This is a genomic window from Myxococcales bacterium (assembly GCA_016717005.1).
Taxonomy (GTDB): Bacteria; Myxococcota_A; Polyangia; order Haliangiales; family Haliangiaceae; genus UBA2376.
On record JADJUF010000001.1, the window covers coordinates 1,095,759 to 1,211,101 of the forward strand.

94 protein-coding genes, 1 tRNA gene and 5 pseudogenes (2 of these 100 cut by a window edge) are annotated in these 115,343 nt (G+C 73.7%); 66 read left to right on the forward strand and 34 right to left on the reverse strand.

Features of this window, described 5'->3' with window-relative positions; genetic code table 11:
• The 6 genes and pseudogenes from IPL61_04615 to IPL61_04640 form a co-directional block, all read left to right on the forward strand.
• Positions 1-1,591, forward strand: the end of a protein-coding gene (locus IPL61_04615; GenBank protein ID MBK9030615.1) for a HEAT repeat domain-containing protein. Its footprint begins 2,813 nt before the window's first position; the window shows 1,591 of its 4,404 coding nt (coding positions 2,814-4,404); its start codon lies off the left edge, out of view; it ends in the stop codon at positions 1,589-1,591.
• Positions 1,584-3,362, forward strand: coding sequence for an SWIM zinc finger family protein (locus IPL61_04620; protein ID MBK9030616.1), 1,779 nt, complete (start codon positions 1,584-1,586; stop codon positions 3,360-3,362). The genes IPL61_04615 and IPL61_04620 overlap by 8 nt, the downstream gene beginning before the upstream one ends.
• Positions 3,363-4,244: 882 nt before the next feature.
• The gene (locus tag IPL61_04625; protein MBK9030617.1) at positions 4,245-5,588 is read left to right on the forward strand and encodes an RNA-directed DNA polymerase; all 1,344 of its coding nucleotides are present in this window, start codon (positions 4,245-4,247) and stop codon (positions 5,586-5,588) included.
• A gap of 2 nt (positions 5,589-5,590) precedes the next feature.
• Positions 5,591-5,803: pseudogene (locus tag IPL61_04630) on the forward strand (WGR domain-containing protein).
• A gap of 319 nt (positions 5,804-6,122) precedes the next feature.
• Positions 6,123-7,148, forward strand: a pseudogene (locus IPL61_04635) (DNA ligase).
• A gap of 379 nt (positions 7,149-7,527) precedes the next feature.
• On the forward strand, positions 7,528-7,746 hold the full coding sequence (locus tag IPL61_04640) for a WGR domain-containing protein (GenBank protein MBK9030618.1): 219 nt from the start codon (positions 7,528-7,530) through the stop codon (positions 7,744-7,746).
• An 18-nt stretch (positions 7,747-7,764) separates the two neighbouring features.
• Here the strand turns inward: IPL61_04640 and IPL61_04645 are convergent, their stop codons facing one another.
• The gene (locus IPL61_04645; protein ID MBK9030619.1) at positions 7,765-8,595 is read right to left on the reverse strand and encodes a class I SAM-dependent methyltransferase; all 831 of its coding nucleotides are present in this window, start codon (positions 8,593-8,595) and stop codon (positions 7,765-7,767) included.
• A gap of 250 nt (positions 8,596-8,845) precedes the next feature.
• Between IPL61_04645 and IPL61_04650 the strand changes: the two genes are divergently transcribed.
• Both IPL61_04650 and IPL61_04655 read left to right on the forward strand, forming a co-directional pair.
• Positions 8,846-9,877 (forward strand): hypothetical protein, encoded by a 1,032-nt coding sequence (locus IPL61_04650; GenBank protein MBK9030620.1) that lies wholly within the window; start codon positions 8,846-8,848, stop codon positions 9,875-9,877.
• A 444-nt stretch (positions 9,878-10,321) separates the two neighbouring features.
• Positions 10,322-10,783, forward strand: a complete 462-nt coding sequence (locus IPL61_04655) for a GatB/YqeY domain-containing protein (protein ID MBK9030621.1) — start codon at positions 10,322-10,324, stop codon at positions 10,781-10,783.
• A 94-nt stretch (positions 10,784-10,877) separates the two neighbouring features.
• Here IPL61_04655 and IPL61_04660 read toward each other — a convergent pair whose 3' ends face one another.
• A complete protein-coding gene (locus tag IPL61_04660) occupies positions 10,878-12,272 on the reverse strand; it encodes a response regulator (protein ID MBK9030622.1) in 1,395 nt (464 codons plus the stop codon).
• Positions 12,273-12,425: 153 nt separating this feature from the next.
• On the opposite strand from IPL61_04660, the gene IPL61_04665 reads away from it, so the two are divergent.
• Positions 12,426-15,497, forward strand: a complete 3,072-nt coding sequence (locus tag IPL61_04665) for a protein kinase (GenBank protein ID MBK9030623.1) — start codon at positions 12,426-12,428, stop codon at positions 15,495-15,497.
• A 118-nt stretch (positions 15,498-15,615) separates the two neighbouring features.
• Here the strand turns inward: IPL61_04665 and IPL61_04670 are convergent, their stop codons facing one another.
• Positions 15,616-16,389 carry a hypothetical protein gene (locus IPL61_04670; protein ID MBK9030624.1) on the reverse strand — a complete coding sequence of 258 codons (774 nt, stop codon included), beginning with the start codon at positions 16,387-16,389 and terminating at the stop codon, positions 15,616-15,618.
• 407 nt (positions 16,390-16,796) lie between these two features.
• On the opposite strand from IPL61_04670, the gene IPL61_04675 reads away from it, so the two are divergent.
• The 3 genes from IPL61_04675 to IPL61_04685 are packed head-to-tail and all read left to right on the forward strand — an operon-like array spanning position 16,797 to position 19,182.
• A complete protein-coding gene (locus IPL61_04675) occupies positions 16,797-17,225 on the forward strand; it encodes a hypothetical protein (protein MBK9030625.1) in 429 nt (142 codons plus the stop codon).
• Positions 17,222-17,857, forward strand: a complete 636-nt coding sequence (locus IPL61_04680) for a hypothetical protein (GenBank protein MBK9030626.1) — start codon at positions 17,222-17,224, stop codon at positions 17,855-17,857. Before IPL61_04675 ends, IPL61_04680 begins: the two co-directional genes overlap by 4 nt.
• Complete coding sequence (locus IPL61_04685; protein ID MBK9030627.1) at positions 17,854-19,182, forward strand: permease; 1,329 nt, start codon at positions 17,854-17,856, stop codon at positions 19,180-19,182. The genes IPL61_04680 and IPL61_04685 overlap by 4 nt, the downstream gene beginning before the upstream one ends.
• A gap of 15 nt (positions 19,183-19,197) precedes the next feature.
• Here IPL61_04685 and IPL61_04690 read toward each other — a convergent pair whose 3' ends face one another.
• Entirely contained in the window at positions 19,198-20,544 is a 1,347-nt protein-coding gene (locus IPL61_04690) for a DUF2156 domain-containing protein (protein ID MBK9030628.1), read from the reverse strand.
• 79 nt (positions 20,545-20,623) lie between these two features.
• Between IPL61_04690 and IPL61_04695 the strand changes: the two genes are divergently transcribed.
• Positions 20,624-20,962 (forward strand): hypothetical protein, encoded by a 339-nt coding sequence (locus IPL61_04695; protein ID MBK9030629.1) that lies wholly within the window; start codon positions 20,624-20,626, stop codon positions 20,960-20,962.
• A gap of 13 nt (positions 20,963-20,975) precedes the next feature.
• Here IPL61_04695 and IPL61_04700 read toward each other — a convergent pair whose 3' ends face one another.
• From IPL61_04700 to IPL61_04715, 4 genes are all read right to left on the reverse strand, one after another.
• Positions 20,976-21,206 carry a hypothetical protein gene (locus IPL61_04700; protein ID MBK9030630.1) on the reverse strand — a complete coding sequence of 77 codons (231 nt, stop codon included), beginning with the start codon at positions 21,204-21,206 and terminating at the stop codon, positions 20,976-20,978.
• On the reverse strand, positions 21,143-25,471 hold the full coding sequence (locus tag IPL61_04705) for a translocation/assembly module TamB domain-containing protein (GenBank protein MBK9030631.1): 4,329 nt from the start codon (positions 25,469-25,471) through the stop codon (positions 21,143-21,145). Before IPL61_04705 ends, IPL61_04700 begins: the two co-directional genes overlap by 64 nt.
• 11 nt (positions 25,472-25,482) lie before the next feature.
• Positions 25,483-27,369: a BamA/TamA family outer membrane protein gene (locus IPL61_04710; GenBank protein ID MBK9030632.1), complete on the reverse strand. Its 1,887-nt coding sequence runs from the start codon at positions 27,367-27,369 to the stop codon at positions 25,483-25,485.
• A gap of 62 nt (positions 27,370-27,431) precedes the next feature.
• Positions 27,432-28,028, reverse strand: coding sequence for a hypothetical protein (locus tag IPL61_04715; GenBank protein MBK9030633.1), 597 nt, complete (start codon positions 28,026-28,028; stop codon positions 27,432-27,434).
• A 61-nt stretch (positions 28,029-28,089) separates the two neighbouring features.
• Here IPL61_04715 and IPL61_04720 point away from each other — a divergent pair, with 61 nt between their 5' ends.
• From IPL61_04720 to IPL61_04735, 4 genes are all read left to right on the forward strand, one after another.
• Positions 28,090-29,307, forward strand: coding sequence for an AarF/ABC1/UbiB kinase family protein (locus tag IPL61_04720; GenBank protein MBK9030634.1), 1,218 nt, complete (start codon positions 28,090-28,092; stop codon positions 29,305-29,307).
• 285 nt (positions 29,308-29,592) lie between these two features.
• A complete protein-coding gene (locus IPL61_04725; protein ID MBK9030635.1) occupies positions 29,593-29,853 on the forward strand; it encodes a hypothetical protein in 261 nt (86 codons plus the stop codon).
• 84 nt (positions 29,854-29,937) lie between these two features.
• The gene (locus IPL61_04730) at positions 29,938-30,195 is read left to right on the forward strand and encodes a hypothetical protein (protein ID MBK9030636.1); all 258 of its coding nucleotides are present in this window, start codon (positions 29,938-29,940) and stop codon (positions 30,193-30,195) included.
• A gap of 286 nt (positions 30,196-30,481) precedes the next feature.
• Positions 30,482-31,072, forward strand: a complete 591-nt coding sequence (locus tag IPL61_04735) for a hypothetical protein (protein ID MBK9030637.1) — start codon at positions 30,482-30,484, stop codon at positions 31,070-31,072.
• Here IPL61_04735 and IPL61_04740 read toward each other — a convergent pair whose 3' ends face one another.
• The 3 genes from IPL61_04740 to IPL61_04750 form a co-directional block, all read right to left on the reverse strand.
• A complete protein-coding gene (locus tag IPL61_04740; GenBank protein ID MBK9030638.1) occupies positions 31,073-31,363 on the reverse strand; it encodes a hypothetical protein in 291 nt (96 codons plus the stop codon).
• Positions 31,364-31,847: 484 nt separating this feature from the next.
• Positions 31,848-32,327, reverse strand: coding sequence for a hypothetical protein (locus IPL61_04745; GenBank protein MBK9030639.1), 480 nt, complete (start codon positions 32,325-32,327; stop codon positions 31,848-31,850).
• A 58-nt stretch (positions 32,328-32,385) separates the two neighbouring features.
• Positions 32,386-32,787: a hypothetical protein gene (locus IPL61_04750; protein MBK9030640.1), complete on the reverse strand. Its 402-nt coding sequence runs from the start codon at positions 32,785-32,787 to the stop codon at positions 32,386-32,388.
• 472 nt (positions 32,788-33,259) lie between these two features.
• On the opposite strand from IPL61_04750, the pseudogene IPL61_04755 reads away from it, so the two are divergent.
• From IPL61_04755 to IPL61_04765, 3 genes and pseudogenes are all read left to right on the forward strand, one after another.
• A pseudogene (locus IPL61_04755) lies at positions 33,260-33,477 on the forward strand (type II toxin-antitoxin system prevent-host-death family antitoxin).
• Entirely contained in the window at positions 33,474-33,845 is a 372-nt protein-coding gene (locus IPL61_04760) for a type II toxin-antitoxin system VapC family toxin (protein ID MBK9030641.1), read from the forward strand. Before IPL61_04755 ends, IPL61_04760 begins: the two are co-directional and overlap by 4 nt.
• A 154-nt stretch (positions 33,846-33,999) precedes the next feature.
• A complete protein-coding gene (locus tag IPL61_04765) occupies positions 34,000-35,199 on the forward strand; it encodes a tetratricopeptide repeat protein (protein ID MBK9030642.1) in 1,200 nt (399 codons plus the stop codon).
• Between the two features lie 106 nt (positions 35,200-35,305).
• Here the strand turns inward: IPL61_04765 and IPL61_04770 are convergent, their stop codons facing one another.
• From IPL61_04770 to IPL61_04780, 3 genes are all read right to left on the reverse strand, one after another.
• Positions 35,306-37,096, reverse strand: coding sequence for a hypothetical protein (locus IPL61_04770; protein ID MBK9030643.1), 1,791 nt, complete (start codon positions 37,094-37,096; stop codon positions 35,306-35,308).
• Between the two features lie 91 nt (positions 37,097-37,187).
• On the reverse strand, positions 37,188-38,135 hold the full coding sequence (locus IPL61_04775; GenBank protein ID MBK9030644.1) for a hypothetical protein: 948 nt from the start codon (positions 38,133-38,135) through the stop codon (positions 37,188-37,190).
• A 203-nt stretch (positions 38,136-38,338) separates the two neighbouring features.
• Positions 38,339-39,541 carry a choice-of-anchor L domain-containing protein gene (locus tag IPL61_04780; GenBank protein MBK9030645.1) on the reverse strand — a complete coding sequence of 401 codons (1,203 nt, stop codon included), beginning with the start codon at positions 39,539-39,541 and terminating at the stop codon, positions 38,339-38,341.
• Between the two features lie 475 nt (positions 39,542-40,016).
• On the opposite strand from IPL61_04780, the pseudogene IPL61_04785 reads away from it, so the two are divergent.
• The 3 genes and pseudogenes from IPL61_04785 (at position 40,017) to IPL61_04795 (ending at position 41,571) form a co-directional block, all read left to right on the forward strand.
• Positions 40,017-40,403, forward strand: a pseudogene (locus IPL61_04785) (FKBP-type peptidyl-prolyl cis-trans isomerase).
• A gap of 435 nt (positions 40,404-40,838) precedes the next feature.
• A complete protein-coding gene (locus IPL61_04790) occupies positions 40,839-41,009 on the forward strand; it encodes a hypothetical protein (GenBank protein ID MBK9030646.1) in 171 nt (56 codons plus the stop codon).
• 49 nt (positions 41,010-41,058) lie between these two features.
• Entirely contained in the window at positions 41,059-41,571 is a 513-nt protein-coding gene (locus tag IPL61_04795) for a hypothetical protein (GenBank protein ID MBK9030647.1), read from the forward strand.
• Positions 41,572-41,652: 81 nt separating this feature from the next.
• On the opposite strand, the gene IPL61_04800 is transcribed toward IPL61_04795, so the two are convergent.
• From IPL61_04800 to IPL61_04815, 4 genes are all read right to left on the reverse strand, one after another.
• Positions 41,653-42,396 (reverse strand): hypothetical protein, encoded by a 744-nt coding sequence (locus IPL61_04800; protein MBK9030648.1) that lies wholly within the window; start codon positions 42,394-42,396, stop codon positions 41,653-41,655.
• A gap of 278 nt (positions 42,397-42,674) precedes the next feature.
• The gene (locus IPL61_04805; GenBank protein MBK9030649.1) at positions 42,675-43,370 is read right to left on the reverse strand and encodes a DedA family protein; all 696 of its coding nucleotides are present in this window, start codon (positions 43,368-43,370) and stop codon (positions 42,675-42,677) included.
• Positions 43,371-44,178: 808 nt separating this feature from the next.
• Positions 44,179-44,337: a hypothetical protein gene (locus tag IPL61_04810; protein ID MBK9030650.1), complete on the reverse strand. Its 159-nt coding sequence runs from the start codon at positions 44,335-44,337 to the stop codon at positions 44,179-44,181.
• A 105-nt stretch (positions 44,338-44,442) separates the two neighbouring features.
• On the reverse strand, positions 44,443-44,718 hold the full coding sequence (locus IPL61_04815; protein MBK9030651.1) for a hypothetical protein: 276 nt from the start codon (positions 44,716-44,718) through the stop codon (positions 44,443-44,445).
• A 116-nt stretch (positions 44,719-44,834) separates the two neighbouring features.
• On the opposite strand from IPL61_04815, the gene IPL61_04820 reads away from it, so the two are divergent.
• Complete coding sequence (locus tag IPL61_04820; GenBank protein MBK9030652.1) at positions 44,835-45,902, forward strand: hypothetical protein; 1,068 nt, start codon at positions 44,835-44,837, stop codon at positions 45,900-45,902.
• Positions 45,903-45,939: 37 nt separating this feature from the next.
• Positions 45,940-47,229: an MFS transporter gene (locus IPL61_04825; GenBank protein MBK9030653.1), complete on the forward strand. Its 1,290-nt coding sequence runs from the start codon at positions 45,940-45,942 to the stop codon at positions 47,227-47,229.
• Between the two features lie 359 nt (positions 47,230-47,588).
• Here IPL61_04825 and IPL61_04830 read toward each other — a convergent pair whose 3' ends face one another.
• The gene (locus IPL61_04830; GenBank protein MBK9030654.1) at positions 47,589-48,761 is read right to left on the reverse strand and encodes a hypothetical protein; all 1,173 of its coding nucleotides are present in this window, start codon (positions 48,759-48,761) and stop codon (positions 47,589-47,591) included.
• 91 nt (positions 48,762-48,852) lie between these two features.
• On the opposite strand from IPL61_04830, the gene IPL61_04835 reads away from it, so the two are divergent.
• A tRNA-Ala gene (locus IPL61_04835) sits at positions 48,853-48,928 on the forward strand.
• 126 nt (positions 48,929-49,054) lie between these two features.
• Here the strand turns inward: IPL61_04835 and IPL61_04840 are convergent.
• Positions 49,055-49,771: a hypothetical protein gene (locus IPL61_04840; protein MBK9030655.1), complete on the reverse strand. Its 717-nt coding sequence runs from the start codon at positions 49,769-49,771 to the stop codon at positions 49,055-49,057.
• 106 nt (positions 49,772-49,877) lie between these two features.
• On the opposite strand from IPL61_04840, the gene IPL61_04845 reads away from it, so the two are divergent.
• Positions 49,878-51,872 carry a hypothetical protein gene (locus IPL61_04845; protein MBK9030656.1) on the forward strand — a complete coding sequence of 665 codons (1,995 nt, stop codon included), beginning with the start codon at positions 49,878-49,880 and terminating at the stop codon, positions 51,870-51,872.
• Positions 51,873-52,065: 193 nt separating this feature from the next.
• On the opposite strand, the gene IPL61_04850 is transcribed toward IPL61_04845, so the two are convergent.
• Together IPL61_04850 and IPL61_04855 are read right to left on the reverse strand one after the other, a co-directional pair.
• Positions 52,066-53,232 carry a hypothetical protein gene (locus tag IPL61_04850; protein MBK9030657.1) on the reverse strand — a complete coding sequence of 389 codons (1,167 nt, stop codon included), beginning with the start codon at positions 53,230-53,232 and terminating at the stop codon, positions 52,066-52,068.
• An 87-nt stretch (positions 53,233-53,319) separates the two neighbouring features.
• Positions 53,320-55,689 (reverse strand): hypothetical protein, encoded by a 2,370-nt coding sequence (locus IPL61_04855; GenBank protein ID MBK9030658.1) that lies wholly within the window; start codon positions 55,687-55,689, stop codon positions 53,320-53,322.
• A 125-nt stretch (positions 55,690-55,814) separates the two neighbouring features.
• Here IPL61_04855 and IPL61_04860 point away from each other — a divergent pair, with 125 nt between their 5' ends.
• The 4 genes from IPL61_04860 (at position 55,815) to IPL61_04875 (ending at position 60,007) form a co-directional block, all read left to right on the forward strand.
• The gene (locus IPL61_04860) at positions 55,815-56,141 is read left to right on the forward strand and encodes a septum formation initiator family protein (protein MBK9030659.1); all 327 of its coding nucleotides are present in this window, start codon (positions 55,815-55,817) and stop codon (positions 56,139-56,141) included.
• Entirely contained in the window at positions 56,138-58,333 is a 2,196-nt protein-coding gene (locus tag IPL61_04865) for a sensor domain-containing diguanylate cyclase (protein ID MBK9030660.1), read from the forward strand. The genes IPL61_04860 and IPL61_04865 overlap by 4 nt, the downstream gene beginning before the upstream one ends.
• Before the next feature lie 308 nt (positions 58,334-58,641).
• Positions 58,642-59,343, forward strand: a complete 702-nt coding sequence (locus IPL61_04870; GenBank protein MBK9030661.1) for a hypothetical protein — start codon at positions 58,642-58,644, stop codon at positions 59,341-59,343.
• A gap of 37 nt (positions 59,344-59,380) precedes the next feature.
• Complete coding sequence (locus IPL61_04875; protein ID MBK9030662.1) at positions 59,381-60,007, forward strand: hypothetical protein; 627 nt, start codon at positions 59,381-59,383, stop codon at positions 60,005-60,007.
• A 94-nt stretch (positions 60,008-60,101) separates the two neighbouring features.
• On the opposite strand, the gene IPL61_04880 is transcribed toward IPL61_04875, so the two are convergent.
• Positions 60,102-61,445 carry a sigma-54-dependent Fis family transcriptional regulator gene (locus tag IPL61_04880; GenBank protein ID MBK9030663.1) on the reverse strand — a complete coding sequence of 448 codons (1,344 nt, stop codon included), beginning with the start codon at positions 61,443-61,445 and terminating at the stop codon, positions 60,102-60,104.
• The gene (locus IPL61_04885) at positions 61,442-62,653 is read right to left on the reverse strand and encodes a two-component sensor histidine kinase (GenBank protein MBK9030664.1); all 1,212 of its coding nucleotides are present in this window, start codon (positions 62,651-62,653) and stop codon (positions 61,442-61,444) included. Before IPL61_04885 ends, IPL61_04880 begins: the two co-directional genes overlap by 4 nt.
• A 221-nt stretch (positions 62,654-62,874) precedes the next feature.
• Between IPL61_04885 and IPL61_04890 the strand changes: the two genes are divergently transcribed.
• From IPL61_04890 to IPL61_04920, 7 genes are all read left to right on the forward strand, one after another.
• Complete coding sequence (locus tag IPL61_04890; GenBank protein MBK9030665.1) at positions 62,875-65,226, forward strand: hypothetical protein; 2,352 nt, start codon at positions 62,875-62,877, stop codon at positions 65,224-65,226.
• Positions 65,227-65,228: 2 nt separating this feature from the next.
• The gene (locus tag IPL61_04895; protein ID MBK9030666.1) at positions 65,229-66,116 is read left to right on the forward strand and encodes a hypothetical protein; all 888 of its coding nucleotides are present in this window, start codon (positions 65,229-65,231) and stop codon (positions 66,114-66,116) included.
• 327 nt (positions 66,117-66,443) lie between these two features.
• Complete coding sequence (locus tag IPL61_04900; protein MBK9030667.1) at positions 66,444-68,132, forward strand: hypothetical protein; 1,689 nt, start codon at positions 66,444-66,446, stop codon at positions 68,130-68,132.
• 197 nt (positions 68,133-68,329) lie between these two features.
• The gene (locus IPL61_04905; GenBank protein ID MBK9030668.1) at positions 68,330-68,689 is read left to right on the forward strand and encodes a hypothetical protein; all 360 of its coding nucleotides are present in this window, start codon (positions 68,330-68,332) and stop codon (positions 68,687-68,689) included.
• Between the two features lie 186 nt (positions 68,690-68,875).
• Positions 68,876-70,318, forward strand: coding sequence for an RHS repeat protein (locus IPL61_04910; protein MBK9030669.1), 1,443 nt, complete (start codon positions 68,876-68,878; stop codon positions 70,316-70,318).
• Positions 70,315-72,213, forward strand: coding sequence for a hypothetical protein (locus IPL61_04915; GenBank protein ID MBK9030670.1), 1,899 nt, complete (start codon positions 70,315-70,317; stop codon positions 72,211-72,213). The genes IPL61_04910 and IPL61_04915 overlap by 4 nt, the downstream gene beginning before the upstream one ends.
• An 11-nt stretch (positions 72,214-72,224) precedes the next feature.
• Positions 72,225-72,764, forward strand: coding sequence for a hypothetical protein (locus IPL61_04920; GenBank protein MBK9030671.1), 540 nt, complete (start codon positions 72,225-72,227; stop codon positions 72,762-72,764).
• 185 nt (positions 72,765-72,949) lie between these two features.
• On the opposite strand, the gene IPL61_04925 is transcribed toward IPL61_04920, so the two are convergent.
• The gene (locus IPL61_04925) at positions 72,950-73,636 is read right to left on the reverse strand and encodes a hypothetical protein (GenBank protein MBK9030672.1); all 687 of its coding nucleotides are present in this window, start codon (positions 73,634-73,636) and stop codon (positions 72,950-72,952) included.
• Between the two features lie 111 nt (positions 73,637-73,747).
• Between IPL61_04925 and IPL61_04930 the strand changes: the two genes are divergently transcribed.
• The 5 genes from IPL61_04930 to IPL61_04950 all read left to right on the forward strand — a co-directional run bounded on the left by IPL61_04930 (position 73,748) and on the right by IPL61_04950 (position 77,907).
• Positions 73,748-74,440 carry a hypothetical protein gene (locus tag IPL61_04930; protein ID MBK9030673.1) on the forward strand — a complete coding sequence of 231 codons (693 nt, stop codon included), beginning with the start codon at positions 73,748-73,750 and terminating at the stop codon, positions 74,438-74,440.
• Positions 74,441-74,577: 137 nt separating this feature from the next.
• Positions 74,578-75,834 carry a PhoH family protein gene (locus IPL61_04935; protein MBK9030674.1) on the forward strand — a complete coding sequence of 419 codons (1,257 nt, stop codon included), beginning with the start codon at positions 74,578-74,580 and terminating at the stop codon, positions 75,832-75,834.
• Positions 75,831-76,325, forward strand: a complete 495-nt coding sequence (locus IPL61_04940) for a hypothetical protein (protein MBK9030675.1) — start codon at positions 75,831-75,833, stop codon at positions 76,323-76,325. The genes IPL61_04935 and IPL61_04940 overlap by 4 nt, the downstream gene beginning before the upstream one ends.
• Positions 76,322-77,377, forward strand: coding sequence for an AI-2E family transporter (locus IPL61_04945; GenBank protein ID MBK9030676.1), 1,056 nt, complete (start codon positions 76,322-76,324; stop codon positions 77,375-77,377). Before IPL61_04940 ends, IPL61_04945 begins: the two co-directional genes overlap by 4 nt.
• Before the next feature lie 47 nt (positions 77,378-77,424).
• Positions 77,425-77,907 (forward strand): hypothetical protein, encoded by a 483-nt coding sequence (locus IPL61_04950; protein MBK9030677.1) that lies wholly within the window; start codon positions 77,425-77,427, stop codon positions 77,905-77,907.
• Between the two features lie 122 nt (positions 77,908-78,029).
• On the opposite strand, the gene IPL61_04955 is transcribed toward IPL61_04950, so the two are convergent.
• Positions 78,030-79,298, reverse strand: a complete 1,269-nt coding sequence (locus IPL61_04955; GenBank protein MBK9030678.1) for an insulinase family protein — start codon at positions 79,296-79,298, stop codon at positions 78,030-78,032.
• Between the two features lie 120 nt (positions 79,299-79,418).
• Between IPL61_04955 and IPL61_04960 the strand changes: the two genes are divergently transcribed.
• The 3 genes from IPL61_04960 (at position 79,419) to IPL61_04970 (ending at position 83,516) form a co-directional block, all read left to right on the forward strand.
• Positions 79,419-80,303, forward strand: a complete 885-nt coding sequence (locus tag IPL61_04960) for a response regulator (protein ID MBK9030679.1) — start codon at positions 79,419-79,421, stop codon at positions 80,301-80,303.
• Between the two features lie 13 nt (positions 80,304-80,316).
• Complete coding sequence (locus IPL61_04965; protein MBK9030680.1) at positions 80,317-82,308, forward strand: serine/threonine protein kinase; 1,992 nt, start codon at positions 80,317-80,319, stop codon at positions 82,306-82,308.
• Positions 82,309-82,415: 107 nt separating this feature from the next.
• Positions 82,416-83,516 carry a hypothetical protein gene (locus tag IPL61_04970; GenBank protein MBK9030681.1) on the forward strand — a complete coding sequence of 367 codons (1,101 nt, stop codon included), beginning with the start codon at positions 82,416-82,418 and terminating at the stop codon, positions 83,514-83,516.
• A gap of 56 nt (positions 83,517-83,572) precedes the next feature.
• Here the strand turns inward: IPL61_04970 and IPL61_04975 are convergent, their stop codons facing one another.
• Positions 83,573-83,737, reverse strand: a complete 165-nt coding sequence (locus IPL61_04975; protein MBK9030682.1) for a hypothetical protein — start codon at positions 83,735-83,737, stop codon at positions 83,573-83,575.
• Here IPL61_04975 and IPL61_04980 point away from each other — a divergent pair.
• The 13 genes and pseudogenes from IPL61_04980 to ccoS all read left to right on the forward strand — a co-directional run bounded on the left by IPL61_04980 (position 83,706) and on the right by ccoS (position 98,878).
• Complete coding sequence (locus tag IPL61_04980; GenBank protein ID MBK9030683.1) at positions 83,706-85,253, forward strand: carboxypeptidase regulatory-like domain-containing protein; 1,548 nt, start codon at positions 83,706-83,708, stop codon at positions 85,251-85,253. The genes IPL61_04975 and IPL61_04980 overlap by 32 nt on opposite strands.
• A gap of 23 nt (positions 85,254-85,276) precedes the next feature.
• Entirely contained in the window at positions 85,277-86,200 is a 924-nt protein-coding gene (locus IPL61_04985; GenBank protein MBK9030684.1) for a hypothetical protein, read from the forward strand.
• A complete protein-coding gene (locus IPL61_04990; protein MBK9030685.1) occupies positions 86,197-86,934 on the forward strand; it encodes a hypothetical protein in 738 nt (245 codons plus the stop codon). Before IPL61_04985 ends, IPL61_04990 begins: the two co-directional genes overlap by 4 nt.
• 131 nt (positions 86,935-87,065) lie before the next feature.
• Positions 87,066-88,022 (forward strand): annotated as a pseudogene (locus tag IPL61_04995) (serine/threonine protein kinase).
• Between the two features lie 2,012 nt (positions 88,023-90,034).
• The gene (locus IPL61_05000; GenBank protein ID MBK9030686.1) at positions 90,035-90,370 is read left to right on the forward strand and encodes a hemerythrin domain-containing protein; all 336 of its coding nucleotides are present in this window, start codon (positions 90,035-90,037) and stop codon (positions 90,368-90,370) included.
• A gap of 190 nt (positions 90,371-90,560) precedes the next feature.
• Positions 90,561-92,753: a cytochrome-c oxidase, cbb3-type subunit I gene (gene ccoN / locus IPL61_05005; protein MBK9030687.1), complete on the forward strand. Its 2,193-nt coding sequence runs from the start codon at positions 90,561-90,563 to the stop codon at positions 92,751-92,753.
• Between the two features lie 194 nt (positions 92,754-92,947).
• Positions 92,948-93,142, forward strand: coding sequence for a hypothetical protein (locus IPL61_05010; protein ID MBK9030688.1), 195 nt, complete (start codon positions 92,948-92,950; stop codon positions 93,140-93,142).
• A complete protein-coding gene (locus IPL61_05015) occupies positions 93,135-93,728 on the forward strand; it encodes a c-type cytochrome (protein ID MBK9030689.1) in 594 nt (197 codons plus the stop codon). The genes IPL61_05010 and IPL61_05015 overlap by 8 nt, the downstream gene beginning before the upstream one ends.
• Positions 93,729-93,759: 31 nt before the next feature.
• Positions 93,760-95,163 carry a cytochrome c oxidase accessory protein CcoG gene (ccoG, locus tag IPL61_05020; protein ID MBK9030690.1) on the forward strand — a complete coding sequence of 468 codons (1,404 nt, stop codon included), beginning with the start codon at positions 93,760-93,762 and terminating at the stop codon, positions 95,161-95,163.
• The gene (locus tag IPL61_05025; protein MBK9030691.1) at positions 95,160-95,609 is read left to right on the forward strand and encodes a FixH family protein; all 450 of its coding nucleotides are present in this window, start codon (positions 95,160-95,162) and stop codon (positions 95,607-95,609) included. Before ccoG ends, IPL61_05025 begins: the two co-directional genes overlap by 4 nt.
• A complete protein-coding gene (locus IPL61_05030) occupies positions 95,606-96,313 on the forward strand; it encodes a sulfite exporter TauE/SafE family protein (protein ID MBK9030692.1) in 708 nt (235 codons plus the stop codon). Before IPL61_05025 ends, IPL61_05030 begins: the two co-directional genes overlap by 4 nt.
• Positions 96,294-98,705: a heavy metal translocating P-type ATPase metal-binding domain-containing protein gene (locus IPL61_05035; GenBank protein ID MBK9030693.1), complete on the forward strand. Its 2,412-nt coding sequence runs from the start codon at positions 96,294-96,296 to the stop codon at positions 98,703-98,705. Before IPL61_05030 ends, IPL61_05035 begins: the two co-directional genes overlap by 20 nt.
• On the forward strand, positions 98,702-98,878 hold the full coding sequence (gene ccoS, locus IPL61_05040; GenBank protein MBK9030694.1) for a cbb3-type cytochrome oxidase assembly protein CcoS: 177 nt from the start codon (positions 98,702-98,704) through the stop codon (positions 98,876-98,878). The genes IPL61_05035 and ccoS overlap by 4 nt, the downstream gene beginning before the upstream one ends.
• Before the next feature lie 344 nt (positions 98,879-99,222).
• Here ccoS and IPL61_05045 read toward each other — a convergent pair whose 3' ends face one another.
• Both IPL61_05045 and IPL61_05050 read right to left on the reverse strand, forming a co-directional pair.
• Positions 99,223-100,401, reverse strand: a complete 1,179-nt coding sequence (locus IPL61_05045) for a hypothetical protein (GenBank protein MBK9030695.1) — start codon at positions 100,399-100,401, stop codon at positions 99,223-99,225.
• A complete protein-coding gene (locus IPL61_05050; protein MBK9030696.1) occupies positions 100,398-101,840 on the reverse strand; it encodes a sigma-54-dependent Fis family transcriptional regulator in 1,443 nt (480 codons plus the stop codon). The genes IPL61_05045 and IPL61_05050 overlap by 4 nt, the downstream gene beginning before the upstream one ends.
• A 215-nt stretch (positions 101,841-102,055) precedes the next feature.
• Here IPL61_05050 and hemN point away from each other — a divergent pair, with 215 nt between their 5' ends.
• Complete coding sequence (gene hemN, locus IPL61_05055) at positions 102,056-103,381, forward strand: oxygen-independent coproporphyrinogen III oxidase (protein MBK9030697.1); 1,326 nt, start codon at positions 102,056-102,058, stop codon at positions 103,379-103,381.
• A 32-nt stretch (positions 103,382-103,413) separates the two neighbouring features.
• A complete protein-coding gene (locus IPL61_05060) occupies positions 103,414-103,554 on the forward strand; it encodes a hypothetical protein (protein ID MBK9030698.1) in 141 nt (46 codons plus the stop codon).
• 21 nt (positions 103,555-103,575) lie between these two features.
• Here the strand turns inward: IPL61_05060 and IPL61_05065 are convergent, their stop codons facing one another.
• Positions 103,576-104,754, reverse strand: coding sequence for a CotH kinase family protein (locus tag IPL61_05065; protein ID MBK9030699.1), 1,179 nt, complete (start codon positions 104,752-104,754; stop codon positions 103,576-103,578).
• Between the two features lie 59 nt (positions 104,755-104,813).
• Here IPL61_05065 and IPL61_05070 point away from each other — a divergent pair, with 59 nt between their 5' ends.
• From IPL61_05070 to IPL61_05090, 5 genes are all read left to right on the forward strand, one after another.
• Complete coding sequence (locus tag IPL61_05070) at positions 104,814-106,133, forward strand: hypothetical protein (GenBank protein ID MBK9030700.1); 1,320 nt, start codon at positions 104,814-104,816, stop codon at positions 106,131-106,133.
• Between the two features lie 241 nt (positions 106,134-106,374).
• Positions 106,375-107,067 carry a hypothetical protein gene (locus tag IPL61_05075; GenBank protein ID MBK9030701.1) on the forward strand — a complete coding sequence of 231 codons (693 nt, stop codon included), beginning with the start codon at positions 106,375-106,377 and terminating at the stop codon, positions 107,065-107,067.
• A gap of 32 nt (positions 107,068-107,099) precedes the next feature.
• The gene (locus IPL61_05080) at positions 107,100-108,359 is read left to right on the forward strand and encodes a hypothetical protein (protein MBK9030702.1); all 1,260 of its coding nucleotides are present in this window, start codon (positions 107,100-107,102) and stop codon (positions 108,357-108,359) included.
• A 350-nt stretch (positions 108,360-108,709) separates the two neighbouring features.
• Complete coding sequence (locus tag IPL61_05085; protein MBK9030703.1) at positions 108,710-109,912, forward strand: hypothetical protein; 1,203 nt, start codon at positions 108,710-108,712, stop codon at positions 109,910-109,912.
• On the forward strand, positions 109,909-110,133 hold the full coding sequence (locus IPL61_05090) for a tetratricopeptide repeat protein (protein ID MBK9030704.1): 225 nt from the start codon (positions 109,909-109,911) through the stop codon (positions 110,131-110,133). Before IPL61_05085 ends, IPL61_05090 begins: the two co-directional genes overlap by 4 nt.
• A 126-nt stretch (positions 110,134-110,259) precedes the next feature.
• Here IPL61_05090 and IPL61_05095 read toward each other — a convergent pair whose 3' ends face one another.
• The 4 genes from IPL61_05095 to IPL61_05110 form a co-directional block, all read right to left on the reverse strand.
• A complete protein-coding gene (locus tag IPL61_05095) occupies positions 110,260-111,420 on the reverse strand; it encodes a hypothetical protein (GenBank protein MBK9030705.1) in 1,161 nt (386 codons plus the stop codon).
• On the reverse strand, positions 111,417-112,712 hold the full coding sequence (locus IPL61_05100; protein MBK9030706.1) for a metallophosphoesterase family protein: 1,296 nt from the start codon (positions 112,710-112,712) through the stop codon (positions 111,417-111,419). The genes IPL61_05095 and IPL61_05100 overlap by 4 nt, the downstream gene beginning before the upstream one ends.
• Positions 112,712-113,830 (reverse strand): hypothetical protein, encoded by a 1,119-nt coding sequence (locus IPL61_05105; GenBank protein MBK9030707.1) that lies wholly within the window; start codon positions 113,828-113,830, stop codon positions 112,712-112,714. Before IPL61_05105 ends, IPL61_05100 begins: the two co-directional genes overlap by 1 nt.
• 80 nt (positions 113,831-113,910) lie before the next feature.
• A protein-coding gene (locus IPL61_05110) for a hypothetical protein (GenBank protein MBK9030708.1) crosses the window boundary here: on the reverse strand, positions 113,911-115,343 show its 3' portion. 550 nt of this gene lie beyond the right edge of the window; 1,433 of the gene's 1,983 nt are visible here — the last part of the coding sequence; its start codon lies beyond the right edge, outside the window — the gene reads right to left on this strand; the stop codon is at positions 113,911-113,913.

The following is a 115,343-nucleotide window of genomic DNA, read 5'->3' on the forward strand; positions in this document are numbered from 1 at the left end:
CGACGCGCCCCAGGATCAGGCGCTGGCGCCGACGGTGATCGCGACGCTCGGCGCGATGGTGCATGCGCTGGCCGCGCGCCCCGACGCCGACGCCGACGAGCTGGCCGGGCTGCGTGAGCGGATCGAGCGCACTGCCACCGCCGGGCTCGGGCCGGCCCGACGCCACGCGCCGACCGCGCTGCGCCACATCGGCGACGCGCGCAGCCGGGCGCTGCTCGAGCAGATCATGCTCGACCGCGAGCTGGGCGCCGACGAGCGCGCCGCCGCCGCGACCGAGCTGGGCACGCTCGGCGACGAGGCCAGCGAGGCCGCGCTCGGCGTCGCGTTGACGACCAGCGAGCGCGCGGTCCGCGCGGCGGCCTTGACCGCGGCGCTGACGATCTTCCGCGCCGATCGCACGCGCGCGTACATGCTGGCGCTGCCCAGCCGCTGGCCCGAAGTCAGCCGCCCCGCGGCGGCCTACCTCGGCGGCCACGGCGATCCCGCGACGATCGTCGCGCGCCTCGGCGGCCTGGCCGACGACGTGCGCCAGGGCCTGCGCGAGGGCCTGGTCCGGCGTCAGGCGTTCCCGCTCGAGGCGATCGCCGGGGCCCTCGCCGACGCCGACGCCGCGACCCGCACCGAGGCCGCGTGGCTGGCCGGCGCCGCCGGCGCGAGCGCGCTGGCGCCGCCGGTGATCGCCGCCGTCGATCGCGCCGCCGCCGGCTGGCGCGCGGCGCGGACGCTCGAGCTGGCCCGCGGCGCCGCCGGCGCCGCCGCCGTGGCGCGCGAGGTCGAGGCCTGGCGCGCGGCGCTGTGGGCCGCACACCGGACCGGCGCGGCGATCGAGGATCGAGCGCTGGCGGCCGCCAGCGACCGCGCGGCACCAGCGCCGGTCCGGGCCGAGGCCGCGGCCTGGCTGGCCGCCCACGCCGGGGCCGCGCTGCGCGCGCTGGTCGATGACGACGCCCGCGCCGTCCGGACGCCGGCCGCGCGCGCGACCGCCGCCAGCGGCGGCGACGTGACCGATCTGGCGCGCACCGCGGCCGCCGCCGTCGATCTGTCGGCGCGCGCGCCGCTGATCGCCGCGAGCCTCACGTCGTTCGGCGGCGGCGAGGCCCTGCTGGTGGCCGACGACACCCGCGGCGCGGCGGTGGCGGTCGCGCTGACCGGCGGCCCCGCCGAGCTGATCGCGATCGCGCGGCGGACCGGCGACGACGCCGCGCGCCTGGTCGCGATCGCGGCGCTGGGCCGGATCGGCGGCGACGACGCGCGCGCGGCGCTCGAGGCGATCGTCGCCGACGTCGGCGAGCCGGCGACGGTGCGCGCGGCGGCGTGGCGCGCGCTGGCGCGCCTGCGGCGCAACGCCAAGAAGGTCTGGGCCGACGGCGTCGATCGCGAGCGCCGCGGCACGCGCCTCGCCGGAGGCAGCGACGGCGAGTCGGACGACGGCGGCGGCGAGTCGGACGACGGCGGCGGCGAGTCGGACGACGACGACGACGACGACGACGACGACGAGGATGACGACGGCGACGACGACGACGGCGACGACGACGACGACGACGACGACGACGAGGACGAGGACGAGGACGAGGATGACGACGATGAGTGAGCCCCTCACGACCCTCGACGTCCCGGTCGCGTTCGGCACCGCCAGCGTCGTCAGCGACGGCGACAGCGTGCGGATCGAGCTCCCGACCGACGGCGCCCGCGCCGCGGCCCACGCCACCACCCGGGTCCACCGGCCGGCCCTCGTGCGCGACGCGCTGCTCGCGGTCGGCGACGTGCTCGCCAGCGACCTCCGCTTCCGCGGCCGCGATCGCGCCGACTACCTCGCGTACCTGCTGGCCAAGGGCAAGGGCGTGTCCAAGCAAGTCTGGGACGCGCAGAAGGAGTACTTGCAGCTGCGCTACGCCGAGGCCGCGCGCGCCGAGGAGCCGCTCGATCCGGTGCTGACGATCGGCGCCGACGCGCTCCGCCTCGAGCTCCTGTCGCGGGACGAGTCGGCCTACGCCCAGCTCGCGATCGGTGCCGGCGCGCTGGTCGCCGCCGACCTGGCGCCCGGCACCACCTTCCTCGAGCTGTCGCCGGCGGCGCTGCGCGCGATCGGCCGCGTGCGCACGTACCGCACGACCACGCTGGCGCTCGCGCCCGTCGCGGCCTCGACCGCGACCGCGACGCCGACCTCGCGCCGCGTGCCCCTGCGCTGGCTGCGCGCGTTCGGCCAGATCCAGGCCGCGGCGCTGTTGCCGGCCGAGCGCTTCGAGCTGGCGCCGATCGATCTCTATAACGTCCTGTACGCGCTGCGCACGCGCAAGGCCAAGCAGGCGCCGCGGGCCCTGCGCTACGAGCTGGTCCCCGGAAAGCCGCCGCGGATCGTCCTCGAGCCCTGGGACCTGGTGCTGACCGCGACCGGCGGCCCCTACACCGGCACGCGCCCGATGGTGGTCCGCACCTGGGGCCGCAACCGGCTCCAGGTGCTCGCGCGCCTGCTACCCCACGCCCGCCGGGTCGCGGTCCACCTGCTCGGCCCCGGGATCCCGGCGTTCTACGTCGTCGACGCCGGCGACGTCACGCTGACCCTCGGGCTGTCGGGCTGGACCGACGCCGGCTGGGCCGGCATCGCCACGTTCGATCAGCTCGCGGTCGGCGCTGACGATGGCGCCGCCGACCTCGGGCCGCGCCTCGCCGCCGGCCTGCCGCTGGCCGAGCTGACGCCCGCCACCCGGTCCGCGCTCGCCGCCGAGCTCGCCGGGCTCCGCGCCGGCGTCGATCTCGCGCGCGGCGTCGCGTTCGCGCGCCCGCTCCTGGCCACGCCGCCGCCCGCCGACGCGCTCCGGTACCGCGACGCGCGCGAGGCCGCGGCCCACCGCCTCCTGGCCGAGCCCGATCAGGTCGCGCTGACCAAGGTCCACGACCTCGGCGCCGACGGCGAGCGCATCGAGGGCCAGGTCGACGACGCCCGGGCGCACCGACGCTTCCTGGCGACGTTCACGATCGATCGCGAGGGCCGCACCGCCGGCGCCACCTGCACCTGCCCCGGGTTCCGCCGCGCCGGCATCAAGGAGGGCCCGTGCGAGCACATGATCGCGCTGCGGGTGCTGCACGTGCGCGCCCAGGCCGCGCTCGCGGCCGCGCGCGACACGGCCGACGGCCGCCGGCTGATCCGCGCCGAGACCCGGACGCTGTTCCGCCGCACGCCGGCCGGCAGCGAGACCTTCCGGTTGTCGCTCGACGATCGCGCCGTGGTCGCGCGCTGGGGCGCCGCCGAGCCGCTGCGCATGACCCGCCAGCTCCACCCCAGCGCCGATGACGCGCGCGCCGCGTACTTCGCGCGGCTCGACGAGCTGGCCCGCAAAGGATTCATCGATGCGACCGCGTGAGGCCGCGTTGACATGCGCTCGTCGCCGCGACTACAGTCGCGACGTTGTCGTTTTCCAGGAAGAGGAGTCGCCTTCGTTAGCCTGCGCTCCGGCGCAAGGGCGGCGTCGCGCCGTCCCGGCACAAGCAGTAGCCACTCTCCACAAGGTAGGCTGTTCTTGGTTCGCTCGCCCAGAGGGGCCCCAATTGTCGGGTCCAGCTGGACCAACCGAGCGAACCCGGTTTGCACCCAACAATTGGGGCCCCTCTGGGCGGCGAACCTGTGAGCCTACCGTGTCCCATGAGGGTTGTAGCGAGCGCCTCCTCTTCCTGGAGCCTTTTACAAAGAGGGTTTTTCGAAAAAACCCTCCCCCGGCATGCGCCGGGGCCCCCACCCGAAACGGCCCGGAGCGTTCAGCGCGGGTTGGGACCTCGACACGCGAGCGTGCGGATGTTCGGGGCCCGGAGCGTTCAGCGCAGGGTGTAGCCTCGACACGCGACGGTGCGGAGGTTCGGGGCCCGGAGCGTTCAGCGCAGGGTGTAGCCTCGACACGCGACGGTGCGGAGGTTCGGGGCCCGGAGCGTTCAGCGCAGGGTGTAGCCTCGACACGCGACGGTGCGGAGGTTCGGGGCCCGGAGCGTTCAGCGCAGGGTGTAGCCTCGACACGGGGCGGGTTGGGCCCGGAGCGTTCAGCGCAGGGTGTAGCCTCGACACGCGACGGTGCGGAGGTTCGGGGCCCGGAGCGTTCAGCGCAGGGTGTAGCCTCGACACGCGACGGTGCGGAGGTTCGGGGCCCGGAGCGTTGCGCGCGGGTCTGGACGTCGACACGCGCGGGTGCGGATGCAGCGCGGGGTGCAGGCTCGACGCGCGTGCGTGCTGATCGTTCGGCGCAGCGGGGGTGGGCATGACGGCGGGGGCGAAGCTGGCGGCGGTGCCGTGGGCGGAGGTCGCGGCGGCGGGCGGGATCCGGCCGTGGGTCGACGCGGCGCTGGCGCGGCAGGGCCTGGCCGATCCGGGCGTGCCGTCGTCGATGTCCGACGGCGAGAAGAAGGCGTACAAGGCGCGGCGCGAGGAGGAGCGCCGGGTCCGGCGCGAGCTGTTCCGCGTGGCCTGGGCCGCGTACAAGGCGGTCCACATCGTCCACGTCGGCGCCGGCGTGTGGTGGCACGACACGCCCGACGTCGATCGCTTCGACGCGGCCGAGCCCGAGCGCAAGCGCGCCGACGCCGACCTGCCGGCGCTGCCCGACGTCGAGGCGCTGGCCAAGGCGCTCGGCCTGTCGATCGCGCGGCTGCGCTGGCTCAGCTACCACCGCGAGGTCGACACCGGCACCCACTACCAGCGCTGGACGGTGCCCAAGCGCGACGGCGGCGTCCGCCCGATCACCGCGCCCAAGCCCACGCTCAAGGCGGCGCAGCGGTGGATCGCGCGCTCGATCACCGAGCACCTGCCGGTCCACGGCGCCGCCCACGGCTTCCTGCCCGGGCGCTCGATCGCGACCAACGCGGTGGTCCACGCCGGCGCCAAGATCATCGTCAAGCTCGACATCGAGGGCTTCTACCCGACGGTGACCTACCGCCGGGTCAAGGGCCTCCTGCGCAAGGGCGCCGGCCTCGGCGAGCAGGTCGCGACCTTGCTCGCGCTGATGGCGACCGAGGCGCCGCGCGAGGAGCTGCTCGTGCGCGGCCGCACCTGCTACGTCGCCACCGGCCCGCGCGCGCTGCCCCAGGGCGCACCGACCAGCCCGTCGATCACCAACGCGCTGTGCCTGCGCCTCGACGGTCGCCTCACCGGCCTGGCCCGGAGCCTCGGCTGTCGCTACACCCGCTACGCCGATGACATGACGTTCTCGTGGCACGGCGGCGCGGCCGGCCAGGCCGATCGCACCAACGCGATCGGCAAGCTGCTGCGCGCGGTCGAGATGATCGTCGCGGCCGAGGGCTTCACGATCAAGCGCACCAAGACCCGGGTCATGCGCGGCGGCGGCCGGCAGCAGGTCACCGGGCTCGTGGTCAACCAGGCCGACGGGCGGCCGCCCGCGCGAGTGCCGCGCGCCACCCAGCGCAACCTGCGCGCGGCGATCAAGAACCGCGAGCTCGGGCGGCCCGGGCGCGGCGAGTCGATCGAGGCGCTGCGCGGCATGGCCGCGTTCGTGATGATGACCGACCCGGCGCGGGGCCGCGCGTTCATGGCGCGGATCGATCGACTGGCGGAGCGCGCCGGCGGAGCGCCGGCAGGAAGCGAGTGACCATGAGCGAGTGGCAGGTGCACCTGGAGTTCGAGGAGGGCACGTCGAGCAAGTTCTGGCGGGCGCGCGTCGACGGCGGGACGCTCTACGTCAACTACGGCAAGATCGGCACCAACGGCCAGACCCAGGTGAAGGACCTCGGGCCCGAGGGCGCCAAGAAGGAGCTCGACAAGCTCGAGCGCGAGAAGCGCAAGAAGGGCTACGCCGACGCCGGCGCGGGCGGCGGCGACGCGGCCGAGCCCGACGAGCCCGACGAGGACGAGGACGAGGACGAGGACGAGGACGAGGACGAGGCGCCGAAGAAGAAGGGCAAGAAGGCCGCCGCGCCTGCGCCCGCGCCCGCCGGGGCCAAGGCCGGCCCCGAGGCCCGGCTCACCCTCGCCGCCGGCGGTCGCCAGGTCGCGACCCACCTCGCGCTGGTCGGCGCGACCGTGCGCATGGACGCGCTCGAGACCTACGCCAGCCCCGAGGAGGCGCGCGCAAGGCGTACTACCGGCTCCTGGCCACGCTCGCCGGCGAGGGCCACGAGGAGCAGTGACCGCGACCTTGGCCGACGGCGCCTCGGTCGAGGTGCCCGGCTCGGGCTCGGCGCGCTACACGCTGTCGCGCCAGGGCGCGGTCTACGCGTGCACGTGCCCGGCCTGGCGCAACCAGGGCCGCACGATCGACGCGCGCACCTGCAAGCACCTGCGCGCGTACCTGGGCGCCGAGGTCGAGGACGCGCGCGTCGGCGCCGCGCCGGTGGCGAGCGGCGCGGCCCTGCGCGGCGGCCGCACCGCCGCGGTCGTCAAGGGCACCGCGCCGCCGGTGCTGCTCGCCCATGCCTGGGCCCACGACGTCGCCCCCGACGGCTGGTGGATGAGCGAGAAGCTCGACGGCATCCGCGCCTACTGGGACGGCGGGCAGTTCTGGTCGCGGCTCGGCAACCGCTTCGCCGCGCCGCCGTGGTTCATCGCCGCGTTGCCGGCGCACCCCCTCGACGGCGAGCTGTGGATGGGGCGCAAGCTGTTCCAGCGCACGACCAGCGTGGTGCGCTCGGGCGACGCCGGCGCCGCGTGGAAGCAGCTGCTGTACGTGGTGTTCGACGCCCCGGCGTCGGCCGCGCCGTTCGAGGACCGGATGGTCGAGGTGCGCGCGTCGCTCGATCGCCACGCGCCGCCGTACGCGCGCTGGCACGAGCACGTGCGCTGCGACGGCGTCGCGCACCTGCGCGCCGAGCTGGCCCGGGTCGAGGCCCTCGGCGGCGAGGGCCTGATGCTGCGCAAGCCCGGCTCGCGCTACGAGATCGGGCGCTCGAGCACGCTGCTCAAGGTCAAGACCTTCCACGACGCCGAGGCCCGGGTGATCGGCCACGCGCCCGGCGCCGGCAAGCACAAGGGCCGGCTGGGCGCGCTCGAGGTCGAGCTGGCCGACGGCACCCGGTTCTCGGTCGGCACCGGCCTGTCGGACGCCGAGCGGGACGCGCCGCCGCCGCTGGGCGCAGTGATCACGTTCCGCTACCAGGAGCTGTCGGACGACGGCGTGCCGCGGTTCCCGAGCTACGTCGGCGTGCGGATCGATGGCGAGGTGACGCCGATGTCGAAGCTGGCGGGCGGCCGGCCGGCGGCGGCGGGCGCGGTGAAGACGAAGACGACGAGGCGCGCGCCGGCTGCCGCGCCGGCTGCGGCTCCGGATCGGGATCAGAATCCGGATCGGGACCGGAATCCGGATCGGGATCGGGATCCGGATCGGGATCGGAATCCGGATCGGAATCCGGATCGGGATCGGAATCCGGATCGGGGGATCGGGATCGGGATCGGGATCGGGATCGGGATCCGGATCCGGATCGGAATCCGGATCGGATTCCGGATCGGATCGGGATCGGAATCCGGATCGGGATCGGAATCCGGATCGGGATCGGGATCGGGCGCAGGCCCCCGCCGCGCCTGGCGTCGTGCGCGTGTCGACCGACGCGCCGTCGCTGACGATCGCGCTCGAGCAGCCCGGCACGCCGGGGAAGTTCTGGACGGTCGAGGTCCGCGGCGCCCAGCACCTGATCCGGTTCGGCGCCCGCGGCGCCGGCGGCCAGACCCGGCTCACGGCGTTCGCGACCGAGGCCGCGGCGCAGGCTGACGCCGAGAAGCGCGCCGCCGCCAAGCGCAAGGACGGCTACCGCTGACCAGGATGAGGATCAGGATCAGGTCGACGCGGCGACGATGCGGACGAACCGCGCGCTGGTGCGATCGAGCTCGGGCAGGTCGCGGGTCGACGGATCGATCAGCTCGGCGGCGCGGAACCCGGCGATCGTGAGCTCGCGCTCGGCGGCGCGGGCGTCATCGAAGTGGAAGTGGATGCGGCCGCGCACGAACACGCCCAGGACGCCGGCGAACAGGCGCTCGATCGGCCCGGCCGACTCGCCCAGGTGCAGATCCGACAGGTACAGGCCGTGGGGGAACGTCGCCAGCGTGGCCGCGAACCGCCGCCACATCCGCGCGACCGAGGCAGGATCGAAGTAGTTGAGCAGCCCCTCGGTGACGATCGCGGTGCCGCGCGCCGGGTCGAGGGTCTCGGCCAGGGCCGCGATCGACCGCGGGCCGGCGTCGGCGGTGGCGTCGATCTCGACCACGCGGTGGTGCGGCCCGCCGGCGCCGGCCTTCGCCAGCACGGCACGCTTCTTGGCCGCCATGCCCGGCAGGTCGGCCTCGACGTAGGTGATCCGATCGCCGAACTCCCGCGCGAACCGCCAGCCGCGCGGCGACAGCCCGCACGCGACCTCCACGACCTGGCCGATCTCGCCGCGGTCGATGGCCGCCCGCAAGAGCGCGTCGATCATGTGGTGGCGCGCCAGCAGGAAGCCGTCGAGGTTGGGCTGCCCCGCTGCGCGCATGAGCCGGTTGGCCGGGCCGACCGCGCGGTAGAGAAACTGACCGGTCGGCGTCGCGAACGAGGGATCCGAGAGACCGTGCGCCAGCCACGTGTAGCCGGTGTAGTGGGCCGTCGGGCTGATCCGAGCACTGTCGTGAGGCACGGGCGCATCCTACGCCGGCCTGTGTGAGCGTGCGAAAACCTCTCCAAGAGCGATCCTTGTGCGAGTGGTTCTGAGTGCTTACAGCTTCACTCAGGACACGACGACCGTTCCGTGGTATCACTGAACATCAGACCAGTACGCTAGAGAGTCAGTCGTGCGCATCGCCAGCATCCACCTCCCATCCTTTTCGCTCCAGGCCGCCATCGCCGTCGCTCCGGATCGTGCCGCGCTCGCAGCGCATCCGGTGGCGGTGGTCGATGTCGCCTCTCCCGTCGTCACCGCGTGCTCGCGCGCGGCCTGGGTCCGCGGCGTCCGCCCCGGCATGGTCGCGTCGGTCGCGCGCGGCCACGCGCCTGAGCTGGTCACGCTGGTCCGCGACCTCGCCGGCGAGCTCGAGCTGCTGCGCGCCCTCGGCGACCGGCTGCTCGGGCTGGCCCCGGTGGTCGATCTCGGCGGACCGCCGCGCGGACAGCACCACGCCATGGTCGTCGAGGTGCCCGCGGGCAAGCGCGGCGCCACGTTCGGCGCGCGCCTGGTCGAGGCCTTCCAGGAGCGCGGCCTGCACGTGCGCGTCGGGATCGCCGACGATCGCTTCACCGCCGCCATCGCCGCGTCGAGCGGCGACCACGACGGCGCGGTCACCTGCGTGCCGCGCGGCGGGTCGGCGGCGTTCCTGGCCCCGCTGCCGCTGGCCCTGCTGGCGCTGCCGGCCGAGGTCCAGCACATGCTCGAGTGCCTGGGCGTGCGCACGCTCGGCGCCTTCGCCGATCTGCCGCCGCCGTCGGTGGCGCGGGCCTGGGACGCCGACCTGCAGGCGCTGGCCCGCGGCGACAGCGGCGGTCGGCTCGATCCGTACGTGCCGCCGCCCCGCCTGCACGAGCGGGTCCACGTCGATGGCAGGCTCGGCGCCGCGGTCCAGGCCGTGGCCGACCGGGTGATCGCGCGGCTCGGCTGTCGCGGCGGCGCCACCGCCCAGCTCGCGCTCGGCCTGGGCGCGGGTGCGCCGATCCGCATCGAGATCGACGGCGCGATGTCCGCCGACGAGCTCGGCGACGCGCTGGCCCGGGCCATCGGCTCCGCCACGCCGCTGGTGCTCGACGTCGACGTCACCACCGCCGCCGACGCGCCGTTGCTCGCGCCGGCCGTGCCACCGCCGCCGCCGCTGGTGCTGACCGCGGTGCCGAGCGTCCTCGGCGATCGCCCCGAGCACCGCCGCACCCGGCGCGGCAAGCAGCGCCCGCGGATCGCCCCCGGCCAGGCCCGGCTGTTCACGTCGGACTGAGTTTCCAGGGAGGCCTGTCGCCAGGCCTCCCCTCGTCGGGGGCGAGCCCCGACGAGCCTCCCCTCCGAGACGCGAAACTCCCGGCGCATGGACCGGTGCTCGACCGAAATACTGACAAGCGCTGAGCCCCAGAGGGCCCGTCGCCAGGCCCTCCCCCGTCGGGGGCAAGCCCCGACGGGGCCCCTACCCACGACCACCCACGACGCGAGACGCCCGGCGCGCCGACCGGTGCTCGACCGAAATGCTGACAAGCGCTGAGTCCCCAGAGGGGTCGTGGCCGAACCCAGGCAGGTGCAGGGGCGCTCCGACGTCCGAGGTCACGCCCGGACCACGTCGGCAGCTCGGGCAAGCTCGAACGAGGGTCCCGAGCCGCCGAGCCGCCGCTCCACCGACGACGCGAGACTCTCGGCGCCGACGCTGGCGCCGCCGTGCTACACGTCGGCCATGGCCGACTCGCTCGAAGACAAGCTCCGCCAGCAGCTCACCGCTGCGATGAAGGCGAAGGACTCCCGGACCGCCAACCTGGTGCGCATGATCAACACCAAGATCATGGAGCGCCGCACCGCCGAGGGCTTCAGCGGCGTGGTCGACGACGCGCTGATCCTCGACGTGATCTCCTCCTACAAGAAGGCGATGGAGAAGGCCCGGACCGAGTACGCGGCGCTCGGCGACCGCGGCAAGGACCAGGTCACCGAGCTCGAGTTCGAGCTGGCCTGGTGCGCGACCATGCTCCCGGCCGGCGCGTCCGAGGACGAGCTGCGCGCCGCGGTCGCCGCGGCGGTCGCGTCGCTGCCGGCCAAGGATCCCAAGATGGCGGGCCGGGTCATCGGCATGGTCAAGAAGCAGCTCGGCGATCGCGCCGACGCCCAGCTGGTCAAGCGCCTCGCCGACGAGGCCCTCGCCTGAGCGTCAGGCGGGTTCGGTCGCCGACGCGCAGACCTGCGCGCGAACGATCAGAGGGCTCAGGCGCTGCGCGCCTGGCTCCCGCGGCGTCCGCGGCTCAGACCGCGACCGGGAGGACCCGGCGGCGGACCAGCTTGATCGACAGCAGCCGGTACAGCATCTTCGACACCTCGAAGCTGCCCATCCGCGACTTGCGGACGATGTCCTTGACGGTGTTCTTGCCGTTGACCTGCTCGAGCACCGCCAGCTCCTCGCGGGTGAGCCGGCCGCGGCCCATCTGGGCCACCGCGTCCTCGTTGCGCAGGAACACCAGCTCGAAGTCGTCGATGGCCCGCTCGATCAGGTGCCACTCGTCGACGCGGCGGAAGCCCTCCATGAGCAGGGCCTCGACGTCGAGCTCGAGCGCGGCCTCGACCACCGGCGCCGGCGCGTCGCTGCCGGCCACGAACGCGAACGTGCCGTAGCGCCAGCGCAGCGCCTCGTACAGGAGCTCGCTGGTCTGCCGCGCGAGCGCGGTCCGGCGATCGGCGACGCTCAGGTGGCCCAGGCGCACGAGCTGCTCGCCGATCAGCTTGGCGGCGCCGGCGCGGCTGGCCAGGAACGCGTCGAAGTCGCCGCGCGGCATCAGCTCGCCGTCGACGATGTAGCGGCCCAGGAGCAGATCGTCGGCGAGGCCGGTGCCCAGGGCCTGGTCGATCCGCCCGCGCCGGAAGTACACGTCGATCCGGGCGCCGTTGCGCATCACCGTCAGCACGCCCGACTGCTCCTGGTGGTCGAGCAGCTGGACGATCTCGGCCAGCGGGATCACGCGCAGATCGCCGCGCAGCGACTCGCCGTCGAACACCGCCGGATCCAGCCCGGCCACCACCTGCGCCAGGGCGTCGTCGTCGAGCGCCGACCGCACCGTGTCAGCGATCGCGCCGGCGTCGGTCGGCACCCGGGCGTCGCCCTCGCCGCCGCCGTCGGCCGCGTCGGCCAGCGCGAACAGCGCCGCGACCCGGGCCGCGACCACGTCGGTCAGGTGGGCGCGCAGCGCCGCGAGCGCCCGGGCCCGGCCGCTGGTCGGGTCGATGACCTCGGCCGGCGCGACGCCGTCGCTCCGACCGCTGTCGCCGCTCCGGTACTTGCCGACCGTGTGCTGCACCACCGCGGTGATCGCCTCGGGCGAGAACGGCTTGGTGATGTAGTCGACGATGCCCATGACCTTGACGAACCGCTCGCCGACCTGGTCGCCCTTGGCGCTCATCAGCACCACCGGGATCTCGCGCAGCGCGGGGTCGGCGGCCAGCTCCCGGCACACCTGATAGCCGTTCATCTTCGGCATCACGAAGTCGAGCAAGATCAGGTCAGGGCGGTTCGCGCGGGCGGCCGCGAGCCCGGCCTCGCCGTCGGCGGCGGCCTCGACCACGAACCCGGCCTTGGTGAGCACGAGCTGCACCACCCGAACGATCGTCGGACTGTCATCGATGACGAGGACCCGCTCCGCGGCCATGACCGGCGCATCCTACTCGATCCGATCTGACCGGGGGGCCGAACGCCCACCCGTTCACGCGCGCCCGACCATGTAGGTGTTTGCGCGCAATTCGCGATCGGCTGGGAGTTTGGTCGCGTCTCGGGGGCCGTGGTAGCCTGTTGCACGTCTCTCATGGCCTCACCCGGGCACACGCTGGACAAGTACCCGAGGCGGTTCGGGAAGTACCACCTCCTCGGACCACTGGCCCAGGGCGGGATGGGGGCCCTGTACCTCGCGGTCACCGGCGATCGAGGCCTCGAGCGCATGATGGTCATCAAGACCGTCCTGCCCCACCTCGCCGACGCCGAGTACGTCGCGCGGTTCCGCGACGAGGCCAAGGTCGTGGTCAAGCTGTCGCACGGCAACCTGATCCCGGTGTTCGACGCCGGCCAGGTCAACGGCGAGCTGTTCCTGGCGATGGACTTCGTCGAGGGCCGCGATCTGCGCGCGATCTGGAACCGCTGCGCCCGCGAGCGGGTGGCGTTCCCGGTCGACATCGCGGTCTACGTGGTCAAGGAGCTGTGCCGCGGTCTGGCCTATGCCCACGCGTTCCCCGACCTACAGCTGGTCCACCGCGACATCTCCCCGCCCAACATCCTGGTGTCCTACACCGGCGAGGTGAAGCTGACCGACTTCGGGCTGGCGTCGTCCACGCTGAAGCTCGAGAAGACCGCGCCCGGCATCATCTACGGCAAGGTCGCGTACATGTCGCCCGAGCAGGCCCGGGGCGAGAAGCTCGACGGCCGCAGCGATCAATACGCGATCGCGATCGTGCTGTGGGAGCTGCTCACCGGCCGGCAGCTGTTCCCGCCGGGCAAGGAGCAGCCGCAGGACCTGCTGACCCGGGCCCGCAACCCCGAGGTGCTGCGGCCGAGCCGCAAGGCGCCGCGCGTGCCGGCCGAGCTCGACGACATCGTCGTGCGCGCGCTGTCGGCCGAGAAGGACCAGCGCTACCCGACCTGCGACGAGATGCGGCAGGCGCTGCAGGGCTGGTTGGCGATCAACGCCCCGACCACCGACTCGACCCGGATGTCGGACTTCCTGCGCGACCTGTTCGCCGACGACATCGTCAACGAGCGCACGGAGCGCGAGGCCATGCTGTCGAACGTGCGGCGCCGGGCCATGACGCTGCCGCCGACCGACGAGCTGCGCCAGATCCTCGAGAAGTCGGGCGACTACCACGTCGGCACCGACTCGTTGGCCGCGACCGCGGTGCGGACGCCCGGCTCGGTCGGGCGCCGGTCCGCCGACCGCGGCGACCAGGGGGTCGACCGGCGCAAGGCCAACGACCGCCGCGGGCCCGCGGCGGTGACCGCGCTGATGCCCGACGCGGACCCGTCGCCGACGGACTCGCAGCCGATCCTGGGGATGATCGTCGACGGTCGCTACCGGGTCGTCGAGCTGATCGGCGAGGGCGGGATGGGCAAGGTGTACCTGGCCGAGCACATCGACATCGGCAAGAAGGTCGCGCTCAAGGTCCTGCACCCGAGCTACAGCCGCATGCCCGACCTGGTCGAGCGGTTCCGGCGCGAGGCGCGCGCGGCGTCGAAGATCGGCCACCCGCACATCGTCGACGTCACCGACTCGGGCACCACCGCCGACGGCTCGGCCTACTTCGTCATGGAGTTCCTCCAGGGCGTCGAGCTGGGGTCGGTGATCGAGCGCGAGGGCGCGCTCGAGGTCGGCCGCGCGGTGCGGATCACCCAGCAGATCTGCCGCGCGCTGGCCGCCGCGCACACGGCCGGGATCATCCACCGCGACCTGAAGCCCGAGAACGTGTTCCTGACGATCCGCGACGGCACCACCGACTTCGTCAAGGTGCTCGACTTCGGCATCGCCAAGACCACCGAGGCCGAGGAGGCGCGCGAGCGCAAGCTCACCAGCCCCGGCATGGCGATGGGCACGCCCGAGTACATGGCGCCCGAGCAGGCCGCGGGCCGCCCGGCCGACGCCCGCTGCGACGTCTACGCGCTCGGCGCGATCCTGTACGAGATGCTGACCGGGGTGCCGCCCTACCAGGGCGACAACTTCATGGAGATCCTGACCAAGAAGGCGACGGTCGATCCGGTGGCGCCGATCCACCTGCGCTCGACCATCCCGGCGCCGGTGTCGGCGCTGGTGGCCGAGGCCATGGCCCGCAACCCCGACGATCGCCCCGCGACGATGGAGGCGTTCGAGTACGAGCTGACCAAGTGCATGGCCGGGCGCGGCACCGCGGTGGCGCAGATCCTCGGCATGTCGACCGATCAGCACCTGGTCGCGAGCCTCAACCCGGGGCTGTCGGGCCGCACGATCGACTCGGGCGTGTTCGCGCGGCCGACCTCGTCGCCGGCGCTGATGGTGCCGCGGACCCAGACCCCGATCCCGGGCGCGCTGATGGCGAGCCCGTCGACGCCGACGTCGTCGGCGCGGGTCGACGTGGTGGCGGCGCCGATGGCCGACCCCGCCGAGAGCCTGGCGCTGCCGTTGCAACGGGCCGGCTGGGCCACCGCGGCCTGGACCCTGCTCGGCCTCGGGCTCGCGGTCGGCGTCGGGGTGATCCTGTTCGTCGCCGCCGGCGAGCGCCGCGGCCACGTCAACGCCACCGCCGCGACCGCGGCGCCGAGCCCAGCCGCGGTCATCGTCGACGCTGGCGTGCCCCCGATCGACGCGGGCAAGGTCACGCCGGGCCCCGGCCCGGGCTCGAACCACGGCTCGGCCGGGCCGACGCGGACCGTCGACGTCCCGCCGTCGGACGGCGGCAGCGGCAAGCCCCGGATCAAGCCCGCGGGCGGCACCGGCGCGGCGCCGCCAGCGACGCTGTCCGAGGCCGACGCGGCCAAGCTCCTGGCCCAGGCCAACGACATGAAGGACCGCCTGCGCTACGCCGAGGCGAAGACCGCCTACGAGCAGGTGATCGCCAGCGGCCACTACCGCGGCGACGCGCTGGTCGGGTTGGCGTGGGTCTACTTCCAGACCTCCGACGTCGATCGGGCGATCGACACCGCCGACAAGGCCGTGCGCGCCGGCGCGGGCGACACCGCGCGCAAGATGCTCGGCCACTTCTACTTCAAGAAGGGCTTCTACGATCAGGCGCTGGTCTACTACCAGGCGCTGCTCAAGGCGCACCCGAAGGACAGCGGGCTGATCGAGCTGGTGAACGCGACCAAGGCCAAGCTGGCCAAGCAGCAGGGCGCGGCGGGCAGCGGCGGCAGCGGTCGCTGACCGATCTCGTCGAGGATCCCGAGCTCCGTGGCCGTGCGTCTCGTCGACGCTGGACGCCGTCGTGGGACGCCGTACGGCGGTGGGGCGACTCTTGTGTCGACTGAAACGACAATTGCTGTCAATCTTTCGTACTGGACGACAACGACCCACATCGCGACAATGGGGGCGTGAGCAACGATCGAACGTCGTCGAGCACCCCCGCCACGGAGCCCCGAACGTCGGCCCGTGATCGTCCGCGCGCCAAGGCGGGCAGGGCCGGAGCGCGCGGCGCGGCGGCGGCCAACAACGCCACGGCGCCCGAGGTCGTCGCGAAGGCGCCCGAGGTCGCGAAGGCGCCCGAGGTCGCGAAGGCGCCCGAGGTCGCGAAGGCGCCCGAGGTCGTCGCGAAGGCGCCCGAGGTCGCGAAGGCGCCCGAGGTCGCGAAGGCGCCCGAGGTCGTCGCGAAGGCGCCCGAGGTCGCGAAGGCGCCCGAGGTCGCGAAGGCGCCCGAGGTCGCGAAGGCGCCGAGGTCGCGAAGGCGCCCGAGGGTCGCGAAGGCGCCCGAGGTCGCGAAGGCGCCCGAGGTCGTCGCGAAGGCGCCCGAGGTCGCGAAGGCGCCCGAGGTCGCGAAGGCGCCCGAGGTCGTCGCGAAGGCGCCCGCTGAGGTCGTGGCGAACGCGTCCGCGCCAGCGTCGAGCAGCGCCAAGCTGGCGCCGCTGCCAAAGATCGACGCGCTGCCTACGGGCCCAGCCGATGACCCGATGCCGCCCTGGGGGCCGGCGCCGCGCGGCGACGCACGCTCGCTGCGAGGAAGAGGCCCTGACGGGACCGCCCGGTTCGCGGTGGTGTTCCGCACCAGGTCCGCGATCGCGATCGGGGTCGGCGTGGTCGGATGCCGCGGCAAGTGGCGCACGGTGACCTACCCGTCGCAAACCTCGGCGGCATCGGCGTACGCGCGCCGGTGCGCGCAGTTCGTCAGCGACGGGTATCAAGACCTCTAGAACACCGACCGCTTTGAAGTGCCTGCGGCGACGGGACCTTGCGGGCACCTCCGGGCGTACGTCCGATGCTCGCTCGTCACGTAGGCGCTCCTCGCTGCGCTTCGGGCGTGCGCCCGGATCTGCCTCGCACGTCCGCGTCTCGCGACGCATTCAAACCGGTCGGTGTCCTAGCCGCGACCGCGGGTCGCGCCGGGCGGGTGTCGATCCACGACGCCCCCGCCGCGGCGCCCGCGACCTTCGAGACATACTGCTGCGCATGGCGCCCACTGTCCCCGCGGCACCGGCCCCGCACGACCGCCGCCACGTGCGCTCGTCGGCGATCACCTCGTTCATCGACGCCGAGGCGATCGAGCGGCTGCTGTCGCCGTGGCTGCCCGACCCCGGCGATCGCGCGTTCATCGCCCGCTGCATCCTGGCCGAGGGTCCGGCGCACCACCGTGGCACCAACTACGTGCTGCTGCGCCTGCTCGGCCAGGTCGCCGCCAGCCGCGCCCCCGCCGCCGCGCCCGCCGACGGCGCGGTCGCGGTGCCGATCCGCCTGCCGCCGCAGGTCGCCGCGGATCACGACGACGGCGACTATCCGCTGCGGTTCCCGCGCCGGGTGCTCGAGCGCCTGGCGCCGCCCGGCTCAGCCACGCTCGACGCGATGGTCGACTGCGTGACCGATGGCCCGCCCCAGCACGCCCTCGCCAACGCCGCGATGCTGTGCCTGCTCGACGCGATCCTGGCCGAGCTCGCGCCGCCATGACCGCGATCGACGAGACCATGACCCAGTCGTTCCTGGTCGCGGCCGCCGAGCTCGGCATGTGCAGCGCGGCCTGGCTGTTCGTGTCCGAGTTCGGCGCCAGCGGCGGCGCCCCGCTCGTCACCGAGGCCCGCGATCGGCTCGGCCGCGACTTCCCGGTGCTCGACGCGGTGTGCGCGCGCTACCTGGACGGCCAGCGCGGCCCGGTGGTCGACGCCGCGCGGGTCCAGGCGGCCTGCGCCGGCACGCGCCGGCTGCTGGTGGTCGGCATCGAGACGGCGTTCCTCGATCAGCTGGTGCCGTTGATCGACGCCGAGATCGGCCTCTTGACCCACGGCGAGCTCGACACCGACTGGGCGCGCGTGCTCGACAACTACGGCGGCCGGGTCGTCCCGTACGACCTGGGCACGTTCCAGCGCTGCGCTGGCAGCCGCAGCGCCCTGCTCACGTTCCTGTACGGCAGCGGCGCCGCCCTCGCCCACGTCAACCCGGCCTGGCTGCGGGTGATCGCTGGCGACGTCCGCACCCAGTTCCGGACGCTCGTCGGCTGGGACGTGCTCGGCGGCCAGATGTACGTCTACCCGCGCTGGCTGGTGTCGGCGCCGCTGGCCGACTTCTCCCACGTGATCGCATGAGCGGCGTCGCGTACCTGTGCACGTCGATCCTGCTGGTGGCGCTGGCGGCCCAGGCGCGGTGGCCGAGCGCGCGGCTGGCGATCGTCACCGGCGGCGCCGGGGTCACGTGCCTGGTGACGTCGCTGTCGGGCGTGGCGTCGACCAGCGCGCTGCTCGGGGCGGTGCCCTGGGACGTGCTGGTCATGCTGATCGCGCTCGGGCTCCTGTCGGAGCTGCTGGTCGAGTCGCGGCTGTTCGGCGCGCTGGCGCTGGCGTCGACGCGGCGCTCCGGCGCCGATCCGCGCCGGCTGCTGCTGCTGTTCTCGGTCGGCATGTACCTGGTCAGCGGGCTGGTCAACAACCTGACCGCGATCCTGTTCGTGCTGCCGATCCTGCTGCGGCTGTTCAAGCTGCTCGGCGTCACGCAGCGCTACCTGGCGTGGTCGCTCGGCGTGCTGCTGGTCGCCTGCAACCTCGGCGGCGCGGCCACGCCGATCGGCGACTTCCCGGCGATCCTGCTGCTCGGCGGCGGGCGCATGGGCTTCACCGACTACCTGGTCGCGGCGGCGCCGCCGACCGCGCTGGCGCTGGTGCTCTTGCTCGCGGTGACCATCCTGGTCGTGCGTCCGACCCGCGACCTCGACGACAGCCCGCTGCGCCGCCGCCTCGCGGTCGCGGTCATCGGCGCGCTCTACCGCCGCGTGACGCTCGATCGCCGGCGGCTGGTGCCGGCGGTGGTGGCGATCACCGCGATGATCGTCGCCTGGGTGACCGTCCCGCCGACGCGGGTCGGGCCCGAGCTGATCTGCTGGCTCGGCGTCGGCGTCGCGCTGGCGACGTGGCCCCGGGTCGGCGAGCGGCTGCTGCGCACGCGCATCGAGATGGACGGCGCGCTGTTCCTGCTGTCGCTGTTCGTCATGGTCGGCGGCGTGAGCCGGGCCGGGACCTTCGTCGTGCTGGCGCGCTGGCTCACCGACCTGCCGGTGTCGCCGCTGGCCCAGCTGACGCTGTTCCTGCTCTTCGCTGGCGTCCTGACCGGGCTGTTCTCGGCCGGGCCCAGCATGGCCGCGCTGCTCGAGGTCGCCGACGTGCTGGCCGCGCGCATGTCGCCGACCGCGGTCTACGTCGGCCTGGCGCTGTCGGTGTGCGCCGGCAGCTCGCTGTTCCTGACCGCGGCGACCTCGGGGCCGATGGCGCAGATCATGACCGAGAAGGCGCGCCTGTCCGATCCCGGCGGCCGGCGCCTGCAGTTCGGGTTCTTCCAGTTCGCGCCGATCGGGCTGGTCGCGTTCACGATCATCCAGGCGGTCGCGGTGGCCTACGCCGTGACGGTCGCGTCGACGTGACCCGTCCGCCGCCGGTCAGCGGCGACGGACCCGACCGAACGCGACCCACAGCCCGAGCGCGCCGAGGGTGGGCGCGACCGCGGCCAGCAGCCGCGCGATCGGCGCGACGCCGCCGCCGAACCCGATCTGGGTCAGGTGCAGCGTCGACGCGACGGCGTCGATGGTGGCGGCGCTCGCCAGCACGCCCAGCAGCCGTCGCCGGGGGTGTCGGCTCGCGCGCCACAGCCCGAGCGCGAGGACCGCGTCGTAGGCGGCCCACGCGCCGAGCCGCGCCGCGCTGTAGCCGAACCAACCGGCGCTGCCGTGCGTGGCGACCACGGCCAGCGTGATCGCCCAGGGCACCAGCGGCACGCCCAGCGTCCACGCCAGCGCGCCGGGGTGCCGCACGATCGTGCGCGCGCCGAACGCGATCAGGCTGCCGCCCGCGAACGCGCGCAGGCCGTCGAGCACGTGCACCCCGGTCAGCTGGCCGGCCGGATAGTACAGCCACACGCGCTCCCATCCGGGCGGGTGCAGGCGCTGCTTGAACCGGCGCAGGCCCTCGAAGTCGTAGAGCGCGCCGCCCAGCCGGCCGAGCCAGCGCATCCAGCGCGGCACGCCGCCGGTCAGCGGCGCCATCCCGGTGGTGGCGTAGGTGGCGCCGTCGGCCGCGAGCTCGCGCAGCGCCGCGTCGACGAGGCTCTCGCTGGTGCCGTTGGGCGCGGCGCCGCCCCGGATCAGATCCTCGAGCAGCCAGCCGTCGCGCCCCGGGACCGGGACCAGCGACAGGTACGCGACCGCGTGGCCGTGGCGCTCGGCGACGAAGTAGCGGTGCGCCTCGGCGTGGTCGAACGGCGCCAGCGCCACCAGGAAGCCCATCGGCTCCATGTGGCGCCCCGTCAGCCACGCGTGGGTGATCGCGTCGAGCTCGGCCCGCAGCGCGGTCCCGGGCGCGAGCTCGGCGGCGGTGACCCGGCGGACGCGCACGCCCTTGGCGCGGGCCCGCCGGAGCTGCTCGCGCAGCGAGCGGTGAGCGCGCACGGTCGCGTCCCACTGCGCCGGGACCCAGACCGGCTGCTCGCCGAGCAAGGTGCGGTTGAACCCCGGCCACGGGTCGACGTCGTCGACGGCGAACAGCGAGGCGCGGCGCCCCGCGGCCCGGGCCGCCGCGACGAACCGCGCCGCCACCGCCGCGCGCTCGGACACCGGCGCGTGCGGCCCACCGGCCGCGACCCAGGCGCCGCCGGTGTCGAAGTACGCCACCGCCGCGTCGCCGTCGCGCCAGCACTTCAGCCCGGGCTCGAGGCCCTGGAAGGCCACCGCGTCGCGCCCGTGGGCCTCGATCGCGCGCACCAGCGCCGCCTGGTCGGCGTCGGAAGACATCGTCCTTGGGGTACCACGCCCACCGCCGGTGAGCGCGCGGGCTCGCGCCGGACCGCGCGATCCATGGCACGCTCTCCCCATGCCCGGGTCACGACTCCTGCTCGTGCTGCGCGTGCTCGCGGTCGGGCTGGTGGGCGCGCTGTCATGGAAGCTCTTGCGCGTCGACGACCGCACGACCACCGGCGCGGCGCTGGCGGTGCTCGAGATGGCGGCGCTGACGACGGTGCTGGTGTGGCCATCGCGGCTCCTGACCACCGCGGCGCTCGCCCTGCCGCTGGCCGTCGCGATCGCCCGGCAGGACGTCGTCATCGAGGTGGCGTGGGCGATGTGGAGCGCGACGGTGATCGGCCTGGCCAACCTCGTCCGCGGCGTGGCCGCGCGCGGTCAGCTGCCCGACGCGACGATCCGTCGCACCTGAGCCATCCGACCCGTCACCAGCGTCGGTTCCACAGCAGATCGAGGCCGAGCACGCCGCGATCGCCGGCGGTGCCTTGCAGCAAGAGATCGCGCCGGAGCCAGTACTCGGCCTCGCCCTCGTTGACGTTCTGATCGACCCGCGCATCGATCCGCGACCGGTACAGCACGAGCAGCTGATCGGTCAGCCAGGTCCCGACCACGAACGCCCCGCCGCTGGTCGCGGTGCTGGGCTCGTAGTTGAGCACGTCGAGCGGGATCGGCAGCGCCTGGTGCAGGAAGCCCCGACCACCGACGCCGCCACCGAGGCCGCCACGCCGGTGGCGGCGTCGACGGTCTCGTTGCCGGCCGAGGTCGGCGAGCCGCCCATGAGGAACGCCAGCAGCTGGCCCTCGGTGTACTTGTCCGGGACCGAGGCCAACCGCACCCGCGGCTTGCTGTAGCGCTGGTCGACCCGGACCTGCAGCACGAGCTGCGGGAACTGGTACTCGATCTCGACGTCGAGCAGCGGATCGAGCGCCCCGTCGAACACCAGCTGCGCGCGGCGGATGTCGTAGCGGCGCTCGAGCACGAGCACGGTGCCGCGGGCGACCGCGATCGTGCCGTCGACCGCGGCGCCGTCGGCCCCGACGGTCACGGTCAGGTCGCCGCCGACGTCGCCCCGGAAGCGCGGGGAGACCACCGCGACCGGCTCGATGGCGAGGGACAGCACGAGCAGCGGCACGGTCGGGCGCGTGCCCATCCAGGTGCGCAGCACCGTGGCGCGGGTGAGCGGCAGCGGCGCGGTGACCGAGGTGTCGGTCGTGAACACCAGATCGAGCGGCGCGCCGGCTGGGTGCAGCGCCCGCCCGCCGCCCTCGGAGATGTCGACCGTGCCGTCGCGCACCCGGGCCGTGGCGGTCCAGCGCGGCTGGGTCATGTCGAGCTCGACGTGCAGGTCGCCGTCGAGCTTCGGCGCCAGCGAGGTGATCATCGTCAGCGCGCGCACGCCGACGTCGATCGAGAGGGTCCGCGGCACCAGCCCGGCGAGCACCGCGCTGACCTCGAGCTCGACCCGGCCCGCCTCGACCGCGCCCGCCGCGGTCACGTGGGCCGAGCCCGCCGCGAACGTGGCGTCGATCGTGCCGTCGCGCAGCGTGCCGATCGTGTCGGCCAGCGGCACCTGGACGCCGGACACCTGGGCGACCCCGACCAGGAGGGCTCGATCGCGCGTGCCCCCGCGCAGCTGCAGGTCTGCGTCGAGGACACCGCGCACGCCCAGGAGCAGCGTCGGCGCCAGCCGCGCCAGCGGCGCCACCTGGAACCGGCGGGCGCCGATCGACGCCCGCGCGCTCGCCACCTCGGCCGGATCGAGGTCGACGGTCAGGTCGAGCGCGCCGCCGTCGTCCTGGCGGCCGCGGACCTCGCCGTGGAGCGCGCCGGGCTGGTAGCGCAGGTCGACGTCGAGCTGGCGCAGGCCGCCGCGGGCGCGGCCGCCGCCGCGGGCGGCGCGGGCGCCGAGGTCGGTCACCACCAGCGCCGCGGTCGCCACCGGTGCGTCGAGCGTGCCGGTCAGGTCGCCGGCGCCGGACACCCGACCGCTGATGCGGGTCGGCTGGCCGAGCGCCCGCGCGATCGTCGCCACGTCGCGCTCGCGCAGCGCGATCGTGCCGTGGAGCGGCAGCGTGCGCAGCGACGCGGTCCCGGCCAGCAGCTCGGGCAACGTCGTCGGCGCGGTCGCGGCCACGGTCGCGAGCGGGCGGCCGGCCAGGCCGAGGTCGACGGTGGCGTCGAGGCCGCGCCCGTCGGCGTGCGCGACCGCCGTGACCGTGACCGGCGCGGTCAGCGGCCCGCCGATCAGGTCGCGGGCGTCGACCCGGACCTCGACCGTGCGCAGGCCCGCGCTGGCGGTGACCGCCCCGCCGACGGTCCCGCGCAGCCGCTCCTGGCCGAGGGCCCGGGCCAGCGCGGCGTCGATCGTGACGTCGTCGAGGGTCGCGGTCAGCCCATCGACCGCGGTGACGTCGAGCGCGCGCCACGCGGTGAGGTCGAACGGCCGCGCCGGCGCGCGCACCGCGCCGGCGACGTGCGCGGTCCCGAGCCCGCGGAGGACCGCGTCGACCTGGATCTGCGCGGGCGCCGCGCCGTCGCGGATGACCGTCACGTCGAGATCGAGCGGCGCCGGCGCGCCGGTCATCGCGAGCCCGCGCCCGCGGATCGCGAGCTCGGCGCGGTCGGGGTCCGCGGTCACGGTCGTCGCGATCGTGCCCGTCACGGTCGCGGGGCCGCCGGTGAGCCGGGCGATCGCCCCGAGGTCGAGGGCGTCGGCCTCGATCCGGACCGCCCGCACCGCGGCGCGCTCGAGCCGACGCCACCCGGCCAGGTCGTCGAGCCGGCGCGGCGGCGTCACCGTCGCCGCCACCGTCAGCGCGCCGACGTCGGGCCCGCGGCCGTCGAGCGCCAGGGTCACGGTCCTGGGGCTGACCTCGGCGGTGACCGCCAGCTCGATCGGCTGCGCGCCCGCGGCCACGACCACGCCCAGCCCGGTGACCGCGACCTCGCCCGTGACCGCGCGCCCGCGCTGCCGCAGCGTGGCTCGGCCGGCGATGACGCCGCGCGCGATCGCCGGCACGCCGGGCAGGCCGCGCAGCCGCGCGAGGTCCACGTCGGTGATCGTCACGGTGCCGGCCCGGCGCGCGAGGCCCGGGCCGAGGCCGACCTCGCCGTCGATCGCGATCGCGCCGCCGGCCGCGCGCGCGCGCACGCCCCGGACGGTCAGGCGCGCCGGCGCGACCACCAGCTCGCCGCCGGCGCCGACCAGCTCGACCCCAGCGGTCGCGATCCGGTAGCGCCCGAGCCCGACGCGGGTCCGGCCGTCGTCGCCCGCGCCGGTCCGCACGACGGTCGCGCCGACGGACGCGGCCACCGCGCGCGCGCGATCGCGCGCCTCGAGCTGCACCGCGATCGGCCCGCGCGCGTCCAGCGGGCCGCGCGCGGTCACCGTGACCGACGGCAGCGGGCGTCGATCCCAGCGGAGGCCGGACGCGACCAGGCGGACGTCACCGCTCAGCGCCGCGGGCGCGCCGGCCGCCGCCACCGTCAGCGCGACCGTCCGCGCCCGCCCGACGCCGACGACCAGATCGCGGCCGTCGATCGTGCCGCGCACGTCGACGTGCGCGCGGTCGCCGTCGAGCATCCCGCCGCCGGTGAGCGCGACGTCGAGCGCGCCGTCGGCCGGCACCGCGCCCCGGGTCGCGGCGGCGATCGAGCCGATCGCCGCGGTCAGCGCGCCGTCGTCGAGCTGGTACCCCTCGGCGGTCGCGCGCACCGTCCCGGTGGCCGTGACCGCGGTCGGGCCCGGACCGCGCCCGGTGACCGCGACGGTGACGGCGCCGGCGCGCGCCTCGAGCGTGACCCCGAGCTGATCGAGCGCGACCTGCGCGACCGTGCCGTGGCCGGCCAGCGTCGCCGTGCCGGTGACCGCGGCCAGCCCGAGCGCGGCCGGGTCGGACGCCAGCGCCAGGGTCATCGTCGCCGCCAGCTCCGACGGCGGCAGCCCCGGGCTCAGGCGCGCCAGATCGATCGCCGCCAGCTCGAGCGTGCCGTCGACCCGGCGCGCCTGCGGCCGCACCGCGAGCGTGCCGTCGATCGTGGCGCCGCCAGCGCCGCCGCCCAGGCGCAGCTCGACGACGCCGTCGGGGCGCGCCGCCGCGTGGACGTCGAGGTCGACCGCGAGCGCCGGCAGGGCGGCCTCGGGCACCAGCCGCGCCAGCTCGCCCGGCGGCGCGACGATGCGCACCTGACCTTCGAACGCGCCCGGGCCGCCGTAGCGCACCGCCGTGGCGGTGATCGTCGCGCGCTCGACCCCGATCCGCGCGTGCGCGACCGTCACGACCCCGGCCGCGTCCACCGCCACGTCGGCCGAGGCGGTCAGCGCGGCGCCGGCGCGCTCGCGCCAGATCGCCGCCACCTGGCCGTGGGCGACCAACGGGCCCGCCGCCGCCAGGCGCACGTCCGCGGTCACGGTCACGTCGTCGAGGTGATCGACGCCCGCGGCGCCGCGATCGATCGTGATCGCGCCGGCCCGCACCTCGAGCCGCTCGACCGCGATGTCCCAGGTCCCGGGCTCGGGGCTCGGCTGGTAGAGCGTCGCGACGTTGGGCGCCTCGCCGCCGATCGCGCGCACGCGCAGATCGATCCCGTCGAGCACCAGGGTCTCGAGCGCCAGCTCGCCGTGGAGCAACGCGCCGTAGCGCAGGTTGACCCGCACCGCGCGCGCGATCACGGTCGGCTGGCCGGTGGCGTCGCGCAGCTCGACGTCGCGCAGCACCAGGTCGCCCAGCACGCTGCCCTCGAGCCGGCCGACGTGGGCGCCGCCGGGGAACGACTTCGCCAGCGCGGCCTCGACCTGCCGCCGCAGGCGCTCGCGGCCCCAGTCGGTGTGCAGCACGACGAGGGTGGCGACGATCGCGATCGCGACCACGGCCAGCGCCGCGAGCACCACGCGCTTGCACCAGCGCAGCACCGTGCGCACGGTCGGCACGGTCAGAACGCCTCGCCGACGCTGAGGTGGAACGTCCAGCGCTCGCCGGGGCGCGGCTCCCCGGCGCCGGTGCGCGTGAGGCGGTAGGCGACGTCGAGGCGCACCGCGCCGATCAACGTCGGCAGCCGCAGCCCCAGCCCGGCCGCCCAGTGCAGGTGGTCGAGGGCGATCGCGGCCCAGTCGTCGGGGACGTCACCGCCGTCGAGGAAGGCCACGCCGGCGAGGTCGTAGGGCAGCCGCGGCAGCGGGAACCGCAGCTCGCCCGAGACCTCGAGCAGCCCGGTGCCGCCGTACGGGACCTGCGCGGAGCCGACCCCGGCGAACGGCGCCAGCTGCCGCTCGGGCAGGCCGCGGTAGCCGTTGGCGCCGCCGCCGAAGAACCGCCGCGTCACCGGGCCGTCGCCGGTCAGCACGCCGGCCCGGACCCGCGCCGCCGCGGTCACCGACCCGAGGCTGACGTAGCCGCGCAGGTCGGGGATCAGCCGCAGGTACGTCAGCGCGCCGCCCGCGGCGACCGTGCCCTCCTCCGCGCGCACCTCGAGATAGGCCCCGCGCCTCGGCGCCAGGCGATCGTCGCGCAGGTCGACGACCACGCTCTGGTCGAACGCCCCGATCCGATCGACCCCGTCGAGCCCGAGCCGCGCGATCAGCGCGTCGTCGAGCACCGCCGCCAGGTTGGTGTACGCGGTCAGGCCGAGCTGCCACCCCACCGATGCCTGGACGACGTCGGCGTAGCTGGGCGAGCGCACGCTCAGGCGCGCGCGCGGGCCGTAGCTGGCGTAGGCCTCGACCTCCAGGTACGAGAACCCGCCCTCGATCGCGCCGCTGTAGCGCGGGCGGATCAGATCGAGGCGATCGAGCGTCGCCACGGCGTCGACCCGAGGTGACCGGGTCCGATCGTCGCGGTGGATCACCAGCGCGGGCCGCAGCTCGAGCCGGGTCGTCGTGAGCGGCCACGGCCACGCCGCCACCCCGTACTGCGCCAGCCCGCGCAGCTCGAGCGCGAGCGGGTTGAGCCCGACGCCGCCGCCGAGGCGCAGATCGTGGCGCGGGGCCTCGGCCACGGTGATCGTGACGTCGACCACGTCGTCCTCGTCGCGATCGGGCTCGACCCGCACCAGCGCGAACCGCCCGAGGCCGTACAGCGCCGTGCGGGTGGTCTCGAGCGCCGCCGGCCGGTAGGGCTCGCCGGGCGCGAACTCGACCCGGGCCGCGACCGCCTCCTCGAGCCCCGCCGGCACGTCCCGGAGCTCGACCTGGCCGAAGTGCGCCAGGGGGCCGAGCGTGACCGTGAGCCGGATCACCGCCTCGGCGCGCGCGCGATCGGCCAGCACGACGCCGTCGACCTTGGCGCGCGCGTAGCCCGCGGCCCGCAGGACCTCCGGCAGCCGCGGCGTCGCCTCGTCGTAGGCCGTGTAGTCGAACGGCGCGCCGTCGGCCAGCGGCACCTGCGCCCGCAGCGCCGCGGCCGACACCCGGGCGTCGGGCGGCAGGCCGACGACGTCGACGCGGACCAGCCGGGCCCGCGCGCCCTCGACGACGGTGAAGGTGACGTCAGCCCGCGTCGCGGTGGTCGTGACCGTCGACGTCACCGAGGCGGCGAAGAACCCGCGGCGCACGTAGTAGCTGGCGATCCGGCGCTCGTCCTGGGCCACCAAGAAGCGCCCGAACGGCTGCCCCTGGTCGCGCGCGTAGATCAGCCCGAGGCCGCCGAGCACGTCGCCGCGATCGACCGATCGGGCGTCGACCAGCTCGACCTGGCCGATCGCCCGGCCGGTCTTCGGCACCATCCGCGCGTGCCCGCCGCAGCCGGCGACCGCGACCGCGACCACCAGGCCGGCCCACGGGCGGCGCAGCCGACGCGGACCGGGGAGCGTCGGGCGAGCCATGGTCCTGGTACGACCGACCCGCGCGAGTGGCCATTCAAAAAGGCCACGCCGGAGGTCAGCAGTCAGCGGGGCTCGCCTGGCTCGTCACCGTCGGTCACGTCGGCGATGACGTCCCGGACCGGCTCGGTCGCGCGCCGCCACAGCCGCCGCAGCCGCGACACCGCCGCGGCGCGGGGCTCCGGGCTCGGGGCCGGCGCGTCGGCGACCGGCTCGCGATCGCGCTCGCGGGCCCGCTCGGCGCGCTTGATGCGGACCGCGGCCTTGACGTCGGGGTCGACGCCGGTGAACCGCTCGCTGTTGGGGATGAACCGGATCTCGGTCTTCACCTCGAGCGACAAGGTCGTCAGCATCTTGGCGATCTCGTCGGACAGGTTCACGTGGGTCAGGAACTCGCGCACCTCGCGCGCCACGACCTCGAGCACCTTCTCCTTGGTGCTGTCGGCGGCGTCGCCCAGGTAGCCCGCCACGCTCGGGACGTTGAGCTCCTTGCTCAGGCGCCGCAGGCTGTCCTCGGTCGAGAACACCGCGCCCATCCCGGCGGTGAAGGTCCGCCGCACCAGGTCGGGCACGAGCGTCTCGAGGCGCTGCCGCAACGACTCCGACAGCCCGTCCTTGTCGCCGTGTGGGCCGGTCGGATCGTCGGCTTCGTCGGTGGCCATGCCTCCTGCGTACCGCCACCCCGACCCGCGCGCAAGCACGCCCGCGTGTTACGCTGCCCTCGTGGACGCGGCCCGGCGCACCTCGCTCACGGACGCCGCCGAGGATTCGAGCGATTATCCGGCGGTGGCGGCGGCGCGTCCGCCCGGGGCGCCGCTGCGCGAGGGCCGCCCGCCGCGCCGGGCGCCCGGTCCTCAAGGCCTACTGACCACGTTCCGGGTGATCCACAGCTACCTGTGGCTGCGGTTCTGGGCCCGGTGGCGCTCCGACGAGTGGGTCGATCGCCGCCTGCGCGCCGCGCACCTGCGCAACGCCCGACGGATCGAGCGACCATTCTGCGAACTCCAGGGCCTGTTCATCAAGGTCGGACAGGTCATCTCGATCATGACCAACTTCTGCCGGAGGAGTTCCGGGCGCCAGCTCGAGGGGCTGCAGGACCACGTCCCGCCGCGGCCCTACCCGACATCGCCGCGCGCATCCGCGAGGAGCTCGCCGGCGAGCCTGACGCGGTTCGCGTCGTTCGACCGCACGCCGGTGGCGTCGGCGTCGATCGGCCAGGTCCACCGCGCCACCCTGAAGGACGGGCTCGCGGTCGCGGTCAAGGTCCAGTACCCCGACATCGACGAGATCGTGCGCAGCGACCTGCGCACGCTCCGTCGGATCTTCCGGATCGTGCAGTGGTTCGTGCCGTACCAGGGCCTCGACGACGTCTACCGCGAGATCCGCGCGATCGTGCTGGCCGAGCTCGACTTCCGCGCCGAGGCCGACAACGGCGATCGGATCGCCGCCAACTTCACCGATCGCCGCGACGTCGCGTTCCCGCGGGTCGTGCGCGAGCGCTCGACGGCGCGCGTGCTGACCACCCGCTTCGAGGCCGGCGTCAAGATCCTCGAGGCCGCCGGCGTCAAGGCGATGGGCTCGACCGCCGCGGCGTGGCCCGGCAGGTGGTCGAGGTCTACTCGCCAGCAGATTCACCGACGGCGCCTACCACGCCGACCCGCACCCCGGGAACCTGCTCGTCCGGCCGCGCGCCGACGGCGAGGGCGCCGAGCTGGTGTTCCTGGACTTCGGCGCGGTCGCGACGATCCGCCCGGAGTTCCGGCAGGGCATCGTCGAGCTGATCCAGGGCGGCCTGACCCGCGACACACCCACGGATCGTCCGAGCGATGCGGCAGATGGGCTTCGTGGCTCGCGGCGCTGACGACCGCGTGTTCGAGCAGGTCATCGAGTACTTCCACGATCGCTTCAGCGAGAGCATCTCGCCTGACACGCTCAACCTGAAGGATCTGAAGGTCGACCTCGAGAAGACGCTCGAGAAGAGCCTCGAGAGCCTGGCCGACTCCGGCAAGATGGACATCTCGTTGCGCGAGCTGTCCGGAGAGCTTCCACGTGCCCAAGGAGGCGATCGTCCTCGAGCGTACGTTGCTGCTGCTCACCGGCCCGTGCACCGGAGCTCGACCCGACGCTCAACCTGATGGCGGTGATCCGGGCCGTACCTCGAGCGGTTCGTGCTCGGCGACAGCGACTGGTCGGCCGCGCTGATGGACACCAGCCGCGACGTCAGCGATGAGCGTGGCGTCGCCGCCCGGCGAGCTGCGCCGGTTCCTGCGCCAGGCCCACGCCGGCGACCTGCGCCTGCGGGTGTCGAACCTCGACACCTCGAGCCAGCTCCCGTACCGGCTCGGCCACCAGGGCATCTTCGCCGCGGTCGGCATCGCCGGCGCCGCGTTCGCGCTGGTGCTCGAGGGCCGCGGCGAGCTGGCGCGCGCCGACTGGGGCTGGTGGACCGCGCGCATCGCCGGGGTGATGCTGGCGTGGTCGTGGTGACCTCGCGCGCGCTCTTGCGGCGGAAGCGGACATGATCGTCGTCGCCGCCCCCGGGTTCGAGTGGACGCCGCCGAGGCCCTGCGGTTGTCGCTCGACGCGGCCGCGTGCTCGAGCCTGGTCCGGCAGTTCCCCGACGGCGAGTGCTACGTGCGGCTCGACGGCGACGTCGCCGGGCGCGAGGTCGTCGTGGTGGGTGGCCTCGATCGCCCGGCCGAGCGGCTGCCGCCGACGCTGTTCCTGGCCGCGACCGCGAAGGACCTGGGCGCGCGCGGGTCGGCCTGGTCGCGCCGTACCTGTCGTTCATGCGCCAGGACAGCCGGTTCCACGCCGGCGAGGGCCTGACCTCGGCCTACTTCGCCCGGCTGTCTGTCGAACGCCTTCGACTGGCTGTGCACCGTCGACCCGCACCTGCACTGGTGGTCGTCGCTCGACGCGATTCACCGCATCCCGACCCACGTCGTCCACGCCGCGCCCGCGATCGCCGCGTGGATCAGCGCCCACGTCGACGCGCCGGTGCTGATCGGCCCCGACGCCGAGAGCGAGCAGCGGGTGGCCGCGGTCGCCCGCGAGCTGGGCGCGCCGTTCGTGGTGCTCGAGGGAGACCCGCACCGGCGACCGCGACGTGCGCGTGTCGACGCCCGACCTCGACGGCCACCGCGACCGCACGCCGGTCGTGATCGACGACATCATCTCGACCGGGCGCACGATGATCGAGACGTTGCTCCACCTGCGCGCGCTCGCACGCGCGAGGCGGTGGCGCGTCGGCGTTCACGCGGTCGCGGCCGATCGCGCCCACGACGATCTGCTCGCCGCCGGCGCCGCCCGCGTCGTCACCTGCGACACGATCGCCCACCCGTCGAACTGGATCGCGGTCGGCCCGCTCCTGGCCGACGGCGTCCGGCACTGCTCGCGCACTGACGACGGCGCCGGCGCGGACGCGCGGACGGACGCGCCGTCGATGGACGCGCGCGCCGGGCCGGTCGTCACCCCGCCATCAGCGCGACCGCGGCGCGCAGCGCCCGGGCGGCGCCCCACAGCGCGGCGGCGTTGCGGGCCGGCGTCGGCCTGCTCCTGGACGTCCGCGGCCTGGTCGAGCTCGTCGGCGTGGGCCGCGATCGTCGCCGCCAGCGCGGCGTGGCCCGCGGTCGGCGCCGCGACCTCAGCTCGGGCGCGCCGAACTCGAAGCACGCGAGCAAGCAGCCGCGGGCGTACGCGGTGATCACCGCCGGGCCAGGCCGGGCCCGCGCCAGCGCCAGCAAGGTCCGCAGCAGCCGGGCCGCGCGCTCGTCGTTCCAGGTCCGGATCCGATGGCACAGCGCCCGCTGCGCCGCGCGAGGTCGGGGCCGAGCCCGAGCTCGTCCTCGGCGCCCGCGATCGCCGTGACCCGCGCGTCGGCCACGCGCGCGCGCCGCTCGTGCGCGGCGGCGGCGACGTCGGCCGCGGCCAGCGCCGCCGCGACCACGCGGTCGACCTGCGCGTCCGCGACCACGCGCAGGTCGGCCACGACCACGCTGCTCGTACACGCGCGCCGGGTCGCCCCGTGCTCGATCGTCGTGCGCCTCGACCAGCGCGTCGCCGACGACCAGGTGGCGCGTCACCCACAGGTCGTCTCATCGCTGAACGTGCGCCCGTGGAACCAGCGCGCGACCGTGCCGCCCGGCTCGATCAGCGCGAACGACTCGTCGCGCCGCGCCAGGATCAGCCTCGCCCGCGCGCCATCCCCGCATCCCGGCAGTGTACGCCGCGGCCGCCCGCGACGCCCCGCGGCGTCCTGACGATGCCCACCGCACCCGAGCGCCGCGCGCGATGCCGAGCCCGGCGAGGTCGCCCGGACGGACGTGGCGACTCATGCTGTCGAGCGCCGAGCTCCGCGCAGCCGGGCCCACTGGCGTCGTCCGATCTTCGTCCGGTTTTTCGGACAGATGGCCGAGCACCGGACGCGGCCGGACAGTGGTCGCAGTCAGATCGCGGGGATGGCGCTGGCAGGCCGCTGCTCATGGGCTGGCGCGATGTCGCTGCCCCGCCCGGTCCGGCCCGGAAGGTTCCTGATGGTGAACCGGCGCTGCGTGCAGCGTCAGTTCCTGTTGCGGCCGGGCCCCGAGACCAACCAGACGTACCTGTACTGCCTGGCGGTCGCGGTCGAACGCTTCGGCCTCGAGATGATCTTGCCGTCGGTGATGTCGAACCACCACCACGACGTCACGTACGACCGCCACGGCTGTGAGGTCGAGTTCCGCGCGTACTTCCACATGCTGGTCGCGCGAGCGATGAACGCGCTCCTCGGCCGGGCGGAGAACTTCTGGTCGGCCGAGGCGCCGTGCACCGTCGAGCTGGTCGATCCCGCCGACGTCATGGACAAGCTGGTCTACGCCGCGACCAACCCCGTCAAGGACGGCCTGGTCGAGCGGGTCCACCACTGGCCCGGCGTCAACGGCCTCGGCGCGCTGCTCGGCGGCCGCACGCTCACGGTCCACCGGCCGCGGCATTTCTTCAGCGCGGACGGCGACCCGCCCGAGGTCGTGACCCTCACGCTCACGATCCCGCCCGAGCTCCGGCGACCCCGACGCGGTCCGCCGCGAGCTGCGCGAGCGCGTCGCCGCCGTCGAGGAGGCGGCCGCCGCCGAGCGCCGGCGCACCGGCGCCCGCGGCCTCGGCCGCCGCGCCGTCCTCCGCCAGTCGTGGCGCGACAGCCCCGACACGCCCGCGCCGCGCCACCGCCTGCGCCCCCTGGTCGCCGCGCGCAACACCGCACACCGCGTCGCCGCGTTGAAGGCCATCCGCGCCTTCCGCGCGGCCTACCGCGACGCTCGCCTCCGCTGGCGCCCCGGCCTCCCCACCATCTTCCCCGCCGGCACCTACTGGCTCGCGCGCTTCGCGCCGATCACCGTCGCCGCCGCCTGACCCCAGCCCCGCGCAGTCCACCAGCGCGTGCACCCCGCACGCGCCGTCGCGGCGTGGCCGCCGCCGATCGCGCGCTCTCCGCCCGCCCGCAGCCCGCCCCGCCGCGCCGCCACGCCCGCCCAGGCGGCCCGCCTGGCCACCTCTTGCCGCCCTACCCCCGGTCCGGAGGCGCCCGGCAACCCGCCGTCGCCGCGCCGCCACGCCCCCCGGCGGGCCGCCACGCCTCTTACCGCACGACCCCGGTCCGAGCCGCCCGGTCCGGAGCCACACCCTACCCCGGTCCGGGCCACACGGTCCGGGCCACACCTACCCCGGTCCGGAGCCCACGGTCCGGAGCCACCCCTACCCCCGGTCCGGAGCCACCCCCGGTCCGGAGCCACACCCTACCCCCGGTCCGGAGCCACCCCCGGTCCGGAGCCGCACAGGCTCTCCGTCCCTGGCTCTATTCGACGAGCCTTGACTGCTTAGCTAGGCTAGCTAGACTCGCTTCGTGAAGATCGTCAACATGCACGAGGCCAAGTCGACGCTGTCGCAGCTCGTCGAGCAGGTGGAGCGCGGCGAAGAGATCGTGCTGGCGCGGGCCGGGACCCCGGTGGCCCGCCTGGTGCCGCTGCGTCCGTCGTCCCGCGCGTGCTGGGCCGGTGGCGCGGCCAGGTCCGGATGGCCGACGACTTCGACGCCCCGCTGCCCGACGACGAGCTCGCGGCCTGGACCGGCGCGTGATCCTGCTGCTCGATACCCACGCGCTGATCTGGGCGCTCGAGGACAGCCCGCGGCTGTCGCCGACCGCCCGCGCCGCGATCGTCGATGCCAAGAACACCGTGCTCGCCAGCGCCGCCTCGGGCTGGGAGATCGGGATCAAGCGCGGGCTCGGCCGCCTCGACACCCCGACGATCTCGAGGCGGCGATCGACGCGGCCGGCTGGCAAGCGCATGATCACGTTCGCCGACGCCCTCCGCGTCGCCGCCCTGCCACCGCACCACCGCGATCCGTTCGACCGCATGCTGGTGGCCCAGGCGCTCGAAGACGGGGTCCCGCTCGTCAGCTGCGATCCGCTGGTCGCCCGCTATCCGATCCAGATCGTCTGGTGACTGTCGCCGCGGTCAGGCGTGCGCCCGGCCCGGTGCGGCCGGCTCGAACCGCAGCCGACCCAGCCGGCCGCACCGCCTCACCGCGAACATCGCCCGCCGAGACTGTGTTCGTCGGTCTTGCGCGCTGACTTGGGTTACGTTCGGCGCAGCGCCCATGGAGCCGACATCCAATTCCGACGAGTGGCAAGGCATCGACCCCTGGGAAGCCAAGGCGCACGGCGACGCGTGCGCAGCGGACGGGAAGCTCGCGAAGGCTTCGCAGTGGTACATGCGCGCGCTCGATCTGGCGGCGCCGGGTCCGGATCGCGAGTGCCTGGGCGTGCTTCGGCACGCGATGGGCGATCTGCACTCGCGCCTCGGCAACGTCGCCGCCGCGCGCGAATGGTACGAGCTGGCGATGCTCGTCACGGGGCGCCAGCCCACCGTCGGCATGGCCAACAGCACGCACATGGCGGCGGTGTGCCGCTTCGGGCAGCGCGAGTTTGCCGAAGCGTTCGAGTGGTTCGAGCGCGCGGCGAACATGAAGCTCCACCTCGTCGGGGAACCGGTCGACTTCGAGAACGTCGGCGTGAGCCTCCACATGGCCGGCTTCGCCCAGGCCCGCCTCGGCGATCTCGACGGGGCGCAGGCGTGGCGCGCGCGCGCCGCCGCCGCGAAGGAGCAGGGCGACGCCGCGGGGCGCATCGACTCGACGAGCCTCGGCATGACGTTCCATCTGTCGGGGGATCTCTTCTTCGCGCAGCAGAAATACGAAGAGGCGATCGCGCAGCTCGAACGCGCCGCCGCCAGCAAGGAGCGCGGCAACGTCGATGGCAAGATCGACTGGTCCAACGTGGCGATGAGCTACGAGCTCGCAGGCTTCGCCCATCTGCGGCGGCGCGACTTCGCCGCGGGCCTGCCGTGCTTCGAGCGCGCCGTTGATGCGGTCGAGAAGGGTGACCTCTTCGCGCGTGTCGATGAGCTCGCGGTCGGCCGCGGGCTGCGGTTCGTCGGCATGTGTCGCGCCGAGGGCGGCGACAACGAGGGCGCGCTCCTGCCCCTCACGCGCGCGTCCGACATCTACACGCGCGGCGTTCAGGAGGGCAAGCTCGAGCGAGACGAGCTCGACGCGGTCCTCACGCAACTGATCGAGTGCTGCCCGCGCGGCGGCGCCCACGATCGCGACCGCCGTCCCGCCTGCCTACCCCCGCCGTCCCGCCGGCCGACGAGCCCTCGGGCTCGGCTCGGGTCGAAGTCCCTCCGGTTCCGCGCAAGGCCGGTTCGAGCTCGTTCCAGAGGACCGACGCTCAGCAGCGGCGGTGTCCCGCCCGCGCCGCGGTCGGTCCTCCGCCCCCGGCAGGAATCGTCGGGTTGAGAGGACCACTCGAACCGGCGCTGGACGAGCTGAAGCCCGGCGCGCGCACCTCCGCCGCCCACCTCCGGCCCGGCGGCTCGGTACGCCGCTCGGCTGCTCCCAGCCTTCAGGGACAGCTGGAGCCGACGTTCACCCCGCAGGCCCGCAGCGCGAGGACCGTCGGATCCGGACACGCGTAGGGGTTGAGCTGGGTGCGCAGGTCCGTGAGGTAGCACGCGCCCGCGAGCGGGCTGAGATCGGTGATCTCGTTCTCCACGACGAACACCTGACGCAACGTCGGCTGGCCGGCGAGGAGCGTGATGTCGCTGATGGCCTGCCGGTCGACCGACAGGACCTGCAGCGCGGTCATCGAGGCGAGCGGCGCGAGGTCGGTGATGAAGCCCGTCGCCTTGCTGCGGGCGTTCACCCGCACCCGCGTGGCGCCGGTCGCGCTCGCCAGCGGCCCCAGGTCCGCGATGCCGGCGTTGCCGTCGAGGTAGACGTCGCGCAGCTGCGTCGCCCCCGCCAGCGGCCCCAGGTCTGTCAGCTCGTTGTTCGTGAAGTAGATGTTCGCCAGCTGCGCCTTGCCCGCGAGCGCGGACAGATCGCTGACGCTCTGATGCTCGGCCGAGACGACCTGGAGGTTCGTCATGCCGGCCAGCGGCGACAGATCCGTGACGTAGCCGGTCGCCTTGCTCCGCGCCGCGAAGCGCACCCGCGTGGCGCCGGTCGCGCTCGCCAGCGGCCCCAGGTCCGCGATGCCGGCGTTGCCGTCGAGGTAGACGTCGCGCAGCTGCGTCGCCCCGCCAGCGGCCCCAGGTCTGTCAGCTCGTTGTTCGTGAAGTAGATGTTCGCCAGCTGCGCCTTGCCCGCGAGCGCGGACAGATCGCTGACGCTCTGATGCTCGGCCGAGACGACCTGGAGGTTCGTCATGCCGGCCAGCGGCGACAGATCCGTGACGTAGCCGGTCGCCTTGCTCCGCGCCGCGAAGCGCCCGCGTGGCGCCGGTCGCGCTCGCCAGCGGCCCCAGGTCCGCGATGCCGGCGTTGCCGTCGAGGTAGACGTCGCGCAGCTGCGTCGCCCCCGCCAGCGGCCCCAGATCCGTCAGCTCGGTGTTGGTCAGGTAGACGTTGACGAGGTTGGTCGCGCACGCGAGCCCCTCGAGGCTCGTGATGCCGAGCGACGGCGCGTTCAGGACCGTGAGTCCGGCGAGGTCGGGGCCGCGCAGCTCACCGGACGGCAGCCCCAGGGCGGTGCGCACCACCGCCTCGAGCGCCGGATCCGCGAACGCCACCGGCCCCGCGCATGGATCGACCACGTCGTCGATGGCCCCCTCCTCGATGCGGAACTTGATCGGCAGCGTCCGACCGTCGAGCAGCGGGATGAACTCTGCCGTGTTGACGTTGCGGAGCTGCCGGCCGCTGTCCACGACATCGACGTCAGCGAACCCGAGCAGCTGCGCCTCCGCAAAGACCATGATCCGGTAGTTCGTGTCGGACCGGAGCTCAGAGTCGGTGGTGTGCCAGTTGACGTGGTACGCCTCCGCGGCGAGGTCGACGCTGAGTGTCCCCGCCGGTGCCGCCCACCAGATCGTACGCGGCGACCGTGCCCACGCAGGCGCCCCCGCGTCGAGCTCGCAGATCTCGACGGTGGGTGCGAGATCCGGGTCGAAGACGCCGCTCACGGTCGGCGCGGGCACGAGGGACGGCAAGAAGTAGAAGTGCTCGTTGAGCCCCCCGTGAGCCGCGTCATCGATGACGGCCTGCGCGGTGGCACCGACGGGCGGGACGGTCGCATCGAGGCCGCAGGCCGCGACGAGGGTGACGATCGAGGCGATCTGCACGAGTTGTGTCTTCATGTCTCCGGCTTCCTGGTGAAGTCGTTGATAAGGCCCCGGCCCCAGCCCCCCCCCCGCCACTGCGGACCATTGTACCTCGGCCGTACGCCCCATCGGCCACGATCTGGCCGCTGCGCGCCCCGATCGATTTGTCCTCAAAGGGTTACGTTCCCTACGGGACGATCTTGAGCCCCGCCGGCGCGCACACCTCCGCCGCCCACCTCCGGCCCGGCGGCTCGGTGCGGCGCAGTCCGACCCACCACGCGCTGGACCGCGCGGCCGTCACGCGCGTGGGCGGCTGACGCCGAACAGCGCCTTGGCGCGCTTCCAGTCGACGCCGAGGGCGCCGGACCAGCCACCGAACGGCAAGATGATGTCCGATCGAGGGCCGCTCCGGACGCGCTTGCTCGCGGCCCACAGCTCGGTCTGGGTCACCAGGCGATCCCAGGACGGAGTGATGACCTCGTTCGGGAGCACGCCCACGTCGGCCAAGGCCGCGAGGATGCCGTACCGCTGGTACTTGTCGCTCGTCGGGATCACCCTGCCCGCGGCGAGGAGCTTCTCGAGCTGGCCCGGCGTGCAGTCGGCCGGCGCGCGCGGCGGTGGCGAGGACTTCCTTCAGGACGGCGCGATCGGCCCTGGTGGGCGCCGGTCGCGGGCCGCGCGCGAAGTCCTCGAGGTCCGCGACGTAGCCGTCGTGGCCTTCGTTCCACACGTGGCCGAGGTGCGAGCGCAGCGCTTGCTCGGTGAAGTCGACGCGAGCCGTGCGTTCGAAGCCGCAGGTCCGGCAGTGCGCGTAGCCGGGCGTCGGGTCGGCCGCGTGACGCTTCAGATGGCGCGCGTGCGCGTAGCTGAGCAGCGGCTGGCGCCCGCGCACCCAGCTCCCGCCGACACCGGCGATGAACGCGCTGGTGACGTCCTCAGGCTTCAGCTCGGCCGCGGCGGCCAGCAAGCGCGCGACGGCCGCGTCGTGGGTGAGCGTCGTCGCGGCGCGGGGCGGATAGCCCTCGGCCGTGCATGCGGCCTTGTCGGCCGCGGTCAGCGGTCCGAGCTTCTTCAGCGCGCCCTTGCCGTACCCATAGTGACGAGTCAGCCGGTCGCGCGTCTCGGGCGTCATCATGCGAGACTACCGCGGACGTTCAGCCGCATGACGCATGCGCGCCCGGTTCACGGATCGTCTGCAGCCCCCCCCCGGCCCGGCGCCCCCGTCGAGGCATCCGAGGACAACTCGAACCCGCGCCGAACGATCCGGGCCGCCTCAGCTGGAGACCCCGGCGCATGCCGGGGGAGGAGCTCAGCGCAGGCCCCTCCCGATCGTCCCGCTCAGTCCGGGATCGTGCCGGGGTCGGTGACGTCGACCGACCACTGGAAGTTGTCGAGCGCGACCAGCGAGTCGAGGACGTGGTCGCTGGTGTCCCAGATCGCCAGGCGCAGCGTGATGATCTCGCCGCCGACGACGTTGCCGCTGGTCTGCAGCCAGCCGGTGGCGCCGCCCTGGAGGCTGTTGCCGTCGCAGTCGCCGGGCGACGCCGAGTCGAGGCCGGTGCCCGCGAGCTGGCCGGTCCCGGCGCAGGTGTTGATCGTGCCGGGCGTCGAGGCGAACGCGCAGCCGGTGCTGCCGTTGACGCACTGGGTGAACAGGCCGGTGTCGCCGTAGCCGAGGTTCACGCCGACCGGATAGATCTGCATGGTCGTCGGCTGGCGGTAGAACGCCAGGTTCTTGTCGGTCGGGTTGGCCGGCGTGCCGGCCCAGGTCGAGTCGAGCAGCGCGACGAAGAAGTCGTTGTACGGGCTGCAGACGTACTCCGGGAACTCCGCCGAGAAGAAGTTGGACGCGAACGAGAACGACTTGGCGTTCGACGGCACGCGGATCCGCAGCGTCAACATGACCGAGTCCTCGGCCATCGACAGCGCGTTGACCGCCGGGCAGCCCGGCGCGTTGGGCAACATGCCGCCGTTGGCGGCCAGCCAGTCGGCCGGGAACGGCGCCGAGGTCAGGTGGTTCGACGACAGCTCGAAGTCGACGTGGGCCGGGCTGCTCTGCCCGACCGCGGCCGCGGCGCCGCTCGACAGGAGCGCCATGCCCAGGCCGCCGCCCTGGGGCAGCGTGCCCGGGCCGAAGTTGGGGCGGATCGAGTGGCCGACGGCGTTGGGCGTGCCCGCGCCGTTCGCCAGCGACAGGGTCGCGCTGATGACACCCCAGCGGCGCGAGGCCTCGGTCGCGCTGGTGCACAGGTCGATCGCGCGCGCGTAGTCGACCGCGTCGAGCGAGTTCGACGGCAGGCCCATGTCACACACGCTCACGGTGTTGTCGATGTTGCCGTCGCAGTCGTCGTCGACGTCGTTGCCGGCGGCGTCGAACGCGCCCGGGTTGACGAGCTCGGGGCGGGTGCAGCCGGACTCGTCGTCGCAGCAGTCGCCGTCACAGGTCGTGAAGCCGTCGCCGTCGAGATCGACGTTCTCGTCGGGCTGGCCGGTGCAGTCCTCGTCGATGCCGTTGCCGCACACCTCCTCGGTCGGCAGCACCTGGCCCTGGCACAGGCTCCACTGGTGGTTCGGCAGGCAGCTCCGGGTGCCGCCGCGGGCACGGCCCGACGCCCTCGGTCGCCGGGACGCCGTCGTAGCAGGGCATGGTCTGGCCGGGCGAGCAGTCACTCGAGCAGGTGCCGCGCTGGCAGGTCTCGGTGCCCGCGCAGGTGGTGCCGCACTCGCCGCAGTTGAGCGGGTCGTTGTCCAGGTCGGCGCCGGGGCAGTCGGCGTTGCCAGCAGGCGAGCCGGGGCCACAGGCGACGAACAGGAGGACGGCGAAAGCGGACGATCCAGCGCATGAGGACTCCTTCGCGAATCAGGCGAATGATCCGGCGACTCTCCAACGGATCGCCAACCGGCACAAGCGCAGAATCCCGGGGGACCGCAACCTCGGTGCGATCGGTCGGCCAGTTGTGGGCCGCGGCGGTGGCCCACCGGCGCCCGCCAGTGCCAAGCTCCGAGACCTATGGCGATGACCACGACCCCCACGGGCCTCCAGTACGAAGACACCCGCGCCGGCACCGGCGCCTCGCCGACCGGCGGCCAGACCTGCGTGATGCACTACACCGGCTGGCTCTGGGTCGATGGCGCCAAGGGCGCCAAGTTCGACAGCTCGCACGATCGCGCGCAGCCGTTCTCGTTCCCGATCGGGCGCGGCCGCGTCATCAAGGGCTGGGACGAGGCGTCGCGTCGATGCAGGTCGGCGGGGCCCGGACCCTGCTCATCCCGCCGGACCTGGGCTACGGCAGCCGCGGCGCCGGTGGCGTGATCCCCGCCCGGCGCGACGCTCCTGTTCGAGGTCGAGCTGCTCGAGGTCCGGCTGACGCGGCGGCGGGCGCGACTCGTCCGGCCGTGCTAGTTTGAGGTCCAGATGCGCGCGGGTTCGATCGCTCTCGCCGTCGGAAGCGCGGTCGTCGCGCTCGGCGGGCTGTACCTGCTGATCGAGCTGCGCGCCGGTCCCTCGACGGCCCCCGCCGCGGCGGCCCTGGCCAAGCGCGCCGCGGCGTGCCGGCCCGACGATCGAGCGCGAGCCGACGTCGGCCGGCGGGGCAAGCGCCCCCGACCGCCCCGCCGGCGGGAACACCAGGCCGCCCACGCCGTGGCAACGCGGCGACGCAGCGGGCCCGATGCGGCCAAGCTCGACGGGGACCCTGCCGCCGCAAGGTCGCCAGCGACCAGGCGATGTCGGTCGAGACCGCGGATCACCTGCTCGAGGCCAACAAGCTCTACGACCGCGGCGACTACGACGGCGCCCGCACCCCGCGGTCAGCTGCTCGGCGACGCGCCCGGCAACGTGCGGCTGCTGCGGGTCGTGGTGTCGTCGTCGTGCATCGTGGGCGACGGCGACACCGCCAACCAGTACGCCGGGCAGCTGCCCGAGCCCGATCGCGTGCAGATGGTCGATCGCTGCGCCAAGTTCCAGATCGCCCTCAAGCGCAGGCGCGATTGTGTCGACGCCCGGTAGCACGGCCGCGCAAAGCGGTTACAGTCCGCGCCCGAAAGGATCCGTCCGCATGACTCAGAGCCTGGTTGAACGTATCGGCGTCGCGCCGCACCGCGAGAAGGTCATCGAGGACTGCTGCGGCCTCGTCGACGCCCAGGTCAAGGCCAAGAGCGGCTTCTCGGGCATCGCCATCAAGGGCGTCTACGCGACGGTCAAGACCTTCAAGCGCGGCTTCGTGCCGTCGGTCGTCAACGCGATGCTCGACGAGTGGCTCGGCAAGCTGCAGCCCTACCACGACAAGTGGGCCGGCGCCGACGGCGGCTTCGCGCAGTTCCTGATCGCCCGCTCGGACGACGTCGCCGAGGACCTCCTGCTGGTCACCGACGCCCGCGCCAAGAAGAGCGAGCACGGCACCGTCAAGAAGCTCTACGAGAAGAACCGCGCCTCGGCCAAGAAGAACGTCGTCGAGGCCGTGCCCGAGCTGGCGCGCCTGATCGAGAAGCACGTGGCCGCGTCCGACTCGGCCGCCGCAGCCCCCGCCGCGGACGCCAAGCCCGCCGCGGACGCCAAGCCGACCGCGTAGCGCGGAGGGGATCCGGAAGCCGCATCCGGAATCGGAAGCGGGGACCGGACGCAGCGTCAGAACCGGCGGCGGGAGCCGGCGCTACTGCTCGAGCAGGTGCACCATGAGGTATCCCTCGGCGGTGCGGCGGGGTCCGGGCGCGCCCGACATCTGGCGGAAGTCCGCGGCGAGCTGGCGCCGGTTGTACGAGCGGTACAGCGCCACCGGGTCGATCTCGCGCGAGTGCTCGAGCTCGTCGATGTGTCGCCCCAGCACCCTCGAGGCCCACGCGGCGCTGACGGCGGTCTTGCCCTCCTCGCGCATGCGGCTCCGCAGCGTGCCCAGCTCTTCCCAGGTCATGTTGAACAGGAACTCCTCGAACGCCGCGGTCTCCGGCACCGACATGCCGTCGCGCGCGAAGAACTCGAGGACCTCGGGTGAGCAGTCCTCGCACACCAGCCGGAAGGTCTCGGTCGCGCCGACCAGGCAGCCGAAGTCGCTCGTGATCCGGTTGCGCGCGTGCCACGCCGACTCGAGGATGGGCGCGAAGTCGTCGATCTCGAGCGTCGAGTCGTCCCAGATCGAGATGAGCTGATCCGCGCAGCGGCGCTTGCAGATGTCGCTGAGGTCGGGCTTGCGCAGGAGCGCGAGGAACAGGTCCTCGCACAGCAGCGTGTAGATCGACTGCGCCAGCTCCTCGTTGAGATCGTGGATCAGCCGGGCCTCGTCGACGGCGCCGTCGGACGAGCTGTTCGCCGCGGCCGCCGTGGCCTTGATGAAGGCGCGCAGGAAGTTGATCTTGGTCAAGAGCGCCGTGCGCGACAGCGTCGCCTTGAGCGGCATCATCAGCTCGCCCGAGAGGCCGTCGAGCGTGGTCAGGTGCTCGATCAGGTCGACTCGTCGCGGGCCTCGCCGCCCATCGAGGTCGGCGCGCGCGCAGCGGCCGCGAGCTCTCGAGCAGCGCGTTGGTCTGGCGCAGCTGATCGATGAGGTCGCGCAGGATCTGGGCGTCCGCGGGGGCCCGGGCCGCGACCACGCGCAGCGCCTGATCGACCACCTCGACCTCGTGGCGGTCCAGGAGATGGACCGCGACGACTTCGGCCGACTGCAACATCGGGGTCAAGCTACCACCGATATGCGGCGCTGCCGAGAGGACATGACCGCCACCGGCCGCGACCGTCGCCATCTGGGTCACGACGCGGCCCCGCCGGGCCGCCTCCCGGCGCTTGAGCAAGAACCGGACCGCGGCGGCGACGAGGATCAGCACGACCAGGGCCGCGATCACCAGGTCGACCCGCTTGGCCTTCTTGGCCACCGACTCCCCAGTTCGCGCCGATCTGGTACCCGAGCACCATCAGGCCCCCGCCCCACAAGGTCGAGCCGAGGAACGTCTGGAACATGAACAGCGACAGGCGCATCCGGGCGATGCCCGCGGGGATCGAGATCAGGTGGCGGACCACCGGCAGGAACCGGGCGATGAGCACGGTCCAGGCCCCGTGGCGGGCGAAGAACTGCTCGGTCTTCTCGATGTCCGCGGGGCGGACGAACACGTACTTGCCCCACTTGAGCAGCAGCGGCTTGCCGCCGGCCGCGCCGATCCAGTACGAGATCAGCGACCCCGTCATGGCGGCGGCCGAGTTGACCGCGAGGATCGCCGGCAGGGAGAACTTGCCCTGGCTGGCCATGTAGCCCGCGAACGGCATCACCAGCAGCGACGGCACCGGCACCATCGTGCTCTCGAGCACGATCAGCAGGAACAGGCCCGGGTAGCCGACGTCGGCGATGAAGTTCTGCATCCAGTGGGCGATGGAGTCGAGCACGGGCCGGCGTTATTGCTCGGTCGCCAGGCGATGCAACCGCGGGACGCATGTGACCGGGTCGGCGTGCCCACATGGCCCCACCAGCGACGCCGCGCCGGGTCGCCGCCGCATCGTGTATCGTGGTCGCAATGGGGGCCCACGTGCGATCTCTTGCTGTCCTTGCGCTCGCGACCGTCGCCCTCGGCGGCTGCTTCCTGTTCAACAGCGACGACAGCGGCAAGACCGGCCCCGATGGCGGCGCCGGCTCGGCGTGCCAGGCCGCCGACGAGTGCAGCGCCGGCCTCGTGTGCGCCGCCGACGTCTGCATCAACCCCGGCACCGTCGGCATCGGCGGCAGCTGCTCGGCCAGCCGTGACTGCGCGACCGGCCTGCAGTGCGCCCTCAACGGGGTCTGCGCCCCGGCCGGCGGCGGCACCGTCGGCAGCGCGTGCGCCTCGGGCGCCGACTGCCGGAGCGAGCTCCGGTGCGAGCTCGACGGGCTCGGCGGCACCTGCCAGATGGCGGGCGCCGGCGACGTCGGCGCGAGCTGCGCCAGCGGCGCCGACTGCCTCGCTGGGCTGGCCTGCACCGCCGGCGGGATGTGCGATCGCGCCAGCGAGGCGTTCCCGCCGTTCCCGGGCGTCACCTGCGGCGCCGACGAGAGCCCGTTCCGCGGCTACTTCGAGATCCCGCGCCCGAGCCGGCGCCTGGCGGACTTCTACCGGCTGCCGTTCCCCAACGACGCGCGGATCAAGGCCGACGGCACGCTCGACCTGTCGGACTTCCCGCGCCCGGGCCAGACCGTCCTCGGGGTCGATCTGGTCGATCTCTACGCCGACGCGGCCGAGGCCGACTTCGCCGGGTTCGCGTCGATCTCGGTGGCGTCGTTCCGGTTCTCGTCGCCGCTCGACTTCAGCACGGTCGCCGACGGCGCCGCGGTGTTCCTGGTCGACATCACCACGCCCGGCGCGCCGGGCTTCGGCGCCAACCGCGGCCGCGAGTTCGGCTACGACCCGGGCCGCGGCAAGTTCGCGTGCCAGAACCGCTTCACGCTCGGCAACCGCACCACCGACGCGCTCGAGCCCGGCCACACCTACGCGGCCTGGATCTCGACCGCGGCCCGCTCCGCCACCGGCGCGGGGCCGACCCAGGACGCGGATCTGATCGCGATGCTCGCGGCGACGCCGCCGACCGATCCCGACCTGATGCGGGCCTGGGACCAGTACGCGAAGTTCCGCGCGTACCTCGCGGCCGACAGCCGCGCGGCCGACACGGTCGCGACCGTCGCGATGTTCACGGTGGCCGACGCCAGCGCCCAGGCCCGCGCGCTCGCCGCGCAGGTCGCCGCGCGCGCGGCGCCCGCCGTCACCGATCTCACGCTGTGCGACGGCGCGACCCCCGTCGCCGTGCGCGCCCGCCGACGATCCCACCCGCGCCTGCGGCGACTCGAGCGGCGGCTTCTGGGAGCTCCAGGGTCGGCTGGCGGTGCCGAACTACCAGTCCGGCACCCTGCCCTACGAGCGCCCGGTCGACGGCGGCGCGATCGCGGTCGACGGCGCCGGCGCGCCGATGGTCCAGGGCGAGCTGCCGGTGTGCTTCGCGATGACGATCCCCAAGGGCATGATGCCGAGCGGCGGCTGGCCGGTCGTGGTCTACGCCCACGGCACCGGCGGCAACTACCGCTCGGCCATCGGCAACGGCATCGCCGAGCGCCTGGCCGGCGCGTCGACGCCGATGGCGACGTTCACGTTCGACGGCGTCGCCCACGGCGAGCGCCGCGGCACCTCGGCCCGGACCCCCGACAGCCTGATGTTCAACATCGTCAACCCGCGGGCGGCGCGCGACAACCACCTGCAGGGTGCGGTCGACGTCATGACCGCGCTGCGCCTCGGCGACGTGACCGGGCTGACCGCGCCGATGGTGGGCCCGTTCCAGCTCGACCCGGCGCGCACGTACTTCTTCGGCCACTCGCAGGGCAGCAACGTCGGCATCCCGGCGCTCGCGGTCAGCGACCGCGCCCCGGCGGCGATCTTCTCGGGCGCCGGCTCGGTGCTGATCGAGGGCATCCTCGGCAAGAAGCAGCCGGTCGACGCGCGCGCCGGCCTCGAGTTCCTGCTGGGCGAGCCGCTCGGCGGCGGTCACCCGGTGATGACGATCTGGCAGCTGTTCTTCGACAAGATCGACCCGGTGAACTACGCGTCGATGCTGATCCGGCGCCCGCCGCCGGGCGTCGCGTCGAAGCACGTGTGGATGTCGTGGGGCAAGGGCGACAGCTACTCGCCCGAGGCCACGCTGACCGCGACCGCCCACGCCGCGGGGCTGCAGGTCGCGGCGCCGGTGGTGACGCCGATCGCCCTGGCGACCGACGCGCGTCCGATCACGCCGAACCGGGTCGCCGGCGACGGGCCGACGCGGTTCGGGGCGGTGTTCCAGTACGACCTCGCCGGCGCCGCCGACGGGCACTTCGTCACGACCGAGAGCGCCGCGGCGCTGGCCGACTGGGAGGCGTTCCTGACCTCGACCGCGGCCACCGGCACGCCGACGGTGCCCTGACACCGTCCCGGCACGGGCGCCTGGTAACGTGCCCGCGATGACCGCCACCCCGCCGGGCGCCGCCCCGGAAGCACCCGCGTCCTGGCGCTCCCGCATCTTCGCGATCTCGTGGCTGTCGTACTTCTCGTACTACTTCACGCGCACCAACTTCTCGGTCGCCAAGAAGGACATCAGCCGAGAGTTCGGGTTCGACAAGGTCGAGCTCGGCTGGATCGACACCGCCAGCCTGGGGATGTACTGCCTCGGGCAGTTCGTCCACGGCGTCGTCGGTGAGGTGCTGGGGCCGCGCCGGCTGATCGCGCTGGGCATGCTGACGTCGGCGGCGCTGTCGGTCGCGTTCGGCACCCAGAGCCTGCTCGGCGTGCTGATCCTGATCTGGGGCCTCAACGGCTTCGTCCAGGCCACCGGCTGGCCCGGCAACGGCAAGCTGCTGGCGTCGTGGTTCGACACCCGCCGGCGCGGCGAGATGATGGGCGTGTGGTCGACCTGCTACCAGGCCGGCGGCGTGGCCGCCAAGCTGGTCGCGATCCAGTTCCTGGTCCGGTTCGGCTGGCGCTGGACGTTCTTCGGCCCGGCGCTGTGGGTCGCGGTGGTCGGCGGCGCGGTGTTCCTGCTGGTGCGCGATCGCCCGAGCGACGTCGGCTTCGCCGATCCCGAGCTGCCGCCGATGGCGGGGACCACGCGCACCGAGGAGCTGGCGGTGCTGCGGCGCGCCGCCCGGGCCGAGGTGCTGCGCACAACCCGGATCTGGTTCATGAACGCCAACTACTTCTGCCTGAAGCTCATGCGCTACGCGTTCCTGTACTGGCTGCCGTTCTACCTGGCGGAGGGCTACCACTACTCGAGCGAGAAGGCCGGGTACGTGTCGATCGCGTTCGACGCCGGCGGCATCCCGTTCGTGATCCTGCTCGGCATCGTCGCGGACCGCGTGCTGGGCCGGCGCCGGATCCTGACCGCGGCGCTGTCGTGCGTGGCGCTGTGCGGCGCGTTCGCGCTGTACCGCGAGATCGGCCACAGCGGCGTGGCCTGGAACATCCTCGGCCTGGCGTTGATCGGCGGCGCGCTGTTCGGCGCCGACGCGCTGGTGTCGGGCTCGGCGTCGCAGGACGTCGGCGGCTCGCACGCGTCGGCGCTGGCGTGCGGCCTGGTCAACGGCATCGGCTCGCTCGGCGGCATCGCCCAGACGTTCGTGCTGGTGTTCGTCACCGAGCGCTGGGGCTGGGACGGGCTGTTCAAGCTGTTCATGGTCCTGTCGCTCGTGGGCGCGGCGCTGCTGGCGCCGTTCTGGCGGGTGCGCCCGACGCTGGCGCCGACCCCGACGACGTGAGCGGTCGCCGGAGCCGGAGGCCGGAGGCCGGAGTCGGAGCCGGAGCCGGAGCCGGCGTCGGAGCCGGAGACCGGAGCCGGAGCCAGAGCCGGAGCCGGAGCCGGAGCCGGAGGCCGGAGCCGGAGCCGGCGCCGGAGCCGGGAGCCGGAGGCCGGAGCCGGAGCCGGAGCCGGAGGCCGGAGCCGGAGCCGGCGTCGGAGCCGGAGACCGGAGCCGGAGCCGGAGCCGGAGCCGGAGTCGGAACCGGCGCCGGAGCCGGAACCGGCGTCGGAGCCGGAGCCGGCGCCGGGATCCCGCTCGCTCACACCGCGGACTCACGAGCTCTGCGCGCGGCGTGAGAGGCGCGGGTCCGCGGCGCGCTACAGGCCCTTGGCCTCGCGGATCAGCCGCTCGTACGCCTCGCCCATCGCCTGGGCCACCTCGCCCAGCGCGGCCGCGGCTGGCGCCAACGATCCGAGCGGGGCGATCGCGAACACCAGGCTGACCACGCGCTGGCGCACGGTCACCGGGATCAGCACCACCGGCGCCGGGCCGATCGCCTCGAACAGCTTGAGGAACCGCGACTGGGCCAGGTTGCCCGGCGGCGGCGCCCCGATCAGCGTGCGCTGCTCGTCGTGGACCGTGGCGAACATCGACGGCGGCGCCAGCGGCAACAGCATCCCCGCCAGCGCCGCCTCGGTGGCGTTGCCGCCGAACCCGCGGTGCCCCACCGCGAGCCCCTCGCGCACGATCAGGACGACCGCGCCGCGCCAGGCGCCGCGCGCGAACGCGATCGCCAGGTCGGCCACCTGATCGCGCTCGCCGGCCTCGGCCAGGGCCACGCACGTCGCCGCCTTGCTCGGCGCGGGCCGCGGCACCGGCGGCGGCACCGGCGGCGGCGTCGCCCGCGGCGCAACGGGCGCAGCCACCGGCGGCGGGGTCGTCGGCAACAGCCCGCCGGCCCGCGCCGAGGAGAGCTGGGTCTGCGAGGCGTCGCGGTGGACCCGGCCGTCGTCGAGGTCGACCAGGTTGAAGGCCGGCGCCGAGGGCTCGTCGAAGTTCACGTCGATCGCCGCGTCGACGTCGGCGACGCCGTCGGGCACGGCCGCGGCGGCCGCGGCGGCGTACGCGAGCGCGATCTCGCGGCTGATCACCACCTCGCACGCCACCGCCGGGATCACCGGCACCCCGGTCACCCGGGCCACCTCGGCGATGTTGGCGGGGGTGGGATCGCGGAAGCAGACCACCAGCGACATGCCCTGGGCGCCGCGCGACCAGGCCACGGGCACCGCGCCGATCCCCACCGCCAGGGCGCCCGGGAGCACGCTCACCAGGGCGGGATCGCGCTGGCTCAGGTGGCGCTCGAGGGCCGCCGGCACGCCCCGCTGCCGGGCCAGGCCCCGGGCGATGTCGTCGGCCTCGACCAGGCCGGCCTCGACCAGGATCGCGCCGAGCCGCCGCCCGTGCTGGCGCTGGTGGGTCAGCGCCGCATCGACCGCCGCCGGGTCGACCCAGCCGGCCGCCACCAGGATCTCACCCAGCCGCACGACCACCTCCCGCAACAGACGCGCACGCGACCGCTTGACAGCGACCGCGGGCAGCGGTAAGGAACACGCCGTCTTCGGGGATGAACCGAAGCAAGTTGGGGATATAGCTCAGCTGGGAGAGCGCATGAATGGCATTCATGAGGTCAGGGGTTCGATCCCCCTTATCTCCACCAACTCGCGAGGGAGCTTCGGCTCCCTCGCTGCGTTTCGGGGTGTGTTGAGCGAGTAGCGCCATCGCGTCCGAGGTCGTGGGGCGAGGGTTGGCCAAAGGTCGGGCGAACGGGGGAACGGGGCGACGCTCAGGGGCGATCGCGCGGCGGCACGTCGTCTGGGTGCATGTACTCGGCGAGATCGTCGTCGTCGTCCTCGACCGCGCCGAACTGGATGCCGCCGGGGCGCGGCGGTCGTGCCGGCTCGCGCGGCGCGGGCGCGGCGTCACCCTCGCGCTCCGCGGCGGTCGGCTCGACCGGCGGACGCCACACCGGCGCCGCCCGGGTCGGGGCCGGCGGTCGCCAGGTCCTCGACGAGACGGTGCCGTCGTCGTCGTCGCCGCCGCCGCGGGTCGAGGCCGGCGGTCGCCAGGTCCTTGACGAGACGGTGCCGGCACCGTCGTCCTCCCCGCGCGCGGGCCGCCCCGCCGGGGCGCGCGCCGGGGCGTCGTCGCGGTCGTAGCGGGGCCCGCGTCGGGTCGGCGTCCAGGCCGGCGGCGCCTCGTCGCCGTCGAGGGCCGCCACCGCGTCGGCGACGGCTGGCTGCTCGAGCAGCTCGGGGAACTGCCCGGCCTCGAGCAGCTCGAGCACGGCCTGGCCGAGGTCGGCCAGGGCGTCGCCGCGCGCGCGATCGCGGCGGACCTCCTCGAGGCGAGCCCGGCCCTCGCGCGCGCCGCGCTCGAGCACGTCGCGCACGACGCCGGCCTGCGCGAGCGTCGACCGGACCAGCGTCCCGAGCGTCCCGAGGGTCCCTTGCGGGCCGCGCTCGTCGGGACCAGCGCGGCGCGGGCGTCGTGACCTTGCCATCGCCCGATTATCCGCGCTGGCGCGGCTGGCGCCAAGGGGCTCGCATGATCTACCGTCGAGGACCGTGAGCAGGCGCCCGCGTTTTCGCGCTCGGCTCGTCGCACCGATGATCGTGGCCGGCGCCGTCATCGGCTGCGGCGACCCACCCCCGCTGCAGGCGCCGACGGCGCCGCGCGCCAAGGTCCGCCTGCGCGCCTTCACCGAGACCGCGCCGGCGTCCGAGGTCGTGGCGCTCGGGGGCGACGTCTTCATCGTCAAGGGCGCGACGCTCGAGCGCTGGCGGCCCGACGGCAGCGTGCTCGAGATGTCGGCCACCCACGGCCTGCCCGGCCCGCAGGTGCTGGCGCTCGCCGGCGACGTCCGCCGCGACCGGGTCTGGGTCGTGACCAACGGCGGCCTCGGCTACTACGACGGCAAGAGCGACACCTTCGAGACCCTGCCGCCGAGCCCGCTCGCGGCCGACCTGGGGCTGGCGATCGAGGCCGCGCCCGTGAGCGAGCCGACCGTGCCGCCGGTCGAGCCGAAGCCTCCGCCGACCGTGGTCGCGGCGGCCGCGAGCGACGACGGCGTGTGGATCGGCCACCCCCGCGGGCTGTTCTACGCGTCGCGCAAGGGCGGCTGGGCGTCGACCCCGATCGTCGACCCGATCACCGCGCTCCACCTCGGCCACGACGGCTGGCTGTGGGTCGGCACCGACCGCGGGCTGATCGGCCGCGACCCGAGCGGCAGGACGTTCACGTTCGGCCCGCACCAGGGCTGCGACGTGACCATCGTGCGCTGGATCGCGCCCGCCCCCGGCGCGAACGTGCTCGTCGTCGGCGAGGACGCCAGCGGCCACCAGCGCGTCGCGATCGGGCGCGCCGCCTCGTGGCGCTCGTTCAAGCTGTCGCCCTCGACCCGCTGGCTCGCGGGCGCCGCCGTCGGTGAGCGCCTGGTGGTGGTCGCGACCGACGGGCTCTACGCCCTCGCCGCGGGGCCGCCGTCGACGACGGGCCCGCTGCGCCGCGACGGCGTGCGCCTGCTGTCGGTGGCCGGCAACGACGACCCCAGCTTCCACATCGACCGCCTGCCGGCCGCGCTGCCGGCCGGCGCGCGGACGCTCGCCGCCAGCGGCGCCGACGTGCTGATCGGCACCGACGAGCTGGGCGTGGCCCGCCAGCCGCTCGACAGCGCGCGCCCGACCGCGTGGTACCGGCGCGCCGCGATGCTCGACCGCGCCGGCTCGCTGACGGTGCTGTGCCAGGCCAAGGACGACTGCTGGATCGCCACCGGCGCGCCGCGGGCGTGGCGCTGGCACGGCGGCGTCTTCATCCCGGCCGGGCCGGTCGACGAGGTCGTGCTCGGCATGGCCCGCAGCCGCGACGGCACGCTCTACGGCTTCCACCGGGCGCCCGACGGCAAGGCCATCGACCTGAGCCAGATCGAGGGCGAGACCTGGACGCCGATCAACATCCACCTCGAGACCCCGGGCACTGGCCCCGAGGTCAGCTTCGCCAAGTTCGCGCCCGACGGGCTGCTCTGGGTCGGGCTGCGCTACCGCGACGACGGCGATCTGCGGCCGTGGGGCATCGCGACGGTCGATCTCGACACCGGCGCGGTCGCGTACCACCACATGTCCGGCGACCCCGCCGATCGCAAGCTCGGCATCCTGCCGGTGCCGACGTCGGTGGTCGACGTCGCGTTCCTGCGCGAGGCCGAGGTGTGGATGGCCAGCCAGCAGGGCGCGGTCCGCATGCAGGGCGAGCGCGTGACCATCTGGAACGAGAGCTCGCAGCTCGAGTCGGAGCTGCTCAACGCGGTGGCCGTGACCTCGGGCGGCCTGGTGTTCGTGGCCACCGCCGACGGGGTCGGCACCTTCGACGGCGAGCGCTGGCGGTTCCCGCCCGAGCTGCGGTTCGCGACCAACGACCTGGTGCTGGGCGGCGACGGCCGGCTGTGGCTGGCGACCGAGCGCGGCCTCGCGATCTTCGACGGCAAGAAGGTGCGCCGCCTCGACGTGCGCCGCGGCATGGTCGAGAACCAGATCCTCGACGTCACGCTCGACGAGTTCGGCCGGGTCTGGACCCGCGGGCCGCGCTCGCTGGCGGTGGTCACGCCCTGACCGCGGCGCCAAGCGAGCCCCAGGCTCGTCCGGGGCGATCCCGATCGACGCCGGCGGACGCGCGGTCGAGGCGCGGCCGAGCCGGGACCGGGCGGAGCCGGCGAGCACCGGCCGCAGCGATCGCGCGACCGGCGCAGCGCCGCGGGTCAGCCCCGGCGCGCCCTGGGCCAGGTCGCCGCGCCGGCGCCGGCGGTCACTGGCACGTGAAGTCCCACAGGCCCCAGCCCTCGTCGAACGACGGCACGAGCAGGTGGCCGTCGTCCCAGATCAGGTTGCCGCCGCCGACGAACCCGTCGAGGAAGTGCAGCGGCACGTCCATCGCCGGGATGTCCCCGGCGTAGGCCGCCTCGTCGAGGTTGGTGTTGCGGCCGCCGTAGCCGGCGATGTGGGTCGCCGAGCCGTCGGGCGCGACCCGGTACAAGAACCCGCCCGAGGCGTAGACGATCAGGTCGTCGCCGGCGCCGACCATCGCGATCGGCAGCGACGCGCCGGGCCCGGCGATGTCGGCGTCGTTGACGTACGGCATGCTGGCGCCGGTCGCCGGATCGATCTTGATCACGCGCGTGCCGTCGAAGTTGATGCCGCCGGCGTAGAGCGCGCCGTGGGCGAACGCCAGCGCGTTGACGCCCATGAGCTCGTCGCCCAGCGTGAACACGGTCGAGACGGTGCGGGCCGCGTCGTTGGCGATGCGCTTGATCTTGCGGTTGCCGCGATCCCACAGGTAGACGTTGCCGGCGTCGTCGCTGATCGCGTCGTTGGGCGCGGCGAACCGAGCGCTGGCGCCGGGGCCGTCGACGTCGGCGGGCCGGTACACCGAGCCCGGCGTCACCTCGGTCGTGAGCGCGGTCGAGGTCCCGGCGATCGCGTGGGCCGCGCACCCGGCCGCGAGCGGATCGGACAGCTCGACGACGCCGTTGGCCCAGTCGTCGCCGGTGACCAGCCGACCGTCGGGCAGCCAGGCCAGGCCCTCGTTGGCGAAGAAGCGCGCGCCGGCGCAGGGGCCGCTCGGCTGGTAGCTGGCCGGCGCGGCCTCGTCGCCGGCGACCCGCACGAACGTCGGCGCCGCGGCGTCGAGGTCGAGCCGCCAGATCGAGCGGGCGGTCGAGACGACCAGCTGGCGGCCGCGCTGGGCGATGTTGCCGAAGCGCATCGGCGGGTCGGCCTTGGCCGGGTGCCCGCTCGGGTTCCACAGCGTCGGATCGTTGTCGGCCCGCGACCGCGGGTTGCCGGCGATCACCCGCCCGGCCGAGCAGGTCGAGCCGCCGCCGTCGTCATCGTCGGCGGCGAGCTGGGTGCACGCGGTGGTCGCGGTGGTGGCGGTGGCGGCGAACAGGACTGGGACGAGCAGCGCGAGACGCATCGGGGTTCTCCTCACACGAGCACGCGTCCATTCGCGTGCCCCCCCGCTATCGGCCGGTCGCCGCCGCGGTTGCGTGAGGAGCCCGATCTATTTCACGACCGCGACGTCGGCCGCGGCCTTGGTCCGGAAGTTGGCGTCGACGTAGTCCATCAGCTCGAGCAGGTTGGTCTCCATGCGCGCCAGGCCGCCGGCCGGGGCGTCCATGTAGAACGTGCCGCCCTCGCAGCCGTCGCCGCCGGCGGGCACCGGGACGCCGTCGACGTTGGGCCGGCAGCGGCCGTCGACGTAGACGATGATGAACTTCTGGAACCGCTGCTCGGCCGGCAGGTCGTTGGCGATCATGTAGCTCTCGAACACGGCCGACAGCGCCACCAGGTCGTCGGGCTCCTGGCCGTAGCCGTGCAGGAAGTACACGACCGGGTAGCGCCGGGCGGTGTTGGCCGGGTTGTTGTAGCCGGGCGGCAGGAAGATCGCGTAGGGCGTGTCGCGGCCGGTGGTCGGCGGCGTGAACGACTGGCCCATGCGGATCTCGCCGGGCATGCCCTCGTCGTCGCGGTCGCCGTCGGGCAGGCGCTTGTCGAGCCAGGCGAACACCGACGACACGCGGTTGATGACCTGGACCGGCGTGCCGACGTGGCGGCCGTCGCCCTGCTGGATCGCCGCGGCGCTGGCGTCGGGGTCGCCGTAGCGCACGAACACGTTGTCGGGCAGGTCGACCCACGGCACCTGGGTGAAGTCGTAGTTGGTGTCGGGGCCGCCGAGCAGGTCGCCGAAGCCGTCGTAGACGCCGCCGGCCAGGCCGAACCGCGCCATCAGCGCGCCCATGCCGGCGTTGGCCGAGACGCCGGCGTTCAAGAAGTCGCGGATGCCGGCGTCCATCCAGATGCCGACGCGGCGCCGCTCGGCGTCGTCGAGCGCGGCCAGGTTGCGCTCGAGATCGCCGGACAGCCAGCGCACGACGTTGGGCGACTGGGTCCACTGGCCGTCGCCCTCGCCGACGTCGTGGCAGGCCGGCGTCGCCGCGCTCCACTGGCAGGTCGCGGCCACGCCGTCGAGGCCGACGTCCTCGAACGGCTCGCCGACCTGGCGATCGCGATCGCCCTCGGTCCCGCGCGGGTTGCGCAGCGCGTGGTAGTCGTCGCCGGCCGGGTCGGGGTTGGTGACCGGGTCGTAGCCGGGCTCGGCCGACGACGGCACGCCGTCGACGCCGACGTCCGCGAACGGCTCGAACGGATCGGTGATGACCGGCTCGCCGGGATCGCGGCGGCCGTTGCCGTTGACGTCGACCGCCAGCAGCACCTCGGCGGGGTTCAGCTGCGGCTGGGCCGGATCGAACACGCCCAGCCCCAGGGTCGGCGCGTCGCCGCCGTCGCAGAACGTGATCACCGGCAGGCTGCCGTCGGGGTTGAACTCGCGGTCGTAGTAGCTGGTGAGCGTGATCGGGTTGGCGCAGCGATCGGCCGCGGTCCGGGCCAGGTAGGCGGCGTCGACGCCGAACGGCGCGTAGCCGTGGGCCGCGGGGTCGGGGTTGTAGAGCGCCGGGTTGCCGAGCGCGCGCGACAGGTCGCGCGACGCCTTCATGTACAGGTTGCGGCGCAGGGTCAGGCCGACGCCGTCGCCGTCCTGGTAGGTCATGTGCTCGAAGTCGCTCTTGATCTCGAACTGGTCGGCCGCGGCCGGGCGCTGGTCGTCGAGGCACAGCGCGCCGACGTCGCCGCCGTCGTCGGGCGCCGCGGTGCAGAACCCGCCGAACAGGAAGTCGCGGAACATCCCCAGCGAGTAGGTCATCGCCGGCCCAGGCTCGCCGCCGAGGTCGCCGATGAAGTCGAAGCGGTCGCGGTGGCGCAGGCCGATCGACATCGACGCGTTGCCGCCCATCGAGATGCCGACGATCGCGCGGTAGGTGAAGCGCCGGGTCTCGCTGGCGCCGGCGTCGACCGGCGCGACCACCTGGTAGGTGACCAGCTCGGGCGCGCGGAACGTGAAGCGGGCGGCGTAGGGATCGGCGTCGTCGATCGCGCGGCCGGTCACCGGCGCGAAGAACGGCGTGCCGTCGCCGACGTGGCGCTTCGCGACCACGCGCACGTGCCGGCGCAGGCCGCCGGTCGGCAGGCGCGCGGCCTTGTACGGCAGGGTCAGCTCGAACGGGCGATCGGACGCGGCGCCGCCTGGGCCGAACGTGACCGCGGGCCCGAGCGCGACGAAGCCGGCCGGGACGATGTCGTCGGCGCAGGCGATCGTGACCGCCGCGGCCGGCACCGTGGTCGCGGCCTGGGCGGCGACCGCGGCGCCCGCCAGGTCCTTGGCGCCCTTGCCCTCGACCCGGAGCACCCCGCCGGCGGTGAGCGTGCCGCTGACGCCGTCGCCGCAGGCCAGCTCGGTGGTGGGGCCATCGTCGCCGCCGCACGCGGCGAGACCGATGGCGGTGCAGATCCCCAGGACTAGGCCAGCGCGCATCGCGCGGACCGTACCACCGGCCTCGCACGAACAGGAACACATCCGCACACTTGCCGCCCCGACGAGGCGCGGCGAAAAGTTGCCCGAGCGCGGGGCGTCCGTAATCTCGGTGACTGCGGATGGCGATGAAGATCAAGGCCGACATGCACGTGCCCGCGGCGCTGCGCCGCTGGACCGTCCGCGGCGCGCTGGCCCTGGTCGTGGCCGGCGCGATCGCGTACATCCCGGCCGGCGGCGTCGACGGCCGCGCCACGCGCATGCGCCAGCAGCTCGAGGTGGCGCGCGACGAGGCCGCGACGCTGCGCGCCGGCAACCTCGCGCTCGCGGCCGAGGTGCGGGCGCTGCGCACCGACCCCGACGCGATCGAGGCCCGGGCCCGCGACGATCTCGACATGGTGTTCCCGGGTGAGATCGTGATCCGCCTCGAGCGCCCGACCGGAGGCGCGCGATGAGGATGCGGACGCTCAAGCGCGCGACGATGGTGAGCTGGGGCCCGGCCCTGGGCGCGCTCGCGTGCGCCGCGGTGGCGCTGGTGCTCGGGCCGCTCGACGTCCACGAGCAGACCCCGGGCCCGCGCGACACGCTGGTGCTGGCCGGCGTGATCGTGCTGCTCGCGGCGGCGATCACCCGGCGCCTGCAGTTCCAGCCGCCCAGCGCCCGGGCCCAGCGGGTGTCGTGGTGGCTGTCGGCGGCGCCGACCCTGGTCGACGTCGAGCTGGCGCTGGCGATCAGCGCCGGCGTCGGCGCGATCATCGCGGTCACCGGCGGCGTCGCGTCGCCGGTCCACCCGCTGGTCTACGGCGTGGTCGCGTTCGGCCTGACGCTCCTGTCGGCGCCGGGCGCGACGATCACGCTGCTCGCGCCGGTGGTGATCGAGGCCACCTGGATCGCGCGCGCCGACGATCCGCGCCGGCTGATGGCGCCGGCGGTGCTGCACGTCGTGTTCGTGGTCGCGGCCGCGTGCGCCCACGCCCTGTTCCTGCGCGGCCTGGTCGCCAGCCACCGCCGCCGGCGGGCCCTGCGCCTGGCGCGCGAGGTCCACGCGATGCACGAGCGCGCCCGCGACTACCGGCTGATCTCCGCGGCCCTGGGCCCGGCCAGCCGCGCCGCCCGGGCCCGCGACGACGAGGAGCGCCTGCTCGCGACCGGGGGCGTGTCGCTGGTCGACGACGCCACCGCGTGGATCCTGGCCACGGTCAAGCGCTCGCTCGGCGCGCGCTCGGTCGTGCTGGCGTGGTGCGGCGACGGCGACCGCCTCAAGCTCAAGGACGTGGTCTCGGATCGCGACGATCTGGTCGCGAGCGATCACCTCGCGGCCGCGGGCCTGCTCGGCGCGGTCGTGCGCGACCGGGCCCCGGTCGTGGTCAGCGCCAAGCGCGGCCAGCTGCCCTACTACGACGACGCCGCGGCGGCCGACGGCGCGGCGGTGGTCGCGGTGCCGGTGCTCGAGGGCTCGCACCTGCGCGGCGTGCTGTGCGCCGACCGGCTGGGCCGGTTCGACGACGGCGCCGCCGAGCTGATGGTCGACGCCGCCCAGCAGATCGTCCGCGCGATCTCGGCCGAGCAGGTGTTCCGCGCGGTCGAGCGCGCCAAGTACGAGCACGAGCGGTTCTTCCAGGCCGCGGCCATGCTCGGCCGCGCGCTCACGCCCGAGCAGGTCATGGACACCGCGTTCGACGCGGCCGCGGCGATCGTCGAGTACGACGGCGCGGTGATCACGCTCTACGATCGCGAGCGCGCCCGCCACCGGGTCGCGGCGGTGCGGACCCGGTCCGGGGTCGAGCCGATCCTCGACGTCACGGCCCTGGCCGAGCTCGAGTGGAAGGACAACGCCGGGCTCGCGGCGATGGTGGTCAAGAACCGCCACTACCTGCCGGCCGGCGGCGAGCCGCGCGAGGTGACCGCGCCGATCTACACCCGCAAGATCAAGCTCGACGCCGCGCGCTCGCTGCTGGTCCTGCCGCTGGTCGCCGCCGACGTCGCGATCGGCACGCTCATGCTGGCGTGCCGGGCCGAGAAGCGGTTCGGCGCCGACGTGCGCGAGATGCTGTCGGTGATCGCGACCCAGGTCGCGGTGTCGCTCCAGAACGGCCTGCTCTACAAGCGCATGGAGACGATGGCCACGACCGACGGCCTGACCGGGCTGACCAACCACCGCACGTTCCAGGATCGGTTCGCGCAGCTGCTCGACCGCGGCGCCCGCCACGGCCACGCCGCGTCGCTGCTGCTGTGCGACGTCGACTTCTTCAAGAAGGTCAACGACGGCTACGGCCACCCGGTCGGCGACGAGGTGCTGCGGCGCGTGGCGCGGGTGCTGGCCGAGGTCGCCCGCAAGATCGACATCGTCGCCCGCTACGGCGGCGAGGAGTTCGCGGTCGTGCTCGACGGCACCAGCGCCGAGCAAGCGCGCGCGGTCGCCGACCGCATCCGCCTCGAGGTCGCCAAGATCGTCGTCGACACCGAGAAGGGCCCGCTGTCGGTCACGATGTCGGTCGGCGTCGCGTCGTTCCCCGAGGACAGCCGCGAGCGCGCGGTGCTGATCGAGCGCTCCGACCACGCGCTCTACCACGCCAAGCACTCGGGCCGGAACCAGGTCGTCACCTACGCCCAGTTCGCCGCCTCGCGCTCGAAGAAGGCGTCCTGAGGCGGACGCCGCCGGCGCCGACGTGCCGTCGCGGTCGTCTTCCGAAATTCCATAGCGATCCCGGGTGGATAGGACCACGGGTCCCCGCCGGATTCCAGAACTCCTGACTCGCCGCGTCACAGAGCCTGACGCGGTCTGCCAAAATTACGTATTGATCCCGAGTGGATAGGCCCCAGGATCCGGTCCCCTCCGGATCGGAGGCCCCGAGCGGCGACCGGGTGTCAGCCGATCGCAGCTCACGCGACGAGTGTCAGCCGATCGGATCGCGGCGATCGGATCGCAGCCGCGTGCGGATTCCGCATCGACGCGTGCGGAAGCCGCGCTCCGCGACAGCCTCGCTAGCGGCGTGGGCGTGGCGCATCGACAGGATATTCCGATTTAATTACAAATGGTTGACGAGAATAAGCAGAGTTGGCCCGCGCGCTGCAATGAGCCATTCCGAACCCCGGAACCTGGAGCCCACCATGAAGACCTTCTCGCTGACCCTCCTCGCCGCCCTCACCCTCTCCGCTACCACCGCGCTCGCCAAGCCGGTCCAGCCCCCGCCCGTCGCGCCGGCGCGCCCGATGACGATCGACCACCGCGGCCCGGCGGTCCCGGCCGCCCCGCCGGTCATGACCATGCGCCCGATGGAGATCGACCACCGCGGCCCCGCCACCCCGACCCCGTCGAAGGTGGCCTACCGAGCCGAGCGCGCGTGGTCGCCGCTCGCCTCGATCACCGCCACCGGCCGCGACGACGTGATCAAGCTGCCCCGCGCCCACGCCATCGACGACCTGCGCCTCGAGGTCACCCGCGGCGCCGCCAGCGTGAAGCAGATCATCGTCACCTTCGCCAACAAGCGCAGCGTCAGGATCCCCGTCAACCAGCTGCTCCGCGCCGGCGACAGCAAGCTGATCACCCTGCCCGGCGACGCCCGCACCGTCACCCGCGTCCAGATCGAGTACGGCGCGAAGCGCCCGGCGGCCCGCGGCACCCAGCCCGCGCGCCTCGTCCTGTCGGCCCGCTGATCCCCATCCCCACCCTCATCGACCAAAGGAACACGCCATGACCACCCTCCGGACCTCCTCGATCCTCCTCGCCCTCCTGCTCGTGCCCGCGATCGCCGCGGCCGCGCCCCCCGACAAGACCGACCGCAAGGCCGACCGCAGCGACCGCACCGCCGAGCGCGGTGACCGCAAGGCCGACCGCAGCGACCGCACCGCCGAGCGCGGTGACCGGAAGACCGACCGCAGCGACCGCACGGCCGAGCGCGGTGACCGCAAGGCCGACCGCGGCGAGCGCAAGGCCGAGCGCGGTGACCGCAAGGCCGACCGCGGCGACCGCGCGGCGCTCACCCCGGCCCAGCGGGCCCAGCGCGGCCTCGAGCGCGGCAACCGGATGTTCGACCGGTTCGACGCCAACCACGACGGCGTGCTGACCCTCCGCGAGCTCCCGGCCGACACGTCGGCGCGGTTCGCCCGCCTCGACGTCAACCAGGACGGGCGCATCACCAAGGCCGAGGTCGCCGCCCGCATGTCGGCCAAGGCCCGCACCCGCGCCGGCGGCGTCCGCGGCTGGATGACCAGGACCGTCGACGGCAAGCCCGGCCCCGACGGCAAGGCCGGCCAGCGCGCCTGGCACCGCGGCGGCCACGGGCCCGACGGCAAGCCCGGCGCCAAGCCCGGCCGGTAGCGCCACCGCGGTCCATCGATGAACCGCCCGAGCCGCCAGCGCCCCCGAGGTGCTGGCGGCTCGCCGTCGTCGGGTGATGGCGCGCGCGCCGCGCTCACATGCCGTAGCGCTTGAGCTTCTCGTACAGCGTCCGCAGCCCGATGCCGAGGCGCGCGGCGGCGTCCTTGCGGTTGCCGCCGGTCTCGGCGAGGGCCTGATCGATCGCCATGCGCTCCAGCTCCTCGAGGGCCAGGGTCGGCAGCGCGCCCGATCCGACCGACGCGCCCGCCGCGGCCGGGGCCGCGGGCTCGAGCCACAGGTGCGCGTCGTCGATGACGCGGCCGTCGGCCAGGATGACCGCGCGCTCGAGGACGTTGCGCAGCTCGCGCACGTTGCCGGGCCACGGCGCCGCCACCAGCCGGGCCTGGGCCGCGGTCGACAGCGTCATGCCCGGCCGCCCCAGCTCGTCGCCGATGCGGCGCAGGAGCACCTCGGCCAGCGGCGCGATGTCCGCGGTGCGCTCGCGCAGCGCCGGCAGCTTGATCGGGAACACCGCCAGCCGGTGGTAGAGATCCTCGCGGAACGTCCCGGCGGCGATCATCGCGCGCAGGTCGCGGTTGGTCGCGGCCACCCACCGGGCGTCGGCCTCGATCGTGCGCGCGCCGCCGAGGCGCTCGAACCGGCGCTCCTGCAGCACGCGCAAGAGCTTGGCCTGCAGGTCGGCGCGGAGCTCGCCGACCTCGTCGAGGAAGAACGTGCCGCCCTGGGCCAGCTCGATGCGGCCGCGGCGCTGGCTGACCGCGCCGGTGAACGCGCCCTTCTCGTGCCCGAACAGCTCGCTCTCGAGCAGGGTCTCGGTCAGCGCCGCGCAGTTGACCGCGACGAACGGCCCGGCGGCGCGATCGCTGGCGTCGTGGATCGCGCGCGCCGCGACCTCCTTGCCGGTGCCGCTCTCGCCCAGGAGCAGCACCGTGGCCTGGGTCGGCGCGACCTTGCGCAGGGCCTCGACCACCGGCGCCATCGCCGGCGCGCCCCAGGTCAGCGCCGGGGCCGCCGCGGCCGCCGGCTCGGCGCGGGCCTTGGCCGCCAGGAGCGCGCGCCGCTCGAGCGCGCGGCCCGCGACCAGCCGCAGCTGCGCCGGGCTGCCGACCGGCTTCTGCAGGAACTCGAACGCGCCGGCGCGCATCGCCTCGACCGCGGTCTCGACGCTGCCGTGGGCGGTCAGGACGATCACCTCGACGTCGGGCTGCTCGGCCTTGATCTGGGTCAGCAGCGACAGGCCGTCGCGGCCGGGCATGCGCAGGTCGGTGATCACCAGGTCGAAGCCGTGGCGCGCCAGCTCGCCGGCCGCGGCGTCGGCGTCGCCGGCCTGGGTCACGGCGTGGCCGGCCAGCTCGAGGGTCTCGGCGACGAACTCGCGCACGCCGTCGTCGTCGTCGACCACCAGGATCCGGCTCATCGATCACCTCGGGGCAGGACCAGGCGGAACACCGCGCCGCCGTCGGCGTGCGAGCCCGCGGTGATCGTGCCGCCGTGCAGCTCGACCACGCGGCGGGCGATGGCCAGGCCCAGGCCGACCCCGCGCGCGCGCCGGGTGTGGAACGGCTCGAACACCGCGGCCTCCTCGCCCGGCGGGATGCCGGCGCCGCGATCGCGGATCGCGATGATCAGCTGATCGCGCTCGCGCGCGATCGTGACGTCGACGCGCGCGCCCTCGGGGCTGGCCTGGACCGCGTTGCGGATCACGTTGACCAGCGCCTGGCGCAGCCGCGCGGGATCGAGCGACCAGGTCGCGGGCGCGGCCTCGGCGAAGAGGTCGACGCGCCCGGCCCCGGCCTCGTCGACGACCTCGCGCGCGAGCTCGGCGGGCGCGACGGCGGCGCGGTGCAGCGCGCCGGTGCGGACGAACTCGAGCAGATCGTTGGTCAGCGCCTCGATGCGCACGGCCTCGCCGACGACCCGCGCCGCCTTGGCGTGGGCCGGCGCGCCGGCCAGCGCCTCCTCGAGCAGCTGGGCGTGGCCCTTGAGCGAGGCCAGCGGGTTGCGCAGCTCGTGGGCCAGCACCGCCGACATCTCGCCCAGCGCCGCCAGGCGCTTGCCGCGCTCGAGCTCGAGCACCATGCGCGCGCGCGCGCGCTGGCCGCGGTCGACCAGGACGCCCAGCGCGAGCACCACGATGATCGCGCCGGCCGCGGCCGCGACCAGCCAGCGGGTGTCGCCGGCGAGCTGGTCGGCGACGAGCGGCTCGAACTCGTAGACGATCGCCGTGACCCGCGCCGGCCGCGCCCGGCGCCCGCCCTGGGGCTGGACCAGGCGCAGGCGCTCGCCCGCGCGGTGGAGCCCCGGCACGACCTGGCGGCCGCGGGCGACGCCGGCCTCGGCCGCGATCGCGCCGCGCGCGTCGATCACCGCGACGTAGCGCAGGCCGTCGCCGCGCTGCTCGTCGAGGAACGCCGCCAGCTCAGCGGCGTCGAGGCGATCGGGCTGGCGCAGCTGCTCGCGCCCGGCGATGACCAGGCCCGCGGCCACGCCGCGGATCGCCGCGTCGCGCCCGCGCTCGACCGAGCGCCGGATCAGCAGCACCGCGCCCAAGAGCAGCACGCTGACGACGACCGCCAGCACCAGCGGCCCGCGCGGAGCCCAGGATCGAAACGACAGCGGCGACACCGCCGCCAGCATAGCGGCTCGCCCGCCGCCGCGCCGGCCGCGGCACAAGGCGATCGCCGGCCGCCCGCGACGCACGCAGGCGGGCCCTCAATGCCTGTCGGCGTCGACCTGCCAGCGAACGAAATCGTCCAGCACACGCAACCGAAGCGCCTACCGGCCGATAGACCGCAGCGAAGGCCCCTGGATGGGCCAACGCAAGCCGCTCGCACACCCGAGGCCCCATGAATTCCAAGCGCTCGTATCCACTCCGAACCTGGCTGGCACGCCTGGCACGGCTGGCACTGGTCCCAATCTGGCTCGTCGCCACGGCGCACGCCGCGCGCGCAGACCACTTCTGTGGCTACCTCTCGAGCGAGTGGGTCAACCACGGCAAGAACCCCATCTGCAACGACCTCCAGAGCTTCTACACCTATCATGTCTACAGCTACTGCTGCACCGGCCGGCTGCTCTACGACAACGTGATCGCCAACAGTTGCCATTACCCATGGAGCATAAGCCCGCCGCCGTCGCAGGGTGAATGCGTCGCCACCCAGGTCCCGTGCCCGGAGTGCGATGAAGTCGGCGAGACCTGCGACGGCATCGATGAGCCTGGCGCGACTCGGGCTGACGATCAATGCGGCGACGACGAGGAAGGCTGTGCAGGTCGAAATCGCGACGGCAACCCCGTCCGCTACGAGGACGGCAGCGTTGAGTCCCAAGTCCACGTGCTCGCGGCGGTCCCTGGCAATGGTGCGCTGGGGCTCAACTACGCGATCCAGTACCAGTCGCGGCTCGGACGTCGCCCCGCGGGCGCCACGGCCGACTTCTTCAAGGACCAGCACTTCCTCGGGCACGGCTGGAGCGACTCCTTCTCTGACCGGCTGATCGTGCCAACGGAGCCGGGCGAATCATCGGTGTGGATGTCGCTCGACCGTACGGTCTCGTTCGACCCCGCCGACGCCGGGGACAGCGACGGCGGCCGATACCACCTGACCGATCGTGGCGCCACCCAGTCGCCGCGCTGGGTGATCGAGTCGCGCGAGCGCGGCACCGTGAAGCAGACGTGGGAATTCAATGACGCCTCGACTCATCCGAGCGGGCCGCGCCGCGGCTTGCTCGTGGGCCGTTCTGCCACAGGTTTCAGACTCGACATCGCGCGGGTCTCTGCGACCGACTCGCGAATCACGACGGTCATCGACTCGCTGGGCCGGCGCCTGACCTTCACGTACCAGGCGACCACGGGCGCCAGCTGGATCTGGCGGCTCGATCACGTGACGTATCAAACGATGCTCGGCACTACTGCCACGACGATCGCACAGTTCAGCTATGGAACCTCACACCGGCTCGATGAGGTCGCCACGCCGACCGACTACCTTCGCTTCAACTACCTGGACGACTACCCCACGCCCTGCGCACACTGTGAGGCCCTGCTCACCGAAATCATCGCCCCGGCGTCTGCCGACGGCGCGTCACCACTCCCCGGCACGCCGCCACAACCACACGAGCGCGTGATCGAGGGCCACGCCTTCGAAGTCCTTGGGGACGGCACCCCGCGCGCGGTCGAGAGCTGGGGCCCAACTACCCACTGGGCGTACCAGTACGTAGACGGGGCAGCGACACGCCAACTCGACCTGCTGCAGCCCAAGGAGGCGTGTCCCAGCGGCACCTGCCCTGACGGCCAGGCATGCCAGACGACGGCCGCCGACCCTGACGGGACCTGCTATGTCGTCAACATTCGAGATCTGATCGACGGCAGCGTCTGGAACGTCGATCGCGGCGGCCTGCCCGACGAGAACGAATCATACATCTACGACGGCGACACGCCGATCGCGACCTACGCCCGCGGCATCATCACATCGTACCGCTTCAACGACGACGGCACCATCAGATGCCTCGTCCGCAATGACGACGACACCGAGGCGCTCGACGAGCAGGGCCAGTGCGGAAACACGGCGACAGGAGATCTCGTACAAGTACTCGAGCCGTCCTGGAGCGTCGGCCCTGGCGGCGCCGAGATCCACGACGTCACGCTGCCGAGCGCCCTTGTCGCCGGCGGCACCCGCTCGTCGACCGACTGGTACGACGAGCACGGCCTGCGGTCATTGCATCAACGCTGGGGCTGGACCCAGGACCGAGCTGGCGTGACCTGGCCCCGCGCCGAGGCCACCCGGTACGACTACGATGCCATCGGCCGCTTGGTGCGCATCGATGGCCCTCTCGACAACAACGAGGCCTACGACGTGGTCGAGACCGAGTACCACGGCGCCGGCCCCGACCTCGGACACGTCAGGTATTCTCGACGCTTCAGCGGCACAGAGTGGGTGCACACCACGTTCACGACTGAGTACCTGGAATACGACCTCCGCGGCATACCTCATCGCATTGTGGGGCCGGACGGGGTCGAGACGCGCCTCGCCACGCCCGACGGCCTATCCTGGACAGCGACCGAGGACGCCACAGGCTCGCCGGTCGTGTCGACGATCGAGCTCAACCCGGACGGCAGCGTGCGCAGCCAGGTGGACGCCGACGGCGTGTGCCTTACCTACCAGATCGACGCACGCGCCGCGCGCAGATCACCAAGCGAAGCGACCTGAGTGTGTGCGGCGTCCTTCCCATCGACCTCGACCACGGGGACGTCATCATCATCGAGCATGCGCCCGGCGATCCCGGCCGCACGCAGCGCATCGAGCAACGTCGCGATGGCGAGGTGGTGCAGCTCCTCGACGGGTTCCGCTACGACGACGGCCGCAGGCTGGTCGGGGTACCCGGCGCCAACGTCTCGGGCGAATTCGTCACCACCTACACCGACGCGCTGATGTCGCAGATCACCGCGCCGGGCTGGCCCGCTGACGGCGCCTGGAGGTCCAGCGTGGAGGCGGACGAACTCGCTCGCCCGACCGCGTTGCGTCGTCTCAAGGGCGATGGCACAGCTGCCGTCACCCGCCTGCTCTACGACTCGGCGTGGGACGGTACGCCGACGCAGGTGACCCACGGCCAGGACACCGCGATCGCGCAGCTGAGCAGCTTCCGCTACGACGACTTCGATCGACTCGTCGAAGCCACCACTCCCGACGCCGGCACGACCCGTTGGGAGCACGACGGCGCTGGCCGCCGCATCTTCGAACGGGTCGGGGTCGGCACACCCGACGAGCAGACCACCCGCACCAGCTATGACAGTCTCGGGCGCGTGCTCGCGGTCGAACGTGACGTCGACGCCAGCGCCGGCAGCACCTGCGGCACCGCCCCCGACGGCACGCCGCTGGCCAACGAGACCTACGTCTACGATGACTGTAGCTACGAGTACCACCCCCGACCCCTCGTTCCGCTGCGAACGGCCGCTGGGGCGCCTCGCGGTTGCCCGCCGCGACCTGTACTGTCAGGGTGGAGAAGCCGTGGCGCAGGTCCGTTGGTACCAGTACGGCCCGACCGGGCGGCTCATGGGCACCCGGACGTCGCTACGCACAGGCACGAGCTACGACGGTGAGAGCGGCCTCGACTATGCTTGGTCGCCGGGTGGTCGGCTGCTGAGGTACGCCATCATCGGGACCGATCAGGGCACGCGGTACAGCTACTCGGCCACCGGGGGCGTGACGGATGTCGCCGCAACGGACAGGACGCCGATCGCAACCAATGTCACCTACTCGGTCTCAGGTGCGCCGCTCGGCTACACGCTCGTCGACGATGCCACGACCCCGTACGCTCAGTTGAGCCGGGAGTACGACCAGCAGGGGATGCTCCGGCGACACGCCTGGCTCGCGCGCTCGGCGTGGCGGCGTGGCAGGATCAGGTGTTCAAGTACAATGATGCCGGCATGCTGATGACGGTCACCGACGCCGGCGCACCGGCGCACGGGCGACGGTACGAATATGATCGCTTGGCGCGCATGACCTGCGAGGTCGCGGGCGACCCGGAGACCTCCGGTGCGTGCGCGACGTCCAATCCCGCAGTACTCGGCCGCTTCACGTACCATGACGGCGCATCAACCAGCGCGCCGCCAGCTCACCGGGCGACGATGTTCACCCGGACGCCGTACCATGCGGCGACTGCCGCCGAGAGCGCCGCGTACACGCCGTGGACCAACCGGGCCCAGTCGGTGCAACGCGGCAACGACACGCTCGTCATCACCTACGACGGCCTCGGTCGCCGCACCGCCGACTACCTCGCGTCCCAGCCTGTGGCGTCCCGTCGCGACTACGCGTACTCGCCCGATGGCCACCTCCACACGACGACCACCTCCGCAGGCACGGTCACGCTCACGTACGGCATCGGCGGCGAGCTGATGTCGATCGCCGGGCCCGCGGAGACGGCGGACCTCCTGTACGACGACGGCGGCCGCCTCGTCGCTGCGCAGGTCATCACGGATGGCACGGAGCTCGACTGGGAGTATCACTACCTCGGCGACCTGCCGATCGCTGCGACGCGCCGTCGCGACCTCGGCGACGGGCCGACGGCAGACCGCCTCGGCTTCCTGCACGATCGGCGTGGCCTCATCACGCACGTTGTCACCACCAAGGGCGACTCGCTTTATGAGGCGGACCACGACGCTGCCGGCGTCGCCTCGGTCGACCGCCACGCGCGCTTCCTGTGGATGCCGTTCGCGCTGCCCGGCCAGCTCGTCCTCGCCGACACCGCCGCCACGGGGCGGGGCCCGCTCGCGGCCAACGGCGCCCGCGCCTACGACGCCGACCTCGGCATCTTCCTCGCACCCGACCCCGCCGACCCCGTCGCGCGCATCGGGCCCGAGGGCTACGCCTACGCCCGCAACAACCCGCTCCACTTCGCCGATCCGTCGGGCGGCGCGGCGATGACCTACTGGGACACCGACGACCATCCGTTCTACGGGCCTGGCCGCAGCTTCTTCTTCGAATCCGGCCAAGCATCTTGCACCCCAGACCAGCGAGCCGACGTCCAAGCGGCGATCAGGGTGGCCATCGAAGAAATCGAGAAGTGCACGAATGGAGTTTGCGGGCCATTGAGCGGCGCACTACGCGCACGCTGGCTCTTCTCGCTCTCTGTCGGTAGCTATGCGTGCGCTGCCATGACGAATGGAGCGAACGGCGGCGAGGCCGTCGTTCGAGGCAAGCGCTTCATCATCGACTCGGACGGGAGAATTAGCAACCATGGCTGGGCGTTGACGATGAGTGGCCCAGAACCAGAAAAGGACCCGCGCGGCTTGCTACGAAACAAAGTCACCCTTTTCGGGGCGGGCCCAACCTGCCTCGCGAAACTCGTCGCCCATGAGGCGCTGCATCCCGCACTCGCAAGCCTGCGCGCCGACGAGCTCTTCCAGGCGGCACCAATTCCATCCCTTGCGTTTCTCGCAAACATCGCCACAAACACCAGAACGGATGGAGCCACATCCTTTGTTAGCAATAGGTTCCCGAATAGCATGTTCCCAAACCCACGCGACGCGACAGGCAAGAAGCTAGAATACGAGCGCAACGCAGATGAGGGCTATGTCGTTGACGCCATCAAGAATTGCATCAATCGATGTCGCTAATTCGCGAGCACGGCCCGTCCGCCGCCGTCATTGCCGCTTTCGTCGGCTGCATCGGCTGCCGAGACCGTGAAATCTGGCCGACACCGCCGCAACGACGCGGGACGATGGATGCCAGTATGGCCGCGGGGACCAGAGCGCCGCTCTCCGCAGGGCCTACGATGGCTCCGCTACCAAGCGACCCACGATACGGCGAGTACATGGCGCTCGAGCCCACGCAACGAGTCTTTGAGCACTACGCACAGATAGTCCATGAGCTACTTCGCGTACGCACCCGACTCGAGCGGCTCGACTCTCAGAAGTACGCGCGATGGACCCGCGAGTACGATCAGGACATCCGGACACTTATGGCGCTCTGGTGCCCCAACACACTCGGCGACAACAACATCGACCTCGCCAACACGCCGATCGCCGACCTGTTCCCGCTGGCGTACGTCGAGACAGCGCAAGCGCTTCGGTGCGACGCGCTGATCGTCGACGGTACGATCCAGCGCGGGCGGGCCTGGACAGCGACCGCGCACAGATCACCCGACGGCGGACCAGGCACCGCGGCGCCGTAGGGCCGGGAGTCCGACGAGCAGGGGATGCGAGGTTGGCGCGCGCGCCTGGCTCGCGCCGGGCGCGGCGGCGGGGCAAGATCGATCGCGACGACCGACACGCCTGCCCTGACCCTGACCGCTACTTGTCCCGGTCCTTGACCGCGACGTTGAAGCTGCCGGACGCGCTGGACCCAGGACCGAGCTGGCGTGACCTGGCCCCGCGCCGAGGCCACCCGGTACGACTACGATGCCATCGGCCGCTTGGTGCGCATCGATGGCCCTCTCGACAACAACGAGGCCTACGACGTGGTCGAGACCGAGTACCACGGCGCCGGCCCCGACCTCGGACACGTCAGGTATTCTCGACGCTTCAGCGGCACAGAGTGGGTGCACACCACGTTCACGACTGAGTACCTGGAATACGACCTCCGCGGCATACCTCATCGCATTGTGGGGCCGGACGGGGTCGAGACGCGCCTCGCCACGCCCGACGGCCTATCCTGGACAGCGACCGAGGACGCCACAGGCTCGCCGGTCGTGTCGACGATCGAGCTCAACCCGGACGGCAGCGTGCGCAGCCAGGTGGACGCCGACGGCGTCTGCCTTACCTACCAGATCGACGCACGCGCCGCGCGCATGATCACCAAGCGAAGCGACCTGAGTGTGTGCGGCGTCCTTCCCATCGACCTCGACCACGGGGACGTCATCATCATCGAGCATGCGCCCGGCGATCCCGGCCGCACGCAGCGCATCGAGCAACGTCGCGATGGCGAGGTGGTGCAGCTCCTCGACGGGTTCCGCTACGACGACGGCCGCAGGCTGGTCGGGGTACCCGGCGCCAACGTCTCGGGCGAATTCGTCACCACCTACACCGACGCGCTGATGTCGCAGATCACCGCGCCGGGCTGGCCCTCTGACGGCGCCTGGAGGTCCAGCGTGGAGGCGGACGAACTCGCTCGCCCGACCGCGTTGCGTCGTCTCAAGGGCGATGGCACAGCTGCCGTCACCCGCCTGCTCTACGACTCGGCGTGGGACGGTACGCCGACGCAGGTGACCCACGGCCAGGACACCGCGATCGCGCAGCTGAGCAGCTTCCGCTACGACGACTTCGATCGACTCGTCGAAGCCACCACTCCCGACGCCGGCACGACCCGTTGGGAGCACGACGGCGCTGGCCGCCGCATCTTCGAACGGGTCGGGGTCGGCACACCCGACGAGCAGACCACCCGCACCAGCTATGACAGTCTCGGGCGCGTGCTCGCGGTCGAACGTGACGTCGACGCCAGCGCCGGCAGCACCTGCGGCACCGCCCCCGACGGCACGCCGCTGGCCAACGAGACCTACGTCTACGATGACTGTAGCTACGAGTACCACCCCGACCCCTCGTTCCGCTGCGAACGGCCGCTGGGGCGCCTCGCGGTTGCCCGCCGCGACCTGTACTGTCAGGGTGGAGAAGCCGTGGCGCAGGTCCGTTGGTACCAGTACGGCCCGACCGGGCGGCTCATGGGCACCCGGACGTCGCTACGCAGGCCGAGCTACGACGGTGAGAGCGGCCTCGACTATGCTTGGTCGCCGGGTGGTCGGCTGCTGAGGTACGCCATCATCGGGACCGATCAGGGCACGCGGTACACCTCGGCCACCGGGGCGTGACGGATGTCGCCGCAACGGACAGGACGCCGATCGCAACCAATGTCACCTACTCGGTCTCAGGTGCGCCGCTCGGCTACACGCTCGTCGACGATGCCACGACCCCGTACGCTCAGTTGAGCCGGGAGTACGACCAGCAGGGGATGCTCCGGCGACACGCCTGGCTCGCGCTCGGCGTGGCGGCGTGGCAGGATCAGGTGTTCAAGTACAATGATGCCGGCATGCTGATGACGGTCACCGACGCCGGCGCACCGGCGCACGGGCGACGGTACGAATATGATCGCTTGGCGCGCATGACCTGCGAGGTCGCGGGCGACCCGGAGACCTCCGGTGCGTGCGCGACGTCCAATCCCGCAGTACTCGGCCGCTTCACGTACCATGACGGCGCATCAACCAGCGCGCCGCCAGCTCACCGGGCGACGATGTTCACCCGGACGCCGTACCATGCGGCGACTGCCGCCGAGAGCGCCGCGTACACGCCGTGGACCAACCGGGCCCAGTCGGTGCAACGCGGCAACGACACGCTCGTCATCACCTACGACGGCCTCGGTCGCCGCACCGCCGACTACCTCGCGTCCCAGCCTGTGGCGTCCCGTCGCGACTACGCGTACTCGCCCGATGGCCACCTCCACACGACGACCACCTCCCGCAGGCACGGTCACGCTCACGTACGGCATCGGCGGCGAGCTGATGTCGATCGCCGGGCCCGCGGAGACGGCGGACCTCCTGTACGACGACGGCGGCCGCCTCGTCGCTGCGCAGGTCATCACGGATGGCACGGAGCTCGACTGGGAGTATCACTACCTCCGGCGACCTGCCGATCGCTGCGACGCGCCGTCGCGACCTCGGCGACGGGCCGACGGCAGACCGCCTCGGCTTCCTGCACGATCGGCGTGGCCTCATCACGCACGTTGTCACCACCAAGGGCGACTCGCTTTATGAGGCGGACCACGACGCTGCCGGCGTCGCCTCGGTCGACCGCCACGCGCTTCCTGTGGATGCCGTTCGCGCTGCCCGGCCAGCTCGTCCTCGCCGACACCGCCGCCACGGGGCGGGGCCCGCTCGCGGCCAACGGCGCCCGCGCCTACGACGCCGACCTCGGCATCTTCCTCGCACCCGACCCCGCCGACCCCGTCGCGCGCATCGTGCCCGAGGGCTACGCCTACGCCCGCAACAACCCGCTCCACTTCGCCGATCCGTCGGGCGGCGCGGCGATGACCTACTGGGACACCGACGACCATCCGTTCTACGGACCAGAGCGGACCTTCTTCGTCGACCAGGGCTGCGATCCAGCGATGGCCCAGATGGTGCGGGCTGCGCTGCGTCAGGCGATCACCGCCATCGCGAGCTGCACCGACGGTGCTTGCGGCCCTCTTGGTGGCACAGCCCTGCGAGCGCGGTGGCTGTACTCACTCTCCGTTGGGAGGTACGCCTGCGAGAACCGAGAAACGAAAACCGCCACCTACGGCCCCCTGAGCTACAAGTTCGTGAATGGCACGCTTCCCGGCCACGGCGCGGCGTTCACCGATGCGGGCGCCGTGGCCGGAAACAAGAGGATGCAGGGTTTGCTGCGTCAGAAGGTGACATTCCTTGGAAGCGATATTTCGCTGATGTGCCTCGCTGGCAACCTCGCGCACGAAGCGCTACATCCAGCGCTATTGAGCCTGGACGCGCACGACCTGCATGCTCCGCAGCGCCCCGAGTGGGCCGAGGTCTTCCTCGCTGGCGCCGCAATGGTCGACTCGCGAAGGGTCACACGCTCCGAGCGCGCAGCTGGCGCGGTAGATTCCGAGTATCCCAATTCGTCGTTCACGGGCGACACGGAACCACAGAACTACCAGCAACCAGACGAGGCGTACATCAAGAACGCGGTGAAGCGGTGTGGCCTGTGCGACTGACCGCGGCGTCGATGCTCGTGCTGGTGAGCCTCATCAGCCTCGGAGGCTGCCAGGGAGAGGCGTCCGAACAGCGACCCAGCGATCGTGAGCGCCAGCCGCCGCGACCTCGCGCGCAGTTGGCGCCGGTGCCGCCGCTGCCAGTGCCAGGTGACCCGATCTATCCGGAGTACTACGCGACCCTCCCCCTCGAAGACACGCGGATGCACCTGGCCGGGGCGATTCACGAACTGCTCCGGGCGCGCACGCGACTGGTCGCGCTCGATGAGGAGAAGTACGCCGCTTGGATCGCGAACATCGACGGTGACATCCGCGTGCTGGTGAAGCTCATGTGCGCGACACGGATCGAGCTGGCCGATGTGGATATCGAGCATGCCCGCATCGAGGACATGTTCCCGTTGAGATACGTCGAGACGGCGCGAGCGTTCGTCTGTGTCGGCTTCAAGCTCGAGCGCCGAACCGTCGAGAACGACCTCTGGCTGCCAACCGAGATCCGCCGGCAGCGCACCGAGGCCGCGCGTGACGCCGGCGTCGACGACGACGCCCGGCCGTGACGCGACCGAGCGTGGTCCACTCCGTGGACGGGTTGGTGCCGTCACCGCCGCGGCGCGGCCCCGGCGGCAGCGGCAGCGTCGCGGCCGCGTGGATCGCGGCGCGCAGACCGCGGCCCGCGCGACGCCGGCGCGCGCGGTGCGCCGGTGGCGAGCCCGCCCGGCGCGGCCTGCCCTGCCCCTGACCGCTACTTGTCCCGGTCCTTGACCGCGACGTTGAAGCTGCCGGACGCCTTGGTGCCGCCGTCGTTGTGGGCCTCGAACGTGCCGCACACCCGGGTCGGCGTCGACGCGGTGATCGTGGCCGTGCCGTCGGTGAGGATGGCGCCGCCGGCCTTGGCCTGCACGCCGACCTCGAAGAACTTGGTCTTGGCGCCGAAGCCGCCGGCGTAGGTCCCGGGCACGAGCGGGCTCTTGTGGTAGGCGTCGAGCTCCTGCTCGAAGGTCGACGTCGTCTGGTCGGTGTGGAACTCGACCACGACCGCGACCTCGCCCGGCTGCTCGGGGCGGTTGTACGGGACCGTGCTCGAGGGCGACAGCGTGTCGCGCAGATCGTAGTTGCCGTAGGCGATGCTGACGCTGCGCCCGCGCTGGTCGTTCTCCGGGCGGTCGATGACCGCGAAGGAGATCGTGTTCTTCAGCGTGAACTCCGGCGGCGCGTCGGCGACGTCGGTGCCGAACGTCACGGTGACGGCGTTGGTCTCGGTGCACGTCGGCTCGGCCGGCTCCGTCGGTGCGCTCGGCTTGTCGACCGGCGCGACCGGCGCCGGCTTGGCCGCCTGGGTCTCGGGCTTGTCCTTGTTGTCCTTCTTCGAGCACCCGGCGACGCCGAGCAGCAAGGCCACGACCGTGGCCACACGCGGGATTGATCGCATGGGATCATCATAGGACATCGATGTCGCGGCGGGTGGCGGCCGTCACGCCGGCGTGGACAGATCGCTGCGCCGCGCTTGTGGTAGGGCGCCCCGGTCGACACCATGGAGCGCATGCGGACCTGGTGGATCGGCGTGGTCACGGCCGGGCTCGTCGGCACCGTCGGCGTCGCCCGCGCCAACCAACCCTGCGGCAGCGACGGCATCACCACGGCGGCGGCCGACGGGCCGACGGCCATGGTCCCGGTCAACTGCCCGGTCGAGTTCTACGTCGGCGCGAACGTGCCCCGCCCGCTGGCGGTGTTCCGCAACGGCGTCGAGGTCACCGGGTTCCCGTTCGCTGACGGCGACGGCTTCGAGGTCACGCGCGACCGGTCGGTGTGCTCGAGCGTCGACCCGACCTGCTGGACCTGGATCCGCGACGCGCGGGCGGTGAGCGTGGTCGGGTACACCCCCGGGACGCCGTTCCAGGCCGGCGACGTCGTCGGCCTCGGCACGCCCGGCGATCAGCCCTGGGCCACGATCACGATCGGCGCGCCGGACAGCTGCCCGCCCCGGCGGTCGTTCAGCTACGAGATGTGCGCCGACCCGCTCGGCGGCGCCTGCACCGGCGGCGCGTTCACCTGCGACGCTGACGGCGGCGTCGACAGCGGCGCCGATGGCGACGCCGGCCTCGTGTGCGACGGCGGCGGCAGCGCCCACGACCCAACGCCCGATGGCGACGGGTGCGCGGCCGGTGGTGGCGCCGACGCCGGCGCCGCGCTGGCCCTCCTCGGCCTGGTCGCGGTCCGCCGCCGCCGCCGGTAGCTGGCGGGATCGGCCACTCCCGCTGGCGTTCCCGGCCCCCACGGTTTGACTGCGCGATCGGTCGCCTCGACCATTGAGGGGTGACGGTCAAGAACTACGTCCTCGACACCAACGTGCTCCTCCACGACGCCCGCGCGATGTTCGCGTTCGCGGACAACAACGTCGTCATCCCGATCTACGTGCTGGAGGAGATCGACACGTTCAAGAAGGACCAGACCGAGCTGGGCCGCAACGCCCGCCAGGTCGCGCGCCTGCTCGACGAGCACCGCGTCGACGGTGGCCTCTCCAAGCCGCAGAAGATGGAGAACGGCGGCACGGTGCGGGTGGCGATGGCCAAGAGCCCGCCCAAGAACCCCAGCTACGACTCGCGGTCGATGGACCAGCGCATCCTCGAGATCGCGCGCGAGGTCCGGGACGACGACCCCGAGGTGCCGGCGATCCTGGTCACCAAGGACGTCAACATGCGCATCCGCGGGGATGCGCTGGGGCTGCAGTGCGTCGACTACGACACCGAGCAGATCTCGATCGACGAGCTCTACGCCGGCCACCGGGAGATCTCGGCCGCGCCCGGCACGATCGACGCGCTCTACGCCGACGGCGGCGTGCCGGTGACGGTCGAGGGCGGCCTCTACCCCAACGAGTTCGTCCTGCTCAAGGACGACACCACCGGCAAGAGCGCGCTGGCGCGCAACGACAAGCCCAGCGGCAAGGTCGTGCCGGTCAAGAAGCTGCGCGAGGGCGTCTGGGGCATCCGCCCGCGCAACAAGGAGCAGCACTACGCGCTCGATCTGCTGCTCAACGACGACATCAAGCTGGTGACGCTGGTCGGCAAGGCCGGCACCGGCAAGACGCTCCTGGCGATCGCCGCCGGCCTGCAGAAGGTCACCGAGGAGGACGTCTACCAGAAGCTGCTGGTGAGCCGCCCGATCTTCCCGCTCGGCCGCGACATCGGCTACCTGCCCGGCGACATCGAGGAGAAGCTCAACCCGTGGATGCAGCCCATCTACGACAACCTCGAGCTCCTGCTCGGCCTCAACCGCTCCGACAAGAAGGAGGGCCGCAGCTACGCCGAGCTGGTCGATCTGGGGTTCGTGCAGGTCGAGCCGCTGACGTACATCCGCGGCCGGTCGCTGCCCAACGTCTACATGATCGTCGACGAGGCCCAGAACCTGACGCCGCACGAGGTCAAGACGATCATCACCCGCGCCGGCGAGGGCACGAAGATCATCCTGACCGGCGACCCGTACCAGATCGATCACCCGTACCTGGACGCGTCGAACAACGGCCTCACGACCGTGGCCGAGCGGTTCAAGCCCGAGGCGATCGCCGGCCACATCACGCTGGCCAAGGGCGAGCGCAGCCCGCTGGCCGAGCTCGCGACCCAGGTGCTGTGACCCGCGCGGCCTGGCCCCTGCTCGTGGCGATGGCCGCGTGCGCGCCAGCCCGGGCCGACGATCCCGGCTTCGAGCTGCGCGTGGTCGCGCCGGCGACGATCGAGCTGGGCGGCGCCGCCGCGGTGTCCGTGGCGCTGGTGCCCGGCCCCGGTCGGGTGGTCTCGACCGACGGGCCGGTGCGGATCGCGCTCGACGCCGACGCCGGCCTCGGCCTGCCGCGCCGACGGTACCTGCGCGCCGACGCCGCCGATCCCGCGGCCGACGCGCCGCGGTTCGACGTCAAGGTCCGGGCCCAGGCCGCCGGCGCCCACGCGCTGGCCATCGAGGCGCGGTTCTGGCTGTGCGCGCGGCAGACCTGCCGGCCGATCGTGGCCACGCGCGCGGTCACGATCACGGTGGCGACGCCGCCGATCGACGCCGGGGTCGACGCGCCGATCGACGCCGGGCGCGACGCGGCGGTCGACGCCGGGCGCCGCCGGGGGCGTCCGTGACCCAGGGCCCGCCGCGCGTGCCGCCGTGGCTCCTGATCGCCATGGTGCTGGCGGGCGCGGCGATGTTCGCGCCGTTCTGGACCTGGCTGGTGCTGGCGGTGTGGGTCGGGCAGCTGGGCCGGCGCATGGTGCCGCCGCTGACCCGCCTGACCGGCCGCAGTCAGCGGGCGGCGGCGGTGCTGACCGCGGCCTTGATCGCGCTGCTGGTCGTGCCGATCGGCCTGATCGTCGGGACGCTGATCGGCGACGCGATCGTGCTGGCGCGCCGGCTGGTAGCGTCACCCGAGGTCCGGCAGGTGTTCGAGAAGCTGGTCACCCGCGGCGCCACCGACGGCGACAGCAACGACCCATTCAAGCTGCTGGTCGAGCATGGCGACCGGGCCTGGAACCTGGTGTCGGTGGTGTTCACCGTCGCGACCAAGATGCTGCTCGGGCTGTTCGTGTTCCTGTCGGCGACCTACGCGGTCCTGGCCGACGGGCCGCGCGGCTACCGGTGGTTCGAGGACTACCTGCCGCTCGATCCGCGCATCACCCGGCGGTTCGCGGCGGCGTTCACCGAGACCGGGCGCGGGCTGTTCATCGGGGTCGGCGGCGCCGGCCTGGCCCAGGCCGCGGTCGCCACCGTCGCCTACGTCGTGCTCGACGTGCCCGAGCCGCTGGTGCTGGGCCTGCTGACCCTGGTGGCGTCGGTGGTGCCGTCGGTCGGGACCGCGATGGTGTGGGTGCCCGTGGCCGCCGGCCTGTGGCTGACCGGCCGCCCCGACGCCGCGATCGGTATGGCGGTGGTCGGGGTCGCGGTGATCGGCTCGATCGACAACGTCGTGCGGCCGGTGCTGGCGCGGCGCGGTCAGCTCGATCTGCCGTCGGTGGTGATCATGATCTCGATGTTCGGTGGGCTCGCGCTGGTCGGCGCGTCGGGCGTGGTGCTGGGCCCGCTGGTGGTGCGGCTGGCCAAGGAGGCGATGGCGATCGCGCGCGAGGCGCGGATCGCCGACGCGGCCCCCCACGCCCCAGGCCACCACCGACGCCCACCAGGCAACGGCCGCCACTGACGGGCCGCCACCGACGCGGCCACCACCGCTCCGCCAGGAGTCGCACCATGAACCCATGCCTCGTCGTCATCCCGTGCGCGCTCGCGCTGGCCTGCACCCACCCCGCGCCGGCCGCGCCGCCGCCGCAGATCGGCAACCGCCCGGGCCCGCTCACCACCGTCGACGCGTCCGCGGGGCTGCGCGACGGCGCGCTGTGGACCTGCCAGATCGACGACTACGATCCGCAGCCGTGCCGCCTGGCGCGCCGGGGCGATGGCTGGTTCATCAGCAAGCTCCTGGGCTCGCAGCGCTTCCGCGGCGCGATCGCCTTCACCCCCGACGGCGCGCGCCTGTCGGGCGAGTACTTCTGCCCGTGGGGCGACTGCACCATGCCGATCGACGTGGCCTTCACCCGCGACGGCGACCGCTACCAGGCCGTCGGCGACGGCGGCGATCTGGCGCCGCCGACGATCTCGCTCCGCTACGACGCCGACGACGACGCCGCGTTCGGCGGGGCCGGCTACGGCGGCCTGACCGGCGACGAGCGCTGAACGGATCCTGGAGCGCTCGGCGCAGGGCCTGGACGCCCCTCGAGGTGCCGGCCCGGTCCGAGGCCGCTGACCTCGGGGTCCCCGCACCTGCCCCGCCTGGCGTCAGGCCGCCCCGCTGAGGCTCAGGTCCAGTCGGTGATGACCTCGCGCAGCTCGCCGACCCGGGCCTTCGACAGCGCGCCGACCGCGGCCAGCGCGAGGCCGGCCGGCGCGATCACCCGGCGCGCGGTCGCGATCAGATCGTCGGGCGTCACCGCGTCGATCGCGGCCAGGCGATCGGCCAGGGCCGGCGGCGGGTAGTAGAGCGCGGTGCCGCCGAACCAGCCGGCCATCGCCGACGGATCGTCGAGCGACGCGATCGTCTCGTAGCGGTAGCGCGTGCGGATCTTGACCATCTCCTCGGCGGTGATCGCGGTGTCGCGCAGCCCGCCGGCCAGGCCGAGGATCTCGCCCACCAGCTTGGGCAGCTTGGCGTTGGCGGTGGCGCTGGTGATCTCGAACAGCGCCGCGTCGGCCAGGGGCTCGATCGCCGCGCCGATCGAGTAGGCCAGGCCCTGCTGATCGGCGAGCTGGTAGTGCAGCCGGGTCGACATGCCGTCGTCGAGCGCGCGCAGGAGCGCCACGAACGCCGGGTAGGCGGGATCGACCTCGGGCACGCCCCGGAACAGGATCGACAGCGTGGTCTGCGAGCCCGAGTCGCGGACGTGGCGCCAGCGGGCGGTCGGCGGGATCGCCGGCGCCGGCGCCGGCTCGGCCAGGGCCCCGCGCGGCAGGTCCTCGAGGCACCGGGCCGCGGCCACGATCGGCGCGTGCTCGACCGGCCCGGCCACGCACAGGATCGTGTTGGCGGCGCCGTAGAAGCTCGCGAAGTGGCGGCGGACGTCGGCGTCGGCGAAGCGCTCGACGTTGGCGCGCGGGCCGATGATGCGCTGGCCCAGCGGGTGCTCGGCGAAGGCGAGCCCACGGGCGATGTCGTCGACGTTGATCTCGACGTCGTCCTCGTCGTAGTCCTCGCTCATCTCCTCGAGGATCAGCGTCCGCTCGCGCTCGATGTCGCCGAACCGCGGCCGGGCCAGCAGCTCGGCCAGGAGCGCGAGGCCGGCCCCGACCTGCTCGGGCACGAAGCCCATCGTGAACAGCGTGTAGTCGCGGCCGGTCTCGGCGTGGAGCGTCGAGCCCAGCGCCTCGATCGCGGTGTTGAGCGCCAGCGAGGTCGGGTACCGGTCGGTGCCACGGAACAGCATGTGCTCGACGAAGTGCGACAGGCCGCTGTCGGTGGGCACCTCGAACCGCGAGCCGACCTTGATGAACGCCGCCACCGTCACGGTGTGCAGGTGCGGCAAGGCCACCGTCGTCACCCGCAGGCCGTTGCCGAGGGTGGTCGTGGTCACGGAGGGATCGACGGGAGTGCGCACCGGCGGCGGTATACCGCACCCGGCCCCGACGTGCGGCCCGCCACGGGTCCGACGGTCGGGTTGACGTCGCCGGGGCCTGGGCGTATCACCGGGGCAATGTTCAAGAAGATCGTCATCGCCGAGGACGATGACGCCATCGCCCACATGGTGAGCATGGCGCTGGGCGACGCCGGCTTCTTGTGCCTGCGCGCGTACGACGGCGACGAGGCGCTGCGGCTGGTCCGCGCCCACGATCCCGATCTGCTCGTGCTCGATTGGATGATGCCGCGCGTCGACGGCATCGAGGTCGCGCGCCGGCTCAAGAGCGACGTCATGTGGTCGCGCACGCCGATCCTGATGCTGACCGCGCTGGCCACGGTCGAGCAGCAGGTCGAGGGCCTCGAGGCCGGCGCCGACGCCTACATGACCAAGCCGTTCGACCTGCGCGAGTTCGGCGCCCGGGCCCGGGCGCTGATCCGCGCCACCAAGCGCGAGCGCGATCGCAACCCGACCACCGATCTGCCCGGGTCGCGCGCGATCGACGAGCACCTGACCGAGGTGCTCAAGAGCGGCAACGTCGTCGCGGCGCTGCACATCGACGTGCTGAACTTCGACGGCTACGCCGACGCGGTCGGCTTCGCCCGGGCCGAGGACGCGGTCCGGGCCCTGGCCAAGCTGGTGCTCGAGCAGGCCCGCGCGCACGGCGACGGCGCGGCGTTCGTCGGCCACCTCGGCGGCTCCGACTTCATCACCGTGGTCGCGGCCGCGCAGGCCGAGGCCCTGGCGACCGCGCTGGTCGCGCGCATCCGCGCCGCCAAGACCGAGCTGTTCGGCGGCGACACCGGCACGCGGCTTCCTGTGGATCTGGCGCCGGTGGTCGCGGTCGCCACGACCGCCGACCTCCCGGCCGGGGCCAACGATCAACTCGCGCGCCGCCTGGGCGCGGCGATGCGGACCGCGAAGCAGGCCGCGGACGGCGGCTTCGTGATCTGGCACGGGTGAGCGAGCCGCGCGCGTGACCGATCGCCGCGACGACGACGGCGGCGCCGCCGAGGTCGCCGCCGACGCTGGCCGCGCCGACACCGTCGCCTCCGACGCCGACCCGTCGCCGTCGAGCGGCACCCCGACCGGTCGCGCCAGCGCCGCGATCGCGGCGGGCCCCGGCACCCAGCTCGGGCGCTACCTGCTCGGCGACGAGCTCGGCGCCGGCGGCATGGCCACGGTCTTCCGCGCCCGCGACGTCGAGCTGCGCCGCGACGTGGCGGTCAAGGTCCTGTTCCCGCACCTCGCGCGCAAGCCCGAGCTGACCCGGCGGTTCCAGCGCGAGGCCCGGGCCGCGGCCGGCCTCGAGCACGCGAACATCCTGCGGGTCTACGACGTCGGCACCGACGGCACGGCCTACATCGTCATGGAGCTGGTGCGCGGCCAGAGCCTGCGCGAGCGCGCCGAGGCCGACGGCCCGCTGCTCGCCGAGCTGGTGGCGGCGATCGGCGCGCTCCTGTGCGACGCGCTGGCCGTGGCCCACGCCGCCGGCGTGGTCCACCGCGACGTCAAGCCGGCCAACGTGATGATCGCCGACGACGGCCGCCTGCTCCTGACCGACTTCGGCGTGGCGCGCCTCGACGACGACGACTCGCTGGTCACCCGCACCGGCGCGCTGCTGGGCACGCCCAGCTTCATGGCGCCCGAGCAGGCCCACGGTCCGGTCGACGCCCGGGCCGACCTGTACTCGGTCGGCGTGACGCTCTACCAGCTCGTGACCGGCTCGCTGCCGTTCGCCGGCTCGACGGTGAAGATCCTGGCCGAGGCCCAGAAGGGCGCGGTGCCGGCGCTGCGCCGCGCGCCGGCGGTGGGCGCGCCGCTGTCGCGGTTGATCGCGCAGCTGATGGATCCCGACCCATCCTTGCGCCCGGCCGACGCCACGATCGCCGCGGCGGCGCTGCGGCGGCTGGTCACCGACGGCGGGCTCGGCGAGCCGCGCGACGAGGTCCGCGCGTTCGCGGCCGATCGCGCGGGCTTTCGCGCGGCGCGACTGCCGGCGGTGCTGGCCGCGCTGACCGCCACCGCCGAGGCCGCGGCCGCGCGCGGCGCCACCGCGACCGCGCTGGCCACCTGCGATCGCCTGCTCGCGCTCGCGCCCGAGCACGCCGCCGCGACCGCGCTGCTCGCGCGCCTGACCCGCCGCGATCAGCGCCGGCGGCTGGTGATCGGCGGCGGCGTCGCGGCGCTGGTGGTCGCCGGCGCGGGCGGCGGCTGGCTGGCCCTGGGCGGTCGCGGCCACGCGCCGGCGGCGCCCGCTGCGGCGCTGATCGACGCCGGGCTCATCGACGCCGGGCGGATCGACGCCGCGGTCGAGGCGGCGCCGATCGAGGCCGGGCCGACCGACGCCGCGCCCATCGACGCGCCGACCGACGCTGCGCCCCGCCGCGACGCCGCGGCGCAGCTCGGCGCGATCCCGACCGACGCCGCGCCCCGCCGCGACGCCGCGGCGCAGCTCGGCTCGGTCCCGACCGACGCCGCGCGCGTCGACGCCGCGCCCATCGACGCCGCGCCCCGCGACGCGCCCGCGCTCGCCATCGACGCCGCGCCGGCGCCCGCGATGCTCACGCTCGTGTTCGACACCTGGTGCGATCTCACCGTCGACGGCAAGCCCCGCGGCCGGGCCTCGCGCCAGCCGATCGCGCTCGCGCCGGGTCGGCACCAGCTCGCGTGCAAGCAGGGCCTCGGCCAGGGCGCGTGGAGCCAGGACCTCGTGGTCGGCGCCGGCGAGGTCCGCACGGTCGAGGGCACGCTCTTGGCCCCGGTCGTGGTCGAGAACGGCCTCGCCGAGTCGGTGCGCCTGCAGGACCACACGCTGGCGCGCGGCGCCACGGCGACGCTGCGCCCGGGTCGGGTCCGGGTCGAGATCGTCCGCGCCGGCCAGCCGGCGGCGCTGGGCTGGGTCACCCTGCCGCGGGTACCGCGCTGCACGCTGCGCACGAGCCCCGAGCTCGACTGCTATCCGTGATCCGCGACACCGGCGTCCGGATCAGCGCGCCCCCGGCCGGTCGGCCTGTGCGATATCCTGGGGTTGTGGGTGGCAAGCTGGTTGCAAACCGCCAGAGCATGATCGCCGTGCGCGCATGCCTGGGGATCGCCGTCGCGGCGACCGGCTGCCTGTACCTCGAGCCCATCAACGAGCGCCCCAGCGCCGAGATCAAGCGGATCGGCGATGGGCTGGTCTACCGCGGCGACGAGCTGTCGTTCGTCGCGGTGATCGACGATCCCGACCACGACCCGGTCGACCTGCAGTGGCGCGGGCAGGCCTGCGATCGCCCCGTCGCCGATCCGGCCCACCGCTGCTCGGCGGTCGAGACCGGCACCGACCTCGGGTTCGACTTCACCGTGCCGGTCGTGGTCGACGGCGCGCCCGCGACGCTCCTGATCATCACGCTCGAGGTCACCGACGTCCACGGCGCGGTGGCCTCGCCACGCCAGACGCTCGAGCTGCCGATCGCCAACCACCCACCCACGCTGGCCCTGCAGCGGCGCGGCCGCGAGCTCATGGGCGAGTTCCCGGTCGGCGTGCCGATCACCGTCAGCGCGCGCGCCACCGACGTCGACACCGACGCGGTGGCCCTGACCTGGACGCTGTTCCCGGCCACGACGTCGCGGCCCGAGGACCTGGTGTTCGACCGCCTGCCCGATCCGCCCAGCGGCGGCGAGGAGTACCGGCTCGTCCCCGACGTCGCCGGCGACTACCTGGTGCGGGTCGTGGGCGACGACGGCACCGACACGGCCCAGGCCGAGGTGACGATCGCGGTGCGCCCCGATCACGCGCCGTGCCTGGGCGCGGTCGAGCCGGCCACCGCCGCCGGCGCCGTCGTGATCGCGCTCGCGCCGCGCCGGTTCGCGGTCGTCGTCGTCGCCGACGATCTCGACGTCTACCCGCCGCCGCCGCCCGACGATCCGTTCCTCGGCGCCGCCGAGCTGGCGTGGTCGATGCGCCCGGTCGGCGCGCCCGGCTTCACCGCGATCGGCGACGGCGCCGCGGTCGACTTCGATCCGGCCACGTTCGCGCCCGGCGACCGGATCGAGCTGCGGGTCGAGGTCGCCGACCGCACCCACCGCTGGCCCGCGCAGGCGCCGGCGTGCGCCGTCGACGCCGCCGCGTGCAGCGTCGAGCCGCCGGCGAGCTGCACCCAGCGGCGCACCTGGCTGGTGGAGGCCCGATGAGGCGCACCATCGTCGCGATCGTGATCATGCTCGCCGCCGCGTGCGGGGCCGAGGGGCTACACCGGCGACGACGGCGGCCAGTGCGCGGTCGCCGTCCAGTTCGAGCCGGCCGACCCGGTCGCGCCGGCCACGATCACCGCGCGCGCGACGGCCACCGGCGTCGCCGGCGTGCTGACGTACAGCTGGAGCGTGCGCCACCGCGGCGCCGACGTCGCGACCACGCGCCGCACCACCGACGGGCGCGACGTCGACTTCGTCGCCGATCAGCCCGGCGTCTACGAGGTGACGCTCGACGTCACCGGCGGCTCGGACGCGTGCCCGACCTGGGTCGGCGACAAGAACGTGCGCGACCCCGGCGCCATGGCCGGGAGCCTGCGGCTCCGCTTCACGCCGCCGGCCAGCGCCGGCGCGCCCACCCAGGAGCGCCTGGTCGTCGTCCCCGGCGGCGCCGACTTCGCCGCCGGCGTGCTGGCGATCGATCCCGGCGAGTCGTGGGCGATCGTCGTGCGCGACGGCGGCGGCGCCGCGGTGCCGGCGTACGTCCGCCTGACCTCGCGGGCCACGCCCGACGCCACGATCGAGGTGATCACCAGCGCCGGCGGCGGCGAGCGCGCCGACCTGGCGACCGGCCGCTACGACGCGCTCGTGATCCCGCTGGTCGACGACCTGGCGCCGGCGGTGCGCACCAACTGGGAGCCGGCGCTGGGCGCGCTGCAGGTCGCGGCCGGCACGACCGTCGCCGGCACGGTCCACGACGCCGGCGGCGGCCCGGTGGTCGGCGCCCGGGTCTCGATCGCCGGCGCCAGCGATCTGGCCCCGTCGACGGTCGCCACCACCGCCGCCGACGGCACGTTCGCGATCAACTGGCAGGCCCGCGCCGACGCGACGCTCGTGGTCGCGCCGCCGATCGCCACCGGGCTCGCGCGCCTGACCGCCCCGCTGGCCGGGCTGGATCTGACCACGCCGCTCGACGTCCGCTACCAGGCGGGGCACCCGGTGGTCGATCTCGGCGGCGTGCCGGTGCGGGCCGGCGGCGCGCTGGCGGCGTCGGGCCACGTGCTGTTCGCGCTCGATCTCGGCGTGGTCGCGACCGTCACCGACGGGGTCACCGCGACGATGGCCGAGGGCCACCACCGCGATCGCGTCGCCGTCGACGCCGCCGGCCGCCTGGCGCCGTACCGCGCCACCGCTGGCAGCGGCCGGGCGTTCGTGATCGGCGCCCCCGGGCCCGGGGCGGTGGCGCTGCTCGACCTCGCGCAGCCGCTGTCGGCGATCGACGCGCCCGCGAGCGCGACCCTGGTCGGCGTCACCGTCGACGCGGCCGCCGCGCCGGTGGCGGGCGCGCGCCTGACCGCGACCGTCGACGGCGACCTCGCCCACCTCGACGCGCCGACCGCGACCGCGGTCGCCGGCGCCGACGGACGCTTCACGATGGCGCTGGCGCCGGGCGCCACCTACCAGCTCGCGATCGTCGATCCGCGCGCCCGCGTCGCCGCGCGCCGCCTGGCCGTGAGCGCCATCGACGGCGACCTCGGCCTGGTGACGCTGCCGCCGGCGGTGCGCGTGCGCGGCACGGTGCGGCTGGTCGGGCAGAGCGTCGGCCTGCCCGACGTCGGCGTGACCGCGCTGTGCGGCGGCTGCGCCGGGCTCGACCGCACCCGGCCGCTCGGCGAGGCCGTGTCCGACGTCGCCGGTGACTTCGCGGTGGTCGTCCCCGATCCAAGCGCGCCGCCGTGATCCATTGCTACCATCGCGCCCGCGTGCGCGTCGCCGTCCTGCTCGTCGTGCTCGGCCTGGCCGCGGTCGGCGCCCCGGTGCGCCCGGCCCGCGCCGATCCGACGTCGACGATCGCGGTGATCCCGCTGGTCGCCGAGCGCCGCCTGGCGCTCTACGGCGCGCCGGTGGCGAGCGAGCTGGCCACGGCGCTGCGCACCGCCGGCTACGAGGTCGTGCTGGTGTCCGACGTCGCGGTGGTGCCGTCGCGCGCGTGGCTGGTCGTCGACGGTCGCCTGGTCGCCGGCGCCGGTCGCGGCGACCGCAAGGCCGTGACGATCGAGCTGCGCATCCGCGATCCCGAGCACGGCGTCGACGTGCAGCGGCTCGCGTCCCGGGCCTCGGCCCTGGCCTCGATCGACGCCGCCACGCGCGACCTCGCGGTCGATCTCACCGCCGCGATCGCGACCGCCGCCGCGGCCCGCGCCCGCGCGCTGGCCCCGCCGGTCGCGCCGATCGTCGTCGCGGCGGATCCCGACGCGCCGCCGCCGCCGCCTCCTCCACCCCCGATCGATCACCGGCCGGGCGCCCGCCTGGTCGTGCGCGGCCGGCCGCTGCACGATCGCGCCGGCGCCGACCTCGACGTCGCCGCGCTGACGCGCCCGGCGCTGGCGCACCTGGCCGAGCGGCTCGGGTACCGGCCCGGCGACGATCCTGCGGCCGAGCTGGTCATCACCTCCGAGCTGGTGTGGGTCGCCGCCGGGTTCGAGGGCGAGGTCCCGGTCGGCCGCGGCCGCGCCCGGGTCATGGTCGCGCGCGCGGGCCGCACGATCTTCGATCGCGTGGTCCGGACCGACACCGTGGTCGGCAGCCGCGGCGACCGCGTCGACACCGTCGTCCGGCAGATCGCGGCCCAGGCGGTCGACGTCGTGCTGCCGCGGATCCGCGAGCAGCTCGAGGCCGCGCGATGACCGGCGCGCTCCCCCGCGCGCTGGCCGTGCTGCTGTGCCTGGCGACCGCGACCGCCGCGGCCCAGCCCGGCGGCGCCGCCGATCCGCTCGCGGCCGCCACCGCCGCCGCCGAGCGCCACGACTGGCCGACGGTCGAGGCGCTGGTCGCGCCGATCGCCGACGCTGGCGGCGCGCCGCGCGGCGATCGCGCCGAGGCCAACCGCCTGCTCGGCCTGGCCGCGCTCGATCGCGGCGACGCCGCCGCCGCCGAGGCCCGCTTCCTCGCGTACCTGAAGCTCGACCTCGACGGGCGCCTCGATCCCGGGCTGTACCCGCCGGAGGTGATCGCGTTCTTCGAGGACGTGCGCGGCCGCCACGCCGCCGAGCTGCGCGCGCTGCGCCCGCGCCCGAAGCGCTCGCTGGTCCTGAACCTGCTGCCCCCGGCGGGCCAGTTCCAGAACCACCACCGCACCAAGGCCTGGACGCTCGCGATCGTCGGCGGGACCCTGCTCGCGGCCAACGTGACGAGCTACGCGCTCTTGCGCTCGTGGTGCAGCGACGACGGCACCTGCGATCACTCGGGCAGCGCGCGGGTCCTGCGCAACGTCAACCTCGGCGCCGGGATCGGAACCGCCGCGCTCTACCTCTACGGCGTGTGGGACGGACTCCGACACTTCTCCCGGACGCCGTCGAGGACCATCGCGCCCATGGCATTCTCGCAGGGTGCAGGTGTGGGTGTCGCCGGCGTGTTCTAGGTCGGGGGCGATCACCCACGGTCGTCGCCCCCCATGCGTACACGATCTGTCTTGATGTCGTCGACAAACTAGGGCCCACGACCCCCGTTTGACGTTGTGCGCTGGTGATCGCACCGCTACTATCGTTCGCGGTGCGTCAAGCCATCCCGTTCGGCAAGTACCTCCTCCTGGATCGGATCAGCGTCGGTGGCATGGCTGAGGTCTTCAAGGCCAAGAGCTACGGCGTCGAGGGGTTCGAGAAGGTCATCGCGATCAAGCGGATCTTGCCGTCGATGGGCGAGGACCGCGACTTCATCAAGATGTTCATCGACGAGGCGAAGATCGTCGGGCAGCTCGCGCACGCGAACATCTGCCAGATCTTCGAGCTGGGCCGCACCGACGGCGCCCACTTCATCGCGATGGAGTACATCTGGGGCAAGGATCTGCTGCAGATCCAGAACCGGGCCCGCAAGCTCAAGCAGCAGCTGCCGGTGCCGATGGCGTGCTTCATCGTCGCCAAGGTGCTCGAGGGCCTCGACTACGCCCACAAGAAGCGCGACGCGCTCGGCCGCCCGCTCGAGATCGTGCACCGCGACTGCTCGCCGCAGAACGTCCTCATCTCGTACGAGGGCGAGGTCAAGATCATCGACTTCGGCATCGCCAAGGCGGCGTCGCGGAGCTCGAAGACCCAGGCCGGCGTCCTCAAGGGCAAGTTCGGGTACATGTCGCCCGAGCAGGTCCGCGGGCTGCCGCTCGATCGCCGCTCGGACGTGTTCTCGGCCGGCACGATCCTCTACGAGTGCCTGTCCGGCGATCGCCTGTTCGTCGGCGAGACCGACTTCTCGACGCTCGAGAAGGTCCGCAACGTCGACATCCCGCGGCCGCGCCAGGTCAACCCGAACATCCCGGAGGCGGTCGAGGCGATCATCATGAAGGCGCTGGCGAAGGACACCGCCGATCGCTACCAGTGGGGCGGCGAGATGGTCGCGGACCTGCAGCGCTTCCTGATGTCCCAGGACGCGGTGTTCACGGCCAAGACCTTGTCGTCGTGGCTCAAGGACGGCTTCGCGCCCGAGATCGATCGCGAGCGGCAACAGCACGAGTCGTTCAAGAAGCTCGGCCGCGAGGGGTTGATCGCCGGCGTGCCCCAGGCCGAGGCCAAGCTCGACGTCACCGAGCACCTCGGCGAGGCCGGCAAGGCCGAGGACCCGACCATGCTCGGCGGGCCCAACTTCGACGACATGATCGAGGAGGCCGCGGCGGCGACGGCGGCGGCGGCGGCGGCGGCGGCGGTGCCCGCGGCCCGCGGCAAGGACGACGAGTTCGCCGAGGAGGGCCCGACGGAGATCTTCGGCGAGATCAGCGAGGTCGGCGACGCCCCGCCGGCCCCGCCGGCCGCGCCCGCCGTGGTGCTCGCGCCCAACGCCCGGCGCCCGACGACCGTCAACCAGCGCAGCGACGCGCCCCCGCCGCTCCCGCCGCCGGCGCGGCCGGCCACGCCGCCGCCGGTCTCGCACGCGGAGGATCCCACGATCTCGCCGCTGGGCATGCCGATGCTCCCGGTGCCGCAGGCGCCGCTGCCGGCCGCGGCGGCGCAGAACCCCAACGCCCGCACCATGCTCGGGATGCTGGCGCCGTCGCTGCCGGGTCATCCGGGCGCGCAGCCGTCGCACCCGCCGATGCCGCTGGCGGCGCCGCCCAGCGCGCAGCACGAGGCGGCGCCCGGCGCCTATCCCGGCTACGGCGGTGGCGGGCCGGTCGGCGCCGGCCAGCCGAGCTACGGCGCCTCGCCCTACCAGCAGGCCGGCGATCCCGCGTACGGCTACCAACCGCAGCCGCCCCCGCAGCAACAGCCCTACGGCTACAGCGCCGGCCCCGGCTACGGCTACCCGGCCGGGCCGCAGTCGCAACCGAACTACGCGGCGACGCCGATGGGCTCGCAGCCCGGCTACGACGCCACCGGCCAGCAGCCGGTCGTCGACGTCACCGCGCGCCGGCGCAAGAAGCCGTCGCTCGCCAAGGACGTGATGATCGGCATCGCGATCGCCGCGGTGGTGCTCGGCGCGTTCGCGGTGGTGAAGTTCGTGATCCTGGTCGACAAGAAGGCGCCCGCGGCCGCCGCGGCGACCACCGGCTCCGACACCACCACCGCCGCGCTCGAGATCGCGGTCACCGAGGGCAGCGGCGGCCAGGGCCCGGCCGAGGTCTTCGTCGACGGCGTCAAGCGCGGCGTCACCGCCGACGGCAAGCTGACCATCGCGGTGCTGGCCGGGACCTCGCACCAGATCAAGGTCGCCCGGGTCGGGTCGGTCCCGTGCGAGCGCGCGCTCGAGGTCGTCCCCGGCAAGACCACGCCGGTGCCGTGCGAGCTCAAGGCCGAGGCCGCGGCCACGGCCGCGACCATCGACGCGGGCACGGCCGACGGCGGCGCGGTCGAGTTCGACGCGGCCGCGATCGAGGTCGACGCGGGCGTCGACGCTCAGCTGATCGACGCGGCGCCGAAGGTAGCGGTCAACGACCGGGATCCGCCCGAGGATGATCACGCGAGCGCCGGCTCGAACCGGTCGGGCAGCGGCTCCGGCTCGAGCAAGGCTGGCAGCGGCTCGAGCAAGGCTGGCAGCGGCTCCGGCTCGAGCAAGGCTGGCAGCGGCTCCGGCTCGAGCAAGGCCGGCAGCGGGTCGGGCTCCGGCTCGGGCTCGACCAAGGTCGGCCCCAGCGGCCGGATCGATCTCGGCAGCGGCAGCGGCTCGAGCAAGCCCGGCAGCGGCTCCGGCTCGGGCTCGAGCAAGCCTGGCAGCGGCTCGGGCTCGAGCAAGCCCGGCAGCGGCTCCGGCTCGAGCAAGCCCGACCCCGGCGCGGGCGAGCCGACCGCTGGAGAGGGCTACCTGATCGCGTACACCACGCCGTTCGCGGCGGTGACCGTCGACGGCGTCGCGCGAGGCACGACGCCGATCACGCCGCGCCAGAAGATCCCGCTGTCGCCCGGCCTGCACAAGGTGCTGTTCAAGGTCGGCAGCGAGAGCTGGGCCTACACGATCAAGATCGTGGCCGGCAAGACCACGACGTTGAGCCGCGACCTGCCCGTCAAGCAGTAGGAACGGCGCCTGCAAGGCCCACGAGCATGACGTCCCCCGTCGTCGACGAGCTCCAGCGTCAGCACGCCCACCTGCGCGCGCTCCTGGATCGCTGCGACGCGCTCCTCGCCGATGCCGAGGCCGGCCGCGCCGACGCCGACGCGCTGACGACCGCGGTCCGGGCCATGGCCCGCGCGCTGAGCGAGCACCACACCTACGAGGAGGCCCACCTCGAGCTGCTCGGCGACGACCCGCGCCACGCCGGCCATCACGAGGCGCTGGCGCTGGGCCTGGACGACCCATCGGTGCGCGCGCTGACCACGGTGCTGCGAGATCTGCGCGAGCACCTCGCCCGCGAGGACGCGGTGCTCGCCGGGCTGTGAGCCGCGGGCGGCCTGGACCTGTCGCCAGATCAGAGCGGCGCGCCGGCGCTGAGGACAACTCGTCGCAGGGCGCCCATGCAGCACCTGCGCAGCCGCTGCACCGGGTTCCGCCCGAGGTGAACGGGTACGCAGAAGGTGCGCGGAAGTGCAGGCCCTGTCAGGCACGCCGGTTGCGTAGGCCGTGCGCACGATGAAGCAACCCGATGTCTTGCGCTATGACGACGCCATCGTCCGCAAGTTCGTGGTCGCGACGGTGGTGTGGGGGATCGTCGGCATGCTGGTCGGGCTCCTGCTCGCCCTCCAGCTCGCGGTCCCCGACCTCAACTTCGCGCCCTACCTGACTTTCGGTCGACTCCGCCCGCTGCACACCAACGCGGTGATCTTCGCCTTCGCCGGCAACGCGCTCTTCGGGGCGGTGTACTACTCGACGCAGCGCCTGGTGAAGGCCCGGCCGCTCTCCGACACGCTGTCCCTCATCCACTTCTGGGGCTGGCAGCTGATCATCGTGTCGGCGGCGCTGACCCTGCCCCTGGGCTTCACCCAGGGCAAGGAGTACGCGGAGCTCGAGTGGCCGATCGACATCTCGATCGCCGTGGTCTGGGTGATCTTCGCCGTCAACTTCTTCGGCATGCTCCGCAACCGCCGCGAGCAGCACCTGTACGTCGCGGTCTGGTTCTACATCGCGACGATCGTCACGGTCGCGATCCTCCACATCTTCAACAGCATGGCGGTGCCGTGGAGCCCGCTCAAGAGCTACTCGATGTACGCCGGCGTCGAGGACGCCTTCATGCAGTGGTGGTACGGGCACAACGCGGTGGCGTTCTTCCTGACCACGCCGTTCCTCGGGCTCATGTACTACTTTCTGCCCAAGGCCGCCGAGAAGCCGGTGTTCAGCTACCGGCTGTCGATCCTGCACTTCTGGTCGCTGGTGTTCATCTACATCTGGGCCGGGCCGCACCACCTGCACTACACCGCCCTGCCGCAGTGGGCGTCGACGCTGGGCATGGTGTTCTCGGTGATGCTGTGGATGCCGTCGTGGGGCGGCATGATCAACGGCCTGCTGACCCTGCGCGGCGCCTGGAACCGCGTCGCGGCTGACCCGGTGCTCAAGTTCTTCGTCGTCGGCATCACCTTCTACGGCATGTCGACCTTCGAGGGGCCGATGATGTCGATCAAGAGCGTCAACGCGCTCTCGCACTACACCGACTGGAACATCGCCCACGTCCACGGCGGCGCGCTGGGCTGGGTCGGCTTCATGAGCTTCGGCATGATGTACTGGCTGGCGCCGCGCCTGTTCCAGACCAAGCTGTTCTCGACCAAGCTGGCGACGATCCACTTCTGGGTCGCGACGATCGGCATCGCGCTGTACGTCGTCGCGATGTGGGCCGCGGGCATCACCCAGGGCCTGATGTGGCGCGCGTTCGACGACAGCGGCCGGCTCCAGTACCCCGACTTCCTCGAGACCGTCACGCGGCTGATGCCGATGTACTGGGTGCGCGCGCTCGGCGGCACGCTCTACATCAGCGGCATCCTGATGGCCGCGTACAACCTCTTCAAGACCTGGCAGGCGCGGCCGGCGACCTACGAGGACGTCGCCGTCGAGGTGCCGCCGCGCATCCGCGACGTCGCCAAGGCCACGGCCTCCCACGGCCACTGGCACCGCAAGTTCGAGGCCCTGCCGGCGACGTTCACCGTGCTGGTCGCGGTCGCGGTCATCGTCGCGTCGCTGTTCGAGATCATCCCGACCTTCTTGATCAAGTCGAACGTGCCCAGGATCGCCAGCGTCAAGCCGTACACGCCGCTCGAGCTCTACGGCCGCGACATCTACATCCGCGAGGGCTGCTACAACTGCCACTCGCAGATGGTGCGGCCGTTCCTCGACGAGACCGTCCGCTACGGCATCGGCGGCGTGCCGACCGAGTACTCCAAGCCCGGCGAGTTCGTCTACGACCACCCGTTCCAGTGGGGCAGCCGGCGCATCGGGCCCGACCTGGCGCGCGAGGGCGGCCGCCGCGACGAGTACTGGCACCTGCGCCACTTCGACAACCCGCGCGTGATCTCGCCCGGCAGCGTCATGCCGCGCTACCCGCACCTGCTCAAGGACGGCATCGAGTTCGGCAGCGTCCAGGCGCGCGTCAACGCGATGGTGACCTTGGGCGTGCCGTACGGCGATGACGCCAAGAAGGACGCCGGCGGCCTGGCCCGGGCCCAGGCCCAGGCGCTCGGCGCCAAGCTGGTCTCGCTCGGTGGCCCGCCGGGCATGGAGTCCAAGGACGTCATCGCGCTGATCGCGTACCTGCAACGGCTCGGCGTCGACATCCGCGCCGGCCGCAACGACCTGGCGGCCCCGGCGCCGGCCGAGACCGCGCCGGCGGGGAAGTGAGGACCTGACCATGCGCCTGACCAAGACGCGCGACGCCCGGCCGCCCACCCTCGCCGTGAGGACCTGACCATGCGCCTGACCGTCATCCTGGGCAGCCTGTCGCCAGGCCGCCCCCCACGGGGTCACGCCCCCGCGGGGCCCCCCACCAAGACGCGCGACGCCCGGCCGCCCACCCTCGCCGTGAGGACCTGACCATGCGCCTGACCGAGCTGGTGTCCGGCATGACCCCGACGCACTTCACGCAGATCGCCCTGCTGTTGTTCGTCGGCGTGTTCATCGCCATCGCCTGGCGGCACCGCCGCCACACCCCCGCCCACACCGAGGCCGCGGCCCTGCCGCTGGCCGACGACGCCGCGCCGACCGCGCGCCCGGAGATCTCCCATGAGTGACGGCTCGAAGCCCCGTCCCGACGGGCAGCTCCTGGACCACATGTACGACGGCATCCAGGAGTTCGACAACCCGCTGCCCGGCTGGTGGAGCGCGTTCTTCATCATCACGATCGTGTTCTCGGGCTTCTACCTGTTCTGGTACCACCTCGGCGGCCCCGGCAAGTCGATCGATCAGGTCTACGCCGCCGACTACAAGGCCTACGAGCAGCAGCGCATCGAGCGCGAGGCCGCGGACGTCAACGCGGTCAGCGAGGCGTCGTTGGCCACCACCGCGGCCAACCCGGAGATGCTCGCGAAGGGCCAGGCGATCTTCGTCAGCACCTGCGCGAGCTGCCACAAGGAGGACGGCTCGGGCCTGATCGGGCCCAACCTGACCGACGACAACCAGCTCCACGGCACGACCCGCAAGGACATCTTCATGACCGTCCAGGGCGGCGTGCCCAACACCGCGATGGTGCCCTGGGCCGCGCAGCTCAAGCCGGCCGACCTGGTCGCGGTCGCGGCCTACGTGACCACGCTGCGCAACCACCCCAAGCCAGGCAAGGCGCCCGAGGGCGCGCCCGTGGGCCCGTTCGCGGCGCCGTGATCGCCCCCGCACCGAACCGAGCAGTACCCCGATGAGCGTCACCCCTCCCTCCGACCGCGTCCTGTCGACGCTGAACCCCGACGGGTCCCGCTTCTGGATCCGCCCGCGCCTGTCGCCCGGTCGGTTCCTGAACCGGCGGCGGGTCGTGGCCTACGGGCTGATCGCGCTGTTCGTGTTGCTGCCGCGCATCCGGATCGGCGGGCGGCCGGCGTTCTTGATCGACCTGGTCACGCGCGAGATCTCGATCGCCGGCGCGGTGTTCCGGCCCAGCGACGGCTTCTTGCTCATGCTGCTCGGCCTGACCGTCGTGCTGACGGTGTTCTTCGTGACCGCGCTCTGGGGCCGGATCTGGTGCGGCTGGGGCTGCCCGCAGACGGTCTACCTCGAGCACGTGTTCCGGCCGATCGAGCGGCTGTGGGAGGGCAACCCCAGCGAGCAGCGCAAGCTCGACAACGCCACGCTCCCGTCGTGGCGACGGATCGGCAAGTGGGTGACCTACGCCGTCCTGGCGTTCGCGGTCGCCAACGTCTTCCTGGCGTACTTCGTCCGCACCGATCAGCTCGAGCACTGGGTGACCCACTCGCCGGCCGACCACCCGGTCGGGTTCGGCATCGTCGTGTTCGTCACCGCGCTCATGTTCTTCGACTTCACCTACTTCCGCGAGCAGACCTGCATCGTCGCGTGCCCGTACGGGCGCCTGCAGTCGGTGATGTACGACAAGCAGTCGCTGATCATCGGCTACGACACCGCCCGCGGCGAGCCGCGCGGCAAGCCGGCCAAGAAGAGCCTGCCGGTCGTCGGTGAGGCCGAGCGCAAGGGCGACTGCGTCGACTGCGGCGCGTGCGTCACCACCTGCCCGACCGGCATCGACATCCGCGCCGGGCTGCAGATGGAGTGCGTCGGCTGCGCCCAGTGCATCGACGCGTGCGACCACGTCATGGACAAGCTCGAGCGGCCGCGCGGCCTCATCCGCTACACCTCGCAGGACGAGCTGGCGGGCAAGCCGCGCAAGATCTGGCGGGTGCGCACGTTCGTCTACCCGATCCTGCTGGCGGTCGTCGGCGCGCTGTTCGTGTGGCAGCTCGGCACCCGCACCGCGACCGAGGTCTGGGTGCTGCGGCCGGCCGGCCCGACGTTCTTCGATCTCGGCGACGGCAAGGTCGCGGCCCAGGTCCGGATCAAGCTCGAGAACAAGACCCACGTCACCCGGGTCTATCAGGTCGAGCTGGTCGAGGCCGACGTCGGCACGCTGCGGACGCCGATGAAGAGCTGGACGCTCGAGCCCGGCAAGGCGGCCGAGCTGCCGCTGTTCGTCGACGCCGCGCGCTCGATCTTCGTCCACGGCCAGCACAAGGTCCACCTCCGCATCAGCGACGACCACGGCTGGCACCGGACCCTCCCGATCAACCTCGTCGGACCGGATGGTGGACCATGAGCCCAGGAGCCCGCTGGATCGCCGGCATCATCGCCACCCTCGCCGGCGGCGTCATCGCCGTCGTCACGATGATGGTGTTCGCGCAGCGCGCCAACGCCGGCCGGATCGTCGCCGACTACTACCAGCGCGCGGCCCACTACGACGACGCGATCGCCGCGGCCGACGCCAGCCGGGCGCTGGGCTGGGTCGCGACCGTCGCGCTCGCGCCCGATGGCGCCCGCGTGTGCGTGCGCGACCGCGCCGGCCAGCCGCTGGCGGCGCAGATCGAGGTCACCGCGGCCCACCGCGCCCACCCGGGCGCGCCCGCGATCGGCGGCGCGGCCCTGGGCGGCGACGGCTGCGCGACCGTGGCGCTGACGCTCGCGCGCGGCGATCACGACGTGACCCTGACCGCGGTCGCGGGCGCCGAGCGGTTCGTCGCCACGGCGGCCCGCGAGGTCGAGTGAGCGCGGTCGTCGTCGCGGCGTTCACCGCGGGCCTGACCGGCAGCCTGCACTGCGTCGCCATGTGCGGCCCGCTGGTGGGGCTGGCGTCGAGCGGGCGGGTCGGCCCGTCGGCGCGGCTGGCGCTGACCCACGGGCTCGGCCGGCTGCTCACCTACGTCGTGATCGGCGCGCTGGCCGGCCTGCTCGGCGGCGCGCTCGATCTGGCCGGCCGGCTGGCGTCGATCCAGCGGGTCGCCGCGCTGATCGCCGGCGCCGGCATCGTCGTGTGGGGGCTCATGCTCATGCGCGGCCCGCGCCGCGCCGCCGCCGCCGGCGGCACCGGCTTCGATCGCGCGCTGGTCGCGCTCGGCCGACGGCGGCCGACCGCCCGCGCGTTCGCGCTGGGCACGCTGACCGGCCTGGTGCCGTGCGGCTGGATGTGGGCGATGGTCGTGGTCGCCGCCGGCACCGGCTCGCTCGGGCTCGGCCTGGCGACGATGGCCGCGTTCTGGCTCGGCACGTCGCCGGCGATGCTGGGCGCGGCCACGGTGGTCGGCCCGCTGGTCGGGCGGCTGCGCGCGCGCCTGCCGGTCATCACCGGCGCGACCGTGATGGTGCTCGGCCTGGTGACCCTGTACGGCCGCTGGCACGACGCCGGCGCCAAGGTCGTGGCCCAGCCGAGCTGTCACTCCGTCGGAGGCGCCCGTGACCACGGCGGTCGCTGACCGACCGCTCGCGGTCGCCGCGGCCGCGCGCACCGCGTGCGCCCACTGCGGCGCCCCGTCGGCCCCGACCGACGACGGCCCGGCGTTCTGCTGCACCGGCTGCGCGGTGGTCTACCGGGCGATCCGCTCGTCCGGCCTCGAGGCCTACTACCAGGTGCGCGACGCGGCCGCGCCGGCCCGCACCACCGACCGCGGCTACGACGAGCTCGACGACGACGCCTTCCGGCACCTGCACGCGCGCGAGCGCGCCGACGGCAGCCGCGCGGTGACGCTGTTCCTCGAGGATCTGCGCTGCGCCGGGTGCGTGTGGCTGGTCGAGGCGACGCCGAGCTGCGTGCCGGGCGTGGTCGACGTCCGGGTCGACGTCGGCCGCGGCCGCTGCGACGTCGTCTACCGCCCCGACGACGTGCCGCTGTCGAAGATCGCGCGCCACCTCGATCGGCTGGGTCACCCGGTCCACCCGTTCCGCGGCGCCGAGCGCGACCTGGCCCGGCGCCGGGACGATCGGGCGACGATGTTGCGGATCGGCGTGGCCGGGGCCGGGTTCGGCAACCTGATGCTGCTCGCGGTCGGCCTCTACGCCGGCTGGTGGACCAAGATGGCGACCGACGAGCGGGCGCTGTTCCGGTGGGCGTCGATGGTGATCGCGCTGCCGACGATCGGCTACGGCTCGGTGCCGCTGTTCCGCACCGCCCTGGCCGCGCTGCGCGCGCGCCGCGCGCACGTCGACGTGCCGCTGGCGCTCGGCGTCGGGGTCGGCCTGCTCTGGAGCAGCGCCAACGTGGTGCGCGGTCACGGCGACGTCTACTTCGACAGCCTGGCGATGCTGACGTTCCTGCTGCTGGTGTCGCGCTGGATCGTGTCGCGCTCGCACCGGCGCGCCGCGACCGCCGCCGAGCTCTTGTGGACGCTGACGCCGCGCCGGGCGGTGCGGGTCGGCGCCGACGGCGCGACCGCCGAGGTCCCGCTCGAGGCGGTCGCGATCGGGGATCGCCTCCGGGTCCGCGCCGGCGAGGCGGTGCCGGTCGATGGCACCGTCGTCGCGGGCCGCTCGTCGATCGACGCCGCGATCCTCACCGGCGAGGCCCGGCCGGTCGCGATCGAGGCCGGCGCCAGCGTGTGCGCCGGCACCACCAACCTGGCGGCGCCGATCGACGTGACCGCGACCGCGGTCGGCGAGGCCACCCGGGTCGGGGCGCTGGTGCGCCACGTCGAGGAGCTGTCGACCCGCAAGGCGCCGATCGAGCGCCTGGTCGATCGCGTCGCCGGCTACTTCGTCGCGGTGGTGCTCGCGGCGGCGGCGGCGACCGCGCTGGCCTGGGGCGGCACCACCGGGATCGAGCACGCGATGGCGCTCTTGATCGTCACCTGCCCGTGCGCGCTGGCGCTGGCGACCCCGCTGGCGGTGACGGTGGCGCTGGGCCGCGCGGCCCGCGCCAGCGTCCTGGTCAAGGGCGCCGACGCGCTCGAGCGCCTGGCCACGCCCGGCCGGATCGTCCTCGACAAGACCGGCACGCTCACGCTCGGTCAACCGACCGTCGTCACCTGGGACGGGCCGGCCGAGGTGCGCGCCTGGGTCGCCGTGGCCGAGCGCGGCAGCGCCCACCCGCTGGCCCGCGCGCTGATCGCGCTGGCGCCCGACGCCGCCGCCGAGGTGGCCGAGGTCGACGAGCGCCGCGGCCTCGGCCTGCGCGCCACGGTCGCCGGCCACGCGCTCCTGATCGGCGCCCCGCGCTGGGTCGGCGCCGAGGTCGACCTGGCGCCGATCGCCGCGCGCCTGGCCGAGCTGGCCGAGCGCGGCGAGACCCCGATCGCGATCGCCGTCGACGGCGCCTGCGTCGCGGTGGCCGGCATCACCGATCCGCTGCGCCCGGGCGCGGCCGCGGCGATCGCGCGGCTGCGCGCGCTGGGCTGGCAGCCCGAGATCCTGTCGGGCGACGATCCGGCCGCGGTCGCCGCGATCGCGGCGCAGCTCGGCGGCCTGCCCGCCCGCGGCGGCGTGTCGCCCGAGGCCAAGCTCGCCCACGTCGAGGCCGCGCGCGCGGCCGGGCCGGTGGTGATGGTCGGCGACGGCGTCAACGACGCCGCGGCCCTGGCCGCCGCCACCTGCGGCATCGCCGTGGCCGGCGCCGCCGAGATCGCGATCGAGGCCGCCGACGTCTACCTGCGCACGCCGGCGATCGACGCGATCGCCGCGACCGTCGCGGGCGCCCAGGCGACGATGGCGACGATCCGGCGGAACCTGACGGTGTCGTTGTTCTACAACGCGATCGGTGGGACCCTGGCGGTGGCCGGCCTCATCCACCCGCTGGTCGGGGCGGTGATGATGCCGCTGTCGTCGCTGACCGTCCTCACCAGCTCGCTGCGCTCGCGCGCCTTCCGGGAGCCATGACCACCCTCTACCTCATCCTCATCCTCGCCCTCGGCGGCGCCGCGCTGGCCGTGGCCGCGTTCGCGTGGTCGGTGCGGTCTGGTCAGCTCGACGATCTCGACACGCCGCCGCGCCGGATGCTCACCGACGAGCTCACGCGTCGCGCACCTGACGACGCGGCATCGAAGCCGTGATCCGGGTCGCGCCCGGCCGCGGCGCGACGTCGATCACGCCGCCGCGCCGGCTGCGCACCGACGTCGCGCACCTGACGACGCGGCATCGAGACCGTGATCCGGGTCGCGCCCGGCCGCGACGCGATGTCGACCACGCCGCCGCGCCGGCGGCGCACCGACGCGCTTAGGGCCCACGCGTGAACAACTCGGTCGGTCTCGCGGCCGATCCATCCCGGCTGGCTGCGTTGCCGGCTCCGGTCCTCGGGTCACGTCCAACGAGGACGCTCCCCTCCGGTCCTCGCCGTCGCCTTGCCATCCGGGCGCCTCGTCCGCGATCCTCGATCGACTTGTTCACGCGCGGGCCCTTACTCGTCGCGCACCTGACGACGCGGCATCGAGACCGTGATCCGGGTCGCGCCCGGCTGCGACGCGATGTCGATCACGCCGGCGTGCTGGGTCACCAGGCTGTGGACGATCGCCATGCCCATGCCGGTGCCGCTCTCCTTGGTCGAGAAGAACGGCTCGTAGATCCGGGCCCGCACCTCCGGCGCCATGCCGGCGCCGTCGTCGGTGATCTCGAGCGCGAACTGCTCGTACCGGGTCGTCAGCGCGACCGCGACGTGGCCGCCCGGCGGCGCCGCCTCGATCGCGTTGCGCACCAGGTTCTGGACGATCTGGTGGACCTTGCCGGCGTCGATCTCGGCCATGACCATGCCGGGGTCGCCGGCCAGCACGACCTCGATGTCGCGGGCCAGCGCCAGCGGCCGCTCGATCTCGAGCACCTGCCGGACCAGCGCGACGAGATCGTGCTCGACCACGGCCAGGGTCGACGGCCGCGCGAACGACAGCAGCTCGTTGAGCAGCCGGGTCAGGCGCTCGAGCTCGTCGTGGACCAGCCGGGTCGGCTCGAGCAGCTTGGGGTCGTCGGCGGTGCGCTTGAGCCGGCGGCTCAGGAGCTCGAGCTGCAGCTTGGCGGCGTTGAGCGGGTTGCGGACCTCGTGGGCCAGGCCCGCGGTCAGCGTGCGCATCGCGCCCAGCTTCTCGTCCTGGATCCGGCGCTCGCGCGCGAGCAGGCGCGCCTCGGAGTCGAGCTGGTAGTGCCGCAGCATGATCGCCAGCTCGAGGTCGAACAGCTTGTCGATCGTGAGGATCGCCTGGTGAGCCTCGTCGGGCGGCAGCGCCGTCCACACCCGCGCCGCGTACTCGCCGCGGACCACGCTCATCGCGTTGAACATGTACTGCTGCGGCAGGCCGATCACGACGTGGCGCTGGCCGATGCGCGAGCGCTTCTGGTAGTAGGCCTCGTCGTGGGGCCCGCGCAGGCCCGAGTCCATCCAGTCGATCAGCGTGACCCGCAGCCGGGCCGCGCGGGCGGGGTCGCCCAGGATCGCGGAGGCGGTCGGGCTGGCGGCGACCGCGTCGTAGAACCGATCGCAGATGCCGTGGTAGTGCTGCGCCAGCACCGGCGGCAGCGCCGCGAGCCGGTCGCTGTCGGCGTCGGTGAAGCCGACGTAGGCCTTGCACTCCTCGAAGAAGTCGTTCACTCGCGGCTCGTCGGGGTGCCTGGGATGAGCGGCGGATCGTCGGGCCGGGCGCCGGCCTTGCGGTTCGCGACCTCGACCTCGGAGCGCGGCGCGGCGTTGTACTCGTGGAGCCGGTACTGGATGGTGCGGACGCTGACCCCGAGCATCTCGGCGGCCTTCGAGGTCGAGCCGCCGGTGGCCCGGAGCGTCTCGAGGATCGCGTAGCGCTCGAGCTGGGCCAGCGTCGAGCCCGGGATCGTCGGCAGGCCCGGCTGGATCGGGGTGCCCGGGCGGACGTTGGCCGGCAGGTGGCGGGGCTCGATGCGCGGCCCCTGCACCATGACGACCGCGCGCTCGATCGCGTTCTCGAGCTCGCGGACGTTGCCGGGCCAGTCGTGGGACATCAGCAGCGCCAGGGTCTCGGGCGCCAGCTCGGTCACGCCCTTGCCGTTCTCCTTGGCGAAGCGATCGAGGAAGAACTTCGCCAGGGTCGGGATGTCGGTCTTGCGCTCGCGCAGCGACGGCATGTGCAGGCTGACGACGTTGAGCCGGTAGAACAGATCCTCGCGGAAGCGCCCGCGGGCGACCTCCTCGGTCAGGTCGCGGTTGGTCGCCGCGACGATGCGCACGTCGACCCGGATGGTCTGCCCGCCGCCGACCCGCTCGAACTCGTGCTCCTGCAGGAACCGCAAGAGCTTGACCTGCAGCGCCGGCGAGATCTCACCGATCTCGTCGAGGAACAGGGTGCCGCCGTGGGCCTGCTGGAACCGGCCGTCGCGCCGGGCGACCGCGCCGGTGAACGCCCCGCGCTCGTGGCCGAACAGCTCGCTCTCGAGCAGGCTCTCGGCCAGCGCCGCGCAGTGCAGCTTGACGAACGGGCCGGCGGCGCGCGGCGACCGGTCGTGGATGGCGTTGGCGACCAGCTCCTTGCCGGTGCCGCTCTCGCCGGTGATGAGGATCGTCGCGCGGCTGGGCGCGGCCTGGTCGATCACCTCGAAGATGCGCTGCATCGCCGGGCTGTCGCCGATGATGTTGGCGGGGGCGACCCGGTCGCGGACCCGCTGGCGCAGCTGGCGGGTCTCGCGGCGCAAGGCCTGGTGCTCCAGGACCCGGGTCAGAGAAACCAGGAGCTCGTCGATGTTGATCGGCTTGGTCAGGTACTCGCTGGCGCCGGCGCGCATCGCGTCGACCGCGGACTGGACAGCGCCGAACGCAGTCATCACCACAACGACCGGCGGGTCCTCGAGGGCCCGCAGGCGCTTGACCAGCTCGATGCCGTCCATGCCGGGCATCTTCAGGTCGGTCACCACGACATCAGGTGCGAACGCCTCGACCTTGCCCAGCGCCTTGAAGGCGTCGGCCGCAGTCTCGACGTCGAACCCCTCTTCGGACAACAGCTCGGCCAGCGCGGTCCGAGCGTTTACCTCGTCGTCCACGACTAGAATTCGACCGGGAGCCACGGGGCGCTTCAACAGCCAGAATCATGCCAGGGTTGAGGGGGGGCGTCTCCGCAATCCCTGCGCGAATCGACACCTGCACCCAGGGGCTGCGCACCCGTTGCGCGCCGCCACCCGCCACCGCATGCCCTGCGCCAGGCACGGGTTGTGAAAGGGACCCCGGCATGTTCGCAGGTGCGGTCGTGCTCCCAACTGCCGAGGCCATCGCCGATCGCGCCATGGTCGCGCCTCGGTACACCAGCTATCCACCAGCCACGGCCTTCGGCCCGGTCAACGACCGGCTCGCCCTCGCCGAGCTGACCCGGCTCGGCAAGGTCGGCGCCCCACTGTCCCTGTACGTGCACGTGCCGTTCTGCCGGTCGCTGTGCTGGTACTGCGGCTGCAACGTCACGGTGACCCGGGCCCGGGACCGGGGCGATAGCTACGTCGACACGCTCGCGACCGAGATGGTGCGGGTGGCCCAGGCGCTCGACGCGCCGACCCCGGTCACCGAGATCTCGCTCGGCGGCGGCTCCCCGAACTTCCTCAAGCCGGGCGCCATGAGCGCGCTGGCGTCGGCGCTCGAGCGGTACTTCACGATCGCGCCCGACGCACGCCGCTCGATCGAGCTGGACCCGCGCGCGACCACCCCCGAGCAGATCGACGCGCTGGCCGCGGCCGGCTGGAATACGGTGTCGATCGGCGTCCAGGACTTCGACGCCCAGGTCCAGGAGATGATCGGGCGCCACCAGAGCGTGGCCGAGACCCGGGCCCTGGTCGAGCGCGTCCGGGCCGCCGGTGTTGACGACCTCAACATGGACCTGATCTACGGGCTGCCGCGCCAGACCGAGGAGTCGCTCTTGACCTCGATCGACGCGGTCGTCGAGCTCGGCCCCGATCGCATCGCGCTGTTCGGCTACGCCCACGTCCCCGAGATGCGCCCACACCAGCGGCTGCTCGAGCGCAAGGGCCGCCTGCCCGACCGCTACGAGCGCGCGGCGCTGGTGCTGGCGGCGTCGGCCCGCCTGCGCGCCGCCGGCTACGTCGCGCTCGGCCTCGATCACTTCGCCAAGCCGACCTCGCGCCTGGCCCAGGCCGCCGCGACCGGCCGCATGACCCGCAACTTCCAGGGCTACGCCGAGCGCCTCGCCGACGCCGTGATCGGCCTGGGCGCGTCGGCGATCTCGTCGACGCCGCGGGCCCACTGGCAGAACCACGCCGAGGTCGGCCCGTGGAGCGAGGCCCTGGCCAAGGGCGAGCTGCCGGTCCACCGCGGCCTGGCGTTGACCCACGACGACTGCATCCGCGGCGACGCCATCTCGACGCTGATGTGCACCGGCGAGCTCGACCTCGAGGCCTTCGGCAAGCGCTGGGACATCGACGCCGAGGGCTACTTCGCCGACGCGCTGACCGCGCTCGCCGACGACGCCGATCTGGCGACGGTCGACCGCGCCGCCCACCGGGTGGTCGCGACCCCGCTGGGCCAGGTGCTGATCCGCAACGTCTGCGCGCGCTTCGATCGCTACCACCAGCCCGGCACCCGCCGCGGCTCGGTGACGGTCTGACCCTCGCATCGCCTCTTGCCCAGGACTCGCACATGACCGACGACGCCGCCCCCCCGCGCCTGGTTCCGTCCTTCCCGACCGGCTCGACGTTCCTGATCGGCGTCGAGGTGTGCCTGTGGACCCTCTACACCGTCGGCCTGATCATGGTCATGGTCGTCGTGCTGATGACCTGAGCGGCCTCACGGTCGCATGGCTCACGGCCCGACCTGGGCCCGCAGATCGGCGGCGCGGCCAGCTGCGACCGCGCGCACCGTCGCGACCGTCTCCTCGAACCGGGCGTCGTCGATCTCCTTGCGGGGATCGAGGGCGACCAACGCCCGCGCCTGCGCGGCGTAGGCGTCGACCCGGGCCGGGAGGTCGAGCGTGTCGAGCCGATCGGCGACCGCCGCCAGCTCGACGCGGTAGGCGGCGCGGCACCCGGGGATCGCCAGGCATCGCTCGAGCACGAGGCCGCGGGCGTCGAAGATGTCGAGGGTCGGCTCGTGCGGCTTCCACGACATGTCCATGCCCCACGGCAGCAGGTAGAACTGGTCGCGGGTGGGCTCGTGGTAGGTGCGGAAGTTGTTGGGGCCGAACCGCGTGTAGCAGTAGCCGTCCCACTGCCAGACCGCCGCCTCGTAGGCGCAGTAGCGGAGGAACGCCGGCAGGTCGAGCACCGCGCCGACGTCGGCCTGGAACGTCGCGTCGGACGCGCCGGCGACGGCGGCGAACAGCCGGGTCAGGTCGGCCTTGTCGGCGACGGCCTCGTTGGTCTCGAGCTCGAACCCGTCCTCGTTGCCCGGCTCGAACTCGGCGCCGGTCTCCTCGTACAGGTTGCCGGACGGGTCGGCGAACCAGCGAGCCAGCAGGTGCCGGTCCTCGGTCTCGACGTTGATGTACAGGCCGTAGGCGGCGCCGTTGACGGTGACCCAGGCAGCGTTGGCGCGAGGCGCGGGCAGCGCGGCGCCGCGGTACAGATCGTAGGTCAGGCGCTCCGCCACCCACGATGGATCCTCGAGGGCGTTGTTGAGGGTCATCCGGGCCAGGCCGTGGAAGCGCTGGCCCGGGACGAACGCGTCGAACTTGAGCTTCCAGGCCGCCTTCGCCGACAGCGGCCGGAAGTTCCACTCGCCCTTGATGTGGACGCCGATGTCGGTGACGACCTCGGCGCCGTAGCGCAGGGTCGCGCGGGCGTAGGTGCGCGGATCGGTCTCGAGCGCGGCCACGGCCGCCGGGTCGAGCGTCAGCTCGAAGCGCGGCACCACCGCCGGATCGTAGAGCTCGGCGCTCGGGTCGAAGGGCACGGCGTCGGGGCCAGGCCCGGCGTCGGCGCTGTCGGCCGGCGCGGCGCCACAGGCGACGGTGAGCACGCACGCGATCGCGGTCCAGCGCATCGCGCCGAGCGTACCGCGACCGCCGCTCGATCGGCGAAGTGTGATTTCATAGGCGGCGGATGGACGCTCCCGCCCCGGCCACGCTGGTTGTGTCGGCGACCCGCGCGACGTGGCTGGCGACCCACGGCAGCCACCCCAACGTCGTGCGGGTGCTCGGCGTGCACCACCTCGCGGCGGGCCCGCGCCTGATGATCGAGCAGGTGCCGGGCCGGGCCCTCGGCGCGCTGCTCGACGCCGCGTTCCCCGAGCGGCTGCCGCTGCCCGAGCTGCTGGCGATCACCCGCGACTGCGCGCGCGGCCTGCACTTCATCCACGAGCTGCGCGACGCGCGCGGCACCGCGGTCCGGCTCATCCACGGCACGCTCGCGCCCGAGCTGATCACCGTCGGCGACGACGGCGTCGGCCGGGTCGCCGGGCTCGAGCGCCTGTGCGCGACCCGCGGCGCGCCCCGCCCCGATCCGCGGTACGCCGCGCCGGAGCAGCGCGCCGACGGCGCGCCGGTCGACCGCCGGGTCGACGTGTTCGCGCTCGCGGCCACGCTGCTGCGCGCCGCCACCGGCCTGAAGCTGCGCGACGGCGCGATCCCGGTGCCGACGTCGCAGGCGGTGCCGTACGTGCCGCAGTCGATCGAGGACGTGCTGCGCAAGGCGCTGGCGCCCGATCCGGCCAAGCGCTTCCAGACCGCCGAGGAGCTGCGGTCCGCGCTCGAGCGGTGTGTCATCAACGAGGGCCTCGGCGCGGGGCCGGATCAGGTCGCCGCGATGATCCACCGCTACCTGCCCGAGCAGGTGCCGGCGCCGACGCCGCTGCCGCCGCGGCCCGATCACAGCCTGTGGGCGCCCAGGGGCGCCGCCGCCGGCGCGCCGCGGTGGATGCCGGTCGAGTCGGTCCTCGATCGCAGCGAGCCGAGCAGCGCCAGCGGCTTCGACGTGATCTCGGTGTCGGTCCCTCGACCGATGACGCGCCCGCCGCCCGCGCGGCCGGGCCCCAACGCGCTGGTGCCGGCCGCGGCCCCGGTCGCGCCGACGATGACCGTGGCCGCGCTCGACGAGGCCACCGAGATCGCGCAGGTGCCGGTCGTGCCGCCGAGCGCCGCTCCGCCGCCCCAGCCGCCCGGGCCGGGCGCGCCGACCGGGCGCGCGGGCCCGCCGTCGCGGCCGCCCCCGCACGCGGCCGCGGCCTTCATCGGGCTGCCGCCGCCGCCCGTCGGGGGCTTCGCGCCGCCGGCGCCGCCGCCCGCGCCCGCCGCCGCGGCCTTCATCGCCCTGCCGCCGCCGCCGCGCCGCCGCGCGCTGCTGCGCGACCCGCTGTTCCTGGTCGGCGTCGGGCTGGTGCTGTTCTTCGGCGCGCTGGTCGTGAGCTACCTGGCCGCGGGGTGAGCGCACGCGCACGCCGTGACCGTGCGCAGGTCCTGTTCTTCAGCGCGCTGGTCGTGAGCGACCTGACCGCAGGGTGAGCGCCGGGCGGCCACCGTCGGCCTTGCGCAGGTGTGAACGTTTCGTACAACCGGTGGTCGCGGTCACCTCGCGTGCGGCGGACGTCGCGACCGCGTGGCGGCAGCGATACAATCGTGTGACGTCGCGACCACGCGACGCGTCCCCTAGCTTGCCCGAGGTCTCCATGTCCGCTGGTCGTACGCTCGCCGCTCTCCTGTTCGTCGTCGGCGCCGCCGCGTGCGGGGACGACGCCCCGACCGACGGCCCCGACGCCGGACCGATCGTCTGCACGACGCCCCGGGCCCAGCGCTACCTGCCGCTCGAGGTCGGCGCCACCTGGACCTACCGCGTCACGCCGCTGGTCGGCACCCCGGTCGACAAGAGCACCACGGTCGAGGCGCTCGAGGACGTCGGCGGGGCCAAGACCGGCATCACCGCGCTGCGCGTGCGCACCGCCAAGACCGACGGCTTCACCGTCAGCTGGCAGGAGGACCGCTGCACCAGCATCACCCGCCACCGCGAGCAGACCTTCGACCTCGCCAACGTGATGAACGTCGACACGATCTACTCGCCCGACAAGATCCGCATCGACGAGACCCCCGCGCACCTGGCGATGGGCGCGAGCTGGCAGGTGGCGTACACCGAGGTCACGACCGACAGCGCGAACATCACGACGACGATCGCCAAGGACGAGACCTGGACGGTCGAGGCCACGGCCGAGTCGGTGACGGTGCCGTCGGGCACGTACACCGCGCTGCGCCTGCACAAGATCACCTCGGGCACGGCCGACAAGATGTACTGGTTCGTGGCGGGCGTCGGCAAGGTCAAGGAGACCGGCGACCAGACCGAGGAGCTGGTGTCCTTCACGTTGCCGTGAGGTCCGGCGTGTACGATCGCCGCGCCGTCCCCATGAAGCACCCGATCCCCGTCCTCGTCGCGCTCGCGCTCGCCGCGCCCGCCATCCCGTCGGCCCACGCCGACGACCCCACCAGCGCGCCGGCCGACGCGCCCGCCGACACCCCCGCAGCCGCACCTGCCGCGGCGGCCGACGCCGAGGCCGCGGCGGCCGACGCCGAGGCCGCAGCGGAAGCGGCGGCCGACGCCGAGGCGGTCGCGGCTGCGCACGAGCAGAAGAAGGCGGCCAAGACCGCGGCCAAGCGCAAGAAGGGCGATGACCTCAAGGTCACCGGCCGCGTGTTCGCGCGCGGGGCCGCCGCGGCCGAGGAGACCGCCCTCGGGCCCGGCGCCTGGGTCAGCGAGCTGACCCTCGCCAGCGCCCGCATCGGCGTCGAGTACCAGTGGCACGAGCAGGTCAAGGCCGAGGTCACGTTCGAGGCCGCGCGCGGCAGCGTGCGCGACGCCTACGTCGAGCTCGACCTCGATCACGGCCTGCGCGTCCGCGCCGGCCGCATGAAGCTGCCGGTCGGGGCGGTCGAGACGACGTCGTCGTGGACGCTGCCGACGATCGGCCGCGGCATGGTCGCCGACGTGCTCGCCGACGGCCTCGGCGCGACCGGGCGCCGCAGCGCGGTCGAGCTGCGCTGGCGCGGCCACGGGCCGTGGCGCCCGACCGTGACGGCGGCGGTCGCCCAGGGCGTGCGCACGATCGGCGGTCAGCAGCCCGGGCTGGTCGCCGACGGCGGCGCGCTGACCGTGGCCGCGCGCGCCGCGGTCGAGCCGTCCTCGACGGCCTCGGTCGCCGTGGTCGGCGCGTCGCGGGTCGTCAACTACGGCAGCGCGGTCGGGCGCTACTGGAACGTCGGCCTCGAGGTCGAGGTCGATCTGGCCGCGGTCGGCGCCGGCCTGCGGCTGTGGGGCGACGCGATCTACGGCACCAGCCACGTCGGCGTGGCGCAGCTCGGCGACGCCGATCGCCCCTTCGCCGCGGCCGAGCTGGTGGCCGGCTACCGCCTCGGTGGCCACGCTCGGAACGCGCGCTATTTCGAGCCGTACCTCGGCCTGGGCTGGCTCAACCCGGTCGCGGATCGCGCGCGCGACGACGCCACCGAGATCACCGTCGGCGTCGCCGGCGGCCTGTGGCGGCGCTGGCGCGCGCAGGGTCAGTTCGCGTACCAGAACGCCCGGTCGCTGCGGCCGGCCGGCCTGCTCGGCACCGCGGACATCAACGACAAGCAGACCATCAGCGTCCAGCTCGGCACCGCGTTCTGAAATCGGAGCCGGAGCCGGAGCCGGCATCGGAGCCGGAGCCGGAGCCGGAGCCGGAGCCGGAGCCGGAGCCGGAGCCGGCATCGGAGCCGGAGCCGGAACCGGAACCGGAGCCGGAACCGGAGCCGGAGCCGGAACCGGAACCGGAGCCGGAGCCGGAGCCGGAGCCGGAGCCGGAACCGGAGCGGCCGGCGCATCGGAGCCAGGCCGGAGCCGGAGCCGGAGCCGGAGCCGGAGCCGGAACCGGAACCGGAACCGGAGCCGGCCCCCGCGCCAGAGCTGGCGCCGACGTCGAGACCGGATCCGGGCCGGTTAGTTGGGCGGAGCGATCGTCGGGTGTACGATCTGGCGGTGTGACGCTGGTCGTCTTGGCGCTGGCCGACGTCGGTCTCGGGATCCCCACGCAGGAGGGCCTCGAGCGCCTCGGCCGTGACGTGCGCTGGACCCCGGCCCAGGCCGGCGGCCCCGACGGCTCGCTCGACCCGGCCCCGGACGTGGTCGTCGTCGACGCCGACGGCGACGGCGACGCGCTGGCGGCGGCGGTCGCGGCCTGGCGCGCGCTCGACCCGCCACCGGGCATCCTCGGCCTCGGCATGACCCAGGCGGCGGCGGCCCACACGACCGCGTGCCGGATCCCGCTGTGCTCGCCGAGCGCCAGCCCGCTCGAGCTCGCGGCGGCCATCGACAGCGCCGCGCGGATGCGCCTGGCCGCCGGGCTCAGCCCGGGCCTGGCCCGGCGCGCGCTGGGCCTGCCGCCCGACGCGCCCCTGGCGCAGGTCACCGCGGCGGCGCGCACCGTCGACGTCGAGCTGGCCCGCGCCGCGCTGCGCTGGCACGCGCTGGCCTACGCCACCGCCACCGACGTCGTGGCCGAGCTGCGCTCGGCGCGCGCGCTGATCGTCCCCGAGATCGAGACCCTCGGTCACCTGTCCGGGATCCGGACCGTCCAGTCGATCGTCCGCGCCGGCCCGCTCGATCCGTACGCGACCGCCCGGCTCCTGTGGGTGCTGGGCTCGCTGGGCGCGATCGAGTTCTCGCCCGAGCCGATCGACACGGCCACGCCGGCGCGGCGCGGCCTGACCGAGCTGCGGGCCCACCTGCGGGCGCGGACCGAACGCCTGAGCCGGGCCACGTTCTACGACGTGCTCGAGGTGCCGCCGGCGGCCGAGACCGAGGACATCATGACCGCCGTCGCGCTGCTCGAGCGCCGCTACGGCCTCGGGGCCACCAGCGGCCACGACCTCGGCGACTGCGCCGCGCTGGCCGGGCCGTGCTGGGATCAGGTCGAGCGCGCGCGCAAGGTGCTGCTCGACATCGCGTCGCGCGGTCGCTACAACGACTGGCTGCGCGACCACTGGGCGGACATCCGGACCGCGTGGGCGGTCGACACCAGCACCACCCGCGCCGCGGGCGAGGCCTACGCCCGGGCCCAGCAGGCGCTGGCCGCGGGTGATCCGCACCGGGCGCTGTCGGAGGCGGCCGCGGCGGCCCGACACCACCCGGCCACCCCGACTACGAGACCGGCCTGGCCTGGGCCCGTTACCGGGTCGAGGTGATCGGCGGCGCCGACGCCGCGGCCGCCGCCCGACGCGAGCGCCTGGCCGCGACCCGCGCGACCCGCGGCGTGCGGCCGTGGCCCCGGGCCATGGTGGCGCTGGCGCTCCTGTGCGTCGCCGATCGCGACGTCGACAGCGCGCGCTGGCACCTGCGCGAGGTGCTCGCGATCGATCCGACGTCCCCGGCGGCGCGCCAGCTGATGACGCGCCTGGGCGGGTGAGCTCAGCGCCGATCGGTCTTTCGGGCGAGGTCAGGGCTCGCCCGAGGGACGACGCGCGCCGGGCGAGTCCACGCACGCGACGCCCCCTGCACCTGCCGTGGCCTGGCGACAGCCCGCCCGCGCGACTCAGCGCAGGTCGTGGCCGCTGCGCCAGGTCTCGAGCAGCAGATCGAGCAGCTGGTCGTCATCGACGGCGAGCCAGACCACCGCCGCCACCGCCGCCAGCACCGCGAGCGCGAAGCCGATCCGGACGACGACGCCCGGGCGCGCCCACGCCCGCGTCACCGCCCCCGCGGTCCACGCCAGGGTCACCGCCCCCAGCAGGATGTGCTCGACCGCGCGCGCCGCCATCGGGTTGCCGGTCTCGGCCACCAGCGCCAGGCCGAGCGCGACCGGCGCCAGGTAGGCGACCTCGACCGGCGGCGGCCACAGCCCGCGCGCGGCCGCGCGCCACGAGCGCCGGTGCACCCGTAGCACGACCGCCGCGGCCACCGCGAGCGCGACGAGCAGCCCCCACGCCAGCAGCCGCAGCCGGCGCCGCCCGGCGCGCCGCGCGACCTCGACCGCCAGCTCGTCCCGGGCCGCCGCGGCCGCGTCGTCGGGCGGGGTCAGCGCCGCGATCAGCCGGCGGGCCCGCGCGAAGTCGCCGGCGGCGGCGGCGAGATCGGCCTGGGCCAGCTCGGCGCGGAACCGCTCGCGCGGCCCCGGCGCCGCGGCCGCCGCGCGCGCCAGCCAGGTCGCCGCGCGATCGCGCTCGCCGATGCGGCCCCACGCCTCGCCCAGCCACAGCGCCGCCGCGAACCAGCGCGGGTAGTCGAGGTGCTCGTCGAGCATGGCCGCCAGGGCCGCGAGCGCGGCGTGCGGATCTTCGGCGGCGCCGGCCGCGCGCACCAGCCGCTCGTGCTCGGCGGCGAGCGCGTCGAAGCGCCCGTCTCGCCCGCCCGCGGCGACCAGCGCGTCGAGCCGCGCCTGGGCCCGCCGCGCCAGCCGACCGTCGGCGTGCTCGGCGACGATCCGGCCCCACAGCGCGCGCGCCCCCGTCAGATCGCCCGCCTGCTCGGCCAGCGCCGCGGCCTCGGCCAGCGCGTCGTCGGCCCAGCGCCCGGTCGGCGCCGCCGCGGCCAGGGCCTCGAACGCGGCGCGCGCGCCGACGGCGTCGCCGGCGGCCAGGCGCTGCGCCGCCGCGGTGAACGCGGCCTGATCGGTCGCGTCGTCGGCGCGGCTCCGCCCGCCGAGCGCGACGACGATCGCCAGCACCAGCGCCGCGCCCGCCCACCAGCGGATCACGGGCGGACGATCGTGAAGGCGTCGACCGCCGCGCCCGACTGGTCGAACGCCTCGAACGCCAGCTGCGCGGCCCGCACGCGCGCGACCGTCGCCGAGTGCAGCGACGCCGAGGTCTGGGTCCAGAAGTCGGACCCGTTCTCGTAGAGCTCGGCCCCGGCCCCGCCCGAGACCACGTAGATCGTGCCGTCGGCCGCGCTGGCGGCGACCTGGTTGCCGCGCATCGGCTTGGTGCGCTCGTAGTCGTGGTCGTGGCCGTTGAGCACCAGATCGACCTGGGCCTGATCGAAGATCGGCGCCCAGGTGTCGCGCAGGGTCGTGTCCGACCCGTGGCGGGTCGAGGCCGAGTAGACCGGGCGGTGGTGGTTGACGATCAGCCATGGCGCGGAGGCGTGGGCCGCCAGGTCGGCGGTGAGGAACGCCGGGATCTTACCCGTCAGGTCGGCCAGCTGCTCGGGGGTGTCGTTGACGACGACCAGGTGGGCGTGGCCGTAGTCGAAGCTGTAGTTCTCCTCGTCGCCCGGCATCGCCAGCTGGGCGTAGTAGTTGGGCGCGTTGATGTCGTGGTTGCCGTGGACCGACACCACCGGCACTCGCGTGAACAGCGGCTCGGCGGCGATGAAGAACTCGTCCCACTCGCGCTGCTGCTGGCCCAGGGTCACCGCGTCGCCCGAGAACACGATCACGTCCGGCGCGCGCGCGATCAGCTGATCGACGACCTGGGCCCAGACGTCGTAGCCGTCGCGGCTGTCGCCGACCGCGCCGATCGTCACCTCGGCGTCGGGCGTCAGCGCCGGATCGGGCGCGGTCCGGAACTGGTACGTCGGCGACGTGACCCCGGGGGCGGCCTCGATCTGGTAGCTGTAGACCGTGTCGGCGGTGAGCCCGCACAGGTGGGCCTCGTGCATGCGCACGATCGCGCCGTTGCCGAAGTCGGCGGCGTACGTGAAGGTCAGGCCGGGCGCGGCGAGGTCGAGCGCGGTGCCGACGCCGAACCGGACCGTGCCGGTGGTGGTGGCGTCGTCGGCGGTCCGCCAGTCGACCACCATCGAGGTGCGGGGATCTCCGACGAGGCCGAGGTGGACCTGGCCGATCGTGGGATCGGCGCCGACGACCGTGCCGGGCAGGCCGGGCGCCTCGACGCCGAAGCGGGTGACCATCGTGTGCGGGCAGCCGGGCGGGACGATCGAACCGCCGAGGCGATCGACGTAGGGGCGATCGGGCAGCGGGTTGCCGGCGACGCACGCGGTCGCGGCGGTCAGCGAGACGAGCGGGACGAGGGTGAGGGCGCGCATCAGTCGATCCGGGCGGTGACCTGCACCAGCAGGGTGTCGTTGGCGTAGCGGGCGTCGCGGCCCAGGGCGTCCTGATCCTCGACCTCCTGGATCGACGACGCGGTGGCCTGGACCTTGAGGTCGTGGCCGTCGAGGTACCAGGTCGCGCCGGCGGTGTAGGAGCGCAGCGACTGATCGGGATCGCCGCGCCGGACGATCGGCACGGCGTCGTTGCGATCGATCTCCTCCCAGCGGGCCGCCAGCTCGATCCGCCCCGGCAGGCCCCAGCGCGGCAGCAGGTAGGCGGCCTGCACGACCACGCCGTTGGCGCGGTAGTCGGGGCGGCTGGCGTTGACGAACGCGTGCTCGACCTGCAGGTACTCGAACGTCCCCGACGCGCCCGCGACCGCGACCGCGACGTCGGCGCCGAGCGTGGTCTGGTCCTCGAGGCCGTCGCCGGCGTCCTGGCGCTGCCGCGCCGCCGACGCGCCCAGCCAGGCGAACCGACCGCCGAGCGCCGACTCGGCCAGCGCGACGTCACGGCCGAGGACCCGCAGCTCGAACCGGCCGGCGTAGAGGAAGTGCTGGTCGACGTTGCCGCCCTGGTTGACGCCCTCGCCGTTCCACAGCCCGGCCGACACCCGCGCCATCGGCGCGTTCGGGACGATCACCGTGGCCATGGCCCCGAGCTGGCGGTCGGGCGCCAGGCTGGCCAGCTCGGGCTTGTCGACGAAGCCGAGCCGGCTGTCCGACAGGAGCGCCTGGCGCGACACCGGCACCTTGAACTGGCCGGCCTCGAGCCGCCAGCCGCCGCCGTTGATCAGGCACGACGACGCCGCGACCGAGGCGTCGAGGAGCCGGAAGTCGGGCGTCAGCTCGGCCTCGGCCGCGACCTCGACCTTGACGCGGTCGAGCTCCCGCGTCGCGCCCGCGATCACCCGCGCGCGCCGCACCCGGAAGCCGTCCTCGTCGAACGGCGCCACCGGATCGTCCTGGCGCACGCGCAGCTGCGGCTGCAGGTAGCCGCCGCCGTGGAGCGTGAAGCCGGCCACGCGCGCGGGCTCGACCGCCGGGGCCGGCTCGGCGCCGACCGGGGCGGCCAAGAGCGGGACCGCGAGCAAGCTGGCGAGGACGCGCACGCCCGACGGTCGCACGCGCGCGGGGGCGCCGCGGTCGCGGCCCGGTGACAGCTCGGCGACGGCGCCCACGTGCGCGCGGGTCAGAGCCGCGGGCCGCACGCGCCGGTGGCGCAGTCGCACGCGGTCGCGGTGCCGCCGACCTGGCAGGTCTGGGTGATCGTGCCATCGAGGATGAACGCGCGGACCTGATCGAGCACCGCCTGGCGCTTGTTGACGCCGGAGTGCGTGCCGTTGTCCTCGATCGGCTGGGCGTTGGTGGTCGACGGCGGCAGCGGGCTGGGGTGCTCGTCGAGCACGGTCATCGCCGAGGTGATCGTGCCGGTCGCCGGCGGGATGCCCCACGGCGTCCGCACCGACGGCGTGATCAGCGACAGGCCCATCGTCCGGGCCACGGTCTCGGTCGAGTAGTTGCTGACCAGGCAGTCGCCGATCGCCTCCCACATGAGGATCTGCTTGGCCGGCGTGTTCGGCAGCGGGTCGTTGATCACGCGGCCCGACGTGGTGATCGGATCGTACGGCTCGAACTTCATGCCGAGCAGGTTGACCAGCAGCTCGTAGACGAGCGGGTCGGGGTAGGCGCCGGTGGCCGCGCCCTTGAGCGCGGTCCAGGCGATCGACCGCTCGAACAGCATCGTCCACGCGCCGCCGGGCACGCCCAGCGCGCCGCGGGTGATCGTCGGATCGTAGGCCATGAAGACGTTGCCCATGATCCCGCCGAGCGAACCGCCCAGGTAGTAGACGCGGCTGGCGTCCATGATCTCGGCGCCGCCGGCGACGCCGCCGAGCTTGAACTCGGGCGCGGTCCGCATCGGCCCGCGGATCGCGTGCTCGAGCGCGATGAAGTCGATCACCGACTGCGCCAGCTTCTCGGTGATCCAGCTGCCCTTGTTGAGATCGTTGGCGGCCAGCGCCGCGACGGTGAACTGGCGATCGGTCAGGCCGATGAAGTCGCCGCCGAAGACCACGTAGCAGTACTGATCGGCGACCTTCTGCAGGAAGTCGTCGTCGAGGTAGTCCGAGCCCGAGCCGAACAGGCCGTGGCCGAACACCACCACCGGCAGCGGCAGCGGCGCGGTCTCGGCGCACTTCGGGATGATCGCGGCGAAGTTGGCGTCGCGCATCCCCTGCTGTTGCGGCACGCCGGCGCCGTCGCGGCGCAGGATCGAGTTGTCGGCCTCGCCGTTGGTCAGGAAGTCGGGCGACGTGAACGTGCCGACGTAGGCCTGGGACACGCGGGTCGGGTTGGCGGCGCGGCTGGTCGCGGTGAAGGTCAGGTTGGCGCCGACCGGGCCCATCGCGGCCAGCCCGGTCGTCCGCATCGCCAGCAGGTCGGCGGTCAGGAACTCGTCGGACGCGGTGTGGAAGTCCCACGCCAGCACCAGCTCGGCCTTGGTCAGCCCCGCGGTGGTCGCCTCGGCGAAGATCGCCGGGTAGCGATCGCGCCCGAGCCGCGGGTGCTCGTAGGCGCCGTCGTCGCGCAGCGCCGCGAACGCCGGCGGCGGGGCCAGGGCCG

Bases quoted from the DNA above. Each gene is read 5' to 3' on its own strand.
- IPL61_04625 (MBK9030617.1), top strand. From the start codon at position 4,245: ATGACGGCGGGGGCGAAGCTGGCGGCGGTGCCGTGGGCGGAGGTCGCG.
- ccoS (MBK9030694.1), top strand. From the start codon at position 98,702: ATGACCACCCTCTACCTCATCCTCATCCTCGCCCTCGGCGGCGCCGCG.
- IPL61_04775 (MBK9030644.1), bottom strand. From the start codon at position 38,135: ATGATGACGCCCGAGACGCGCGACCGGCTGACTCGTCACTATGGGTAC.
- IPL61_04795 (MBK9030647.1), top strand. From the start codon at position 41,059: ATGACTCAGAGCCTGGTTGAACGTATCGGCGTCGCGCCGCACCGCGAG.
- IPL61_04655 (MBK9030621.1), top strand. From the start codon at position 10,322: ATGGCCGACTCGCTCGAAGACAAGCTCCGCCAGCAGCTCACCGCTGCG.
- IPL61_04900 (MBK9030667.1), top strand. From the start codon at position 66,444: ATGCTGATGACGGTCACCGACGCCGGCGCACCGGCGCACGGGCGACGG.
- IPL61_04825 (MBK9030653.1), top strand. From the start codon at position 45,940: ATGACCGCCACCCCGCCGGGCGCCGCCCCGGAAGCACCCGCGTCCTGG.
- IPL61_05060 (MBK9030698.1), top strand. From the start codon at position 103,414: ATGACCGACGACGCCGCCCCCCCGCGCCTGGTTCCGTCCTTCCCGACC.
- IPL61_04890 (MBK9030665.1), top strand. From the start codon at position 62,875: ATGAATTCCAAGCGCTCGTATCCACTCCGAACCTGGCTGGCACGCCTG.
- IPL61_05075 (MBK9030701.1), top strand. From the start codon at position 106,375: ATGTCCGCTGGTCGTACGCTCGCCGCTCTCCTGTTCGTCGTCGGCGCC.
- IPL61_04960 (MBK9030679.1), top strand. From the start codon at position 79,419: ATGTTCAAGAAGATCGTCATCGCCGAGGACGATGACGCCATCGCCCAC.
- IPL61_05080 (MBK9030702.1), top strand. From the start codon at position 107,100: ATGAAGCACCCGATCCCCGTCCTCGTCGCGCTCGCGCTCGCCGCGCCC.
- ccoN (MBK9030687.1), top strand. From the start codon at position 90,561: ATGAAGCAACCCGATGTCTTGCGCTATGACGACGCCATCGTCCGCAAG.
- IPL61_04765 (MBK9030642.1), top strand. From the start codon at position 34,000: ATGGAGCCGACATCCAATTCCGACGAGTGGCAAGGCATCGACCCCTGG.
- IPL61_05070 (MBK9030700.1), top strand. From the start codon at position 104,814: ATGGACGCTCCCGCCCCGGCCACGCTGGTTGTGTCGGCGACCCGCGCG.
- IPL61_04710 (MBK9030632.1), bottom strand. From the start codon at position 27,369: ATGGCTCGCCCGACGCTCCCCGGTCCGCGTCGGCTGCGCCGCCCGTGG.
- IPL61_04620 (MBK9030616.1), top strand. From the start codon at position 1,584: ATGAGTGAGCCCCTCACGACCCTCGACGTCCCGGTCGCGTTCGGCACC.
- IPL61_04680 (MBK9030626.1), top strand. From the start codon at position 17,222: ATGACCGCGATCGACGAGACCATGACCCAGTCGTTCCTGGTCGCGGCC.
- IPL61_05000 (MBK9030686.1), top strand. From the start codon at position 90,035: ATGACGTCCCCCGTCGTCGACGAGCTCCAGCGTCAGCACGCCCACCTG.
- IPL61_05025 (MBK9030691.1), top strand. From the start codon at position 95,160: ATGAGCCCAGGAGCCCGCTGGATCGCCGGCATCATCGCCACCCTCGCC.
- IPL61_04875 (MBK9030662.1), top strand. From the start codon at position 59,381: ATGACCACCCTCCGGACCTCCTCGATCCTCCTCGCCCTCCTGCTCGTG.
- IPL61_05015 (MBK9030689.1), top strand. From the start codon at position 93,135: ATGAGTGACGGCTCGAAGCCCCGTCCCGACGGGCAGCTCCTGGACCAC.
- IPL61_04860 (MBK9030659.1), top strand. From the start codon at position 55,815: ATGAAGATCAAGGCCGACATGCACGTGCCCGCGGCGCTGCGCCGCTGG.
- IPL61_05010 (MBK9030688.1), top strand. From the start codon at position 92,948: ATGCGCCTGACCGAGCTGGTGTCCGGCATGACCCCGACGCACTTCACG.
- IPL61_04880 (MBK9030663.1), bottom strand. From the start codon at position 61,445: ATGAGCCGGATCCTGGTGGTCGACGACGACGACGGCGTGCGCGAGTTC.
- hemN (MBK9030697.1), top strand. From the start codon at position 102,056: ATGGTCGCGCCTCGGTACACCAGCTATCCACCAGCCACGGCCTTCGGC.
- IPL61_04695 (MBK9030629.1), top strand. From the start codon at position 20,624: ATGCCCGGGTCACGACTCCTGCTCGTGCTGCGCGTGCTCGCGGTCGGG.
- IPL61_04935 (MBK9030674.1), top strand. From the start codon at position 74,578: ATGTTCGCGTTCGCGGACAACAACGTCGTCATCCCGATCTACGTGCTG.
- IPL61_04845 (MBK9030656.1), top strand. From the start codon at position 49,878: ATGATCGTGGCCGGCGCCGTCATCGGCTGCGGCGACCCACCCCCGCTG.
- IPL61_04855 (MBK9030658.1), bottom strand. From the start codon at position 55,689: ATGCGCGCTGGCCTAGTCCTGGGGATCTGCACCGCCATCGGTCTCGCC.
- IPL61_04800 (MBK9030648.1), bottom strand. From the start codon at position 42,396: ATGATGCCGCTCAAGGCGACGCTGTCGCGCACGGCGCTCTTGACCAAG.
- IPL61_04840 (MBK9030655.1), bottom strand. From the start codon at position 49,771: ATGGCAAGGTCACGACGCCCGCGCCGCGCTGGTCCCGACGAGCGCGGC.
- IPL61_04660 (MBK9030622.1), bottom strand. From the start codon at position 12,272: ATGGCCGCGGAGCGGGTCCTCGTCATCGATGACAGTCCGACGATCGTT.
- IPL61_04925 (MBK9030672.1), bottom strand. From the start codon at position 73,636: ATGCGATCAATCCCGCGTGTGGCCACGGTCGTGGCCTTGCTGCTCGGC.
- IPL61_04905 (MBK9030668.1), top strand. From the start codon at position 68,330: ATGGCGCTCGAGCCCACGCAACGAGTCTTTGAGCACTACGCACAGATA.
- ccoG (MBK9030690.1), top strand. From the start codon at position 93,760: ATGAGCGTCACCCCTCCCTCCGACCGCGTCCTGTCGACGCTGAACCCC.
- IPL61_04665 (MBK9030623.1), top strand. From the start codon at position 12,426: ATGGCCTCACCCGGGCACACGCTGGACAAGTACCCGAGGCGGTTCGGG.
- IPL61_04715 (MBK9030633.1), bottom strand. From the start codon at position 28,028: ATGGCCACCGACGAAGCCGACGATCCGACCGGCCCACACGGCGACAAG.
- IPL61_04690 (MBK9030628.1), bottom strand. From the start codon at position 20,544: ATGTCTTCCGACGCCGACCAGGCGGCGCTGGTGCGCGCGATCGAGGCC.
- IPL61_04930 (MBK9030673.1), top strand. From the start codon at position 73,748: ATGCGGACCTGGTGGATCGGCGTGGTCACGGCCGGGCTCGTCGGCACC.
- IPL61_04990 (MBK9030685.1), top strand. From the start codon at position 86,197: ATGACCGGCGCGCTCCCCCGCGCGCTGGCCGTGCTGCTGTGCCTGGCG.
- IPL61_04685 (MBK9030627.1), top strand. From the start codon at position 17,854: ATGAGCGGCGTCGCGTACCTGTGCACGTCGATCCTGCTGGTGGCGCTG.
- IPL61_04950 (MBK9030677.1), top strand. From the start codon at position 77,425: ATGAACCCATGCCTCGTCGTCATCCCGTGCGCGCTCGCGCTGGCCTGC.
- IPL61_04850 (MBK9030657.1), bottom strand. From the start codon at position 53,232: ATGCGTCTCGCGCTGCTCGTCCCAGTCCTGTTCGCCGCCACCGCCACC.
- IPL61_05100 (MBK9030706.1), bottom strand. From the start codon at position 112,712: ATGCGCGCCCTCACCCTCGTCCCGCTCGTCTCGCTGACCGCCGCGACC.
- IPL61_05065 (MBK9030699.1), bottom strand. From the start codon at position 104,754: ATGCGCTGGACCGCGATCGCGTGCGTGCTCACCGTCGCCTGTGGCGCC.
- IPL61_04920 (MBK9030671.1), top strand. From the start codon at position 72,225: ATGCTCGTGCTGGTGAGCCTCATCAGCCTCGGAGGCTGCCAGGGAGAG.
- IPL61_04725 (MBK9030635.1), top strand. From the start codon at position 29,593: ATGAGCGTGGCGTCGCCGCCCGGCGAGCTGCGCCGGTTCCTGCGCCAG.
- IPL61_04865 (MBK9030660.1), top strand. From the start codon at position 56,138: ATGAGGATGCGGACGCTCAAGCGCGCGACGATGGTGAGCTGGGGCCCG.